Annotated in this window: 94 protein-coding genes and 2 tRNA genes; 66 read left to right on the top strand and 30 right to left on the bottom strand. The window is 64.9% G+C overall.

The window, feature by feature from the left end:
• Nucleotides 1–470: 470 nt before the first annotated feature.
• From gyrB to dnaA, 3 genes are all read right to left on the bottom strand, one after another.
• Nucleotides 471–2,945, bottom strand: coding sequence for a DNA topoisomerase (ATP-hydrolyzing) subunit B (gene gyrB / locus H3O04_RS02285; protein WP_202587071.1), 2,475 nt, complete (start codon nt 2,943–2,945; stop codon nt 471–473).
• Nucleotides 2,946–3,138: 193 nt separating this feature from the next.
• Complete coding sequence (gene dnaN / locus H3O04_RS02280) at nt 3,139–4,245, bottom strand: DNA polymerase III subunit beta (RefSeq protein WP_006490996.1); 1,107 nt, start codon at nt 4,243–4,245, stop codon at nt 3,139–3,141.
• Nucleotides 4,246–4,415: 170 nt separating this feature from the next.
• Entirely contained in the window at nt 4,416–5,993 is a 1,578-nt protein-coding gene (gene dnaA, locus H3O04_RS02275; RefSeq protein WP_059501500.1) for a chromosomal replication initiator protein DnaA, read from the bottom strand.
• 421 nt (nt 5,994–6,414) lie between these two features.
• Here dnaA and rpmH point away from each other — a divergent pair, with 421 nt between their 5' ends.
• The 4 genes from rpmH (at nt 6,415) to yidC (ending at nt 9,051) form a co-directional block, all read left to right on the top strand.
• Entirely contained in the window at nt 6,415–6,549 is a 135-nt protein-coding gene (gene rpmH, locus H3O04_RS02270; protein ID WP_004198824.1) for a 50S ribosomal protein L34, read from the top strand.
• A gap of 15 nt (nt 6,550–6,564) precedes the next feature.
• Nucleotides 6,565–7,026 (top strand): ribonuclease P protein component, encoded by a 462-nt coding sequence (rnpA, locus tag H3O04_RS02265; RefSeq protein WP_006489941.1) that lies wholly within the window; start codon nt 6,565–6,567, stop codon nt 7,024–7,026.
• Between the two features lie 76 nt (nt 7,027–7,102).
• Complete coding sequence (gene yidD, locus H3O04_RS02260) at nt 7,103–7,369, top strand: membrane protein insertion efficiency factor YidD (RefSeq protein WP_011546514.1); 267 nt, start codon at nt 7,103–7,105, stop codon at nt 7,367–7,369.
• An 8-nt stretch (nt 7,370–7,377) separates the two neighbouring features.
• A complete protein-coding gene (yidC, locus tag H3O04_RS02255) occupies nt 7,378–9,051 on the top strand; it encodes a membrane protein insertase YidC (protein ID WP_202587070.1) in 1,674 nt (557 codons plus the stop codon).
• A gap of 134 nt (nt 9,052–9,185) precedes the next feature.
• On the opposite strand, the gene H3O04_RS02250 is transcribed toward yidC, so the two are convergent.
• Nucleotides 9,186–9,620, bottom strand: a complete 435-nt coding sequence (locus tag H3O04_RS02250) for a transcriptional regulator (RefSeq protein WP_006489946.1) — start codon at nt 9,618–9,620, stop codon at nt 9,186–9,188.
• 335 nt (nt 9,621–9,955) lie between these two features.
• Here H3O04_RS02250 and mnmE point away from each other — a divergent pair, with 335 nt between their 5' ends.
• The 15 genes from mnmE to H3O04_RS02175 all read left to right on the top strand — a co-directional run bounded on the left by mnmE (nt 9,956) and on the right by H3O04_RS02175 (nt 22,597).
• The gene (gene mnmE / locus H3O04_RS02245; protein WP_202587069.1) at nt 9,956–11,350 is read left to right on the top strand and encodes a tRNA uridine-5-carboxymethylaminomethyl(34) synthesis GTPase MnmE; all 1,395 of its coding nucleotides are present in this window, start codon (nt 9,956–9,958) and stop codon (nt 11,348–11,350) included.
• Between the two features lie 167 nt (nt 11,351–11,517).
• Nucleotides 11,518–12,753, top strand: coding sequence for a tyrosine-type recombinase/integrase (locus H3O04_RS02240; RefSeq protein WP_202587068.1), 1,236 nt, complete (start codon nt 11,518–11,520; stop codon nt 12,751–12,753).
• Nucleotides 12,754–12,856: 103 nt separating this feature from the next.
• Nucleotides 12,857–13,147, top strand: coding sequence for a hypothetical protein (locus H3O04_RS02235; protein WP_202587067.1), 291 nt, complete (start codon nt 12,857–12,859; stop codon nt 13,145–13,147).
• A 63-nt stretch (nt 13,148–13,210) separates the two neighbouring features.
• Entirely contained in the window at nt 13,211–13,678 is a 468-nt protein-coding gene (locus H3O04_RS02230; RefSeq protein WP_202587066.1) for a hypothetical protein, read from the top strand.
• A gap of 31 nt (nt 13,679–13,709) precedes the next feature.
• On the top strand, nt 13,710–14,219 hold the full coding sequence (locus H3O04_RS02225) for a hypothetical protein (protein WP_202587065.1): 510 nt from the start codon (nt 13,710–13,712) through the stop codon (nt 14,217–14,219).
• Nucleotides 14,220–14,303: 84 nt separating this feature from the next.
• Nucleotides 14,304–14,510 carry a helix-turn-helix transcriptional regulator gene (locus H3O04_RS02220; RefSeq protein ID WP_175867553.1) on the top strand — a complete coding sequence of 69 codons (207 nt, stop codon included), beginning with the start codon at nt 14,304–14,306 and terminating at the stop codon, nt 14,508–14,510.
• A gap of 12 nt (nt 14,511–14,522) precedes the next feature.
• Nucleotides 14,523–14,825: a helix-turn-helix domain-containing protein gene (locus H3O04_RS02215; protein WP_202587064.1), complete on the top strand. Its 303-nt coding sequence runs from the start codon at nt 14,523–14,525 to the stop codon at nt 14,823–14,825.
• An 80-nt stretch (nt 14,826–14,905) separates the two neighbouring features.
• Nucleotides 14,906–15,661 carry a hypothetical protein gene (locus H3O04_RS35980; protein WP_337249609.1) on the top strand — a complete coding sequence of 252 codons (756 nt, stop codon included), beginning with the start codon at nt 14,906–14,908 and terminating at the stop codon, nt 15,659–15,661.
• Nucleotides 15,658–16,167: a histidine ammonia-lyase gene (locus H3O04_RS02205; protein ID WP_202587063.1), complete on the top strand. Its 510-nt coding sequence runs from the start codon at nt 15,658–15,660 to the stop codon at nt 16,165–16,167. Before H3O04_RS35980 ends, H3O04_RS02205 begins: the two co-directional genes overlap by 4 nt.
• Nucleotides 16,167–17,147 carry an AAA family ATPase gene (locus tag H3O04_RS02200; protein ID WP_202587062.1) on the top strand — a complete coding sequence of 327 codons (981 nt, stop codon included), beginning with the start codon at nt 16,167–16,169 and terminating at the stop codon, nt 17,145–17,147. Before H3O04_RS02205 ends, H3O04_RS02200 begins: the two co-directional genes overlap by 1 nt.
• A 46-nt stretch (nt 17,148–17,193) precedes the next feature.
• Nucleotides 17,194–17,610, top strand: a complete 417-nt coding sequence (locus tag H3O04_RS02195; RefSeq protein WP_202587061.1) for a DUF5681 domain-containing protein — start codon at nt 17,194–17,196, stop codon at nt 17,608–17,610.
• Complete coding sequence (locus H3O04_RS02190) at nt 17,588–17,878, top strand: hypothetical protein (protein WP_202587060.1); 291 nt, start codon at nt 17,588–17,590, stop codon at nt 17,876–17,878. The genes H3O04_RS02195 and H3O04_RS02190 overlap by 23 nt, the downstream gene beginning before the upstream one ends.
• Before the next feature lie 227 nt (nt 17,879–18,105).
• Entirely contained in the window at nt 18,106–18,465 is a 360-nt protein-coding gene (locus tag H3O04_RS02185; protein ID WP_202587059.1) for a hypothetical protein, read from the top strand.
• A gap of 12 nt (nt 18,466–18,477) precedes the next feature.
• The gene (locus H3O04_RS02180) at nt 18,478–20,439 is read left to right on the top strand and encodes a hypothetical protein (protein ID WP_202587058.1); all 1,962 of its coding nucleotides are present in this window, start codon (nt 18,478–18,480) and stop codon (nt 20,437–20,439) included.
• Between the two features lie 10 nt (nt 20,440–20,449).
• Nucleotides 20,450–22,597 carry a hypothetical protein gene (locus H3O04_RS02175; protein ID WP_202587057.1) on the top strand — a complete coding sequence of 716 codons (2,148 nt, stop codon included), beginning with the start codon at nt 20,450–20,452 and terminating at the stop codon, nt 22,595–22,597.
• A gap of 23 nt (nt 22,598–22,620) precedes the next feature.
• Here the strand turns inward: H3O04_RS02175 and H3O04_RS02170 are convergent, their stop codons facing one another.
• From H3O04_RS02170 to H3O04_RS02160, 3 genes are all read right to left on the bottom strand, one after another.
• Nucleotides 22,621–22,929 (bottom strand): hypothetical protein, encoded by a 309-nt coding sequence (locus tag H3O04_RS02170; RefSeq protein WP_202587056.1) that lies wholly within the window; start codon nt 22,927–22,929, stop codon nt 22,621–22,623.
• A gap of 101 nt (nt 22,930–23,030) precedes the next feature.
• The gene (locus H3O04_RS02165; protein WP_202587055.1) at nt 23,031–23,294 is read right to left on the bottom strand and encodes a hypothetical protein; all 264 of its coding nucleotides are present in this window, start codon (nt 23,292–23,294) and stop codon (nt 23,031–23,033) included.
• A 142-nt stretch (nt 23,295–23,436) separates the two neighbouring features.
• On the bottom strand, nt 23,437–24,777 hold the full coding sequence (locus H3O04_RS02160) for a phospholipase D family protein (RefSeq protein ID WP_202587054.1): 1,341 nt from the start codon (nt 24,775–24,777) through the stop codon (nt 23,437–23,439).
• A gap of 956 nt (nt 24,778–25,733) precedes the next feature.
• On the opposite strand from H3O04_RS02160, the gene H3O04_RS02155 reads away from it, so the two are divergent.
• The 8 genes from H3O04_RS02155 to H3O04_RS02115 all read left to right on the top strand — a co-directional run bounded on the left by H3O04_RS02155 (nt 25,734) and on the right by H3O04_RS02115 (nt 31,825).
• Entirely contained in the window at nt 25,734–26,648 is a 915-nt protein-coding gene (locus tag H3O04_RS02155; RefSeq protein ID WP_202587053.1) for an integrase domain-containing protein, read from the top strand.
• 546 nt (nt 26,649–27,194) lie between these two features.
• A complete protein-coding gene (locus H3O04_RS02145) occupies nt 27,195–27,704 on the top strand; it encodes a hypothetical protein (RefSeq protein ID WP_202587051.1) in 510 nt (169 codons plus the stop codon).
• A 2-nt stretch (nt 27,705–27,706) separates the two neighbouring features.
• On the top strand, nt 27,707–29,110 hold the full coding sequence (locus H3O04_RS02140; protein ID WP_202587050.1) for a hypothetical protein: 1,404 nt from the start codon (nt 27,707–27,709) through the stop codon (nt 29,108–29,110).
• Nucleotides 29,107–29,724, top strand: coding sequence for a dCTP deaminase (gene dcd / locus H3O04_RS02135; protein WP_202587049.1), 618 nt, complete (start codon nt 29,107–29,109; stop codon nt 29,722–29,724). The genes H3O04_RS02140 and dcd overlap by 4 nt, the downstream gene beginning before the upstream one ends.
• Before the next feature lie 754 nt (nt 29,725–30,478).
• Nucleotides 30,479–30,745, top strand: coding sequence for a hypothetical protein (locus tag H3O04_RS02130; protein ID WP_034201889.1), 267 nt, complete (start codon nt 30,479–30,481; stop codon nt 30,743–30,745).
• Between the two features lie 212 nt (nt 30,746–30,957).
• Nucleotides 30,958–31,224 carry a hypothetical protein gene (locus H3O04_RS02125; protein WP_143275949.1) on the top strand — a complete coding sequence of 89 codons (267 nt, stop codon included), beginning with the start codon at nt 30,958–30,960 and terminating at the stop codon, nt 31,222–31,224.
• On the top strand, nt 31,211–31,426 hold the full coding sequence (locus H3O04_RS02120) for a hypothetical protein (RefSeq protein WP_202587048.1): 216 nt from the start codon (nt 31,211–31,213) through the stop codon (nt 31,424–31,426). The genes H3O04_RS02125 and H3O04_RS02120 overlap by 14 nt, the downstream gene beginning before the upstream one ends.
• Nucleotides 31,427–31,546: 120 nt before the next feature.
• Entirely contained in the window at nt 31,547–31,825 is a 279-nt protein-coding gene (locus H3O04_RS02115) for a hypothetical protein (protein WP_202587047.1), read from the top strand.
• A 43-nt stretch (nt 31,826–31,868) separates the two neighbouring features.
• Here the strand turns inward: H3O04_RS02115 and H3O04_RS36520 are convergent, their stop codons facing one another.
• From H3O04_RS36520 to H3O04_RS02100, 4 genes are all read right to left on the bottom strand, one after another.
• Nucleotides 31,869–31,994: a hypothetical protein gene (locus H3O04_RS36520; RefSeq protein WP_256097665.1), complete on the bottom strand. Its 126-nt coding sequence runs from the start codon at nt 31,992–31,994 to the stop codon at nt 31,869–31,871.
• A 149-nt stretch (nt 31,995–32,143) separates the two neighbouring features.
• Nucleotides 32,144–33,502 carry a sensor domain-containing diguanylate cyclase gene (locus H3O04_RS02110; protein WP_202587046.1) on the bottom strand — a complete coding sequence of 453 codons (1,359 nt, stop codon included), beginning with the start codon at nt 33,500–33,502 and terminating at the stop codon, nt 32,144–32,146.
• A 110-nt stretch (nt 33,503–33,612) separates the two neighbouring features.
• Nucleotides 33,613–33,861 carry a DUF2795 domain-containing protein gene (locus H3O04_RS02105; RefSeq protein WP_027811031.1) on the bottom strand — a complete coding sequence of 83 codons (249 nt, stop codon included), beginning with the start codon at nt 33,859–33,861 and terminating at the stop codon, nt 33,613–33,615.
• Between the two features lie 115 nt (nt 33,862–33,976).
• Complete coding sequence (locus H3O04_RS02100; protein WP_006477422.1) at nt 33,977–34,147, bottom strand: hypothetical protein; 171 nt, start codon at nt 34,145–34,147, stop codon at nt 33,977–33,979.
• Nucleotides 34,148–34,298: 151 nt separating this feature from the next.
• Between H3O04_RS02100 and speG the strand changes: the two genes are divergently transcribed.
• The 3 genes from speG (at nt 34,299) to H3O04_RS02085 (ending at nt 36,435) form a co-directional block, all read left to right on the top strand.
• Nucleotides 34,299–34,841, top strand: a complete 543-nt coding sequence (speG, locus tag H3O04_RS02095) for a spermidine N1-acetyltransferase (RefSeq protein WP_202587045.1) — start codon at nt 34,299–34,301, stop codon at nt 34,839–34,841.
• Between the two features lie 502 nt (nt 34,842–35,343).
• Nucleotides 35,344–35,691: a surface attachment protein Sap1 gene (sap1, locus tag H3O04_RS02090; protein ID WP_006477424.1), complete on the top strand. Its 348-nt coding sequence runs from the start codon at nt 35,344–35,346 to the stop codon at nt 35,689–35,691.
• A gap of 189 nt (nt 35,692–35,880) precedes the next feature.
• Nucleotides 35,881–36,435 (top strand): YaeQ family protein, encoded by a 555-nt coding sequence (locus H3O04_RS02085; protein ID WP_006477425.1) that lies wholly within the window; start codon nt 35,881–35,883, stop codon nt 36,433–36,435.
• A 41-nt stretch (nt 36,436–36,476) separates the two neighbouring features.
• On the opposite strand, the gene H3O04_RS02080 is transcribed toward H3O04_RS02085, so the two are convergent.
• A complete protein-coding gene (locus H3O04_RS02080) occupies nt 36,477–36,890 on the bottom strand; it encodes a VOC family protein (RefSeq protein ID WP_006498690.1) in 414 nt (137 codons plus the stop codon).
• A 428-nt stretch (nt 36,891–37,318) separates the two neighbouring features.
• Here H3O04_RS02080 and ada point away from each other — a divergent pair, with 428 nt between their 5' ends.
• The 3 genes from ada (at nt 37,319) to gshA (ending at nt 41,444) form a co-directional block, all read left to right on the top strand.
• Entirely contained in the window at nt 37,319–38,410 is a 1,092-nt protein-coding gene (gene ada, locus H3O04_RS02075; protein WP_202587044.1) for a bifunctional DNA-binding transcriptional regulator/O6-methylguanine-DNA methyltransferase Ada, read from the top strand.
• Complete coding sequence (locus H3O04_RS02070; RefSeq protein WP_202587043.1) at nt 38,407–39,366, top strand: DNA-3-methyladenine glycosylase family protein; 960 nt, start codon at nt 38,407–38,409, stop codon at nt 39,364–39,366. Before ada ends, H3O04_RS02070 begins: the two co-directional genes overlap by 4 nt.
• Nucleotides 39,367–39,830: 464 nt before the next feature.
• Nucleotides 39,831–41,444 (top strand): glutamate--cysteine ligase, encoded by a 1,614-nt coding sequence (gene gshA, locus H3O04_RS02065; protein ID WP_041489267.1) that lies wholly within the window; start codon nt 39,831–39,833, stop codon nt 41,442–41,444.
• Nucleotides 41,445–41,519: 75 nt separating this feature from the next.
• Here gshA and H3O04_RS02060 read toward each other — a convergent pair whose 3' ends face one another.
• On the bottom strand, nt 41,520–41,837 hold the full coding sequence (locus H3O04_RS02060; RefSeq protein WP_077217409.1) for a DUF4148 domain-containing protein: 318 nt from the start codon (nt 41,835–41,837) through the stop codon (nt 41,520–41,522).
• Between the two features lie 417 nt (nt 41,838–42,254).
• Here H3O04_RS02060 and H3O04_RS02055 point away from each other — a divergent pair, with 417 nt between their 5' ends.
• Complete coding sequence (locus H3O04_RS02055) at nt 42,255–43,895, top strand: L-lactate permease (RefSeq protein ID WP_202587042.1); 1,641 nt, start codon at nt 42,255–42,257, stop codon at nt 43,893–43,895.
• A gap of 99 nt (nt 43,896–43,994) precedes the next feature.
• Here the strand turns inward: H3O04_RS02055 and H3O04_RS02050 are convergent, their stop codons facing one another.
• Nucleotides 43,995–44,930 carry a LysR substrate-binding domain-containing protein gene (locus H3O04_RS02050; protein WP_202587041.1) on the bottom strand — a complete coding sequence of 312 codons (936 nt, stop codon included), beginning with the start codon at nt 44,928–44,930 and terminating at the stop codon, nt 43,995–43,997.
• A gap of 226 nt (nt 44,931–45,156) precedes the next feature.
• Here H3O04_RS02050 and H3O04_RS02045 point away from each other — a divergent pair, with 226 nt between their 5' ends.
• The gene (locus H3O04_RS02045; RefSeq protein ID WP_202587040.1) at nt 45,157–47,328 is read left to right on the top strand and encodes a phosphocholine-specific phospholipase C; all 2,172 of its coding nucleotides are present in this window, start codon (nt 45,157–45,159) and stop codon (nt 47,326–47,328) included.
• A gap of 211 nt (nt 47,329–47,539) precedes the next feature.
• A complete protein-coding gene (locus H3O04_RS02040) occupies nt 47,540–48,268 on the top strand; it encodes a phosphonate utilization associated transcriptional regulator (RefSeq protein WP_202587039.1) in 729 nt (242 codons plus the stop codon).
• A gap of 92 nt (nt 48,269–48,360) precedes the next feature.
• Here the strand turns inward: H3O04_RS02040 and H3O04_RS02035 are convergent, their stop codons facing one another.
• Nucleotides 48,361–49,749, bottom strand: a complete 1,389-nt coding sequence (locus H3O04_RS02035) for an FAD-dependent oxidoreductase (RefSeq protein ID WP_202587038.1) — start codon at nt 49,747–49,749, stop codon at nt 48,361–48,363.
• Nucleotides 49,750–49,782: 33 nt separating this feature from the next.
• Between H3O04_RS02035 and H3O04_RS02030 the strand changes: the two genes are divergently transcribed.
• From H3O04_RS02030 to H3O04_RS02005, 6 genes are all read left to right on the top strand, one after another.
• Entirely contained in the window at nt 49,783–50,280 is a 498-nt protein-coding gene (locus tag H3O04_RS02030; RefSeq protein ID WP_202587037.1) for a hypothetical protein, read from the top strand.
• Nucleotides 50,273–51,511: a phosphonoacetate hydrolase gene (gene phnA / locus H3O04_RS02025; protein WP_011694447.1), complete on the top strand. Its 1,239-nt coding sequence runs from the start codon at nt 50,273–50,275 to the stop codon at nt 51,509–51,511. Before H3O04_RS02030 ends, phnA begins: the two co-directional genes overlap by 8 nt.
• A gap of 27 nt (nt 51,512–51,538) precedes the next feature.
• Nucleotides 51,539–52,993 (top strand): phosphonoacetaldehyde dehydrogenase, encoded by a 1,455-nt coding sequence (gene phnY, locus H3O04_RS02020; protein WP_023476441.1) that lies wholly within the window; start codon nt 51,539–51,541, stop codon nt 52,991–52,993.
• Between the two features lie 180 nt (nt 52,994–53,173).
• Entirely contained in the window at nt 53,174–53,956 is a 783-nt protein-coding gene (locus H3O04_RS02015; RefSeq protein WP_202587036.1) for an amino acid ABC transporter substrate-binding protein, read from the top strand.
• Nucleotides 53,957–53,970: 14 nt separating this feature from the next.
• On the top strand, nt 53,971–54,651 hold the full coding sequence (locus tag H3O04_RS02010) for an amino acid ABC transporter permease (protein ID WP_012329442.1): 681 nt from the start codon (nt 53,971–53,973) through the stop codon (nt 54,649–54,651).
• Nucleotides 54,648–55,406, top strand: coding sequence for an amino acid ABC transporter ATP-binding protein (locus tag H3O04_RS02005; RefSeq protein ID WP_202587035.1), 759 nt, complete (start codon nt 54,648–54,650; stop codon nt 55,404–55,406). The genes H3O04_RS02010 and H3O04_RS02005 overlap by 4 nt, the downstream gene beginning before the upstream one ends.
• Before the next feature lie 29 nt (nt 55,407–55,435).
• Here the strand turns inward: H3O04_RS02005 and H3O04_RS02000 are convergent, their stop codons facing one another.
• On the bottom strand, nt 55,436–56,251 hold the full coding sequence (locus tag H3O04_RS02000; protein WP_202587034.1) for an alpha/beta fold hydrolase: 816 nt from the start codon (nt 56,249–56,251) through the stop codon (nt 55,436–55,438).
• Between the two features lie 81 nt (nt 56,252–56,332).
• Between H3O04_RS02000 and H3O04_RS01995 the strand changes: the two genes are divergently transcribed.
• On the top strand, nt 56,333–56,947 hold the full coding sequence (locus H3O04_RS01995; RefSeq protein ID WP_202587033.1) for a CGNR zinc finger domain-containing protein: 615 nt from the start codon (nt 56,333–56,335) through the stop codon (nt 56,945–56,947).
• 36 nt (nt 56,948–56,983) lie between these two features.
• On the opposite strand, the gene H3O04_RS01990 is transcribed toward H3O04_RS01995, so the two are convergent.
• The 3 genes from H3O04_RS01990 to H3O04_RS01980 form a co-directional block, all read right to left on the bottom strand.
• Nucleotides 56,984–58,030 (bottom strand): DUF3592 domain-containing protein, encoded by a 1,047-nt coding sequence (locus H3O04_RS01990; protein ID WP_202587032.1) that lies wholly within the window; start codon nt 58,028–58,030, stop codon nt 56,984–56,986.
• 213 nt (nt 58,031–58,243) lie between these two features.
• Nucleotides 58,244–59,194: a helix-turn-helix transcriptional regulator gene (locus tag H3O04_RS01985; protein WP_202587031.1), complete on the bottom strand. Its 951-nt coding sequence runs from the start codon at nt 59,192–59,194 to the stop codon at nt 58,244–58,246.
• A gap of 1,038 nt (nt 59,195–60,232) precedes the next feature.
• Nucleotides 60,233–60,308, bottom strand: a tRNA-Lys gene (locus H3O04_RS01980).
• Between the two features lie 189 nt (nt 60,309–60,497).
• Between H3O04_RS01980 and H3O04_RS01975 the strand changes: the two genes are divergently transcribed.
• Together H3O04_RS01975 and H3O04_RS01970 are read left to right on the top strand one after the other, a co-directional pair.
• Nucleotides 60,498–60,902, top strand: a complete 405-nt coding sequence (locus H3O04_RS01975) for a PaaI family thioesterase (RefSeq protein WP_006477449.1) — start codon at nt 60,498–60,500, stop codon at nt 60,900–60,902.
• Nucleotides 60,903–60,910: 8 nt separating this feature from the next.
• Complete coding sequence (locus H3O04_RS01970; RefSeq protein ID WP_006477451.1) at nt 60,911–61,777, top strand: patatin-like phospholipase family protein; 867 nt, start codon at nt 60,911–60,913, stop codon at nt 61,775–61,777.
• A 50-nt stretch (nt 61,778–61,827) separates the two neighbouring features.
• Here H3O04_RS01970 and H3O04_RS01965 read toward each other — a convergent pair whose 3' ends face one another.
• Complete coding sequence (locus H3O04_RS01965; protein ID WP_202587030.1) at nt 61,828–62,841, bottom strand: D-2-hydroxyacid dehydrogenase family protein; 1,014 nt, start codon at nt 62,839–62,841, stop codon at nt 61,828–61,830.
• Nucleotides 62,842–63,270: 429 nt separating this feature from the next.
• Here H3O04_RS01965 and H3O04_RS01960 point away from each other — a divergent pair, with 429 nt between their 5' ends.
• On the top strand, nt 63,271–64,320 hold the full coding sequence (locus H3O04_RS01960; protein WP_011546489.1) for a LysR family transcriptional regulator: 1,050 nt from the start codon (nt 63,271–63,273) through the stop codon (nt 64,318–64,320).
• Nucleotides 64,321–64,450: 130 nt separating this feature from the next.
• On the opposite strand, the gene H3O04_RS01955 is transcribed toward H3O04_RS01960, so the two are convergent.
• From H3O04_RS01955 to dprA, 3 genes are all read right to left on the bottom strand, one after another.
• Nucleotides 64,451–67,048 (bottom strand): DNA topoisomerase III, encoded by a 2,598-nt coding sequence (locus tag H3O04_RS01955; protein WP_202587029.1) that lies wholly within the window; start codon nt 67,046–67,048, stop codon nt 64,451–64,453.
• Nucleotides 67,049–67,242: 194 nt separating this feature from the next.
• The gene (locus tag H3O04_RS01950; RefSeq protein WP_006477457.1) at nt 67,243–67,623 is read right to left on the bottom strand and encodes a thioredoxin family protein; all 381 of its coding nucleotides are present in this window, start codon (nt 67,621–67,623) and stop codon (nt 67,243–67,245) included.
• Between the two features lie 36 nt (nt 67,624–67,659).
• Nucleotides 67,660–68,973, bottom strand: coding sequence for a DNA-processing protein DprA (gene dprA, locus H3O04_RS01945; RefSeq protein ID WP_237666146.1), 1,314 nt, complete (start codon nt 68,971–68,973; stop codon nt 67,660–67,662).
• Between the two features lie 185 nt (nt 68,974–69,158).
• On the opposite strand from dprA, the gene def reads away from it, so the two are divergent.
• The 14 genes from def to H3O04_RS01875 all read left to right on the top strand — a co-directional run bounded on the left by def (nt 69,159) and on the right by H3O04_RS01875 (nt 82,001).
• On the top strand, nt 69,159–69,662 hold the full coding sequence (gene def, locus H3O04_RS01940; RefSeq protein WP_006485794.1) for a peptide deformylase: 504 nt from the start codon (nt 69,159–69,161) through the stop codon (nt 69,660–69,662).
• Between the two features lie 34 nt (nt 69,663–69,696).
• A complete protein-coding gene (fmt, locus tag H3O04_RS01935; RefSeq protein ID WP_200160885.1) occupies nt 69,697–70,689 on the top strand; it encodes a methionyl-tRNA formyltransferase in 993 nt (330 codons plus the stop codon).
• Between the two features lie 119 nt (nt 70,690–70,808).
• Nucleotides 70,809–71,450 carry a LysE family translocator gene (locus H3O04_RS01930; RefSeq protein WP_027809105.1) on the top strand — a complete coding sequence of 214 codons (642 nt, stop codon included), beginning with the start codon at nt 70,809–70,811 and terminating at the stop codon, nt 71,448–71,450.
• Between the two features lie 101 nt (nt 71,451–71,551).
• Nucleotides 71,552–72,409, top strand: a complete 858-nt coding sequence (gene htpX, locus H3O04_RS01925) for a zinc metalloprotease HtpX (RefSeq protein WP_023476430.1) — start codon at nt 71,552–71,554, stop codon at nt 72,407–72,409.
• A gap of 232 nt (nt 72,410–72,641) precedes the next feature.
• On the top strand, nt 72,642–74,033 hold the full coding sequence (gene rsmB / locus H3O04_RS01920) for a 16S rRNA (cytosine(967)-C(5))-methyltransferase RsmB (RefSeq protein ID WP_124479630.1): 1,392 nt from the start codon (nt 72,642–72,644) through the stop codon (nt 74,031–74,033).
• Nucleotides 74,030–74,620 carry a DUF4390 domain-containing protein gene (locus H3O04_RS01915; protein ID WP_006477467.1) on the top strand — a complete coding sequence of 197 codons (591 nt, stop codon included), beginning with the start codon at nt 74,030–74,032 and terminating at the stop codon, nt 74,618–74,620. The genes rsmB and H3O04_RS01915 overlap by 4 nt, the downstream gene beginning before the upstream one ends.
• The gene (gene esaS, locus H3O04_RS01910) at nt 74,610–77,024 is read left to right on the top strand and encodes a sensor histidine kinase EsaS (RefSeq protein WP_011546482.1); all 2,415 of its coding nucleotides are present in this window, start codon (nt 74,610–74,612) and stop codon (nt 77,022–77,024) included. Before H3O04_RS01915 ends, esaS begins: the two co-directional genes overlap by 11 nt.
• Nucleotides 77,025–77,726 carry a response regulator transcription factor EsaR gene (esaR, locus tag H3O04_RS01905; protein ID WP_012329434.1) on the top strand — a complete coding sequence of 234 codons (702 nt, stop codon included), beginning with the start codon at nt 77,025–77,027 and terminating at the stop codon, nt 77,724–77,726.
• Between the two features lie 60 nt (nt 77,727–77,786).
• Nucleotides 77,787–77,862 (top strand) — tRNA-Phe (locus tag H3O04_RS01900).
• Nucleotides 77,863–78,213: 351 nt separating this feature from the next.
• Complete coding sequence (gene queC / locus H3O04_RS01895; protein WP_006482568.1) at nt 78,214–78,948, top strand: 7-cyano-7-deazaguanine synthase QueC; 735 nt, start codon at nt 78,214–78,216, stop codon at nt 78,946–78,948.
• Nucleotides 78,949–79,024: 76 nt separating this feature from the next.
• The gene (queE, locus tag H3O04_RS01890; RefSeq protein ID WP_011546480.1) at nt 79,025–79,657 is read left to right on the top strand and encodes a 7-carboxy-7-deazaguanine synthase; all 633 of its coding nucleotides are present in this window, start codon (nt 79,025–79,027) and stop codon (nt 79,655–79,657) included.
• An 18-nt stretch (nt 79,658–79,675) separates the two neighbouring features.
• Nucleotides 79,676–80,128 carry a 6-carboxytetrahydropterin synthase QueD gene (queD, locus tag H3O04_RS01885; protein ID WP_006477472.1) on the top strand — a complete coding sequence of 151 codons (453 nt, stop codon included), beginning with the start codon at nt 79,676–79,678 and terminating at the stop codon, nt 80,126–80,128.
• A gap of 338 nt (nt 80,129–80,466) precedes the next feature.
• Nucleotides 80,467–81,252, top strand: coding sequence for an HpcH/HpaI aldolase family protein (locus tag H3O04_RS01880; protein WP_202587027.1), 786 nt, complete (start codon nt 80,467–80,469; stop codon nt 81,250–81,252).
• Nucleotides 81,249–82,001, top strand: a complete 753-nt coding sequence (locus H3O04_RS01875; protein WP_202587026.1) for a tetratricopeptide repeat protein — start codon at nt 81,249–81,251, stop codon at nt 81,999–82,001. The genes H3O04_RS01880 and H3O04_RS01875 overlap by 4 nt, the downstream gene beginning before the upstream one ends.
• A 75-nt stretch (nt 82,002–82,076) precedes the next feature.
• On the opposite strand, the gene rodA is transcribed toward H3O04_RS01875, so the two are convergent.
• From rodA to H3O04_RS01850, 5 genes are all read right to left on the bottom strand, one after another.
• On the bottom strand, nt 82,077–83,225 hold the full coding sequence (gene rodA, locus H3O04_RS01870) for a rod shape-determining protein RodA (protein ID WP_011546477.1): 1,149 nt from the start codon (nt 83,223–83,225) through the stop codon (nt 82,077–82,079).
• A gap of 11 nt (nt 83,226–83,236) precedes the next feature.
• On the bottom strand, nt 83,237–85,519 hold the full coding sequence (mrdA, locus tag H3O04_RS01865; RefSeq protein WP_202587025.1) for a penicillin-binding protein 2: 2,283 nt from the start codon (nt 85,517–85,519) through the stop codon (nt 83,237–83,239).
• Nucleotides 85,520–85,620: 101 nt separating this feature from the next.
• The gene (mreD, locus tag H3O04_RS01860; protein ID WP_006477476.1) at nt 85,621–86,133 is read right to left on the bottom strand and encodes a rod shape-determining protein MreD; all 513 of its coding nucleotides are present in this window, start codon (nt 86,131–86,133) and stop codon (nt 85,621–85,623) included.
• The gene (gene mreC / locus H3O04_RS01855; protein WP_012329430.1) at nt 86,130–87,206 is read right to left on the bottom strand and encodes a rod shape-determining protein MreC; all 1,077 of its coding nucleotides are present in this window, start codon (nt 87,204–87,206) and stop codon (nt 86,130–86,132) included. Before mreC ends, mreD begins: the two co-directional genes overlap by 4 nt.
• Before the next feature lie 138 nt (nt 87,207–87,344).
• The gene (locus tag H3O04_RS01850) at nt 87,345–88,388 is read right to left on the bottom strand and encodes a rod shape-determining protein (RefSeq protein WP_004189550.1); all 1,044 of its coding nucleotides are present in this window, start codon (nt 88,386–88,388) and stop codon (nt 87,345–87,347) included.
• Between the two features lie 366 nt (nt 88,389–88,754).
• Here H3O04_RS01850 and gatC point away from each other — a divergent pair, with 366 nt between their 5' ends.
• The 5 genes from gatC (at nt 88,755) to H3O04_RS01825 (ending at nt 93,867) form a co-directional block, all read left to right on the top strand.
• The gene (gene gatC / locus H3O04_RS01845; RefSeq protein WP_006477478.1) at nt 88,755–89,054 is read left to right on the top strand and encodes an Asp-tRNA(Asn)/Glu-tRNA(Gln) amidotransferase subunit GatC; all 300 of its coding nucleotides are present in this window, start codon (nt 88,755–88,757) and stop codon (nt 89,052–89,054) included.
• A 69-nt stretch (nt 89,055–89,123) separates the two neighbouring features.
• Nucleotides 89,124–90,614, top strand: a complete 1,491-nt coding sequence (gatA, locus tag H3O04_RS01840) for an Asp-tRNA(Asn)/Glu-tRNA(Gln) amidotransferase subunit GatA (RefSeq protein ID WP_077180446.1) — start codon at nt 89,124–89,126, stop codon at nt 90,612–90,614.
• A 4-nt stretch (nt 90,615–90,618) separates the two neighbouring features.
• Nucleotides 90,619–92,094, top strand: a complete 1,476-nt coding sequence (gatB, locus tag H3O04_RS01835; RefSeq protein WP_027812542.1) for an Asp-tRNA(Asn)/Glu-tRNA(Gln) amidotransferase subunit GatB — start codon at nt 90,619–90,621, stop codon at nt 92,092–92,094.
• A gap of 118 nt (nt 92,095–92,212) precedes the next feature.
• Nucleotides 92,213–93,052 (top strand): polyphosphate kinase 2 family protein, encoded by an 840-nt coding sequence (locus H3O04_RS01830; protein ID WP_006477481.1) that lies wholly within the window; start codon nt 92,213–92,215, stop codon nt 93,050–93,052.
• Nucleotides 93,053–93,093: 41 nt separating this feature from the next.
• Complete coding sequence (locus H3O04_RS01825) at nt 93,094–93,867, top strand: exodeoxyribonuclease III (protein ID WP_006477482.1); 774 nt, start codon at nt 93,094–93,096, stop codon at nt 93,865–93,867.
• 86 nt (nt 93,868–93,953) lie between these two features.
• Here the strand turns inward: H3O04_RS01825 and H3O04_RS01820 are convergent, their stop codons facing one another.
• A complete protein-coding gene (locus tag H3O04_RS01820) occupies nt 93,954–95,006 on the bottom strand; it encodes an NAD(P)-dependent alcohol dehydrogenase (RefSeq protein ID WP_011546472.1) in 1,053 nt (350 codons plus the stop codon).
• Between the two features lie 226 nt (nt 95,007–95,232).
• On the opposite strand from H3O04_RS01820, the gene H3O04_RS01815 reads away from it, so the two are divergent.
• Nucleotides 95,233–96,177, top strand: a complete 945-nt coding sequence (locus tag H3O04_RS01815; protein WP_006477485.1) for an AraC family transcriptional regulator — start codon at nt 95,233–95,235, stop codon at nt 96,175–96,177.
• A gap of 23 nt (nt 96,178–96,200) precedes the next feature.
• On the opposite strand, the gene H3O04_RS01810 is transcribed toward H3O04_RS01815, so the two are convergent.
• Nucleotides 96,201–97,099, bottom strand: an 899-nt coding sequence (locus H3O04_RS01810) for a M48 family metallopeptidase (protein WP_077216036.1), incomplete at its 5' end; no start/stop codon positions are given.

Raw genomic sequence — 97,099 nt, 5'->3', positions numbered from 1 at the left:
ACCGAGCGGCCTCATAGTTCGCTCGGCTATCTGACGCCTGCGCAGTTCGCCCGGGCGCACGACGCGAAGCAGCAGTTTTTAACCTCGGACTCTAACTGCAGTTCGGACTAAAACCGGGGGCAGGTCATGGGTTCGCCAGTAATTCCCGCGCTTAATGATGCTAGTCATCGTAAGCCTCGGAATCGTTGATCCGAGGCCAAGTTTCGAGCTGTGGCAAAGCCTCAAAATGAGCTGGCTTGGGACGAAAAAAAGGGCCTAGCATAGGCTAAGCCCTTGAATTTGTCTTGTCGGGCGCGAGTGGCTCGAACACTTGATCTACGGATTAAGAGTCCGCGGAGCGATCATGAAGTGGTGTCCGCGATGTGTAGGTAGTCGCGACAACTTGGTCACCCAAGTCAACTTAGTCACCCAAGTGCAAAACAGTGGCGCCAGTCGCATTTAATCTGGCGCTCTACGACTAGGTGGCTACGTTAGACGTCAATATTCCCCGCCCGCAACGCATTGCTCTCAATAAACGCCCGCCGCGGCTCGACGTCATCCCCCATGAGGGTAGTAAAGATCCCATCCGCCGCAATCGCGTCTTCGATCTGCACACGCAGCAGGCGCCGCACTGCCGGATCCATCGTCGTTTCCCACAGCTGCTCGGGGTTCATCTCGCCGAGGCCCTTATAGCGTTGCTTCGACACGTTCCGTTCAGCATCCGCCAGCAGCCACTTCATCGCGCTCTTGAAGTCGGCCACGACCATGCTGCGCTCACCGCGCTTGATGACCGCCCCTTCCCCAATAAGCCCCTTGAACGTATTCGCCGTCGTCACGAGCTGCTGATAATCCGCCGTATGCTGGAATTCCTGGTCGATGACCGAAACGCGCACATTGCCGTGATGCGTGCGTTCGACATGCAGCGCCCGCTGTTCGCGGACCGCGTCATACGAAGGCACAACCCGCACTTCGTTCTTCAGCGCTTCATCATGCAACGCAGCGTGCAGCGCCTTAGCCGAAGCCTCGGTCGACTCCTCATTGGAGAGGTCGATCACCACACCATCCATGACCGCTTCCAGCGCGGCCGGGTCATACAACCGGCTCAACCGATCGATCACGCTCTGCGACAGCAGATACGACCTTGCCAGCTCCCCAAGCGCATCCCCAGAAATCGCTGCCGCATTCTCCCCCGGCACCAGCTCCGAGCCTTGCAGCGCCAACCGCAGCATGTGCGCGTTGAGCTCCACGTCGTCCTTCAGATACCGCTCGTCCTTGCCCGCCTTGATCTTGTAAAGCGGCGGCTGCGCGATATACACGTACCCGCGCTCGATCATGTCCGGCATCTGGCGATACAGGAACGTGAGCAGCAGCGTCCGGATGTGCGCACCGTCGACGTCCGCGTCGGTCATGATGATGATGCGGTGATAGCGGAGCTTGTCGAGGTTGTAGTCTTCCTTGCCGATCCCGCACCCAAGCGCAGTCACGAGCGTGACGATCTGTTCCGACGACAGCAGCTTGTCGTAGCGTGCCTTCTCGACGTTCAGCACCTTGCCGCGCAGCGGCAGGATCGCCTGGAACTTCCGGTCACGCCCTTGCTTCGCCGAGCCACCTGCCGAGTCGCCCTCGACGATGTAGATTTCGCACTTCGCCGGGTCTTTCTCCTGGCAGTCTGCGAGCTTGCCGGGCAGACCGACGCCGTCGAGCACGCCCTTACGGCGCGTCATCTCGCGCGCCTTCCGCGCCGCATCCCGCGCCCGAGCAGCTTCAACGATCTTCCCGCAGATGATCTTCGCGTCGATCGGCGTTTCGAGCAGGAACTCTTCGAGCGCCTTCGCCACAACCTCTTCAACCGGCGCACGAACCTCGGACGAAACCAGCTTGTCCTTCGTCTGCGAGCTGAACTTCGGCTCCGGCACCTTCACGGACAGCACGCACGACAGCCCTTCGCGCATGTCGTCGCCGGTCGTCTCGACCTTCGCCTTCTTCGCGATTTCGTTGTCGGTGATGTACTTGTTGATGACGCGCGTCATCGCGGCCCGCAGGCCGGTCAGGTGCGTGCCGCCGTCGCGCTGTGGAATGTTGTTCGTGAAGCACAGCACGTTTTCGTTGTAGCTGTCGTTCCACTGCATCGCGACTTCGACGCCCACGCCGTCCTTCTCGCCGTTCGCGAAGAACACGGTCGGGTGCAGGTTGGTCTTCGTCTTGTTGATGTACTCGACGAAGCCCTTCACCCCGCCGGCGAACGCGAAATCGTCTTCCTTGCCCGAGCGCAGGTCGGTCAGGCGAATCCGCACGCCGTTGTTCAGGAACGAAAGCTCGCGCATCCGCTTCGCGAGGATGTCGTAGTGATACTCGACCGTGCCGAAAATGGTCGGATCAGCCATGAAGTGCACTTCGGTGCCGCGGTTCTCGGTATCGCCGGTGACGAGCATCGGCGACACTTCCACGCCGTCCACCACCTCGATCACGCGATCCTGCGCGACGCCGCGGTGGAACTCCATGAAGCGCTTCTTGCCGTCGCGCCGCACGGTGAGGCGCAGCCAGCTCGATAGCGCGTTCACGCACGACACGCCCACGCCGTGCAGGCCGCCCGACACCTTGTAGCTGTTCTGGTCGAACTTGCCGCCGGCGTGCAGCTCGGTCATCACGATCTCGGCGGCGCTGCGCTTCGGCTCGTGCTTGTCGTTCATCTTCACGTCGGTCGGAATCCCGCGGCCGTTGTCGGTCACGGAAATCGAGTTGTCGGCGTGAATCGTCACGTGGATGTCGTTGCAGTACCCGGCCAGCGCTTCGTCGATCGAGTTGTCGAGCACCTCGAACACGAGGTGGTGCAGACCGGTGCCGTCCGACGTGTCGCCGATGTACATCCCGGGGCGCTTGCGCACCGCTTCCAGACCTTCGAGGATCTGGATCGACGAAGCGCCGTAGCTGCTGTTATCGGGTTGCGAATTGTGCTGTTCACTCATGGATATCTTCCGGTTCTGCGGGGCCACTCTCGTGGCGGCGCGGTGCGTTTCAGCGAGAGAAATCGCCGGGCCGCTCCAGTTTCCTGGCCCGCCCCAAGTGCCGAAAAGGCACTAAAAGGGCGGGTTGTCGGTTCGCCATAAAAACGCCAAAGGGGCTTGCCGCCCCCTGGTGTGTGTCGCGATGTCGAGCGCGTCAGATGCGCATCGGCATCACGACATACTTGAACTCGTCGTTCTCGGGCACGGTGATCAGCGCGCTCGAGCTGGCGTCGCCGAGGCTCACCTGCACGGTGTCGACCTTCAGGTTCGCGAGCACGTCGAGCAGATACGTGACGTTGAAGCCGATGTCGACGGTATCGCCCTGATAAGCGATTTCGAGTTCTTCCTGCGCCTCTTCCTGATCGGCGTTGGTCGACATGATCTTCAGCTGGCCCGGCGCGATGATGCAGCGCACGCCCTTGAACTTGTCCGAGGTCAGGATCGCCGCGCGCTGCAGCGAACGCTGCAGTTCTTCACGGCCGATCTCGAACGTGTTCTTGTGCGCCTTCGGGATCACGCGCTGGAAGTCGGGGAACTTGCCCTCGACGAGTTTCGACACGAGCTCGACCTGGCCGAACGTAAACTTGGCCTGGGTTTGCGCGATGTCGATGGTGACGGTGTCGTCGATGTCCTCGAGCAGGCGCTGCAGCTCGAGAATCGTCTTGCGCGGCACGATGACTTCCTGGCGGCCGAACGTGCCGCCTTCGAGCTTCATCGACGAGAACGCGAGGCGGTGGCCGTCGGTGGCCACGGCCATCAGCTGGTCGCCGTCGACGACGAGCAGCATGCCGTTCAGGTAGTAGCGGATGTCCTGCTGCGCCATCGCGAAGTGCACCATGCCGAGCAACTGGCGGAACGACTTCTGCGGGACGGTCAGCGTGGCGCCGAAATCCTTCGCCTGCGCGACGGTCGGGAACTCGTCGGCCGCCAGCGTCTGCAGCGCGAAGCGGCTCTTGCCCGATTGAACGGTGAGGCGCTTGTCCGCGAGCGACAGCGTGACCTGGCCGTCAGGCATCGCGCGCAGGATGTCGAGCAGCTTGCGGGCCGCGACGGTGGTCGCGATCTGGTCGCCGCCGACGCCGAAATCGGCGCGCGTGGTGATCTGCAGCTCCAGGTCGGTCGACAGGAATGAAACGTCCGGGCCGTTCTTGGTGATCAGCAGGTTGGCGAGGATCGGCAACGTATGGCGGCGTTCGACGATGCCGCTGACCGTTTGCAGCGGCCTGAGGAGGGTGTCTCGTTCGGTCTTGACCAGTTGCATAGAGTTCCTTCGTTGAGTAACGGCCTGCAGCGCAGCAGCCACGCAGCGCCCCGCCGGCCGGGCTCTTGGCCCGCCACCACCGGGGCGGTCAAACCAGTATTGTGCCTCAAAACCGAACCGCCCCCCTTAAATTGGGGCGGAGGCCGAATTATCAAGCGCGGCGCGCGCGCTCAGCCCTTCAGCGTCTGTTCCAGCACGTGCAGCTCGTGGTTGAGCTGCGCGTCCTTGCTGCGCTCGTCGGCGATCTTGCGCACCGCGTGCAGCACGGTGGTGTGATCGCGCCCGCCGAACAGCTCGCCGATTTCCGGCAGGCTCTTCTGCGTGAGTTCCTTCGCCAGGTACATCGCAATCTGCCGCGGCCGCGCGATGTTCGCGGGGCGCTTCTTCGAGTACATGTCGGCGACCTTGATGTTGTAGAAGTCGGCGACGGTCTTCTGGATGTTCTCGACCGAAATCTGCCGGTTCTGCACGGTCAGCAGGTCCTTCAGCGCTTCCTTGGTCAGCTCGATCGAGATCTCGCGGCCGTGGAACTTCGAATACGCGAGGATCTTGCGCAGCGCGCCTTCGAGCTCGCGCACGTTCGAGCGCAGGTGCTTCGCGACGAAGAACGCGACGTCTTCCGACAAATTCACGCCCTCCGACTGCGCCTTGCGCATCAGGATCGCGACGCGCATTTCCAGCTCGGGCGGCTCGATCGCGACGGTGAGGCCCGAGTCGAAGCGCGAGATCAGGCGATCGTCGATGCCCGAGATTTCCTTCGGATACGTGTCGCTGGTGATGATCACCTGCGCCTTGTTCGCGACCAGCGCCTCGAACGCGTAGAAGAATTCCTCTTGCGTGCGCGACTTGCCGGAGAAGAACTGGATATCGTCGATCAGCAGCAGGTCGAGCGAATGGTAGTAGCGCTTGAAGTCGTCGAACGCCTTGCGCTGGTACGCCTTCACCACGTCCGATACGTATTGTTCGGCGTGGATGTAGCGGATGCGCGCGCCGGCCTTGTCGAGCAGCAGCTGGTTGCCGATCGCGTGGATCAGGTGGGTCTTGCCGAGGCCCACGCCGCCGTACAGGAACAGCGGGTTGTACGAGATGCCGGGGTTGTCCGCGACCTGGATCGCGGCGGCGCGCGCGAGCTGGTTGGCTTTACCGGTCACGAAGTTGTCGAACGTGAGCACTGGGTTCAGCTTCGAACGTTCGTACATCGAATCGGCTTCGCCGCCGTTCGCGGGCGCGGCGCCCGGGCCCGGACGCCACGTGCGGCGGCCGGCCGCGGCTTCGTGCGCGGGCAGGCTCGGCAGGTCGATGTCGGCGTCGTCGGCATTCAGGTGGTGCGCGGCGGCCGCCGACGGCGTCATCGGCACGTCGGCCGGCGCGCTGGGCGCGGCGGCGGCATGCGCGGTCAGGTTGGCGGCGATCGCGGCGACCGTCGCGGCCGGGCCGCTCGGCGCTAGCGGCGCACGCGGGGCAGCCGGTGCGGCGCCCGCGGGCGCGCTGCGCATGCCGGCCTTCGGATCGAGGACGAACTGGACTTCGATCGGCGTGTTCCAGAATTCACGGGCCAGATCGGAGATCCGGCCCGAAAACTGGCTCTTGACCCAGTCCAGCTTGAAACGGTTCGGCGCGGCGATGGACAGCGTGTTCGCCGACGCATCGAAGGCCACCGGGGCCAAGGGTTTGATCCACGTCACGTACTGCTGGGGCGTCAGCTCGCGCTCCAGCAGTGCGGAACAGTGTTGCCAGAAATCGTTCATCAAGTAACTGTCGTTTTTTGCGTGCACAGCGCGGCTCGCCGGCGCCCTTGTCGCAGTCGCGCAACAAGGCCCGAAGCGGTCGTGCGAGCGTGCCTCGGACGCCTGCGTCACAGTGTTGGAGGGGCAGGCGCGAGCCGAGGCGGCGTGCGGGATTCTTGGAGATAAGGCGAGATTCTAACGCCAAACGCGGCCACAGCGGGACTTATCCACAGGCTGGGTTTGTGGGTCGCGGGGCCGGATCGGCCCGGCCCGGCACAGGCGAGCGACTCGTAAAGTATTGACCGTCAACGGAAAAACGGTTTAAATAGCGGGTTCCGCGAAAACCAATCCTGTATTCCCGGCGATTGCGTTCGCCCGAATGCCTCCGGTTAAGGGCACGCGGTCCCCTGAATTTCGACATTCTCGAACAAGTGAGAACATCATGAAACGTACTTACCAACCGTCCGTGACGCGCCGCAAGCGCACCCATGGCTTCCGTGTCCGCATGAAGACGGCAGGTGGCCGCAAGGTCATCAACGCTCGCCGCGCGAAGGGCCGCAAGCGCCTCGCCATCTAAGGCAGGTTGCGCGCTGTGTCCGCCGTCCGCAGTCCTGCGGAAGGTGCCGTCGAGCCGGGTGCGAATCCGTCGCAGACGAAAGCCGCCTTCCCGAAAGCTGCGCGACTTCTGAAAACGGATGAATTTTCATCCGTTTTTCGTTTGCGCCCCTGGCGGCGTTCCGCGCACTTCGTGATCTACGGCAAGCCGACCGGTCAGCCCGCACGCTTGGGGCTCGTCATCGGCAAGAAGTATGCGCCGCGTGCAGTAACACGTAACCTCGTGAAGCGGCTGGCGCGCGATCAGTTTCGCCTGCGCCGCGCCGAATTCGCCGGTTACGACCTGCTGCTGCGGCAGCACACGCGCTTCGACAAGAAAGCGCTGCCGAGCGCGGCTTCCGCCCCGCTCGCGGCGATGTGCGCGGCCGAGATCCGCGAACTGCTCGACAGGGCAGTTCGGGAAATCGCCCGCCGCGCGTCGAAGCCCGCGTCCGAGTGACGCATCCGTGCCCCGGTGCGGCGTTCGCGCCCGCCCGGCCGGTTTTGACGCGGCGTCGTACGGCGCCGCCCAAGGTATGAAAACGGTATTGATCGCCTTGCTGCGCTTCTACAAGGTTGCCGTGAGCCCGATGCTCGGCAACCGTTGCCGTTTTTATCCTTCCTGTTCGGATTACGCGCGCGAGGCAATCCAGTATCATGGCGCCGCGCGCGGCACGTATCTCGCCGTCAGGCGCGTGTGCCGATGCCACCCGTTTTCTGCGGGCGGCGTCGACCTCGTCCCGCCGCCCAACTCCGACACTCGCGCTCGCGGCGAAGCCGACGCGCGGTCCCATCGACTCTGAGACAACGCATGGATATCAAACGCACCGTCCTATGGGTGATCTTCTTCATGTCAGCTGTCATGCTGTACGACAACTGGCAGCGGGACCATGGACGCCCGTCGATGTTCTTCCCGAGCGCCACGCAGACGGCCCCGGCCGCTGCCGGCGGCGCATCGGGCACGGGCGCGACGACGACCGCAGGTGATGTGCCTGCTGCCGCGGCCGGCGCCGCACCGTCGACCACGACCACGGCCCCGGCCCCGGCCGCGCAGGCGCAGCTCGTGAAATTCTCGACCGACGTGTACGACGGCGAAATCGACACGCGCGGCGGCACGCTCGCGAAGCTGACGCTGAAGAAGCAGGGCGACGGCAAGCAACCCGACCTGTACATCACGCTGTTCGACCACACGGCCGGCCATACGTATCTCGCACGCACGGGCCTGCTCGGCGGCGATTTCCCGAACCACAACGACGTCTACACGCAGCTGAACCCCGGCTCGACGTCGCTGACGGGCGACCAGAACACGCTGAAGCTGTCGTTCGAATCGCCGGTGAAGGGCGGCGTGAAGGTCGTGAAGACCTACACGTTCACGCGCGGCAGCTACGTGATCGGCGTCGACACCAAGATCGACAACGTCGGCACGGCACCGGTCACGCCGACGGTCTACATGGAACTGGTGCGCGACAACACGGCCGTCGAAACGCCGATGTTCTCGCACACGTTCCTCGGGCCGGCGGTCTATACGGACGCGAAGCACTTCCAGAAGATCGACTTCAGCGACCTCGACAAGAACAAGGCGAACTTCGAGAAGTCCGCGGACAACGGCTGGGTCGCGATGGTGCAGCACTACTTCGCGTCGGCCTGGATTCCGCAGCAGGGCGCGAAGCGCGACATCTACGCTGAAAAGATCGACCCGACGCTGTACCGCGTCGGCGTGAAGCAGCCGGTCGCCGCGATCGCGCCGGGCCAGTCGGCCGACGTGCAGGCGCGCCTGTTCGCCGGTCCGGAAGAAGAGCGCATGCTCGAAGGCATCGCGCCGGGCCTGGAGCTCGTGAAGGACTACGGCTGGGTGACGATCATCGCGAAGCCGCTGTTCTGGCTGCTCGAGAAGATCCACGGCTATGTCGGCAACTGGGGCTGGGCGATCGTGCTGCTGACGGTGCTGATCAAGGCCGTGTTCTTCCCGCTGTCCGCCGCGAGCTACAAGTCGATGGCGCGCATGAAGGAAATCACGCCGCGCATGCAGGCGCTGCGCGAACGCTTCAAGAGCGATCCGCAGAAGATGAACGCCGCGCTGATGGAGCTGTACAAGACCGAGAAGGTCAATCCGTTCGGCGGCTGCCTGCCGGTCGTGATCCAGATCCCGGTGTTCATCTCGCTGTACTGGGTGCTGCTCGCATCGGTCGAAATGCGCGGCGCACCGTGGATTCTGTGGATTCACGACCTGTCGCAGCGCGATCCGTTCTTCATCCTGCCGGTGCTGATGGCCGTGTCGATGTTCGTGCAGACGAGCCTGAACCCGACGCCGCCGGACCCGGTCCAGGCGAAGATGATGAAGTTCATGCCGATCGCGTTCTCGGTGATGTTCTTCTTCTTCCCGGCTGGTCTCGTGCTGTACTACGTCGTGAACAACGTGCTGTCGATCGCGCAGCAGTACTACATCACGCGCAAGCTCGGCGGCGTCAAGAAGAAGCCGGCCTGACGTTCGTTGCATTCGCGGGTGGCCAGCCGCCCGCGATGCGCGCAAAAAAGCCGCATGGTTCGTGACCATGCGGCTTTTTGTTTGCCCGGCGTTTTCTCGGCGACGACAGCGGCGGCGCGTGCGGCTGCTGCCGCTCAGGCCTTCTTCGCTTCGAGCTTCGGATCGCCGTAGAACTGCTCGACCAGTTCCTGCACGAGGTAGCGCTGATGCGGCGACAAGGCCTCGATCTTCGATGCGAGTTCGATCGTCTCGGGCGTGGGCGGATAGCGTTCGTCGCGCGGCAGCGGTTGCGGCGTCGGATGTTCGATCACGCTCGGCGACGGCCCGTAATGCAGCCAGTGCACTTCGACGCGCAACCATTCGGCGAGCGTTTCGAGTTTGTCCGACGTCGGGATCGTGCGGCCCGTCAGCCATTTGTGCGCGGTTTGCGGCGAAACGGGGTGCGTTCCGCGGTGACGCAGATTGAATCGGTTCGCCAGCTCCGTCGCGCCGGTGACCTTCTCCGGGCTGCGCCGCAGGGCGAATTTCAGGCGTTCCGAGAACGCGGCTTTTTCTTCGGATGTCGGCATGGGGAGATTGTGCAATTCCATCGCCGCGTCCCAGACAACCATATGGGATAAACGTATCTCGTTTGGATGAATCCCCCCTTGGTCAGGATGGAGAATGAAATTGAGGGACGCGGTGCCAAGCCTCTCCGGCACGCATACTCGTCCGAAATGGCCGCACCGTCATGCGCCGGACTGATACTCGGCTTATCCCCGGCGGGATAAATTCGGGCGAGTCCGAATCCGGCGTCGCGGCCGGTGGCGTGTGAGCCGGCACGCTACAATGCCGGCGTTCCGATGCCCGAACTGTTGCGCGGGCGCACCATTCATCCGCTGATTACCCGATTGCTCCGATTGCCATGCTCGCTACCGATTCCGATCCGATCGTCGCCATTGCCACTGCTGCCGGCCGGGGCGGCATCGGCGTCGTCCGCGTGTCGTTCGGGCGCGGCGGCGAGGCGGCCGCGCTGCCGCTGATCGACGCGTTGTGCGGACAGAGGCTCGCGCCGCGTCATGCGAGCTACGTGCCGTTCCTCGACGCGCACGGCGCGCCGCTCGACCGCGGGATCGCGCTGTATTTCCCGGCGCCGCATTCGTATACCGGCGAGCACGTGCTCGAACTGCAGGGGCACGGCGGGCCGATCGTGATGCAGCTGCTGCTGCAGCGCTGCCTGGAAGCGGGGCGCGGCTTCGGGCTGCGGCTCGCGGAGCCGGGGGAGTTCACGCGGCGCGCGTTCCTGAACGACAAGCTCGACCTCGCGCAGGCCGAGGCCGTCGCCGACCTGATCGAGGCGAGCACCGAGGCGGCCGCGCGCTCGGCCGGGCGTTCGCTCGACGGCGCGTTCTCGCGGCAGATCCATGCGCTCGTCGAGGACGTGATCACGCTGCGGATGCTGGTCGAGGCGACGCTCGATTTTCCGGAGGAGGAAATCGACTTCCTCGAAGCGGCCGACGCGCGCGGCAAGCTCGCGAAGATCCGCGCACAGCTCGCGCACGTGCTCGGCGATGCGCGGCAGGGTGCGCTGTTGCGCGAAGGGCTATCGGTCGTGCTGGCGGGGCAGCCGAACGTCGGCAAGTCGTCGCTGCTGAATGCGCTGGCGGGCGCAGAGCTGGCGATTGTCACGCCGATCGCCGGCACGACGCGCGACAAGGTCGCGCAGACGATCCAGGTCGAAGGGATTCCGCTGCACATCATCGATACGGCCGGGTTGCGCGAGACGGAGGATGAAGTCGAGCGGATCGGCATTGCGCGCACATGGAGCGAGATCGAGCGCGCGGACGTCGTGCTGCATCTGCTCGATTCGCGCACGGGGATGACGCCCGATGACGAAGTGATCGCCGCGCGGTTTCCGGCAAGCGTGCCGGTCGTGCGCGTGTTGAACAAGACCGATTTGACGGGCGTGCCGGCGTGTGTCGAGCATCCGGCGGCGGAAGGCGATCTGACCGAGGTGCACCTGTCGGCGAAGCGCGGCGACGGGATCGACATGCTGCGTGCAGAGTTGCTGCGGATTGCGGGATGGCAGGCGGGGGCCGAGGGCGTTTATCTGGCGCGCGAGCGGCATCTGATCGCGCTGCGGGCCGCGCAGGAACATCTCGCGCAGGCGGCGGATCACGCGGAGCAGCGCGCGCAGTCGCTCGATGTGTTTGCCGAAGAGCTTCGGCTCGCGCAGGAGCAGCTCAATGCTATTACCGGGGAGTTCACGTCGGATGATCTGCTGGGGGTGATTTTCAGCAGGTTTTGTATTGGAAAATAACCAGTCGCCCAGGGTTGTCCAAGGTCGTCTAGTTACCCCTCTGAAACCCTTGTGAATGCTAGGATTGGTCGCCTAGCGTTGCCCAAGGTTGTCTATTGACATCCAGCCTTTGATGGTACACATTTAGGTACACATGGACGTTGTGTCCCAATCGATGTGTACCAACCATGCCGAAAACCGTCGTCCCGCTGAATGACACCCGCATCAAGGCGCTCAAGCCGAAGGCGGCGCGCTACCGTATTTCAGACGGTGGCGGCCTCGTGCTGGAGGTCATGACGTCGGGGTCGAAGGTCTGGCGCTACCGGTACACACTGCACGGCGAACGGCAGCCAATGGTGACGATCGGCGACTATCCCGCAGTCACTCTGCAGGATGCGCGCGAGAAGGCCCGCCGATACGCCGAGATCGTCGCCAAAGGCGTTTCCCCTATCGCCGATGCCAAGAAGGATCGCGGCGCCGTGAAGCGCTTCGATACGGTTCGGGAGTTCGGCGACGATTGGTACACAACGCAGATCGCGGGGATGTCCCCTGAGTACGGTCGGACGATCAAGCGCGCGCTTGAGAAGGACATCTATCCCGCGATCGGCAACAAGCCGCTGCCGGACGTGACTCCTGGTGACGTGCTGGCGATCTGCGACCGGATCAAGGCCCGCGGCGCCCCCAAGATGGCGCTCTCGACCCGGAACGTCATCAAACGACTGTTCGAATACGCGATTGCGCGCCAGTTGGCGCCGACGAATCCTGCACATGCCGTCGTCGCGCGCTTTGTCGCCACCCAGGACAGCCGCACGCGAGTCCTCTCTCCTGACGAGATCGGGACCGTGCTGCGGGCCGTCTACGCCTCAGACATTCGCCGCGCGCTCAAGCTCGCGATCCACCTGCTGATCCTGACGATGGTTCGGAAGTCCGAGCTGATCGAGGCGCGGTGGTCGGAGTTCGATCTCGACGCCGGCATCTGGCGCATTCCTGCCGACCGGATGAAGAAGGACAAGGAGCATTGGGTCTACCTGTCCTCGCAGGCCGTTGCGATGCTTCGCGAGCTGTACGAGCAGACGGGCAATCACGAGCACGTATTCCCGTCGACGCGCGGCCGCGGTGACAAACCGATTGCGAAGAGCACGCTTAATCAGGCAGTGCGCTCGCTCAGCATCGATGTTCAGCACTTCGTTTTGCACGACTTCCGCCGTACCGCGTCGACGCACCTGCACGAGATGGGCATGTCGTCGGATGCGATCGAGAAGGCACTGGCGCACTCGATCAAGGGCATCAAGGGCGTGTACAACCGGGCCGAGTATGCAGACGAGCGGCGGAAGATCCTCCAGCTATGGGCAGAGTTTGTCGAGGCTCAGGTCGGTGGAGATAGGAAGGTCGTGATCGGCAGCTTTGGTGGCACGGCCGCATAGATTGCATGACCGTTGCCTGACGGAATCAGGCGAAGCGGCAGTCAAGGTGTTGGCGCACCAAGACCGCCTGACCACAACACGGCCTATATAGGAGGTCCGTACCATGGCTAAGTCCAATTCTACCGAAGGGCAACAACTTGCCCCGAACGCGCGCGATCAGTTTGATTCCGCGATCACGCAAATTCGAAATCTCGTTTGTGCCGTTGATCGTTTGGCGTCACAACACCTCGACGTGTCGGTTGATGAAGTTCGGCAAGAGGCTTCTTACTATGCCCAATCGCTTCACCAGAATGCTGCAGCAATTTGCGGCGTAGCGGACTGCCTCCAAGACATGCTCAACGGGTTGTCGCTGGACATTCGAGGCGCATGTACTGTCCCGGTCGTGTCGCGATAACCCACCAACCGTACCAACGTTTTTGCCGTGGCCTAGACGTGCTACGGCCATAAGGAGCGACTCATGAAAACTGAGCGCTATGAAACCCGCGATCGTGCCTATGGCATCTGGCATCGCGCTTCCTCGATCGGCCGATTCTTATGTGCTGACCAAGCCGCATCGCTGACGATGGCGGATCTCGATTCCGTGCTGTTCGCGGAGTATGACAATGCGGGCAAGGTCCCGCTGGCGCTTGTTGAGGTGGCACGCGATATTGGCCAAGACAAGCCGGCCGGAGTCATGCAGCATTTGGCTCGCATGGCGGACGTGCCGGCCTATGTAGCGCTCTACACGCCGTCAGATTCAGCGAATCCCTCTAACCCTAACTGGTCCGACATTGTGAGCTTCCGGGTGAAGCGTCTGTGGCCGCGTCCGGAGCCCAGTTGGAGGACGCTGTCGCCATCGCAATGGGCGCGTGCACTAGTGCAGATTCGAGGATGGCAGTTGCGGCGATTTGAGGCTCGTGATGCCGCAAACGATGATCGATTCTAGACGCAACGGAACAGCGATGCGGAAGAAATCTATGAATAGGAACGAGGGCGAGGAAAACGAGTATTCCGAGCGCGAACACATTGAGGAGGCGATATCGTTCGCCCAGGGAGGGGCGACAGAGGAGGCGTTGTATTTGCTCGATATGTGCATTGCTCCCCTGTATGCGGGGGCCAAACTTGACGACAAGCTTGCTTTCTATCTTGCGGATTGCCTAGCCAAGATAGTGGCAAAAGAAGATCCCGCGAAGGCGCTGAATCTCGTTCCTTCATCGCGGAAGCGAGGTCGGCCTAACGCATCGGAGGCTGACCAATTTAACGACGCCATTGCTATTCAGGCGACAATTTTGCTCGCTGAGCGAGTGAAGGGGATCAACAAGACAAAAGCGTTGCAATTGCTTTCGAGCTCGGATGACCCCTACCCGAGATCAGAATGGCGCAAGTTGGCGGGTACCGACTTCTCCCCCATGAAAGAGCTTGAGAACCAGGATTTGATTGTTCTCGCCGGGCGCCGCTGGAAGTCTCTACTGTCAAAAATCGGTTAATTATTGGCAGTGTTTTGATGCTTACGAACGCCGATCCTGACAACGTCGCGCACAGATGTGCGAAGGCGTCTAAAGGAGAACGGCATGTCAGCATCCCATACATGTTTGCGGCCCAAAGCAGCAGCGCAGAAGCTGGGCATTGGCCTGTCCACGCTTTGGCTCAAGGTATCAAAAGATCCTGAATTTCCGCGGCCCGTAAAGCTTGGCGAAGCAACCACGGTGTTCATCGAGCAGGAAATCGATGCATGGTTGCGGTTGCGTATCGCTGAGTCGCGCCAGATGGCGGCCTAAGAGAGGTCGCCCATGACAAACAACAAAAAAGCCGCAACCCTTGAAGGTGCGGCTCAAAACAAAGCTCAAGCTCACTATAGCAGCAACGATGCTGCAGCTCAACGGCATCGGATTCTCGATTTCCTGCGTCAATATGGCTCGTTATCGACGTTAGATGCGCGGCACAAAATCGACGTCATGCATCCGGCGGCGCGCATCATGGAACTGCGGCGCATCGGGGTCGAGATCTCGACGGTATGGACCCAGGAAGCTACGCCCGAAGGTGGTTGGCATCGCGTTGCACGCTACCACCTGATGCGGGAGGTAGCGGCATGACGCGGCCGTCATTCCAGTTCTATCCAGGTGACTGGCAGGCGAACAGCAACCTCCGACGCTGCACACACGCTGAGAAGGGCGTGTGGATCGACGTGATGTGCCTACTGCACGACTCGGAGGAATACGGCGTTCTGCGCTGGCCGCTCAAGGAGATCGCACAGGCGATCGGCGCGCCGCTCGTGACGCTCAGGGCCATCGTCAGCAAGGGCGTGTTGAAGGGCGCCGACAACGGGCAGCCGTGTACCGCGTGCATCTACGTGCCGCGCTCCGGCCGCCGTGACGGCGAGCCGGTGACGTTGGTTGCCGAGCAGGAAGGGCCGATCTGGTACTCGTCGCGGATGGTCAAGGACGAGTACGTGCGTTCGGTTCGTGGCGAGTCGTCGCGATTTCAGACCGACGACAGCGTATCGAAGGGTGCACCAAAGCCCCCCTTGGGTGATAGCACCAAAGCTTCACCAAAGCCCCCCTTAGGTGACGGCTCTTCATCTTCATCTTCATCTTCATCTTCAATAAAAACCATATCGTCACCTCGCGGTGACACGGCATCGCTCAACGGCTCCTCCGAGTTCGATCGCTTTTGGGATGTATGGCCGTCGACGGGCCGGAAGGTCGCAAAGGCCAAATGCCGGCAGAAATGGCGCTTGGCCTGTCTGGATGCCATCGCCGAGCAGGTAATCGGACACGTGGTGGCGATGAAAGCGACGCGGCAATGGCTGGACGGCTACGAGCCTGCGCCTCTGACATACCTCAATCAACGTCGCTGGGAAGACGAGTTGCCGCTTGGTGCTGGCGCGGCAAACGGCCAAGCCTTCGACCCTTGGGCGCCCGTGTCATGAGCCATCGCTATCCCTCCAACGGTGCCGCGCTCGTGTCCATGCGCCGAGCCGGCCGAGTGCCGGAGCTGCCGGTCCTCGTGACGCTTGCCGGGCCGCTGCGATTCGACAACGTGACTCTCTCGGCGGCCGCCGGCCAGCCCTTCGACTGGCGTCCTGTTGCCGCGCTCGACGTCGAGGTATTCGCGTCGGCGGATGTGTCATGGAGCGACCTGCTGCGCACGCTCGCCGACATCGCGGCCGCGGTACCCGACACGCTGGTGCTCACGTTCCGCGAAGGTCCGCGCGTGCACTGCGGCGAGCGGCGCAAGGTGCCTGGCGAGGACTTCGCGCTCTTCGACTGGTTCCCGATGGCGATAGCGCCGATGTGCTGGCCGGCATCGCGCACGCTGGCGCGCCGCCTGTTCGATGCCTTGGGCGACACGCTACCGAATCCCTATGACCACGCGTGCAAGCTCGTCGTGCAGCTTGCCGCCGACCGAAACGAAAACACCAAGGAGGTGAACTGATGGCTCGAACTATTCCCGATTCGATCGACTGGAACGCCTACGTCAATGACGCGGACGACGGTCGTGCCGATGTGCGCCCGGCATCTGAATTCATGGATGACGTTATCAGGATGTTCCACGGCACGGAGGAGGTGGCAGGCGACCCGTCGCCGTGGGCCTCGGTGGGCGACAACCTCAAGTTCCGCTCAGGCGAAGTAACGCTCTGGGCTGGCGTGAACGGACACGGCAAGTCCGGCGCGCTCGGCTACGTCATGTTGGATGCGATGGCGCTGGGTCGCCGCGCATGCATTGCATCACTCGAAATGCCAATGCAGGCGACTATGAGTCGGATGTGCACGCAGTCGGCCGGCGGCGCATCGCCATCCATCGACTACATCACGAAGTTCCACCGCTGGACCGATGCGCGCCTCTGGCTGTACGGGCATCGGGGTGCGATGACGAGGGACCGAATGGTCGCGGTCACGCGGTACTGCCGGAAGGAATTGGGCGTCGACCACATGGTCATCGACAGTCTCATGAAGTGCGGCATGGCGCCGGACGATTACGCCGGGCAGGCGCGCTTCGTCGATTCGCTTTGCGTGTTGGCTCGAGATACCGGCGTGCATATCCATCTCGTGCATCACATTCGCAAGGGCGACACCGAGAAATCTGCGCCGGACAAGTTCGATATCAAGGGCGCGGGTGAAATCACCGATCTCGTCGACAACGTGCTCATCGTCCATCGCAACAAGCATAAGGAAAACAGCGTTCAGGCGGCGCGTCAGCTTCAGGACGAGGCGAAACGAGCCGCGAAGATTGAAGAGCTGCGTCGCGTTCCCGACGTGCTCCTGCTCTGCGAGAAGCAGCGCCACTTCGCTTGGGAGGGGCCGACGCGACTTTGGTTCGACAAAGCGAGCCAGCAGCTCAGAGATGACCCAAACGCGCCGGGCCGGTATCTGGATCTCGCTTCCGGTACATGGAAGCACGAGTGGAAGCGGTAATGGCTCTGGTCGGTGAGGCTGAATTTAGCAGGGGGAAATCAGGGCGATGACCCAGTTCAAGAAGGGGCAGAGCGGCAATCCGGCCGGCAAGCCGAGGGGCACTCGCGACAAGCGCACTGCACTGCGCGAACTACTCCAGCCGCACGCCGCTGACCTGGTGGCGAAAGCGGTCGAGCTTGCCAAGGCGGGCGATACGACTGCGTTGCGCATCTGCATCGACCGGTGCATCCCGGCGATCAAGGCGAAGGATCAGCCAATCAGCCTCAAGAGCTTGGGTGGCTCGCCAGCGCAGATGGGCGAAACAGTTTTACGGGCGATGGCGGCGGGAGAGATCACGCCCGATGAGGCAGCCGCAGTGATGCAGGTCGTTACCGCGCAGATGAGGATTGTCGAGGTCGATGATCTTGTGAAACGCATCGAGGCTTTGGAGGGCAACGGCGATGGCGAGCAACAACAATCTTAAGGCGCGCGTTGCGTGCTTGGAACAACGACGGGACACGAGTGATCCGCCGATCATCATTCGCCGAATCATCGCTTCGGAAGACGAAAGCTATTTCGACGGCGTTACGGTCAATGGGGCCTATATGCCGTGCGCGGCGGGTCAATCTGCATCCGAATTGGAGCAAGAGGTGATCGCGGGAATCAAGCGTCAACGCGTAGCAGGCAGGTTTCTCGTTCGCAAGGTGAGGGCAGGCGCCGTAACCAGCGCGGGGCAACAAGCTGAATCGTGATCATTGGAGAGCAATGCAATGGCAAACATCAACCTCAGAACGCGCGTTGAGCGCCTTGAGCAACGGCAGCCTGAGTCGTACGCCGTAGACACGATTGTGATTACTGACCTCGAGGATAAGGACTGCCTCCCGCACCTCATTTGGACGCTTGGACGTAGCGGCTTTGAGGAAGTCCCCGAAGGGACGACGTGGGCGAACGTTCAATGTGGGGCGATTGGAGGTGGCAAATGAAAGATGCAGACGAACAAATCCAGCTTGCGAATATGGAGCTTGTGTTGAACGTCGCGCTGGCTCAATTGAGGGTCATCCATGCGCACATACAACCGGTGGCAGACCAATTTGACGAATCGAGCGAGGAGCGCCGGTATCTGATGGCTGGTGTCGTTGAAATGGTGAACCTCCACGGCTACCTGACGAATCGCCTCAACGAATTGACGACGGGAATAGCAGATCCTGTCGAGGCGGCGAAGGTCATTGTCGATGGAGCAAAGCGATGCGCACAGCAGATGCAAACCGATGCTGATGCCGACAAGGCATTGCTTCAGCGGGACGCTGATGGTGAGTGTTCGGACATCTTGATTCATTAACAGGGGAATCTCATGGGACTGTTGGACGCTCTTTCTACGAGCAGCGAATCGGATCAGGTGCCTGCGTTCGGAGGAGGCCTGATGGGAATGATGGCGAATCCGAACACCGCCGGCCTGATGGGCATGGCTGGCGCGCTGTTGCAAGCGTCGGGTGCATCCAGACTGCCCGTGACGAACGGCGCGGCACTGGGCATGGGGTTGCAGGGAGGCATGCAGGGTGCCCAGGACGCCTTCGCAATGCAACGGCAACTGATGGGGTTGCGGATGGTGCAGGGACTGATGGCCGGGAACACAAACGCGGCTGCTGCGCCGACCGCCACGCAAGAATCCGTCGCTCCCGCACCGGCCCTTGTCGGTTCGGCAAACGTGCCCGGTTTGTCCGGCATCTCGGCCGGAATGGGGGCATACGCGTCCTCTCCGCAAGTGGCAGCGGACTCCGCGGCTTCCCTCTATCCGACGCAAGCGCAGGCGACGGATTCGAATGTCAGACGCATCCTGAACCAGGGATTGGGACTCAGCATGTTCGGTGTGCCCGGAGGGATAGATTACGCAAAGGCGCAGCTTCAGTACGATCCATCGGTACAGATGGCATTGCCGACGGACGTCCAGCGCAATGCAGCCGCCGCGTATGGCAATGGGACGCCCGAATATCAGAATGCACTGCGCGGCATCCTGACGAAGGACGGAATCGTCTCGCTGCGCCCTGGCGCGCCATTCGTTATGAATGGCAAGCTCGTGACTACGCCTGGTGCGGCACCCGCCGGGTACATGAACAGCTACGACAATGGGACCGGCCAATGGTCGGTCACGCCAGTTGCGGGCGGCACGGAGGCGGTTCGCGGTAGTTCGGCCGCGCAGGCTGGCGGCAAGGCGCAGTACAACCTGCAACAGGTCTGGGACCCGTCGGCGAATGGCGGTCAGGGCGGCTTCGTTTTCCAGTCCACTGCAAATGTTGCAGACGCGTCGAATGGCGCTGTGCCTGGTGTACCGACAGGTGGTCTGGCAGGGATCTTTGCTCAGCAGGAGACGAACGGCGGCAAGACCGACCCCAGCAATCCATTCCAGATTCAGCAGGCAACGTTTAACCGCTTTGCACAGCCCGGAGAGTCGTGGAACAACGTCGCCGATCGTAATACGGTCGCGCAACGGATGCTGACCCAGTTCAATCAGCAATACGGTGGTGATCTTGGGCGTATTGCGACGGCATACTTCTCTGGTGAGGGCAACGTCGCCCCTCCTGGCAGCGCTACGCCATTCATCCATAACGTCTCAGATAGCAACGGCAAGACCGTAGCATCTTATGTTGGCGATATTCTGGGTCGTTCTGGCGGGATGGCTCAAGGGCAGCAACATGCACCTATGGCTGCTCAGCCGCCCCTTGGCGCCCAAGCCGACGCCACGGCACAGGCGAAAGGCCAAGTCGACACCATGAACGCCTCGTACAAGGAGACGCGACAAGCCCGGTCCACCGGTCAGTATGCGCTGACGATGCTCGACGACATGTCGAACTTTGCCCAGACGAAGAGCCCGGCACTCGCGAACAAGCTGTACAACGTGCAGGGCATCTTCTCGTCGGACGCCCAGTTGTTCGACAAAGCGCGCGACAACCTCATTACGCAGGTATCGAACTCGAGCGGCATGAGTACTGACGCTGCCCGAGCGATCGTCAATGGCGCTATCCCGTCGTATGGCATGAATCCGCAGGCAATCCAGACTGGCCTCGGCCAGATCAAGGCGCAGGTGCAGATGCGGATGGTCAAAGGCGACTATCTCTCGGACGCGTACGCCAACGGTAATGCGCAGGCGTACAACCAGCGCGAAAACCAGTTCGACCAGATGATGACGCCCGCCGCCGCGGCAATCATCAAGATGCCACCAGGTCTAACCCGCAATCAGGCAATCGCCGCTGCCAAGAACAATCCGCAAGACGCACAGGCCCTCCGCTGGGGCTTGAACGTCGGTCTGTTGCGCTAAGGAGGTCGCCATGCCCTACCAATACGGCTTCATCACTCCCGGCGCTGGTGCAGGAGCGCAACTACCGCAAATGCCCGCGAGCGGCGCTGACCCGCTCGATGCATTCATCTCGTCCCAGGGCGGTCTGACGCAATCGGGCGGCAGGTCCTCCAAGAATACCGCGGCAACGCCGCCAGCTAACGCTGCGGACCCGCTGGACACCTTCATCGCGTCGCAGGGGGGCTTGCCAAAACCAACCGCGCCTGCGGCTCATTCCACGTCCTCGGGTCTTGCTCAAGACCTCGCGGCAGGCGGTGCGTCGCCTGACACGTGGAGCAATCTGCAGCAGATCGGCTCGGGCGCTTGGCACGGCATTTCGAGTCTCGCGAGCAACGCCGCCAACCTCGTCGAAAAGGGCATCGCCGCTGGTGCCAACGCGATTCCCGGCGTGCGCGGTTCGACGGTGGGCAACTGGTTGACCAACACCGCAAACAGCGACGTCGGAGCGCAGATCGCGGCTGACAGACAGTTCAGGCAATCGGCGTCGCCCGGGACGCAGGCATCAGCCATTGTGGCGCCGATGCTGCTGCCGATGGGCGGCGCGTTGCGCGTTGGCAATGTGATTCGGGATGGCATTTCCGCGCTTCCAGCGATGGGCGGCACAGTCGGTCGGATGGTTGGGGCTGGCATTGGGAATGCCGCGACTGGCGCCGCGCTTTCAGCGGGCACGGCGATAGATCCCAATCAACCGTATTGGCCTCAGGTTGGGCGCAATGCCGCAGTGGGCGCTGGTATGGGTGTCGCCGCACCGGCCATCATTGGGGGCTTGCTTGGAGCAGGCCGTGCTGCTTATAACGCAGCGATGCCGCTGCTGAATCCACGCGGCTACGTTGGGCAGCAATTCGCCGATGCAATCGGAAATGATGCTGCACAGGTGGCGACCAATATCCGCAACGCACCGGTATATGTGCCTGGTTCGATGCCGACGACCGCTCAGGTCGGGGCGACACCCTTCTTGGCCCAGACAGAGAAGGCTATGGCGAACAGCAATCCGGCCTTCAAGACGGCACTTGAACAGCGCAACATCGACAACAATGATGCGCGATGGGGCGCTCTTATGGGGGTGGCCGGGACCCCGGCCGACTTGCAAGCAGCTCAAGCTGCGCGCGAGGCTGCGGCGACGCCGCTCTATCAATCGGCGCACCAAGCAACCGCCAACGTAGGGCCGGCGTTCATGCGCTATGCACAGATTCCGGAGATGCAGGAGGCCATGCAGCGGGCGAATCAGATCGCATCTCTCGATGCGGCAGTAGGGCGCGGGGTGGCGCCAGTATGGCCGCTAGAGGGAGGGAGTCGGCAGATTAACGGGGCTGCACTGGACTACACGAGCCGCGCGCTTGGCGACATGATCAATGAGGCGCAGCGGCAAGGCACGTCGACGCGCGTTGGGGCGCTTACGGCTCTGAAGAGCGATGTCGACAACTGGATGACGCGATATGTTCCGGGTGTTCAGCAGGCTCGCGCTGCTTATGCGGCTGGCAGTGTGCCCATCAACACGATGCAGGTGGGTCAACAGATTGCGAACGGCTTGGGAACCAGATCTATGAATGCCGGCCAGGTGCCGCAGATCCAGTTGATGCCCTATCGATCCGCGTTGACGAGAGCAATGAGTGGAGCGGATTTCGGTATTGACGCGAATGCATTGAATACCCTGCAAGGAATCGGGCAGGATTTGCAGCGTGCTACGGTTTCCAACTCGATTCGTTCGCCTGGGAGCGATACGGCTTACAACCTCGCTACTAATGGTTGGCTGGCCCGACAGTTGTATGGGCGAAATTTCCAAGGTGGCGCAGTCGGGAGTGTTCTTGGAAATGCAGCTCAGGCCGCGGGTGCTGCTGGCGGCGCGGCGTTCTTCGGGCCGGCCGGGGCTGGAGTAGGCTCGGCACTTGGGAGTGGTATTGGTGGCTTGCTGAATGGCTCTCGGGTCGGCACACGGTTGAACGGGCAACTGGCCGGGCTGCTGCTCAATCCCCAAGAGTTCCTGCCGTATCTCGATGCTCGCGCTGTCGGCGCACCCGCCCCAGTTACCGGAGGATTGATGCAAGGATTGTCCGGACGTCTGCAATACATGCCGGCGCTCGCTGTTCCGCAGCTCGCTGGTCCTCAAGGAAATCTGTAGCCAGCAGAGTGACCGGCCTATCGCTATCGTCCCCAGCGGGAGCCGCGGCCGGTCAACTTTGGTACTTCCTGCACTTCCGTCAGCTCGCCTTCGATTGTCATTGGTTGCTCAGCGACGAGGGGTGCCGAATTCTTGGATTCCTCGTCGATCACATCCCAGTCCAGTGCCGGGGGCTTTAGCTCGGGCTCTGGCTTCTTGGCCAACAGCGGGACCAGACCGATCAACCCGAAGAGAATTGCTGCGCCGATGTAGATGAACACGCGGTCAGTAAGCGTGAAGCCGGCTGCACTCGTCGCAGCGGCGGTTCCGGCAATGGCAGGGGCGAGGCTCATGAGGTATATCCCAGACGATCCCACTCAGGATAGGCGACGGAGAAACATGCCGCAACGCGGATCGAGATCCGCCGAGCGTCCATGACCGGCGGCCCCGTCGTCTACCGTCCCACCTGCGGTAACGACAATACGAACTGACCGGCAACCTCCTCTGCAATGGCAAAGGCCAGATCGTGTCGCCGGTAACCTTCGTCCGGTTCGCAAGTTTTACGCTGCGCCTCGAGCGAGTTTTCCGGCAGCCCCGTCGGAACAGCCGTGATTCGAAAGCCAAAGATCTCCGGGCGGCCGTTCGTGCCGGCGAACCCGTGGTTCTTCACTTCGACATAGAGATATACGTCGTAACCGTTGATGTTCCGATAGAACATGGTCGTGCTCCAAGTAGGGGGCTCCTAGAGAGTACACGCTTCCCAGTAAGGAAAATCCTCAGTGGTCGCGTTCAAGAGTGAGGGCTACCACTGCGACCTATTAGCGGCTGGAACTGGCGGTGCGAGCCGGTGCGTGGCCGTGTTACGGCACCGGCCACGGGTAGGACGGGTCGACTCGGGATAAGTTGAAACGCGCGCAGTCAAGGTCGTCCTTGCTGAACAGCGGCGCGAATTGGGGTTCAAGCATGATGCGTTCAAACGATAGGTGTAGCGCATTGTGCTTTGCCAGGTTTTTGAGCCCACTCTTGATGGAGCCCTGCGTGACGAGGTGTTTGGCCAAGCTGACGGGCGGCTTCGTTGCCATCATGCCTTCAATGGTCGCCGTAACGTATTTTTCTCGAAGAGATATTTCCATCGCTTCGCGGATGCGTGCGCCGAATTCGCGGGCCAGTGCGTCGTGCGAGATAGTGGTCGAGTCAGGTGTTTCGCTGGCTGAGTGCGTGCGGGGGGCGGCATCGGCCGCTTGTCGCGCGACCTTGCCTAGCGCTTGAAGGAACGCGGGCAGGCGCGGTAGCGTGCTGTCGACCGACCAAGTTTCTTGATTGTAAAGAAATTCTGGAAATTCGCCTGAGTTCAGCACGGCATAGAGTGCTTGCACTGCGGCGTCGGTCAGCTCGAATGGAGGCGGCAACTCGGCTCGACCAATTCGCTCAACTGCAGCTTTCGTATAGGGCGCCTCATGCGCTCCTCCCTCGATCACCTCGTCGATATGTTGCCAGTACGGGCGGCAGCGCTCATCTGGGTGTCCGTCAACGCGCGGTACCCAACAGAGAATCCAGCGGTCGGGTTGCACCGTGTCGGATTCGAGAAACGACACTGTGCTGTTGACCGTCCCGTGCGAGACGATCTGATCGGTATAGGTGATTTTGCCGGACACCCAGCACACATAGATTTCATCGGTGGACATAGGCCGGTAGGCGTCCAACGTCGTGGCTTTCGCATCATTGCGAATCACGCCCTGCTTGATCGCGCGATCCCACTTCGCACGTAGCTCGGCTAGGCGTGCGAGTTTGGCCTCGGTAGTCGGATAGGCCATGTCGGCCTGTTGGCGATAGTCGTCCAGCCGCGCGCGCAATTCGGCCAGCGCCGGCGCATCGTCGACAATGAATCCCGCTTCTTGCAAGCCTTCAGCACTGAGGCCGTTGGCCGTGAGGTTGAAGCTGCCGACCGCTGCGCCGCGCTCGCCGAGGTAAATCTTGGCGTGCAGGTTGTCGAGGAAATGAACTTGCTCCCAGCCAACCACCTCGGCGATCTCGACGATCGCCGCAGGGTTCGTACCGACCGTCGGCGACAGCACGATGTCCTTGAGGTTCTCGGGAACGATATAGGTTTTCCAGTCGATGCCGACATAGGCGACTGCGATATGACTTGGCGAAATCTCGCGCAGCCCGCGCTGAATGTCGCTGCCGTGAATGAACTTCATGATGAGCAACCCCGTATGGCTCGAATTGTTGTAGTGGCCTAGATGGACCTGTCGTCGATCGTCACGATGACGGGCTGCCGGCGCGCTATGGCTAATGCAACCGACGCGATACGTTACTACCGCTTGTGTCCAAACTACAACGTGCTGTCTTGTCGTCGACTGTGGCGTCACTTTGCGAATCGGCGGGTAAAGCGACGCCCATCAGAAAACGTTGCGTGCGTCACTCTGTAGACGTGACAGCCATTCTCGAGCGCGAGACGGGGACCGTCGAAAAACTGTTGCCAAGCGGTGCAGGCGTCGCTAATCTGGCTTCACACCTAGCCCGGGTTAAAGGGCATCGACTGCAGGACCTAGCTGTTGAACAGCCATATGTAAGCCCGCTCTGCGGGCACGGTGACTTGATCACCGAATTGACTGAGTAGGGCCCACGCCCAAAATCCGTCCATCGTTTCCTGATGGGCTCGTGACTGCTTCGCCAATAGGCGAGCTTCCGCCGCTTTTCGCGTTCTGCGAAAGGCGCGCTATGCAATCCCCGTATGCCGCTCCCGCGGCAATCAATCCGTGACGTGCGCTCCCCAGCGCTAACGCCGTGCCTTGTCGCGTCCGTCTCAATCGTCCTCGTGGCGATCGACGGCGCGCTCGGCCTCGGCGTCTGAAATCTCGTGCCGACTCGCTCGGCACGCATCAATTCGCGCGGTCGGGGCATTGGCGCCCCCCGATCGGTCGCACAGCCAAAACACGGATCAAACGGGGGAAGCGTCTTCCCGCCACGCGTCGAACCTCATCGGGTTCATGCGTGCGGGCTGCGCCGGCTTGCTGGCGTAGAACGCTCCCAATCTCACCAGGCCGAGGCTCGTGCCCCCGTTTGTTGTCTCCCGGCTGCATTTTCGCGGCCCCGTCCAGCGGACAGGGAGACAACCGGGGGTCGAGCCTCACGTCATGGATTCGGGGTACGCATGTCGCACAAATCTCTCACGGCCGACCTGTGCCGTGCTGCGCGCGGGGCGCGTGGCAAACAGGCAAACTCGACCTCCAACGGTCGGGAGAAGTCGCTCGCGCGTTTCGCGCGTTTTCTGTGGGACATGGGCTTTCAGGTTCATACGACCGGTCAGCTCAAAGAGAAGCATCTGATGGCTTGGTCGAACGACATGACGGGCCGAGGATGCTCGAAGCGGACGGCCGTCAACAACATGACGCACATCCGAACGGCGCTCGAAGGGATCGGTCGCCGGCCGTTTGCTGACAAGATGAGCAATGCGGCGCTCGGTCTGTCGGGTGCGAGCCGGGCCGGCACGAAGCGGCCGATGATGCGTGACGAGCTGGAGCCGTACCGCGCCGCCGTTGCTGCGATCGACCCAGGTATCGCGGTTGTGCTCGAGCTGCAATTCGAACTTGGGCTGCGAGCGAGGGAGGCGGTTCAAAGCATCAAATCGCTGGCTGATTGGCGGCGCGCGCTTTCGAGTCCGATCGGGGATGGCTTTGTGACCATCATTCACGGGACGAAAGGAGGCAAGACACGACGGAGCCCGCCATTGGATCGGCAGCGCGCCGCCGAGTTGGTGGAGCGTGCGATTGGACTGTCGAACGAGTATGGCGGGAAGCTGGTCCGCAAGCCGGATCTGAAGCGGGCGATGGAGCGTTACCACTATGTCGTGCGCAAGGTCGGCATGACCGATGAGCGCGCGCCGCACAGCCTCCGGTACGCGTATGCGACCGAACACCTGGAGCGGCAGAAGGCAGCCGGCGTATCGCGCCGGGAGGCGGCCGCTGGGGTGTCGACATGGCTCGGCCACGGGGACGGCCGCGGGACGTGGGTGGAGCGCGTCTATGGGCGTGAGGTGCTGGCAGGTGCGGAGGTGCGCCATGCATAAGCACGTCGACACGCTGCCCGAGGTGGGGCACTCGCGCTGGAGGCAAATCGCTCCGTTTGTGGGCGTGTGCCGAGAGACATGGCGAAAGCTCTGTTTGGCTGGACGCGCACCTAAACCGATTCAACTATCTCCGAGGTGCACGGTGTGGAAGAACAGCGAGATCCACGCGTATCTGAGAGACCCGATGCACTACGGGGACTTCAGATAGTTTCGATTGTTGCCGATGTATAGGCAGGAGACGGGCCGGAGTGGATCGTTGGGCCGGTAAGTAGACGAAATAGGCTTGATGCTCAGTGATGGTGTGACGAAGTGCAAAGAGATTGGAGCAATGGGGCTGTATAAAAAAGGGGGGCGATCATGCGACGCCGTCCCCCAAGAGGGACTTGACTTTTGACAATTGCTTTTTAAACCCAAGATGGGTACACTGCCCACGAACGCGGGGGCAAATTTTTTTGGTTTGTCAAGAGTTGACATCTGACTTTCACACAAGAGCGGCCAACGAGTCGGTTCGACGCGCGAGAAAGGCGAAAAATAAGGAGAAGATTGATGAGTGCACCGAGTCTTGAGTACAAGCAAGCGCGGTACCTGGATTACGGATTTCTTGCGGCTAAGGCTGAGCAGGCCGCGGAAGGGCTCATCGAGGATCGAGATCTGTCCGATGACGAACGCAACGTTCTGCGCGCAGGCAGTGAATTTCTCGAGCGTGTTGCCACGGGTGCGCGTGTTCTGACGCATGGTGATTACCGAGTGCAAAATCTTACTGGCGCGATGGAAGCGCTGGAACTTGCGGTCGATCCCATCGAGCATTTGGGCCAAATGATCCAGGACGCAGACATATCTGCCCTGTTGCAAGATGTTGCACGGACGGTTACCGAAAATAGCGCCCGCGCTGATCGTCATGCACTGACTACCGAAGACAAAGGGAAGGTCGATATCTATCGGACTTTCTTTGACCAGTTCTATCTTTTTATTCGTGCTCAAATGAATGAGATGAATAAGGAGCCGCTCCTTGGTGGGCGTAGTCGGTTTGGCGCGCAGGTCGGTCGGATCGCGTAAATATGGTTCTTCAAGATGACAACGCGTACTTCAAAGTACGCGTGGCTGTGCTCGTCAACAGCCTGAAAAATCGCTTTGATGAACTCACATCACGGGACTTCCCCAATTCATCGCCGAACGAGGTCATCGCTCTAATCAAGCAAGCCTTGACGGCTATTGGCGAGCAGGTAAAGGTCGCGGACGGAAAAATTCTGCCGTTGATATTCTCTCTGTTGCGGACTTATCAAGAGGTGCTTTCGTACCTCGATAACGCCCATACGGAGCAAACGCCGCGTGGATTGGTTCGGATTTTACGAGATCTCTTAAATAGAGTGAGCGCAGGGGCTCGCTTTGTCGCATCGCCGCAGTCGGCATACAACTACGGAATTGTTGACGTTCAGCCCTATCTGGTTACTCCGTTGACGAATCTGCTGCCAGCATCCGAATTGCATGCTTTGCCGCCGATTTCTCTGTCGCGAATTCATCTCATCTTATTTCCGCGGGCTGAGCGGGATAATATCCTTGTGCATGCAGTGTTTGGTCATGAAATTGGCCATTTGATTGCTACGGAGTTTTTAAGCGAAGAAGAGAATGAGCCTGATTTTCAAACCGGATTTCAATCTGTTTTAGAGCAAATTAGCAAGACCGATCCGGCCCCTCCTGAAACGGACCCGATGGCGGTTTTGCGACGTCGGGCTGAGATAGCTAATCGTGTGGCTCAGATTCGGAAAAGAGCCATGGAAGAGCTGATTTCGGACTATGTTGGAGCGATGTTGTTCGGGCCAAGCGCATTGCTCGCTTCGTACGAAATATTCTTGCTGAACCCGATCGACTTAGTTCCGTCTGGCTCGGATCTATATCCGCCTTCTCGCTATAGACTTCGCTTTTTGTTGGATGCTATTGAGAAAGAGGGATTTATCAACGCCCTTACGCAATGTGGGGCGGCAGATGCGAGTTGCTCTGCTCATATGGCAAGTGCGCTGACACATTTTCAGCGGATTGCTGCAATTGTTGCTGATCAGACCGACTTGAATGCCTTGAAGTCGGATGTACTTATAGATGCTGCGTACGGTTGGGTTAAAAATTCGCTTGAAAAGGCAAAGGCATTTGTCAGGAAAAGGCTCGATCAAGATCTGATATATCCAGTCGATGCATTTCGGGGCGAGGTTCCGGAGCTTATCGGTCGCCTCGTATTGAATGTCCCGCCGAGCGAACTTGGTATATATCCGAAGGTGACATTGCCAACGTGGCAGAGTGCATTGTTGGCCGGGTGGTTTGTCCGAATTCATGGCAAACGACAGACCAACGATGGGGAGGTCATGTTTGGTGTGGCCGAACACGACGCCATTCAGAGACTAGTGCTGCGGGCCGTAGAGAACATCGGGCTACATAAGGAATATTTGGAGCACATGGCGGGTGCCGTATGAGCATTTTAGGAAAGGAACATCTCGTCTCCGCGCTATCTGAACCGGATATTTCCAAGAGGCTGATCATAAGCCCATTGCTCGATGAATCGCAGATCGGTCCGGGTTCGATCGATCTTAGGCTGGGCAACGAGTTTATCGTAACGCATCGTGGTAATTTGCCGTATCTCGACCCCGGCCGAAACATGGGGCTCGGTGACAAGCGTCGGTTTGAACACAAGCACTACGTCGAGCGTTCAGAGAGATTTTATTTGCATCCCAATGAACTCGTGCTTGCTGCAACTCTGGAGTATTTCAAGTTGCCGTCCCATCTTGGCGGCTATGTAACCTCTCGTTCGTCGTGGGGGCGAGCAGGACTGGTGATCGCGACTGCAGTGGCCGTCCACCCAGGATTTACTGGAACGGTGACGCTTGAGCTAGTGAACTTGGGCGAGGTTCCTTTAGTGTTGTACCCAGGGCTATGTGTCGCTCAATTCGTCTTCTTCAACTGTGAAGGAGGCGCAAACTACGATGGCAGGTTTGTCGGACAGATCAGCCCGCAGTCGAGTACGAAGAAGGTGCATGAAGAACGAGACTTGGCATTTTGGTGTAGTCAGGACCCAAGCCGTAACGCATAGCATATCGATTTATAGGTACACACTACGGTACACAAAGGCCCTGTTAAATCTACAGGGCCTTGTCGTATATGGGTCTGCGAGAAGTTGCTAGGTTTTGTATCGGATCCGAGGGTCGTTGACCTCGTGGGGTGCTGCTTCATCTGCCTGCATCGTATCGGCACGCCTCGTCATACCTCTGTACGCTCCGACAACTCGACGCAAGCCTCTCGTGAGGGCTCCGTCACGATGCTGACTATTTCGCAGCAGATTGTTCGCGTGGATGCTTGGGACTCCATGTTCGGACAATGTTTGGACCGATGTCGTGCTCCATGTTGGCGGGATTGCCAAGCCTGTATCAGCTCGCGCTTCCCATTCTTGTCCTATTTCCTCGTTCGTCTCGCTTGCGATGGATTACCGCCGGCTCAACGAACCCTCGTGTTGTTCGTTCACCACGGGTTCATGCTCATGGCAAGCCGTCTGCCCGTTGGTCTCCAGATCTAGTTGGCAATCGAGCACGCGGAATTCGCGCCGTATCGCATCTCGTTGCGCCACGACCAATTGTGCAAAGGGATGTAAGCGCTCGCCTCGTAGCTCACGTAGCCGACTCGAACGTAATGGGCTGGAGATTTCAGAGGACGGCGTATTTCGTTGACAGATAGACCTTAAGGGTCTAAATTGAGCCGCGTTGGGTAACGCTCCGCGTAGCCCGCTACCTCCGAAAGGAACGACATTATGAATAGCATCGTATTTGCGCGAATTCTGCGCGACCACGCTTATGGCCCTCAAATATTTCCCGCCGACGCCGGAAGACCTGCGTGCGCTGAAAGTGCGCCTCGGATTCACCGGCGAGCAGATGGCTCAGATGTTCGGATTGGCTGGCAACAGTCAGTGGCGAAAGTATACGGGGGGAGTCGAGCCGAGACCGATGTCGTTGCCGATGCTGTTCCTAGCGCTAGCGCTGCAGGATCGTTCCGCGACTGTCGACCAAGTGCTCGAGAAGTGTCGGCAGGTCGGCGCAACGATCGAGCTGGACGACGAGTAACCGCCGACGGTGCGCTTGCTGTTACCTTTCCGAATACACTTGCCAAATCTGCCGGTCCGATCGCCCTCATACCCAGTGTCTGGCGTAACACTCGGTCGCCGAAGCCCACGACTACTGTCACATCGGAGTTATTCGAACTTGCCGGCATCCGCGCTGCAGAACACTGGCTGAATGTTCGCCCGACGGCGCGCCCGAGCCGGGGGTATCGGTCGATGTTCGAAAACCTCTTCGCTGGCTTCGGTCGAATCCCCTACCGCGCTGACGGCTGCGCAGCGTTCAAGCGCAGCATCGAGGCCGCAACTTGCACCGACTGTAAAGCCTCAGAGGTGTGCGCAATCTCCGCCACCGAAATCATTCTTCGCTGTTTGCTCGATGCAGTGGAGGCACACGCGTTTCTCGTGATTCCTGATATCTGGCCTCGGATGGGCGAGGCGGCGCGTTGCGTGCAAAATGCGGAGGCGCATCATGGCTCAAAATGATGACTCAACCTTATCTATCGAGGAGGCGCGCCGCGAACTGCTGCAGGCATCGCGTCAACTGAGCGTTCTGTTGCTCGATTTGTCGATGGATCCCGAACGAGTATTTGAACACTTTGCCGTACGCCGTGACGCCTTCTTCGAACTGTTGTCGGATCTGGGCGTCAAGGTCAATACGCGCCTGGAGGAAATGCTCCGTGAGTGAAAGCGTGAGCCTTCCCGTCGAAAAGCAGCTCGATGCCGCGCAAAGCAAAGTGAACGGCCCAGTGGGGTCGTTGTCGCTGTCAACGTCAATAGTCCTAAATACTCTTCGAAGACCTAGATCATGGACGGAATATTCACTGCGATAGTCGGCGTGCTTGGCGGCGGGATCGTAGGTACTGTGGCCGGTTTCCGTGCATCAGGGTCACCGGTCCTAGGGAGAGCTCGCCTGTATTTAAAGTTCGACATAGTCGAACTGTTGGGCGAGCCGTATCGATTCGATGCCCGACGCAATCTGATCAAAGATACGGAAAAGGATCCGCGCGGCGAGCGTCTCCACTACGAAACGCTCGCCGCGCTACAGGTCTTTCTGATGCATACCGAGCTGACGACGCCGGCTTGATTGCGCGACGGGCCGGAACGAGGCGTTCGGACCGACGTCTGCCTTAATCCCAATGACGGTGATGATGGTAATACCCACCCCCACCGTAATACCCGCCACCATCCGGCACCACGATACAGCCGCTCAACAACACGGCGACGCCGGCAATCAGCAAAAGGGCCTTCTTCATCGCGTTCACCTGCTCGGGTTCAATATGAAACCCAGCATAGCGAGCGGCCCCGGCCCAGGCTGTAAGCGATCGTATCCCCGCGCCGCAATCCGTAACGGCGGATTATTCCGGTCACAATGACCGTAACAATTGGCCAAACAGCAGACGTTTCAAGCGACGACGACCCGGTTTCGCCCCGCATCCTTCGCGCGATACAGTGCGGCATCGGCGGCTTCGATCAACGCGTCGGGGGTCGACAGATCGTCGGCCGACACGGTCGCGCAGCCGACGCTGACGCTCACGCGCCCGGCCGGCGAGTCGGGCATCGCGAGGTCGAGCCGCAGCACGGCTTCGCGCACTTCGTCAGCCACCACCCGCGCACCGCGCGCGCCGGTGTTCGGCAGCACGATGGCAAACTCCTCGCCGCCGTAGCGCGCGACGATATCGGCCGGCCGCCGCACCGCGCCGGCCAGTGCATTTGCGACGGCGATCAGGCACGCATCGCCCTTCACATGACCGAACGCGTCGTTGTACGCCTTGAAGCGGTCGACGTCGACCATCAGCAGCGACAGCGGTTCGCCCTGCCGCCGCGCCTGCAGGAACAGCGTGTGGAAATGATCGTTGAAGTGGCTGCGGTTGAACGCGCCCGTGAGTCCATCGCGCGCGGAAGAGCGGATCAGCGTCGCGTGCGCTTCGAACAGCTGCTGATACAGCATCGTCACTTCCCACGCGAGCACGCACACGAGCACGCCGGGCGTGAACATGCTGAACACGCGCGCGACATACCAGCCGACCGTGAAGCGGTTGGTGGACAGCAGGTTCAGCGTCGTATCGGTGAGGCAGGCGAGCACCGCGATCGCGAGCCACAGGTCGAGCGTCGTGCGCAGCCGGCCCGTGACCAGCACGGCGACGAGCGCCAGCACGTTGAGGACCCACACGACGAGCGCGATGCCGCTGACAGGCAGCACGGCTGTGTCGCGGGGCGGGTGGAATGCCGGTGGCAGCGACACGTTCAGCGCGAGCGCACACAGGAGCGCCGCCGCGATGGCCGGCCCGCCGACGAGCACGACGGTCCAGCGGCGCGTCTCTTTCGCGCCGACCGGGGCGCGCGTCAGCCGCTCGCGTGCGACCAGAGCAGCCATCACGAAGCACGGAAAGCCGGCATGCCAGAAGACCCACATCCACGCGGCGCTTTGCGGGCGCGCGCCGAGCAGGCCGTGCGGGGCGAACACGCCGGGGAAGGTGAGCAGCTGCAGCGCGACGGCGAGCGCGGTGAACGCATAGGCGCCGCCGAGCGCACCGAGCACGGGCTGGCGCGTGACGGTGAACTGCGCGCCGAGGAAGAACGCGGCGATGCCCGCGGTCGTGAACACGGTGAGCGCGCACATCGGCATGAACGGCTCGACGGCCGGCAGCGCGACGTTCGCGTGCGGCGCGGCGATCCCGAGCGTGAGCAGGATGACGAGCGCAGTCAGCGCGCCGAACCACAGCTGACGTTGCGTCGTGTGCTGGATCAGGATGCCTTCCATGGAGTCCCCCGGACACGCGTGCTCGAACGCCCGATCTTGCGCCGGGCGGCACGCCTGCCGATCGCGGCGCGACCGGTGCGGCCCGATCCTATCGCGTTATTGGTCGGCGCTCAAATGCCGAGCCCCGGGCCGAAGTTGCCGGCGACCCAGCGCGTGACGGCGTCGACGTCCGCGTAGTCCTGTTCGGGCAGGCCGTCGAGCATCGACAGGACTTCGTTGCTGGCGCCGGCGTCGCGCGCGGCATCGACGATCGCATCCTTGTTCGCCGGATAGCGGACGGCCGCCAGCACATCGGCGATCTGCAGGTCGATCGTTTCGTTCGGGATATCGTGCGGAGGAGTGGTGGGCTTGTCGTTCACGTCGGCGTCTCGCGGGTTGGGCGGGAATCGGATCGAAGCGCAAGGGGCGTGCCCGGCAGGTTACGCGGCCCGGGTCGCCCCGGCCGGCGCTTGTCGCGGATGGCGATGATCGACGTCAATGTCCGCGTCGCACGCGGCGCCACGGATGCTTCCAGTCGATGTGCGGTGCGTTCTCGTCGCGCGGATGCTGGCGGCGGTGCTCCTGCCACAGTTCGTCGGAAAACAGCGCAGCCACGATGACGAGCGGCAGCACGAGGAAAATTCCGAGGATGACTTGCTCGACCACGATAGCCTCCTTGCGGTGGCAGGAACCCTTGCTCCCATTCTAGGCTCTGAACTCCGCCCGCGTTCAATTTCTTACAGTGCGAAACGGGCCCGAACGCGGCCGCGCCGCGCGGGCGTTCCGCACGTGCGCCGGCCTCCAAAAGGACATGAACATGCAACTCCAGAACGATACCAACACGCTCGCGCTGCGGCCGCTGGAGCGCCAGGACCTGCGCTTCGTCCACGAACTGAACAACGACGCGAAGATCATGCGTTACTGGTTCGAGGAGCCGTACGAAACCTTCTCGGAACTGTCGCAACTGTACGACCGCCACGTACACGACCAGCGCGAGCGCCGTTTCGTCGCGGTCGATGCGCAGGGCGAACTGGTCGGCCTCGTCGAGCTGATCGAGCTCGACTACATCCACCGCCGCGGCGAGTTCCAGATCATCATCGCGCCGCAGCGCCAGGGGCGCGGCTATGCGGGCCAGGCGACGCGCCTCGCGATCGAGTACGCGTTCAAGGTGCTGAACATGCGCAAGCTGTACCTGATCGTCGATACGTCGAACGCGGCGGCGATTCACGTGTACGAGAAATGCGGATTCCAGCACGAGGCCGAATTGAAGGAAGAATTTTTCGGGAATGGCGTATATCACAACGCTTATCGGATGTGCATCTTCCAGCGCGATTATTTCGAGCGGCAGCAAACCGCCTGAATAAAGCAGGGTAAACGCCACACCGGTAAAAGCGCTTGCGACGAGGTTTCGCGAACGCCGAATACAGGCCGGGAACTACGGATAAATACGGATACGCTTATACCTGGCATTTTTCTTGTATCAGGTATTTGCGATTCCGCGCTGCGGTAAAGTCGAATCGTTTCGGATGACTTTATGTGCATCGCATCAAAATGATCCGGATAGCGAAATGGATTATCCAAACCGTTCAATCGCCGCATTGTAACTTTGCTGAAAGCCTTGCCTGGTAACGCTCTCCGCCCGGGCACGCGGGTCGATGCGCAGTTTGGCCGCACTTGCCGGCGGTGCCCGTTGCGCAAAAAGCAGCCTGCGCACGGGGTGCGACAATCCGCCGCTATTGCGGTCGCACAACAAATGTGCTTGCTATCGTTTACCGGTCTTCTAAAGTGAAAAACGCGGGTTCACGATCACCTTTAAACACATAGCTAACCCAGCCTGGTGCCCGCAAGCTTGGAGACAGAACATGATCAAGCGTACCGGTGTCCTTTTTGCCCTTGTCGGCGCATTTTGCGCTGTGTCGATTGCCCAGGCCGGCGGCGATTCGGCCGTCAAGCCGAAGCAGGAAATCCAGCTGACGAAGAACGCATGGGGCTGCCTGTCGAAAGACAATCTGGATTCCGTACTGAATCACGAACGTGACGGCAAGTCGCAGGCGAAGCAGCAGTACTTCGACGACTTCCGCTGCCTGTCGGTGCCGGAAGGCCAGCGTTTCCGCGTGGTGTCGGTCGATCAGGGCGACGTGCAGTTCGTCAGCGCCGACAACAGCGACCAGCAAGGCCTCTGGACCGATTCGCGCTTCGTCAAGCAGTAAGCATCCCTTCATCGCGCTGTCGCACGACGCGCGAGCGCGCCGGCTCGACCAGCCGGCGGCGCGAACCGATCACGGCCCGGCGCCTGCCGGGCCGTTGCGCTGTGGATTGCGCATCACGCACGCCGGACGGCGCGCATTCGGTATCATCACGGCCCGACCGAACCGAATGCCCGCCCGGGCCGTATCCGCATGGCGCTGAAATCCACGATCTACAAAGCCGAACTGCAAATCGCCGACATGGATCGGCATTACTACGCCGATCATGCGCTGACGGTGGCGCGCCATCCGTCGGAAACCGACGACCGGATGATGGTGCGCATCGTCGCGTTCGCGCTGTTCGCGCACGAGCGGCTCGAATTCTGCAAGGGGCTGTCGGACGTCGACGAGCCCGACCTGTGGCAGAAGGATCTGACGGGCGCGATCGACGTGTGGATCGAGGCCGGCCAGCCCGACGAACGGCGCATCTCGAAGGCGGCCGGCCGCGCCGGGCAGGTCACGGTCATCGCCTACGGCGGCAAGACGTCGGATATCTGGTGGCAGGGCGTGCGCAGCAAGGTCGAACGGCTACGCAACGTGCAGGTGCTGTCGCTCGCCGACGGCGTCGCGGCCGCGCTCGGGCGGCTCGCGGCGCGCACGATGCGCCTGCAGTGCACGGTGCAGGACGGCACCGCGTGGATCTCGAGCGCCGACCACGATCCGGTCGCGGTCGAGTGGACGGTGCTGAAGGCGCGCGAGGGCGCATAAGGGTCCGTACGGGCCCGTCAGGGCCCGCGCGCCGGCCGCGTTCAGCCGAGCGCGGCCGGCGGCCCCTTGAATTCGACCATGTTGCCTTCGGGATCGAACAGGTAGATCGACGGGCCGTAGCCGCCGGCGCCGTAGCGCTCGGCCGGCGCGCCGGGCCGCGCGCCATGCGCGGCGAAATGGGCGATCAGTGCGTCGGGATCGAACGGCTCGACGCGCAGGCACAGATGATCGAGGTTGCGCCCGGTGCCGGGCGGGCCGCTGTCGGGCCGGTCGATCGGGCCGCCAACCGTCAGCAGGTCGATCAGCGCGTCGCCGGCGCGCAGTTGCACGAGGCCCAGGTCGGGCTGTTCCTTCTCCACATGACAACCGACGGCATCGCAGTAAAAGCGCGTCATTGCCGCCATGTCGGTCACGCGCAGCACGATGTGATCGATTCCGCGGATGGTGGGCTTCATGGGCGGGACTCCTTCGCAGTCGACGAGCATCGAGTGTAGACGCATCGCGCCTGCGCTGCCGGCCGGAACGCGGCACAATCGACGGACGAAAAAAAGCCCGTTCACGCAGAGCGGAACGGGCTTAATCCATATCAGGAGGAGACATGGAGGAGACAGTTCCAACTATACACACGGCGATGGTGCGACGCAATATTCCGATTGCAAAAAAACGTCAGGACGGCGATTTGTCGCATCCGCACTGCAGCAAAACGGTGACGGGACGATGACGAAAACGGCGCTGGAGCAGCCGCCGCCACGTTTCGTCGGATTTGATCTTTGATAATGCGACCCCGTTCGCCGGCGCGAATCACAGAGCAAGATTCAGGGCGCGACGGCATGTGCCGATGGCTAGAGTAGGCACCATCTACACTAGAGAGTGCGAGGTTCAGATGAAAACCGCCTATCCGACCGATGATGCCCGCTGGGGCGCCGTGACCGAGCGCGATCCGCATGCGGACGGCGCGTTCTTCTATGCCGTCAGCACGACCGGCGTGTTCTGCCGCCCGACCTGCGCGTCGCGCCAGCCGCGCCGCGAGAACGTGTCCTTTTTCGCCGATACGGCGGCCGCGCGCGCGGCCGGCTTCCGGCCCTGCAAGCGTTGCCAGCCGGAAGGGCTGCCGCGCGAGCTGGAAATCGTCAATCGTGCATGCGCGGTGCTCGACGCGCACGCCGAGCGGCTCACGCTGCAGCAGTTGAGCGACGCCGTGCACGTGAGCCCGTTTCACCTGCAGCGGCTCTTCAAGCGTGTGGTCGGCGTGTCGCCGCGGCAGTACCAGGCCGCGCAGCGCGGCGCCGCGTTGCGGCAGGCGCTGCAAAGCGGGCAGCCGGTCACGCAGGCGGCCGTCGACGCGGGGTTCAACTCGCCGTCGCGGCTCTATGCGTCGGTGCCGCGCGAGTTGGGGATGGCGCCGTCCGCGTTCCGCCGCCAGGGCGCCGGCCTGCGGATCGACTATGCGACCGCGTCGACGTCGCTCGGCACGGTGCTCGTCGCCGCCACCGAGCAAGGCATCTGCCGGATCGCATTCGGCGACGACGCGGCGTCGCTCGTCGGCGAGCTGAACGACACGTTCGCCCGCGCCGAACTGGTCGAAGCGTCGGCCCGGCTCGCGCCGTTCGTCACGCAGATCCGCGCGTACCTCGACGGCACGCGGCAGGCGTTCGACCTGCCGCTCGACATCGCGCCGACCGCGTTCCAGCAGCGCGTGTGGGAAGCGCTGACGCATATCCCGTACGGCGAAACGCGGAGCTATTCGGAGATCGCCGAGGCGCTCGGCTCGCCGCGCGCGGTGCGGGCGGTCGCGTCCGCGTGCGCGTCGAATCCGGTCGCGCTCGCGATTCCGTGCCACCGCGTCGTGCAGAAGGGCGGCGCGCTCGCCGGCTATCGCTGGGGCGTGCGCCGCAAGGCGACGCTGCTCGCGGCCGAGGCGCGCCATGTTCACAACGATGAAGCCGAAGCCGAGACGGAGGGCAGTGCGGTTTGAGCATCGACACGACAACGATTACCTCCCTCGCGAACGGCGGCCCTGTGCCGCCGTCCGCGCAGATGGAGCTGCGCTACAAGGCGCCGTACGACTGGGCGCGCGTGCTGCGCTTCTTCAGCGGGCGCGCGATTCCCGGTGTCGAGCAGGTCGCGGACGGCGTGTATCGCCGCATCGTCGATCTGCACGGCGATGCGGGCCGACTCACCGTCACGAAACATCCGCGCAAGCATTGCCTGATCGCGACCGTCGAAGGGGCGGTCGCGCGTCACGTCGACAATGCGTTCGCCGCACGCGTCGCGACGATGTTCGACCTCGGCGCCGATCCGGCTGCGATCGGCGGCGGCCTCGCGCGCGATCCGTGGTTCGCGCCGCTCGTCGAGGCCGCGCCGGGGCTGCGCGTGCCGGGTGCGTGGTCGGGGTTCGAGCTGGCCGTGCGCGCGATCGTCGGCCAGCAGGTGAGCGTGAAGGCCGCGACGACGATCGTCGGCCGGCTCGTCGAACGGGCCGGCGAACGCGTGATTCATGAAGACGACGGCGCGCCCGCGTGGCGGTTCCCGACACCCGACGCGCTGGCCGCGTGCGATCTCGACAAGATCGGGATGCCCGGCAAGCGCGTGGCCGCGCTGACCGGCGTGGCGCGCGCGGTGGCGGCCGGCGACGTGCCGGTCGATCGCGCGCATGCCGATCTCGCGACGCTGCGCAGCGCGTGGCTCGATCTGCCCGGCATCGGCCCGTGGACCGTCGAATACATCGCGATGCGTGCATGGCGCGACCCGGACGCGTGGCCGGCATCCGACCTCGTGCTGATGCAGTCGATCGCCGCGCGCGACCCGGCGCTCGATCGGCTCGCCAGCCAGAAGCACCGCACCGAAGGCTGGCGGCCGTGGCGTGCGTATGCGGCGCTGCATCTGTGGAACGAAGTGGCCGACCGGGCAGGCGGCGCGCGCGGCGGGTAAGCACGCCGCGGCCGGGTGCGCCCGCAAGGAGGCAGCGCCGCAACCCGTCGCGCACGCGGTGCCGGCATGCGGCAAGCGCCGGGGCGTGACGCGGCGCCGTCACGGCGCTTCCGCCCCCTGCGGTGCCGGCCGAATGTAGCGCGTGCGATGCCTGCGCACGCGTCGTTTCCCGATCGATTCAGCGGTACGGTTGCACCTGCCGCCACCCGTTCGCCATTCACATTCCGTCCGACGAATTGCGGTGGCCGCCGTGCCGATCGGCTTCGTCGGGAACCGGGGATACGGGCCGGGACTGCCCCGCCCGCCCCGCCCGATCACCCGCTCAGGCCCGCGCGCCGTGCCCGCGGCCACCTCAAGCGCGGCTTCCGGCGAGATGTTAAAGTGCCCGCTACCAACGAAGCGACCAACAATCCAGCCGGCCGCGCGCGGCGTTCTGCGCGCGGCCGTCACGCACTTGCGTCTCCATGTCGAACACCATGACTCACCGCCAGTCCGAACTGCTGCTGAAACGCCTCGACGCGCTGAGCTCGGGCCCGACGCGGCAGCATCTGCCCGACGGCCTGCGCGGCATCGAGAAGGAAAGCCTGCGCGTGACGCGCGACGGGATGATCGCGTTCACGCCGCATCCGCGCGCGCTCGGTTCGGCGCTCACGCATCCGGCGCTGACGACCGACTATTCCGAAGCGCTGATCGAACTGATCACGCCCGCGGAGCGCGACGCCGCGCTCACGCTCGAACGCCTCGACGATCTGCATCGCTACGTCTATGCATCGCTCGGCGACGAGATCCTGTGGAACGATTCGATGCCCGGCCTGCTGCCGGCCGACGACCAGATCCCGATCGCCAATTACGGCACGTCGAACATCGGCCGCCTGAAGACGGTGTACCGCCGCGGACTCGCGTATCGCTATGGCCGCACGATGCAGTGCATCGCCGGCATCCACTACAACTACTCGCTGCACGAGGAAGTGTGGCGGCGCCTGCATGAGGAAGAAGAGTCGACGGCGACGCTCGTCGATTACCAGTCGGAACGCTATCTCGCGCAGATCCGCAACTTCCGCCGCCGCAGCTGGCTGCTGATGTATCTGTTCGGCGCGTCGCCGGTGCTCGACACGAAGTTCCTGCGCGGCAAGCCGCACAAGCTCGACACGTTCGACGCCGATACGCTGTACCGGCCGTATGCGACCAGCCTGCGCATGAGCGATCTCGGCTACTCGAACACGACGGCCCAGGCCGCGCTGCACGTCGACTACAACACGCTGCCGGGCTATCTCGACGCGCTGTCGAAGGCCGTGAGCGAGCCGTATCCGGCGTACGAGGCGATCGGCACGCATCGCGACGGCGAGTGGATCCAGATCAACACGAACGTGCTGCAGATCGAGAACGAGTTCTACTCGACGATCCGGCCGAAGCGTGTCACGTATTCGGGCGAGCGGCCGCTGCATGCGCTCGCGTCGCGCGGCGTGCAGTACATCGAAGTGCGCTGCCTCGACATCGACCCGTTCGAGCCGACCGGCATCGCGCTGGAGACCGCGCGCTTCATCGACGCGTTCCTGCTCGCGTGCGCGCTCGACGACAGCGCGCCGCTCGACTGCGACGCGTACAAGGAAGCGAACGCGAACTTCGGCAGCGTGACGCTGGACGGCCGCAAGCCGGGGCTCGCGCTGACGCGTGAAGGTCGATCGGTCACGCTGCAGCAGTGGGCCGATGAACTGATGGCCGATATCGAAATCGTCGGCCGCCGGCTCGACGAAATCCGCGGCGGCGACGAGCATGCACGCGCGATCGCCGCGCAGCGCGAGAAGCTCGCCGATCCGGAGCGCACGCCGTCGGCGCGCGTGCTACGCACGATGCGCGAGAACGGCCAGTCGTTCCTCGCGTTCGGGCTCGCCCAGAGCGAAGCGCATGCCGCGCATTTCCGCGCGCACCCGCCGTCGGCCGAGACGCTGCACACCGAGCAGGCGCTTGCCGCGAAGTCGCTGGCCGAGCAGGCCGAGCTCGAAGCGAAGGAGGCCGGATCGTTCGACGCATTCGTCGCCGCCTATCGCGCCTATACGCTGAACCGCTTCAGCGTGTGACGATCGCGCACGCGGCCGGCGCAGCGTGTGCCGCGCCGCTGCCGTGCGATCCATCCGGTTCCGTCGGTGAGCCGGTCAGTGATGCGCATACGTGCCGCGATCGACCGCGTGCGGCAGCGCCGGCTTGCCTGATTCCCCGGTCGCCCGGCCGTCGCTGCCGTAACCGGCAACGTCCCCTTCACCGCGCGCCTGCGCGGCACGCTGCATGACCGCCTGCATGTTCCGCGGAAAGTCGGGACTGCTTGCGAGGCTCGTCCGGTAGCCTGCGGCCTCCAGTTCCACGAGTTCCTGGCGGACTTGCGCGCGGGTGAGCGTCGACGCGGCTTGCGCGTGAGCGGCGAACGCCGCGCCGATCAGCACGAATGCGCATGCCGCGTGTTTCATCGTCTTCATCGTGTGTGCTCCGTGAGGTTCCGGTGCCGCGCCATCGCCGGCGCGGCCGGAAACGATGCAGCCAGTCTAGGCTTCGGAGGCCAAACGAAACATCCTCGTGGCTGGCAGTCACCTTTTCCGGCCGCGCAACATTGCGGGCGCCGGTGGGCCGTCGCGACGGGTTTCCTGTCGAACGCGCCAGCCGCGCGCCATCTGTCGGTCATCGCGCGGCGGCTGGCGCCTATCGGCTCGCCCGTATCGGGCTTCTCCCCCTTGTACAAGCGCGTCGCGCCTCCTAACCTCTTTTAAGCGACCGATCGGTTGGCCGCGCAACGTCGTTGCGTAAGCAAGCGCCTGATCGTGGCCGTGACTGCAGGACATCGCCTTGACCCGAACCCGGCGCATCGAGATGCGAAGCGGGTCGACTCTGGAGACACGATGAATCCCACCGACGCCCTACCGCCCGGCATCGTCTTCGCGCAACCGTTGACGCCCGTCGCCAATTCGCTGCTCCTGTCGTTCCTCGTCGCCGCGATCCCGATCGCGGTCGCGCTGATCGCGCTCGGCGTGCTGCGCCGCCCCGCGTGGCAGGCGTCGCTCGCCGGGCTCGTCGCGGGCCTCGCGGTGGCGATCGGCGCGTGGGGCATGCCGGCCGGGCTCGCGTTCAACGCGGTCGGCGCCGGCATGGCGCTCGCGGTCGTGCCGGTGATGTGGATCGTCTTCAACGCGCTGCTGCTGTACAACATCGCGGTGAAGTCGGGCCGCTTCGACCAGTTCCGGCAGTGGATGCTCGACAACCTGCCCGACGATCGCCGCCTCGTGCTGCTCGTCGTCGCGTTCTCGTTCGGCTGTCTGCTCGAAGGAATTTCCGGATTCGGCACGCCGGTCGCGATCACGAGCGCGCTGCTGATCGCGCTCGGCTTTCCCGCGCTCGAAGCGCTCACCTATACGCTGCTGTTCAACACGGCGCCGGTCGCGTTCGGCGCGCTCGGCGTGCCGATCACCGTGCTCGGCGCGGTCACGTCGCTGCCGCCCGCGACGCTCGCGCAGATGGTCGGCCGCCAGTTGCCGTTCTTCGCGCTGCTGCTGCCGTTCTACGTGGTCGGCGCGTACGGCGGGCTGCGCTCGATCGCGAAGCTGTGGCCGGCGTTGCTCGTGTCGGGCGGCAGCTTCGCGATCGCGCAGTTCGTCACGTCGAACTTCCTCGGCTACCAGCTCACCGACGTGCTGTCGTCGCTCACGTCGCTGATCGTGACGATCGGTTTCCTGCAGCTGTGGAAGCCGCAGCCCGATCCGCAATACGCGCTCGCGCGCAGCGTGCCGGCCGCTGCCGGCGCCGCGCGCGCGGGCTTCGGCGGCTGGCTGCCGTGGCTCGTCGTGTCGGTGGTCGTGATCGTGTGGGTGCACGCGAACATCGCGGCGATCGGCGACGTGAAGATCAAGTGGCCGGGCCTGCACAACGCCGTATACGTGTCGCTGTATCACAAGCCGTACGCGGCGATCTGGGATTTCCAGCCGCTCGGCACGGGCACCGCGATCCTCGTATCGGCAATCATCACGGCCGCGCTGACGCGCACCGGCCCCGGCGCGTTCGTCGAATGCGTGGTGAAGACGTGGCGGCAGACGTGGATCGCGATCGTCACCGTGATGATGATCGTCGGGCTCGCGTACCTGCTGAACTACTCGGGCATCAGCTATACGCTCGGCACCGGCGTCGCGTCCACCGGTGCGCTGTTCCCGCTGGTGTCGGCATCGCTCGGCTGGATCGCCGTGTTCCTGTCCGGCAGCGACACGTCGGGCAACGCGCTGTTCGGCAACCTGCAGGTCGTCGCCGCCCGGCAGCTCGGCCTCGATCCGGTGCTGATGGCCGCGACCAACTCGTCGGGCGGCGTGATGGGCAAGATGATCTCGCCGCAGAACATCGCGACGGGCGTGTCGACGACGGACCTGAAAGGGCAGGAGGGTGTCGTGTTCGCACGCACCTTCTGGCACAGCGTGATCCTCACGCTGTTGCTCGGCGTGCTGGTGTTCCTGCAGCAGCACGTGCTGACCTGGATGATTCCGGCGCTGCCGAAGTGACGCACGGCGCTGCGACAGAAGGAAGGCACGAGGAAGGCAACGAGGGAAGGCGCGGGAAAAGCGCCACGTAGTGTGCGGAAGCGGTGAACGCGCGGCGGCTCAGCGCGCGTTCGCCCGCCGCATCGTTCGTCCGGTTTCGATCGCGTCGGCAGCATCGACCACGTCGGCCGCTTCTCCGCCGCCCGGCAGGATGCACGCAAGGAACGCATCGATCGCGGGGCTCTGGCGGCGCGCTTTCAGGTAGTACACGTATTCGTCGATCGTCGTGTCGACGCCGCGCAGCGCGATCACGCGGAGGTCCGGATGACGTTCAGCCTCGCCGAGCGGAAACAGGCTCCCACCCACCCCATGCAGGATCGCCTCGCGAATCGCTTCGCGGCTGCCAATCTCGGCGACCGAGGTGGCCGCGACGCCGGCCGTCGCGAGGATCGTCTCCGTACAGCGGCGCGTGACCGACCCTTCCTCGCGCATCAGCAGCCGCACGTCGGCGAGCCGCGCCGGGTCGATCGAATCGAACCGCGCGAGCGGATGATGGCGGTGCACGACGAGCACGAGCGGATCGGTCGAGATCACCTTGCGTTCGAGGCCGTCGGCGTCGTTGCGCTGCGACGAGACCGCGAGATCGATGCGGAATTCCTGCAGCGCCTGCAGGATTTCCTCGGAGTTGCCGATCCGGCACGTGAGCGCGATCGACGGGTGCGCGCTCGAGAAGCGGCCGACCGCGTCCATGATGTAGTACGGGCCCGTCGCGCCGATCCGCAGGTGGCCTTCGAACAGGCCGCCGACGTTGCGCAGCATGATGTCGGCCTGCGCCTCGAGCGCGATCATCTTCTCGACGAGCGGCAGCAGCTCGATGCCCGTCTCGGTCACCTCGAGCTTGCGGCCGCTGCGGTAGAACAGTTCGACGCCGTACACCTGCTCGACCTGCCGGATCTGCGCGGCGATCGTCGGCTGGCTCACGCCCAGGTGGCGCGCGGCGCGCGTGATGCTGCCCTGCCGGACGGTCGCGTGGAACGCCTTCAGCTGATCGAACACGACTCGGCTTCTCCCCTCTTCATCGCGCGTCAGCGTAGCGCACGCATATGTCGGCCGGATGAAAGACGCGCCGTGCGAGACTTCGAAAAAAAGCTGGGGGTGACCGCAAGAAACCTGCGGGAACCGGTCACGGCCGGGACATGCCGGTGCGGGGTAATAACGGCGACGCCAGATCGCCGGCCCGCTCGCCCGGCGCCCCCACTCCCACCGACCACAGGTGCTCTTCATGTCTTCGAACAATCGACGCGATTTCCTGCGCCTCGCCGCGCAGTCGGCCGGCGCGATGGCCGCCTACGCGGGCTTCCCGCCCGCGATCCGCAATGCGCTGGCGATGCCGGCCGCCTATCGCACCGGCACGATCCGCGACGTGGAGCACGTCGTGATCTTCATGCAGGAAAACCGTTCGTTCGACCATTACTTCGGCGGGCTGCGCGGCGTGCGCGGTTTCAACGACCCGCGCCCGCACCTGCTGCCGAACGGCGCACCGGTGTGGCAACAGCCGCCGGCGTCGGTGTTCACGAAGAACTACCATTCGCGCGGGCTCGATCCGTCGGCGCCGTACGTGCTGCCGTTCTACCTCGACCCGAAGCAGACGACCGAATTCCAGCCGGGCACCAACCACGGCTGGAGCAGCGGCCACCTGTCCTGGAACAACGGCCAGTGGGACCAGTGGGTGAACCAGAAGCAGGACGTGCTGACGATGGGCTACCTGAAGCGCCAGGATCTCACGTACCACTACGCGCTCGCCGACGCGTTCACGATCTGCGATTCGTACTTCTGCTCCGCGCATGCCGACACGGCGCCGAACCGGATCTACCTGTGGACCGGCACGGTCGACTCGCGCAACGTCTACGGCAGCGCGCCGAACGGCCCGGGCATCGGCGAGCGCAACGACGTGAACGGCTACACGTGGACGACCTACGCCGAACGGCTCGAGAACGCGAAGATCAGCTGGAAGGTGTACCAGGGCGGCACCGGCATTCCGGGCGACCCGACCGACAACTACACCGACAACTCGCTGATGTTCTTCAAGCGCTTCCAGGTGAAGGAAGGCGCGAGCGGCCCGCTGGTCGACAAGGGCGCGTCGGACCATACGCTCGCCGAACTGAAGGCCGACGTGCAGGCCAACCGGCTGCCGCAGGTGTCGTGGATCGTGTCGCCGTACAAGTACAGCGAGCACCCGCAGGCGTCGCCGACCGACGGCGCGTTCTACATCAACATGGTGCTCGAGGCGCTGACGTCGAACCCGGAAGTGTGGGCGAAGACGGTGTTCATCCTGAACTACGACGAGAACGACGGGCTGTTCGACCACGTCGTGCCGCCGGTGCCGCCGGTCACGAGCGGCGTGGGCGGGCAGGGCATCGTGTCGTCGAACCTGCTGTCGAACCTCGGCGACGAGCTGCTCGACCTGAACAAGTACCCGGGCGAAATGAGCCCGCTCGTGCCGGGCGCCGACCCGGGCGGCATCCAGCCGATCGGCCTCGGGCCGCGCGTGCCGCTGATCATCATCTCGCCGTGGACGAAGGGCGGCTGGGTCTGCTCGGAGACGTTCGACCATACGTCGGTGCTGCGTTTCCTCGAAGCCCGTTTCGGCGTGAAGGAGCCGAACATCAGCGCGTGGCGCCGGTCGATCTGCGGCGACCTCACGTCGGCGTTCGACTTCTCCGCGCGTCCCGACACGCGCACGGTGAGCTTCACGGTGCCGCAGCACCTCGCCACCGCCGGCCAGGCGTACCAGGTGCCCGCGCAACAGTCGATGCCGGCGCAGGAGCCGGGCACGCGGCCGGCGCGTGCGCTGCCGTACGAGCTGTTCGTGCACAGCCGCGTGGGCGCGCATGACGACACCGTGTCGCTCGACTTCGCGAACACCGGCGACGCGGGCGCCGCGTTCTACGTGTACGACCGCCGCAACCCGGCGACGCCGCCGCGCCGCTACGCGGTGTCCGCGCGCGACCGCTTCGTCGACACGTGGAGCACGTCGGCCGCGCGCGGCGACTATCATCTCGCGGCCTACGGCCCGAACGGCTATCTGTGCGAGTTCCAGGGCAACACGCGGCTCGCCGCAGACGGCCGCCACGCGAACCCCGAAGCCAAGATCGGCTACGACGTGCGCAATCGCCACGTGTACCTGCAACTGCGCAACAGCGGGCGCGCGAGCTGCCGCGTGACGGTCGACAACGCGTACAGCCATGCGCATGCACGCACCTACACGCTGGCGCCGGGCGAGCGCATCGAGGCGCACTTCGAGCTGTCGTCGAGCCACGGCTGGTACGATCTGACGATTACCGCGACCACGCTGCGCGGCGGCGACGACAAGGTCGTGCGCCGCTTCGCGGGCCACGTCGAGACGGGCCGGCCGAGCCACAGCGATCCGGGGCCGGTGAAGCAGACGGCCTGACGGCGCGACGCGGCGGTCGTGCGAAGCGGGGCAGTTCGCCCGTAGCGCGCGACCACCGCGTGCCGGCTGCAGGCGGGTGGCGCTCCGCCCCGCAGGATTGGCTTTTGGAAACTGAAAACTGTTGACAATATTCGGGGCCGAGGGTATACAAGGATCATTCGCCGATATGGCGCCCTCGTTTTCATCCACAGCCCCCGCTGCCTGCCCGACCATGACTGCCCCGAACGCGCTCAGCGCCATCGAACTCCTGCAAAGCCAGTCGCTCGCGATGATCGTCCAGGACATGCTCGAGCGCGCGATCGTCTCCGGCGAATACGCGCCCGGCGAAAAGCTCAACGAAGTCGAGATTGCGACGAAGCTGAACGTGTCGCGCGGCCCGGTGCGCGAGGCGTTTCGCGCGCTGGAGCAGGCCGGCCTGCTGCGCAACGAGAAGAATCGCGGCGTGACCGTGCGGGTCGTGCCGCTGCGCGAGGCCGAGGAGATCTACGAAGTGCGCGCGATGCTCGACGAATCGGTCGCACGCGCGCTCGCGAAGCGCATCTCGCCCGATACGCTGAAGGTGCTGAAGGGCATCATCCAGTCGATGAAGGACGCCGCGAAGACGCACGACGTCACGCGCTATACCGAGCTGAACGTGCAGTTCCACGACGCGATGGTCGTCGGCGTCGGCAATACCCATCTCACCGATACCTACCGCCGGCTCGTGCGCCAGCTCGGCCTGCTGCGCCAGGCGGCGATCGAGGCCGAGGAGGATGCGATCGCCGTGTCGGCGGGCGAGCACGACAAGATCGTGCAGGCGCTCGCGGCCGGCGACGAGGACAAGGCCGTCGCGCTCGTGCGCGAGCACGTCGCGCACGGCCTCGCGCGGATGCGCCGTACGCACGACGAGCAGGGGCTGCCCGCGACGGGCAAGGCGGCGCGGGAGAAGGCCGGCGCGTAAGCGTCGGTCAATGCCCGCGCGGGCTGCCGCGCACCGGCAAAGGGACGCGTATCCGCGTCCCTTTTTCGTTGTAGGTTCCGCTCAACGCTTCGTCACGCCTTGTCGGCCTTCCCCGCCGCGCTCGCGAATTTCGCGAGCCACGTATCGACCACCGACGGCTGCCGGCTTTCGTCCTCCGCGCGCTCCTTGCGGCGGATCGCGTTGCGCACGACGTGCGCGCCGACATAGCGGATCGGCTCCGGCGGGAAATGGCCGAGCGGGCCGCGCACGATCGGGCTGCGCGTCCATGCGTTGTCGAGGCCGAGCACCAGCGACGACAGGATCTGCCCGCCCATGTAGGTCGGCCCGACGCCGTTGCCCGAATAGCCGAAGCCGTAGAACACGTTCGGCGCGTCGTCGAGGCGGCCGAAGAACGGGAAGCCCGTCACCGAACGATCCGACGGCCCGTTCCAGCTCGCGGTGATCGGCACGCCGGCGAGCGACGGGAAGAATTCGCGCAGGCTGCGCGTGAGCTGCGCCTCGTACGGCGAGCGGCGATCGAACACGGGCGCGATGCGGCTGCGCCACGAGAACGTGTTGCCGCCTTTGCCGAGCATCAGCCGCCCGTCGGCGGTCGTGCGGTAGTAGTACACGAAGATCCGCGAATCGAGCACCGATACGCCGTCCACGAGCCCGGTCCGCTCGAGCAGCTCCGGGCATTTCGCGGTGATCACCATGTCGCTCGACACCACCGCGATCGTCCGTTCGAACTGCGGGAAGCGGCTCGCCATCCACGCGTTGATCGCGAACACGAGCTTGCCGGCGCTCACGCTGCCGGACGGCGTGCGCACGACGACCGGCTGGCCGAGCGTGAAGTCGAGCATCGGCGTGCGCTCGTAGATGCGGATGCCCATTGCAAGCGCGACGCGGCGCAGCCCGCGTACGAGCTTGCCGGGATGCACGGTCGCGGCGATCGGCGAGTAGACGCCGTCGAGATTGCGCGCGGAGCCCGAGCGGCGTGCGACCTCGGCGGGCGGCAGCGGCTCGTAGCTGTGGATGCCGCACGCGGCGAGCGCGTCGAGCACCGGCGCGAGCGTGCCGACCTGCGCGCGCGACGTCGCGGTGTACAGCGTGCCGTCGAGCCGCAATTCGGCATCGATCTCGTGCGCGCGGCAGAAATCGGCGATGTGCTGCACGGCCGCTTCCGATGCCTTCACGAGCCGGATCGCCTCGGCTTCGCCGAACAGGCGCCGCAGCGTCAGGAATTTCGCGGACCACGTGAGCAGGCAGCCGCCGTTGCGGCCGCTCGCGCCCGCGCCGCACAGATCGGCCTCGAGGATCGCGATGTCGAGCGCAGGGTTGTGCTGCTTCGCCTGGATCGCGGTCCAGAGGCCCGTGAAGCCGCCGCCGACGATGCACACGTCGGCCTGCGTCGCGCCTTGCAGCGCGGGGGCGAGATCGCCGTCGTTGAACAGCGCTTGTTCGATCCAGAAGGGGCGCATCGGGTGCCATGCCGGTAAGGGTCGAAGATTGCCGTGCGGCGCACGACGGGAAAGCAAAAAACGAAAACGAAACCGCCGCACGGCGATGGACGGCGGCGGCGGGGCGCGCAGCGCGGCTTGGTGCATCGCGTCGCATCGTCGGGCCGCCGCTTCGGCCGATACGCGGCGCACGCCCATCGTCTTCAGCGTGCCCGCGATCGCCGCGACGACGCCGGGAATCCCGGCTTCGCCGAAATGGTCGACGCAGCCGGCGCGGACCGCATCGACCTTGGCGAGCTTGCCCGGATGCCGACTGTAGTCACGCTTTTTGACCGCCTGATAAAAACCGCGCCGCGGCAGAGGGCGGATGCGCGGCCGCCACACCTTGCATGCGCATCATCCATTTTGCCGTTTGCTTTCTGTTCTCTGCATGTTGTTGACAATCTACAAATCATCGACTTTAATGTCAAGCGTCGAAAACAGCAGTGGCCACGGCGCGGGCGCCGACCGCTCAACCCCCTTCGAACCGAAAGGAATGAACGTCATGACTGAAACGCCTGTATCCGTGGAAGTGAACGGCCGCCGCTACAACTGGATGAGCCGGCCCGTGGTGGTCGTCTGCGTCGATGGCTGCGCATACGAATATCTGGAGGAAGCCGCCGAGGCCGGCGTCGCGCCGTTCCTGCGCACGCTGCTGAAGCCCGGCACGGCGCTCAAGGGCGAGTGCGTGGTGCCGAGTTTCACCAATCCGAACAACCTGTCGATTGTCACCGGCGTGCCGCCGGCGATCCACGGGATAAGCGGCAACTACTTCTACGATCGCGACACCGGCGCCGAGGTGCTGATGAACGATCCGAAGTACCTCGTCGCCCCCACCGTGCTCGCGACCTTCGCCGAGCAGGGTGCGCGCGTCGCGGTCGTCACCGCGAAGGACAAGCTGCGCCGCCTGCTCGGCAAGGGGCTCAAGGGCATCTGCTTCTCGTCGGAAAAGGCCGATGAAGCGAGCGTCGAGGAAAACGGCATCGACCACGTGCTCGAGCTGGTCGGCAAGCCGGTGCCGAGCGTGTACAGCGCGGACCTGTCGGAATTCGTGTTCGCGGCCGGCGTGCGCCTGCTCGAGACGCGCCCGATCGACCTGATGTACCTGTCGACGACCGACTACGTGCAGCACAAGTGCGCACCGGGCACGCCCGGCGCGAACGCGTTCTACGCGATGATGGACACCTACCTGCAGCGCCTCGACGCACTCGGCGCGATCGTCGCGATCACCGCCGATCACGGGATGAACGCGAAGCACGACGACGCGACCGGCGAGCCGAACGTGATCTACCTGCAGGAGCTGTTCGACGAATGGCTCGGCCACGATGCGGCGCGCGTGATCCTGCCGATCACCGACCCGTACGTCGTGCACCACGGCGCGCTCGGTTCGTTCGCGACCGTCTACGTGCCGGGCGACGCCGACACCGATGCGCTGCGCGCGCGGCTCGCCGCGGTCGACGGCATCGAGGTCGTGCTGACGGGCGCCGAAGGCTGCGCGCGCTTCGAGCTGCCGCCCGCGCGGATGGGTGACCTGATCGTGATCTCGAAGCAGGACGTCGTGCTCGGCACGCGCCGCATCAAGCACGACCTGTCGGGCCTCGACGTGCCGCTGCGCTCGCACGGCGGGATCTCCGAGCAGATCGTGCCGCTGATCTTCAGCAAGCCGGTCGCGACCGACGTCACAGGCCGCGCGCGGCTGCGCAACTTCGACATCATCGACATCGCGCTCAACCATCTGCAGTGACGCGGCCGCATCCGCCAGGAGACACTCATGAACGCCATTGCAGCATCGACGGACGTCCGCACGCCTCATCGTGAAGCACTGCGAATCGACGGTGAAAAGATCTACCGCGACGCGGTGATCGAAGTACGCAACCCGTACGACGGCACGCTGGTCGGCACCGTGCCGAAGGCGACGCTCGACGACGTGCGCCGCGCCTTCGCCGTTGCGCGTGCGTACCGGCCGACGCTCACGCGCCACGATCGCGCGGCGATCCTGCGTCGCGCGGCCGACATCGTGCGGGCGCGCACCGCCGAGATCGCGGCGCTGATCACGGCCGAGGCCGGGTTGTGCCTCAAGGATTCGACGTACGAAGCCGGCCGTGTGGCCGACGTGCTGACCTTCGGCGCCGGCGAAGTGCTGAAGGACGACGGGCAGATCTTCTCGTGCGATCTGACGCCGCACGGCAAGAAGCGCCGTGTGTACACGCAGCGCGATCCGCTGCTCGGCGTGATTTCGGCGATCACGCCGTTCAACCATCCGATGAACCAGGTCGCGCACAAGATCGTGCCGTCGGTCGCGACCAACAACCGGATCGTCGTGAAGCCGTCGGAGAAGGTGCCGCTGTCGTGTTATCGCTTCGCGGACATCCTGTACGAAGCCGGCCTGCCGCCGCAGATGCTGCAGGTGATCACCGGCGACCCGAAGGAGATCGCCGACGAGCTGATCACGAACCCGGCGATCGACATGATCACGTTCACCGGCGGCGTGTCGATCGGCAAGTCGATCGCCGCGCGGATGGGCTACCGGCGCGCGGTGCTCGAACTCGGCGGCAACGATCCGATCATCGTGATGGAAGACGCCGATCTCGACGAAGCGAGCACGCTCGCGGTGTCGGGCTCGTACAAGAATTCCGGGCAGCGCTGCACGGCGATCAAGCGGATGCTCGTGCACGAGGCGGTGGCCGATCGCTTCACGGAACTCGTCGTCGAGAAGACGCGCGCCTGGTCGTACGGCAATCCGTCCGATCCGTCGGTCGACATGGGCACCGTGATCGACGAAGCGGCCGCGAAATTCTGCGAGCAGCAGGTGAACGACGCGATCGCGCGCGGGGCGCGGCTGCTGGTCGGCAACGTGCGCGACGGCGCGCTGTATTCGCCGACCGTCGTCGATCGCGTGACCCCCGACATGCCGCTGGTCAAGCATGAAACCTTCGGCCCGGTGTCGCCGATCATGCGTTTTCGCGACATCGACGAGGCGATCCGGATGTCGAACAGCACCGACTACGCGCTGTCGTCGTCGGTATGCACGAACCGCTTCGACCACATCACGCGCTTCATCACCGAGCTGGAAGTCGGCAGCGTGAACGTGCGCGAGGTGCCCGGCTACCGGCTCGAACTGACACCGTTCGGCGGCGTGAAGGATTCGGGGCTCGGGTACAAGGAGGGCGTGCAGGAAGCGATGAAGAGCTTCACGAATACCAAGACGTATTCGCTGCCGTGGTAAGCGACGTGTAAGGCGCCCGCGCCGGCATCGTGGCCGGTGCGGGCGTTATTCGATCGGCTCATATCGTTAGCCGATTTGCGTTTTTGCCGGCCCTCCACGCATCGGTAGAATTCGCGGACCTCTCGAACGGCGCCGGCGCGCCGGCGGGATGATCCTCTCCAATCATTCGGGGTCCGCACCATGAAATTCCTCCGCTCCCTCCTGGTCGTCGCGCTGCTGCAGGCCACCGCGGCCACCAGTGCGCTGGCTGCCGACGACCTGTCGCAGATCAAGTCGGCCGGCGTGTTCCGCGTCGGCACCGAAGGCACCTATGCACCGTTCACGTACCACGACGAGACGGGCAAACTGACGGGCTTCGACGTCGACATCGCAACCGCGATCGCGCAGCGCCTCGGCGTGAAGCCGCAGTTCGTCGAAGGAAAATGGGACGGGCTGATCGCGGGGCTCGACGTGAACCGCTACGACGCGGTCGTCAACGAAGTGTCGATCACCGACGCGCGCAAGGCGAAATACGATTTCTCGACGCCGTACATCACGTCGCACGCGGTGCTGATCGTGCGCGCGGACAACACGGCGATCCGCTCGTTCGACGACCTGAAGGGCAAGAAATCCGCGAACACGCTGACCAGCAATTTCGGCAAGCTCGCGGCCGCGCACGGCGCCGACGTGGTGCCTGTGCAGGGCTTCAACGAATCGATCGACCTGCTGACGTCCGGCCGCGTCGATGCGACGATCAACGATTCGCTGTCGTACCTCGATTTCCGCAAGCACAAGCCCGACGCGAAACTGAAGATCGCGGCGACCGACACGAGCGGCGCGGGCGACGCATCCGGCGTGCTGCTGCGCAAGGGCAGCCCCGCGCTGGTGGCGGCGATCGACAAGGCGCTCGCGGACATCAAGGCGGACGGTACCTACGCGAAGATCTCGCAGAAGTACTTCGGCCGCGACGTGTCGCAGCCGTGACGCGAGGCTGAACGATGCCGGCCTGGCTGCACCTGATGGCGGAATCGCTGCGGCCCCTGCTCGTTGCAGGGCTCGTGTTCACGGTTCCGCTCACGCTCGCGTCGTTCGCGATCGGTTTATTGCTTGCGTTCGGCACGGCGCTCACGCGGCTGTTCGGGCCGCGCTGGGCGCAAGCTGTTGTGCGGTTCTATATCTGGCTGTTTCGCGGCTCGCCGCTGCTCGTGCAACTGTTCGTAATCTTCTACGGATTGCCGAACGTCGGCATCGTGCTCGATCCGCTGACGGCCGCCGTGATCGGTTTCTCGCTGAACGTCGGCGCATACAACGCGGAAGTGATTCGCGGCGTGATCGAATCGATGCCGAAGGGGCAGTGGGAGGCCGCGTACTCGATGTCGATGACGCGCGCGCAGGCGCTGCGTCGCGCGATCCTGCCGCAGGCCGCGCGTGTCGCGCTGCCCGCGCTGTCGAATTCATTCATTTCGCTCGTGAAGGACACGTCGCTCGCGGCCGTGCTGACGGTGCCCGAGATCTTCCAGGCCGCGCAACGCATCGCGGCCGTGACCTACGAGCCGCTGATCCTCTATACCGAAGCCGCGCTGATCTATCTGCTGTTCAGCTCGGTGCTGTCGTCGCTGCAACGCCGGCTAGAGCTTCGCTTCGGCCGCCACGCGCTGTTCCACGCGGAGTTGCGATGATCCGCCTCGAATGCATCGACAAGTCGTTCGGCACGCACCGCGTGCTGAGCGGGATCGATCTCGCGCTGCAGCCGGGCAGCGTGACCGCGCTGATCGGGCCGTCCGGCAGCGGCAAGAGCACGCTGCTGCGCTGCGTGAACCTGCTCGAAGTGCCGGAGGCGGGTGCGCTGGTCGTCGGCGATGCGCGCATCGACTTCGTGCCGGCGCGCCGGCCGTCGCGCGACGCGGTGTTCGCGGTGCGCAAGCAGACCGGCATGGTGTTCCAGAACTTCCAGTTGTTTCCGCACCTGAGCGTCGTGCAGAACGTGATGGAGGGGCTCGTGACCGTGCAGCGCTGGCCGCGCGAACGGGCCCGGGAGCGCGCGCTCGCGCTGCTCGACAAGGTCGGCATCGCGGACAAGGCCGACGCATGGCCGGCCACGCTGTCGGGCGGACAGCAGCAGCGCGTGGCGATCGCGCGAGCGCTCGCGCCGTCGCCGCAGGTGCTGCTGTGCGACGAGCCGACGTCGGCGCTCGATCCGGAGCTGTCCGTCGAAGTGGTCGAGGTGCTGCGCCAGCTCGCGCGCGAAGGCACGACGATGCTGATGGCCACGCACGACCTGCGCCTGGCCGCATCGATCGCGCACGATGCGGTGTTCCTCGCCGATGGCCGCATCGTCGAAGCGGGCGCCTCGCGCGACCTGTTCGGCCGGCCGCGCGACCCGCGCACCGCGAAGTTCGTCGCGACGCTCGCGCAAGGCGTGCCAGCGTTCTGACGCGACACACGATACGCGTGTGGCGATGCTCAGCCGGGCGCGTACCCGTCGAGCACGGCGGCGACGATCGCTTCCGGCGCATCCTCCTGAACCAGATGGCCCGCGTGCGGAACCCTGATCAACTGGCCGTTCGCGATGCGATCGGCGAGCGCCTGCCCTTGTTCGAGCGGAATCCACACGTCGTCCTCGCCCCACACGATGCGCACCGGAAAGTTCGGCGGCGCGTAGCGGGCCTCCGCTTCCTCGATGTAGCGCTGGCGCATCTGCGCGATCTGGCGATAGAACGCGGCCTGGCCGACCGACGTGAGCCACGGCTCGCGGTAGATCGACAGCACGTCGTCGCTCAACGGCCGTGCGACTGCGTGGCCGATATACGCCGACACGAGCGCATGGTGCGCGTACGCGGGCAAGCCGGTGAACGCGGCTTCGTGCTGCGCGACGTGACGCACGAACGGCGAGCCTTGCGGCGCGATCGCGACCGGGTTCACGAGCGTCAGATCCGCATACGCGATGCCGTCGAGAAAGTGCGCGCGCAGCACGGTTGCGCCGCCGTAGTCGTGCGCGAGCACGCGCGGCCGCGCCAGTTTCCATTCATTCAGCAGCGCGCCGAACAGCACGTTCTGGCGACCCAGCGACACGTCCGCATCCGGCATGTCGGACTGGCCGTAGCCGAGCAGGTCGTAGAAGTACACGCGATGGCGTCGCGCCAGCCACGGCGCGATCCGGCGCCAGACCTGCGACGAAAACGGCGTGCCGTGCACGAGGACGAGCGGCGGACCTTCGCCGAGCGTGCCCCATGCAATCCGGTGGCCTTCGAAATTGAAGCGGTTCGGGAGTTCGAGCATCGGCTCCTCCGTGATAACCTGTTTTCGTGGTTAACAGGTTACGCCGGATTCTCCGGATGTGAAACCGATAGGTGAAAATAAATGGTTACTCGATCCGACCCGGCGCGACCCGGGTACGAATGGCGTGCGGCCGATTTCATCGGCGGCCATCCGGCGCTCGACTTTCTCAATACGGTGGCCGACATGGGCAAGACGCGCGACGAGGAGAAGCTCGTCGACTGGCCGGCCGTGCGGGCGTGGGCCGGGAAAGCGGGACTGCTGGCGCCCGACGATCTGGCGCGGTTGCTGCGTCATCCGCGCCAGGACGGCCCGGATGAACTGGCGGCGCTGCGCCGCTTTCGCGACGACGCGTACGTCGCGATCGCGCATCTGACGGCCGAAGGCGGCGGCAGCGCGGGCGCGCGCGCGGCGGAGCGGCTCGCGGTGGCGATCCGCGACGCGATCGGGCGCAGCGCATTCGACACGATCGGCGGCCGCTTCGCATGGCGGCCCGATGCACGGGCCGCGTCGCGCTGGGTCGATGCGGTCGCGCTCGGTTTCGAGCATCTGATGCGCAGCGACGATTTCGCGCGCGTGCGGCAGTGCGGCCGGTGTACGTGGTTCTTCGTCGATCGTGGCCGCGGCGTCGGGCGGCGGTGGTGCGACATGCGCACGTGCGGGAATCGCGCGAAGGTGGAGGCGTTCAGGGAGCGGTGATGCGCGCGTCGCGACGATTGCCGCGTCGCGCGTGCGTCATTGAGCGGCTTCGTGCGGCCGATGATCGGGCCATAACGTCGCGGCGACGAACAGCCCCGCTGCCAGGAACGGCGCACCGATCGCGAACAGGATGGCCGTGAGGCCCCAGCGATCCCAGAAGCGGTCGACGAGCGCGCGCTCGGGCGTGACGGGGTCGTACAGCACGTTGACCGCGTCGCCTTCGTGCAGCCTGGGGTGCGACGACGCCGAGCCCTGGGCGAACGTGATGAGTCGCCCGCTGTCGGTGGTGAACGCGACGACGGCCGAATACAGCGCCGTGCGCGACCGCGACGACCGCCCGTTTTTCGCGATCTCGACGACGTGGCCGGTCGAACGCGCATAGTGGTGGACGATTTGCCACTGACGCAGGCCGGCCGCGCCGGCGCCGGCGAGGAAGCCCGTGCCGATCGCGATCGGAATCAGCACGATCGCGACATCCCAGCGGCGCTGTGCCGGCTTGCGTGCGACGCGGCGCGGTGCCGGGTCCGATTGCCGTCGGCGGCGCTCGCTGGCGATCAGCAGCCCGCCGATCGCGAACGACGCGACGGCGAGCAGCGCCGGCACGGCCACGGGAAACCAGCGTTGCGTGAAATCGTCGATCAGCGCGGGGCGCTCGGGATGATCGGGGTCGAGCAGGACGTCGACGTTTTCGCCGATGTCGTATGCGGGGACCGTCGACGCGGTATTGCCGGCGACTTCGCGGCGCTGGCCGTCGTTCGCGAGGTAGGCGACGATCGGCCGGTACGCGCGCATCGCATCGCTGTCCTGGACGATCCGCACGACCGTGCCCGGCGCGCGGACCAAGTGGCCGGGTTCCCGGCCGGCCGTGACGGCGAGTACGCCGGCCAGCACGAACAGGACGACACCGATCATCAGCGCGATCAGCGCGTCCTTACCCGGCATGGCGCGATCCGGTTCGTGCGTCGCGCGGCTTCGGGTGTGCCCCGGTGAACGGCCCATCGCGACGGACGGGCCGATATTGACGCAACCATGCCCTCTGAATGGTCGCGTCTCGTTCACATGCTTCCATGTCTGACGTCCCATGTTCTCTCAGTGCCGGCGGGCAAACGACGATGGTTGGCGCCGGTCGTGTGATATTTGTCGGACGATTCTAGCGGAAACGATGGGCGGTAGGCGTGCGGTTGCGTACCGCCGCGAAGGGCGCGTGTCGCGAGTGCGCCGCGCCAAAACGGAAAAGGCCGGTCAGCTTTCGCTGACCGGCCTTGGTCTCGGGGTGGGTTCTCGCACCGAATATCCTTATCGTATGTTTCGTAGTGAAATTGTCATCCACTCCAGATTGCGTTGGATTTTATTCATTTGTTCGAGAATAAATTCCTGGATCTCCTCTTCCGAGGAGTACTCGTCCAAGACGGACTCGTCAGGGTCCAAATTATAAACATCGGTCCCCCAAAGCGCAAGACGCTGAAAAGCACATTCTCTTAATGTGCTAGAGAATATTTCTATTAAGTGACAGATTTCATTTTTTTTAACATCTAGAAAATTGAGGTTCTGTATTTCCAGAAATTCTCTCACCATGTCTTCGGTGATATTAAATTCCGTGGATGGTAGCCAGCCCCTTTTTTCTGCGAATCGCTTGATTTGCATAATTTTATCTTCAGTCGTGCTGCCTCCGGATTTGCTCTTTAGGCGACGCCACTGCCTCCCGGAATGGGCATCGTTTCCAGTTCCGAGCGAGAATGCCTTTTCGAAATCTCTATCTTTCCACGGTGATAGACCGACTTGTTTTCGCTGCGAATTGACGCTTTCTTCTATCTGATTTGTTAGGTAATGGGTTATGAATCGGCGAAAATCTTTCCCCATTTTTGCTTTTCCATGTTTGTTTTTTTGATCGGCGGGGAGTAGGTGTGATAAATCAAAATGATGTCCTGAAGCAACGTATTTCAATCTAAATTCTTCTGTGTGGAGATCATAGTCATTCTGAATTTTCATCCATTCGTGAAAGCTCCGGCCAGGGAGTGTTCTGCTCAATCTCAGGGCTATGCCAGCCGTGAGGGGGATTTTTTCGTCAAGCAGTAACGATAGTGCGGCAGGGGATGTGGCCAAATTCACGCATAGGGTTTCAAGAGCGATACCGTTGATTTGCTCTCTGAGCACAGCCCCAGGGTGTGGGGGCCAACTTTCGCGACCGACTTTGGCTGACGTAGGGGCGCCTTCTTCATCGATTCGATCTTGGTTTTGCGTTGTCATTGGCAGACCTTGGACAAATTTTACTTGAGGCTCAGTGAGATTTTGGGCGTGCGTGCTGCATGCGGCATTTATAGCATGGAGCCATCATTTTTAGATGGAGGTTTTTATGGGTTCCATGAGACGTACCGCGGTTCAGCAGCGTCAACCAGCCAATCAGTTGCGTTGTCAAGGATGCAGTGTTCCGTTGGTGTTTCGTCAAAACGCCTGCGTTTGTTGGCGAAGCTCATACCATTCTGAGGCGTGCAAATATTGTTGTCGCGGCGCTGGTGATACCCGTCTGTGCAACGCGGAGCTGAGCAGCAGGCACGTGCATTATCGACTCCGCTATCGGAGGAACGTTGCGAATAAATGCTGGCTGCTGGGATTGTTGTCTGATTCTTATAATCTAGGAAATCTTGCGACTTGTCCGTCTGACTGCGTGTCACATGAAGACGTAGGTGGTTACTGGGGCGATTGCCGCGATAAACCGATCTATTTGGGGCGGGGTAAAATCGATCATGACTCGATTTTAAAAACTATTCGAATGATGGCTTTGTACGTAGTTTTCTTCGTGCTGGTTGCCTTCGTTCAGGCTTCGATCATGTGGTCGGGCGGCGGAACTCACTTCGGATGTTCTGTATCGGGGGCGCCATGCGCCGGGCGTTTCCTGCTTAGATGGGGGCCGACTGAAGTGTCCGTTCCATTCTTCTGGGGAGAAGCGCGTAGCAGCTTTGCTGTTTGTGGTTCGAGCCCTGCAGAAATAGATACTCCGAGAGAGCAGCGCGTATGCTTGCATGCGGAAAATCGCCGGTATCCTCCCTGCGCCTCGCAAGTAGTGGAACGCTAGCGCGTCAGAGCACGTAACGGCATGTGCTTCGTTGTAGAGGCCGTGGCGGGCGACGCGCGAGGTGTTTCAGAGCGCAAAGCAAGCTGACTCGAATGAAGTCGTGCTCAGCGTTGCCGGAATGAGGGGGCGGCGAGCACGCGGTCAACATTTCATTGACAGCGGCCAAAACGGAAAAGGCCGATCAGCTTTCGCTGACCGGCCTTTGAAATTCCTGGTGGGGCGTGAGTGACTCGAACACTCGACCTACGGATTAAGAGTCCGCTGCTCTACCAACTGAGCTAACGCCCCCAACAGAAGAAAGATTATGCCGGGGTTTTCAGGGCATGGCAAGCCCTTTGTGCAAATTTCCTGAAAATATTTCGTCAAGACAACGACGGCTGTCGGCGCGGTAACGAGCGATCGCAGTTCGCGCGCTCCCGGTATGATGACGCCACACGTGTTGCGCGGCGGTCGCGCAACGCTTTCTGGACATCGAAGATGGACGAAAACGCAGTCCGCGAATTGCTGGATCGCCTGCTGGCCCCGTGGGTCCGCTCGCTGGGTCTGGTCCCCGTGTCGATCGGCGATGACAGCGTCACGCTGCGCCTGCCGTTTTCCGGCGAGTTCCGTCATTCGGGCGGCATCATCTGCGGCCAGGTGTTCACGGCGGCCGCCGACACCGCGATGGTGGTCGCGATCTCGGCCGCGCTCGGCGAATTCCGGCCGATGACGACGGTGTCGCTGAACACCAACTTCATGCGTCCGGTGCGCAAGGGCGACGTGCTCGTCACCGCGCGCGTGCTGCGGATGGGCCGCAACCTCGTATTCGGCGAAGTCGAGCTGTTCGACGAGGACGGCAAAATGGCCGTTCACGCGACGTCGACCTACGCGCTCGTCAGCTGAGCGGCGCGATGTTCGACCAGATCGTCTTTGCGGGCGGCGGCAATCGCTGCTGGTGGCAGGCCGGCTTCTGGGACGTCGCCCAGCCGGCCCTCGCCCTGCGCCCGCGCGTGATCACCGGCATCTCGGCCGGCGCGGCCACCGCCTGCATGCTGTATACGCGCGACGCCGCATGGGTGATGCGCTATTACGAAGAGGCGCTGCGCCACAACCGGAAGAATGCCTACTGGGGCAACCTGTTCGGGCGCGAGCCCGTGTTTCCGCATTACCGGATCTATCGTCAGGCGCTGCTCGACATCTACGGCGAGCCGTTCGCGCAGCTCGCCGCGGCGCCGGAGATCCGCATCGGCGTGTCGCACGTGCCGCGCTGGCTCGGCGCGCGCAGCGCGGTCGCGGCCGGCCTCGTCGCATACAACATCGAGAAGTACGTGCGCAAGACGCTGCACCCGACGCTCGGGCGCACGCTCGGTTTTCGCCCCGAATTCGTGCGGGCGCAGGCCTGCACGCACGTCGACGAACTCGCCGACCTGATCCTGCAGTCGTCCTGCACGCCGCCGTTCACGCCGGTGCTGCGGCGTGGCGGCCGGCCGGTGCTCGACGGCGGGATGGTCGACAACGTGCCGGTCGATGCGCTCGATCCGTCGCCGGGCGACGTGCTGGTGCTGGTCACGCGGCTGTATCCGCGTCCGCAGATGTTCACGGTCGCGCATGGCGACCAGCGGCGGCTGTACGTGCAGCCGTCGAGCAAGGTGCCGATTTCGAGCTGGGATTACACGAGCCCGTCGCAGATGCGGCATGCGTACGATCTCGGGCGGCGCGACGGCGAGCACTTCCTCACGCGCGTCGGCGCGATGACGGGCGGCCGCGTGGCCGCCTGACGAGCGGGAATGGAGCAAAGGGGGCCGCGCGACGCGCGCAGCCTGTGCGATCAGCGCTTGCGGATCGGCGTCAGCGCTTCCGGATTGGCGACGCTCGACATGTCGCCGTCGTCGAACGCGAGAATGTTGCGGAATGCGGCACTGAAATACAGCTCGTAGCTTTCGCGCTCGACGTAGCCGATGTGCGGCGTGCAGATCACGTTTTCCATCCGCAGCAGGCTGTAGCCCTGCAGGATCGGCTCGCTTTCGAACACGTCGATCGCGACCATGCCCGGCCGGTTGTGCGACAGCGCGTTGACGAGCGCGTTTTCCTCGAGCAGCTCGGCGCGGCTCGTGTTGACGAGCAGCGACGTCGGCTTCATCCGCATCAGGTCTTCCTGCTTCACGATGCCGCGCGTGTCGTCGTGCAGGCGCAGGTGCAGCGACAGCACGTCGCTTTGCTCGAACAGCGCTTCGCGGTTCTCGGCGGCCGTGTAGCCGTCGGCGCGCGCGGCTTCGAGCGAATGCTCACGGCCCCAGATCAGCACGTTCATCCCGAACGCCTTGCCGTAGCCGGCGACGAGCCGGCCGATCTTGCCGTAGCCCCAGATGCCGAGCGTCTGGCCGCGCAGCACCTGGCCCAGACCGAAGTTCGGCGGCAGCGCCGACGTCTTCAGGCCCGACTGCTGCCACGCACCCTGCTTCAGGTTTGCGACGTACTGCGGAATGCGGCGCTGGGCGGCCATCACGAGCGCCCAGGTCAGCTCGGCCGGCGCGACCGGCGAACCGGTGCCTTCGAGCACCGCGACGCCGCGGTCGGTACACGCGTCGAGATCGATGTGGCTCGACACGCGGCCGGTCTGGCTGATCATGCGCAGGTTCGGCAGTTTGGCGAGCAACTGGGACGTAATCGGGGTCCGTTCACGAATCAGCACGAGCGCTTCGACTTCCGCCAGACGGCTGGCGAGCTGTCCGAGGCCGCGCACCGTATTGTTGAAGACCTTTACGTCGTGGCCGGCGAGCATCTCGAAGCAGTTCAGCTTGCGGACGGCGTCCTGGTAGTCGTCGAGGATGGCAATTTTCATGGTGAACGGGGTGTCGCGCGTTGAAAGCGGGGCCGTGGCGGCGGCGCACCTTGCGCACCCGTCCCGCCCGGCCGGGGCCGACATGATGCTACGTCGGCCGCCTCCATGGTGTCTTTTTAACAGGTTGTTACGCTCCGCCGCAATCAGCGCCAGCCACACCCGGCGCCGCTCCCGCGCGGTGCAACAGGGTGCGCTGTTGTGTCGCATCAAATATGTCCTTCCTGATTCGGCCATTTACTCGACGAGGTTCACCCAATTGTTGCTCTCGGCAGAATAATTGGATCAACTATCCGCAGAAGCCGAGGATTTTTGACTATTTTTATCGTCAACCGGCCCCTTGTTGAGCAACTCTGCATCATTTCCGCTGTCGTAGGAGAATTACGCATTTGCTTCATCTTTTTGAAGTTGTAACAGCGGCAGGAGTCGTTTATGGATCATTTGCAGTCGATGCGCGTGTTCGTCAAGGTTGCAGATCTCGGCAGTTTCGCGCGGGCCGCGAGCGCAATGGATATCTCCAACGCGGTCGCGACGCGCCACGTCGCCGATCTGGAAGGCCGGCTCGGCACGCGTTTGCTTAACCGCACCACGCGCAGCCTCTCCCTGACGGAGTCGGGTCAGGTCTATCTGGAGCGTGCCCGCCAGATCCTCGACGAGCTCGAGGACGTCGAGCAGATGGTCGTCGCACGCAATCACGAGCCCGTCGGCACGCTGCGCATCGTCGCGCCGGTGGTGTTCGGCCTGCACAACCTTGCCCCCGTGCTGCAGTCGTACACGGAGAATTTCCCGAAGGTGGTGCCCGATCTCACGCTGGTCGACCGGCAGGTCGATCTGGTCGAGGAAGGTTTCGACGTCGGCATCGTCGTCACGCGCCAGATGCGTAGCGCGAGCATCGTCACGCGGCGCCTGACCACCGGTTGCATGACCGTGTGCGCGACGCCGAGCTATCTGGAGAAGCACGGCGTGCCGACGCATCCGGAACAGCTCGCCGAGCACCCGGCGCTGAGCCTGCCGACCGAATACTGGGGCGACGAGCGCGTGTTCACGGGGCCGGACGGCGAAGTGCGCGTGCGCCCGACCAACGTGATCGTCGCGAACAACACCGCGATGCTGCGCCAGTTCGCGTTGCTCGGGATGGGTGTCGCGATCCTGCCGAGCTACCTGATCGGCAGCGACATCGCGCGCGGCGCGCTCGTGCGGCTGCTGCCGGATTTCCGGCTGCCGCAAGTCGAGATCAACATCGCCTATCCGAGCCGGCGCCATCTGCCGGCGAAGGTGCGCACGTTCATCGACCATCTCGTCGAGCATTTCAGCCACTCGACCGACGCGATGATGGGCGAACAGTGGGCCGCGCAGAGCGCGACGCTGCCGCCGATCGGCGTCGAGATGCGCGCCGAGCAGCCCGAATCGACCGATCCGAACCTGCAGCCGCGTCTGGCGCGCTCGCCGCGCACGCGCGCAGCGGTGCCGTCGCCGCTGTAACGGCGCAGCGGCCCGGGCCGGCAGCGCTACAGCCGGCACAAAGAAAAAACGCGGATCGATCGATCCGCGTTTTTTTATGGCTGCATGCCGGAGCCGGGCGTGCAGCAAGCGGCGCCCGGCGCCCGGGCCGTCACGAACCCGTCTTGCGCGCCGTCGTCTTGCGGGCGGCGGTCTTGCGCGCCGGTGCCGGTTTCTCTTCGGCGCCTTCCGTCACGGTTTCGGCATCCTTCGTCGCCGATTTGGCCGTCTTCTTCGCGGCGGCGGTTTTCGGTTCCTTCTTCTCGAACTCGAAACCGATCTTGCCGTCCGGCTGCTTCACGAGGAACGCCTTGAAGTTGCGGCCGGTACGCGACGACTTGAAGTTCGGCAGCAGATCCGTGCGGCCGTCGGCGAGCAGCTTGCCCATCTGCTCGCGCGTGATTTCCTGCTGCAGGATCACCTTGCCCGAGCGGAAGTCGCAGGTCTTCGGGTTCGCTACCGAGTGTTCGCACACGTAGCTCATCCCGTGCTCGAACACGCGGCCCTTGCACTTCGGGCACGCGCCGACCGGCTCCTGCGCGGAGAAGTCGGGCGCTTCGCCTTCCTCGCCGCCTTGGTCCTGACCGAAATCGAACTCGAGCTTGTAGTTCTTCGTCTCGTCGTCGAAGGACAGCTTGAGGATCGCCGAGAACGGGCGGCCCATCTTGCTGCGGAACCCGGACAGCGGCCCGATTTCCTTCTTCTGCAGCAGCTCCTCGACTTCCGGGATCTCGAACTGCCGGCTGCCCGGGATCTTCGAGATCGAGAAGTCGCACTTCGTGCACGCGAAGCGGCGGTAGTTTTCCTTCACCTGGCCGCCGCAATTCGGGCACGGTGTCTGGAGCGTCGCGTAATCGCCGGGGATCGTGTCGGAATCGTATTCCTTCGCGCGCTTGACGATCTGTTGCGTCATGCGGGCGATTTCCTGCATGAACGCGTCGCGGCCGAGATTGCCGCGCTCCATCTGCGACAGCTTGTATTCCCATTCGCCGGTGAGCTCGGGCGCCGTGAGTTCCTTCACGCCGAGGCCGCGCAGCAGCGTCATCAGCTGGAATGCCTTCGCGGTCGGGATCAGTTCGCGGCCTTCGCGCAGCAGGTACTTTTCGCCGAGCAGGCCTTCGATGATCGCCGCACGCGTGGCCGGCGTGCCGAGGCCCTTCGCGGCCATCGCCTCGCGCAGCTCGTCGTCCTCGACCAGCTTGCCCGCGCCTTCCATCGCGGACAGCAGCGTCGCTTCCGAGTAGCGTGCGGGCGGTTTGGTCACGAGCGCGACGGCGGCGATCTCGTCGGTCTTCACCTTCTCGTCCTTCTGCACCGGCACGAGGTTCGCGTCCGCGCCTTCGGCGTCGCGGCCGTACACCTGCAGCCAGCCCGGCTCGACCAGCACCTTGCCTTCGGTCTTGAAGTGATGGCCGGCGACTTCGGTGATCCGGGTCGTCACGCGGAATTCGGCCGCCGGGAAGAACACGGCGAGGAAGCGCTTCACGACGAGGTCGTACAGCTTCTGCTCGGGCTCGGACAGCGCCTTCGGCGCCTGGAGCGTCGGGATGATTGCAAAGTGGTCGCTGATCTTCGAGTTGTCGAAGATCCGCTTGTTCGGCTTCACCCAACCCTTGTCGAGCACCTGCTTCGCGTGCGGCAGGTAGTTGTTGCTCTCCTTGAGCATCTCGAGCGTGGACTGCACGGTCGACAGGTAGTCTTCCGGCAGCGCGCGCGCGTCGGTACGCGGGTAGGTCAGTACCTTGTGCTTTTCATACAGCGCCTGCGCGAGACCGAGCGTGTTCTTCGCGGAGAAGCCGAAACGGCCGTTCGCTTCGCGCTGCAGGCTCGTCAGATCGAACAGCAGCGGCGACAGTTGCGTCGACGGCTTCGATTCCTCGGACACCGTGCCGATCTGGTCGCGGCAGGCGGCGACGATCGTCTCGGCAGCCGGCAGGCTCCACAGACGGGAGTCGCGCTTTTCCGGATCGAATTCGTCGCGCTTGAATTTCGGGTCGTACCACTTCCCTTCGTAGAAGCCGCTCGCGCACGCGAATTCGGCCTTCACTTCCCAGTAGTCGCGCGGGATGAAGCGGCGGATTTTCTCTTCACGTTCGACGACGATCGACAACGTTGGCGTCTGAACCCGGCCGACGGTGGTCAGGAAGAAGCCGCCGCCCTTGCTGTTGAACGCGGTCATCGCGCGGGTGCCGTTGATCCCGACGAGCCAGTCGGCTTCCGAGCGGCAGCGTGCGGCGTCGGCGAGCGGCTGCATGTCCGTGTCGCTGCGCAGGTTCGCGAAACCGTCGCGAATCGCCTGCGGCGTCATCGATTGCAACCACAGGCGCTGGACTGGCTGTTTCGCCTTCGCGTGCTGCGCGATCAGGCGGAAAATCAGCTCGCCCTCGCGCCCCGCGTCACATGCGTTGATCAGGCGGTCGACGTCCTTGCGCTTCATCAGCTTCGTGAGCACCTTGAGGCGCGACTCGCTTTTTGCGATCGGGTTCAGGTCGAAATGCGGGGGAATGACGGGCAGATGCGCGAAGCTCCATTTCCCGCGTTTGACCTCGTACTCCTCCGGGGCGGCGATTTCCAGCAGGTGGCCGACAGCGGACGAAAGGACGAAATCGTCGCTCTCGTAATACTCGTCATGCTTGGTAAAGCCGCCCAAAGCGCGTGCGATGTCGTTCGCGACAGAAGGCTTTTCCGCAATGATCAGTGCTTTGGACATGACAGGTGTGTGTTGGTAGACCGGGTTCGCCCGGTTGTGGGTCCCTTTTACGACCGCTTTATAGCACACGCCGCAGCGACGGCGGCTCGGCGTGTAAAAAGCGGCTCATCATAGAGGGGGGCTGCAATGGCGGCAAGCGCCCGGCGCGGCGGGCCGCGCCAGCCTGCGCAAAACCGCCGGGCGGGCCCGCGAATTCAGGCTTCGACGTTCAGGATGTCGCGCAATTTCGGTGCGTGCGGCGCACCGGGCACCGCACTCAGGTCGGACAGCATGCGCTCGACGATCGCCGCGTGCGGCAGCACCGTGCCAAAGAAGCGGGCGGTGTGGGCATCCTCGATCAGGATGGTCGGGAAATTCTCGACGTCGAGATCGTCGAGGCGGTCGGCATGGGTTTCGATGTCGATCCAGGCGAAGCAGGCGTCCGGATGCGCATCGGCGAGCTGGTCGAAGGCGCTCCGGTAGTCGCGGCACGTGCCGCACCACTCGGCGCACAGGCAGGCGACCAGCAACGTGCCGGGATCGGCGAGGCGCTCGGCGATCCGATCTGCATCGGTGTCGAGATTCAGCGCGGGCATGGAATTCCTTGGGTAGCGTCGGCGGCCGGGCCGCCCCTATGCCGGGGAATGTAGCACGCCCCGCGCAGACGGGGTGGGCGCGGCGTCAAGCCGCGCGAAGCGTCCGCCGGCGACGCTCGCGACGCGGCCAGCCAGCTCCAGCGCGAGCAGCGCGCCATGCAGCACGTCGTCGGACAGGCCGCTGTGCTCGGCCAGCCATTCGTACGTCACGGGGCCGTATCCCAGCGCAGCGAGCACCGCCTGTTCCGACGGGGTGCCTGGTGGCGCGGCTTCGATGGAGGCCGGTGCGGTGGTCGAGGCAGGGCGACCCGCTTGCGCGATGCAGGCAGCTTCGGGTTCGCGGATCTCGTCGGCATTCGGGCCCTGATTACCGGCTCGCATTGCGCCGCTCGTTGCGCGCGCCGCCGGTTCGCCCAGCCCGTATTCCTCGAGCACGTCGAGCGGCGCCGCGGTGAGCTTCGCGCCGTCGCGGATCAGCGCGTGGCAGCCCTGCGCGAGCGGCGCGTGGATCGAACCGGGCATCGCGAACACATCGCGCCCCAATTCGTTCGCGAGCCGCGCGGTGATCAGCGACCCCGAGCGCGGGGCGGCCTCGACGACGAGCGCGCCGATCGCGAGCGCGGCGATCAGCCGGTTGCGCTGCGGGAAATGCGCGGCGCGGGCCGGCGTGCCGAGCGGCCATTCCGACACGATCGCGCCGTGTGCGGCGATTTCGTGGGCGAGCGCGCGGTGTCGCGCCGGGTAGACGAGATCGGCGCCCGTCGCGATCACCGCGACGGTGCCCGAGCGGCCGTCGAGCCCGCCACGATGCGCGGCGCCGTCGATGCCGAGTGCGAGGCCCGAGACGATCGTGAGGCCCGCGTCGGACAACACGTGGGCGAAATGCGTGGCGTCGGCGAGCCCCTGCGGCGTCGCATGGCGGCTGCCGACCACCGCGAGGCCGCGTGCGTGCAGCAGGTCGAGCTGCCCCTTTACATATAGCAGCGGCGGCGGATCGTGCAGATCGCGCAGCCGCGGCGGGTAGGCCGGATCGCTCAGTGTGACGAGCACGTTGCCCGGCCCGTCGAGCCACGCGAGCGCGGCGTCGGTGCGCGTATCGAGATCGTCGCGCTCGCTCGCGCGGACGGCCTGCGCGGCGGCGGGGCTGGCCACGGCGGCGATTGCCTCGTCGGGCGCGCGCAGCAGCGCTTCCGGCGAGCCGAAAGCCGCGAGCAGCACCTGCAGCACGGCGGGCGAGAGACCGGGCGCATGCGCGAGCTGCAGCCACGCGCGCAGCGCGGAGGGCGTCAACGCTTGCGGGGACATGAGGCGGCCCTCGAATGCGGCGGCCAGCGGAGCGCGTGGCGCCATGATAAAATTTTCATCATCCGAAATACTCGACAGGGCCGTGCGCGCAGGCACGCGGCCGATTGCAGGAGGCGCGATCCGCGGCATTGATATGCCACGCATCCGCCTCATCTTCATTGCATCCCGGCGGCGGCGCCAGCCGGTCGGATGGCCGATGCGGCACGCCGCTCCACCGAATACCGAATACCATGGCATTGCTCAATATTCTTCATTACCCCGACAAGCGGCTGCACAAGGTCGCGAAGCCCGTCGACAAGGTCGACGACCGGATCCGCAAGCTCGTCGCCGACATGGCCGAGACCATGTACGCGGCGCCCGGCATCGGCCTGGCGGCCACGCAGGTCGACGTGCACGAGCGCGTGATCGTGATCGACGTCTCCGAAGAGAAGAACGAGCTGCGCGCGTTCATCAACCCGGAGATCGTGTGGTCGAGCGATGCCAAGCAGACCTATGAAGAAGGCTGCCTGTCGGTGCCCGGCATCTACGACGAAGTCGAACGCCCCGACCACGTGCGCGTGCGTGCGCTCAACGAGCAGGGCGAGACGTTCGAGCTCGACTGCGAAGGCCTGCTCGCCGTGTGCGTCCAGCACGAGATGGATCACCTGATGGGCCGCGTGTTCGTCGAATATCTGTCGCCGCTCAAGCAGACGCGCATCAAGACGAAGATGAAGAAACTCGAACGCGCGATGTGATGCGCGTGCGCCCAGCCCGACCCCGAACGCTGTCATGACCCATACGTTGCGCGTGATTTTTGCCGGCACGCCGGAATTCGCCGCGGCCGCCCTGGCCGCGATCCACGAGGCCGGTTTCCCGGTGCCGCTCGTGCTCACCCAGCCCGATCGCCCGGCCGGGCGCGGGATGAAGCTCCAGGCGAGTGCCGTGAAGCGCTACGCCGTCGAGCACGGGATGGCCGTCGCGCAGCCGCCGTCGCTGCGCCGCACGGGCAAGTACCCGGCGGAGGCGGCCGACGCGATCGAACTGCTGCGCAGGACGCCGCACGACGTGATGGTGGTGGCCGCGTACGGCCTGCTGCTGCCGCAGGAAGTGCTCGATATCCCGCGCGCCGGCTGCATCAACATTCACGCATCGCTGCTGCCGCGCTGGCGCGGCGCGGCGCCGATCCATCGTGCGATCGAAGCAGGCGACGCCGAGACGGGCGTCACGCTGATGCAGATGGACGTCGGCCTCGACACCGGCGCGATGATCGAGGAGGCGCGCATCGCGATCGCGCCCGACGATACGACCGCGACGCTGCACGACCGCCTCGCCGCCGACGGCGCGCGGCTGATCGTCGACGCGCTCGTGCGGCTCGAGCGCGACGGGACGCTGCCGGCGACGCCGCAGCCGGCCGACGGCGTGACCTACGCGGAAAAGATCGGCAAGCACGAAGCGGCGCTCGACTGGCGCAAGCCTGCCGACGTACTCGCGCGCCAGGTGCGTGCGTTCGACCCGTTCCCGGGCGGCGTCGCGACGCTCGACGGCGCGGCCATCAAGCTGTGGGCGGCCGAGCCCGTGGCGGCGCATGGCACGATTGCCACCGCGGCGCCCGGCACGATCGTCGAAGCCGCGCCGGAAGGCGTGGTGGTCGCATGCGGCAGCGGCGCGCTGCGCGTCACCCAGCTGCAGAAGCCCGGCGGCAAGCGGCTGCCTGCACGCGAATTCCTCGCCGGTTCGCCGCTCGCCGCCGGCCAGCGTTTCGCGCTGCCCGACGTCGACTGACAGGCCTGAGCGCCATTCGACCCGGTCTGCCGGCCCGGCGCAACTGGCCGGACGGCCGAGTCGCGCGGGGCGGCTGGCACGCGTAGAATTTCCCTGCGCTCCCCGGTTTCGAGGTTTTCATGTTCGGCATCACCCATTTCGGCTTCTTCGTGTTCGCGGTTTTCCTGCTCAACATCACGCCCGGCCCCGATACGGCCTACATCGTCGGCCGCAGCGTCGCGCAGGGGCGCGGCGCGGGGCTGATGTCGGCGTTCGGCATTTCGGCCGGCTGCTGCGTCCACGCGCTCGCCTGCGCATTCGGCCTCACCGCGCTGCTGGCGGCGTCGGCCACCGCGTTCACGGTGATCAAGCTGGTCGGCGCCGCGTACCTGATCTATCTCGGCGTGCGGATGATCATCGCGAAGCAGGCCGCCGCGCCGTCGGGCGCCGCTGCCGCGCAGGCCGCGGCCGCCAAGCCGCTGCGCCAGCTGTTCATGCAGGGTTTCTGGACCAACGTGCTGAATCCGAAGGTCGTGCTGTTCTTCGTGTCGTTCTTCCCGCAGTTCGTGTCGGCCGACAGTCCGCACAAGGCTTGGGCGTTCCTGACCCTCGGCGCGGTGTTCGTCGCGATGAGCACGGTCTGGACGAGCCTGGTTGCGTGGGTGGCGGGCAGCGTCACGCAGCGCTTTTCCGGCAAGCCGGGCGTCAGAAAGTGGCTCGATCGCACGGTCGGCAGCGCTTTCGTCGGCCTCGGTCTTCGTCTGGCAGCTTCGCAACGCTGAGATTGAATTTTTCCGGCAAGACCTTATCTAACAAATCGCTTACAATTTTCCGCCGTGCCCTGTGATGCGCGGCGGGTCCCCCTGACGGATAAGGAGTGGGTATGTTCAATTGGGTCAAAACGGCGATGCTGATGGCCGCGATCACGGCCCTGTTCATCGTGATCGGCGGGATGATCGGCGGCTCGCGCGGCATGACGATCGCGCTGCTGTTCGCGCTCGGCATGAATTTCTTCTCGTACTGGTTCTCGGACAAGATGGTGCTGCGCATGTACAACGCGCAGGAAGTCGACGAGAGCACGGCACCGCAGTTCTACCGGATGGTGCGCGAGCTGGCCACGCGCGCGAACCTGCCGATGCCGCGCGTCTACCTGATCAACGAGGATGCGCCGAACGCATTCGCGACGGGCCGCAACCCCGAACATGCGGCGGTCGCCGCGACGACGGGCATCCTGCGCGTGCTGTCGGAGCGCGAGATGCGCGGCGTGATGGCGCACGAGCTCGCGCACGTGAAGCACCGCGACATCCTGATTTCGACGATCACCGCGACGATGGCGGGCGCGATCTCGGCACTCGCGAACTTCGCGATGTTCTTTGGCGGGCGCGACGAGAACGGCCGGCCGGCCAACCCGATCGCGGGGATCGCGGTCGCGCTGCTCGCCCCGATCGCAGGCGCCTTGATCCAGATGGCGATTTCGCGGGCTCGCGAGTTCGAAGCCGACCGCGGCGGCGCGCAGATTTCCGGCGATCCGCAGTCGCTCGCCACCGCGCTCGACAAGATTCATCGCTATGCGGCGGGCATTCCGTTCCAGGCGGCCGAGGCGCATCCGGCCACCGCGCAGATGATGATCATGAACCCGCTGCACGGCGGCGGCCTGCAGAACCTGTTCTCGACGCACCCGGCCACCGAGGAGCGCATCGCGCGCCTGATGGAGATGGCGCGCACCGGCCGCTTCGAGTGACCCTCGGCGACCCGCGCGGCCGTTGCCGCGCGGGGCCGCCCCGCCACCCCGCATGCTTCGCGCTGCGGGGTGTTTCATTTGTGCGCGCCGTAAAGGGGCCAAAGGGCCAGCATGGCCGCACGCTACAATGCGCGGTTTGGGATCGCCGGGTCATCTGGCCGCCGCGATCCCGCCGTTTGCCGCATTTGTTTGCCGCACCTGATTGCCGCGCCTGCTTGCCGATTCCGCACCGATGACACGACCCCGTTCTTCCGCCCCGACTTCTTCCGGCCGCCCGGCGCGCCTGGCTGCGCTGCACCTGGCGCCCGATTCGCTCGGCTTCGCGCTCGACGCGGCCGCGCAGGCGGTCGACGCGGTGCGACGCGGCACCGCGTTGCCGGCGGCGCTGTCGGCGGTATTCGCGCAGATGCCGTCCGGTGCGCAGGCGCTCGCGCGCGGCGCGACGCAGGACGTCGCCTACCGGACGATGCGTCGCCTCGGCAGCGCGGACTGGCTGATCGGCAAGTTCGTCAGCAAGGCGCCGCCCGCGCACGTGCACGCGGTGCTCGCCGGCGCGTTCGCGCTGCTGCTCGACCCGCCTGACGAGGCAGCGTACCCGGCGTTCACGGTGGTCGACCAGGCCGTCACCGTCATCGGTGCGCGCCGAGAATTCGCGTTCGCAAAGGGGATGGTCAACGCGGTGCTGCGCCGTTTCCTGCGCGAGCGCGACGCACTCGTCGCCGCGATGCAGGACGACCCGGTCGCACGCTGGAACTACCGCGCGTGGTGGGTCGATGCGGTGAAGCGCGCATGGCCCGATGCGTGGCAGGCGATTCTCGCGGCCGGCGAGCATCAGGGGCCGCTGACGTTGCGTGTGAATGCGCGCCGCGCGAGCGTCGATGCGTATCTCGACACGCTGCGTGCGAGCGGAATCGACGCGACTGCGATCGGCCGGCACGCGGTGCGGCTCGCGTCGGCGCTGCCGGTGGAGCGCATTCCGGGCTTCGCCGACGGCGTGGTGTCGGTGCAGGACGCCGGCGCGCAGCTCGCGGCCGAATGGCTCGGCGCGCGCGACGGCATGCGCGTGCTCGACGCGTGCGCGGCGCCCGGCGGCAAGACGGGCCATATTCTCGAACTCGCCGATGCGGAAGTCGTGGCGCTCGAAAGCGACGCGACGCGCGCGGCACGCATCGGCGAGAATCTCGTGCGCCTGTCGCTCGCGGCGAACGTGTGCGTCGGCGACGCGGGCGCGCCGGACACCTGGTACGACGGGCGTCCGTTCGATCGCATCCTGGCCGACGTGCCGTGCTCGGCGTCCGGCATCGTGCGGCGGCACCCCGACATCCGCTGGCTGCGCCGCGAGGCCGACATCCCGGCGCTGGTCGCGGAGCAGCGTCGCATCCTGTCGGCGCTGTGGCCGCTCGTGAAGCCGGGCGGCGAACTGCTTTACGTGACCTGTTCGATCTTCCCCGAGGAAGGCGAATTGCAGGCCCGCTGGTTTGAAGCGGCCTGTGAAGATGCGGTACGATTGGACGCCCCCGGCCAACTGCTGCCGGGCGGCGTGCAGGGACGGGCGGCCGCCGGCGCACTCGACCAGAACACCGATCACGACGGATTTTTCTACGCGCGGTTTCAGAAACGGTGACGATCAAACACCTTTTTCCCTTTCGGCTCGCGGCCGTCCTGCTGGTCGCGTTGACGCTGTGCCTGGCCGTCGTCCGGCCGGCGCATGCCGAATCGATCGCCGTGCAGCGCGCATCGCTCCAGTCCGACGGCAGCGGCTGGAGCCTGGACGCGCGGTTCGACTTCGAGCTGAATCCGAACCTCGAGGATGCCGTCAACAAGGGCATCCCGCTTTACTTCACGACCGACTTCGAGCTGAGCCGCGCGCGCTGGTACTGGTTCGACGAGCAGCCGGTGGCGGTCACGCAGACGATCCGCCTGTCGTTCCAGCCGCTCACGCGCGAGTACCGCGTGTCGACCGGCGGCCTGCAGCTCGGTTTCCCGTCGCTGAAGGATGCGCTCGCGGTGGTCCGCCACATCACGTCGTGGCACGTTATCGACCGTAACCAGGTACGGGCGGGCGAAACCTACACGGCGTCGGTGCGGATGCAGCTCGACACGGCGCTGATGCCGAAGCCGTTCCAGGTCGATGCCGTGAACAACCGCGACTGGACGCTCGGGTCGGACTGGAAGCGCTTCAACTTCACGGTGACCGAACGTGCTAAATAAAGTACGCCGCGCGGCCAGCGGGAAGAGCCTCCTCATCCGCGTGATCGTCTCGACGGTCGCGATCACCGCACTGCTGCTGCTCGTGCTGCTCGCGGCCGCGAGCGCGAACACCGAATTCTTCGACCGCTACTATTCGTGGCTGTACGCGACGAACATCATCGTCGCGCTCGTGTTCCTGCTCGTGGTGCTCGGGCTGATCGGGATGATCGTCGTGCGCCTGAGGAAGGGCAAGTTCGGCACGCGGCTGCTCGCGAAGCTCGCGGTGTTCTTCGCGCTCGTCGGCGTGGTGCCGGGCGGGATCATCTACATCGTGTCGTACCAGTTCGTGTCGCGCAGTATCGAGTCGTGGTTCGACGTGAACGTCGAGACGGCGCTGACGGCCGGGCTGAACCTCGGCCGCGGGATGCTCGATGCGTCGCTGTCCGATCTGCAGACCAAGGCGCGGCTGATGTCCGACCAGCTCGCGAGCGTCGACGCGAACACGAACGGCACGACGCTCACGCTGCTGCGGCTGCGCGACCAGTTCGGCGTGCAGGACGCGACGATCGTCGAGCCGAGCCGCGGCGGCTCGGGCGCCGCGCCCGACCTGCACATCGTCGCGCAGGCGTCGGGCAATTTCGCGGCGCTGATTCCGGACGACCTGCCGACGCCGCTGATGCTGAGCCAGGCGCGCGAACACGGCGCGTATGCGGCGATCGAGGGCGAGGTCGACGGCGACCCGCGCGCGCATGGCGCGAAGGGCGCGCTGCGGTTGCGCGTCGTGCGGCCGATTCCCGATGCGACGACGTCGCTGCTGCAGCCGGCGGAGCGGTTCCTGCAGCTCACGCAGCCGGTGCCGCCCGGGCTCGCGCACAACGCGGACGCCGTGCAGCGCGCGTACCGCGAGTACCAGGAAAAGTCGCTCGGCCGCACGGGCCTGCGCAAGATGTACATCGGCACGCTGACACTCGCGCTGTTCCTCGCGACCTTCATCGCGATGATGCTCGCGCTCGCGCTCGGCCAGCAGCTCGCGCGGCCGCTGTTCCTGCTCGCGCAGGGCACGAAGGAGATCACGGAAGGCGACTACACGCCGAAGCGCGAGATCAAGACGCGCGACGAGCTCGGCTTCCTCACGCAGTCGTTCAACGCGATGACGCGCCAGTTGTCCGAGGCGCGGCTCGCGGTCGAGAAGAACCGCATCGCGCTCGAGCATTCGAAGACGTATCTCGAGAGCATCCTCGCGAACCTGACGGCCGGCGTGTTCGTGCTCGACCGCCAGTTCCGGCTGACGACGGCCAATCGCGGCGCCGAGCGGATCTTCCGGCAGCCGTTCAACTCGCTGATCGGCACGACGCTCGACCGGATCGGCGTGGCCGCCGGGTTCGGCGCGATGGTGCGCAAGGCATTCGCCGATCGCGAGGCGGCGTCCGACGGCGGCAGCGGCGATCGCGGCCACTGGCAGCAGCAGTTCGCGATCGAGGTGCCGGGCGAAACCGATCCGCTGACGCTGCTCGTGCGCGGCACGCGGCTCGTGTCGACGGTCGAGGGGCAGGCCGACGATCCGCAGACGTCCGGTTACGTCGTCGTGTTCGACGACATCTCCGACGTGATTTCCGCGCAGCGTTCGGTCGCGTGGGGCGAGGTCGCGCGGCGGCTCGCGCACGAGATCAAGAATCCGCTGACGCCGATCCAGCTGTCGGCCGAGCGGCTGCAGATGAAGCTGTCGGACAAGCTCGCGCCGCCCGACGCGGACGTGCTCAAGCGCGGCGCGACGATGATCGTGAACCAGGTGGCCGCGATGAAGCGGATGGTCGACGATTTCCGCGAATACGCGCGCACGCCGCCGGCGGTGCTCGCGAACCTGCAGTTGAACGAACTGGCGAGCGAGGTGCTCGGGCTGTACGGCGTCGGCGAAGGCAAGAGCCCGATCGTCGCCGAGCTCGCGCCGTCGCTGCCGGTAATTCGCGGCGATGCGACGCAATTGCGCCAGGTGATTCACAACCTGCTGCAGAATGCGCAGGATTCGGTCGCGGAGTCCGCGCATCCGCGTGTGTTGATCGAAACCAAGACAGTAGAATATGGCGACCCCGACGCCGAGGGCAAAACGCGCGTCGCGGTACGGCTTACCGTGTCCGACAACGGGCCCGGTTTTCCGGCACGCATCCTGACCCGCGCGTTCGAGCCTTACGTGACGACGAAGGCGAAGGGCACGGGGCTCGGGTTGGCCACGGTCAAGAAAATCGTTGACGAGCACGGCGCGCGGATCGATCTGCGCAATCGCATGCACGGCGAGACCGTCGAGGGTGCGCAGGTATCGATCCTGTTCCTGCAGATGGCGAGCGATACGCCAGGCGCCGAACCGGGTGCACAGGACGGGACGACTCCCGCCAAGACAAAAGCAAGTGAGCAGACAAAGGCAGCGTAAATGGCAACCATCCTGGTGGTAGATGATGAAATGGGCATCCGGGAATTGCTCTCGGAGATCCTCAGCGATGAAGGACATGTCGTCGAGGCGGCGGAGAACGCGCAGGCCGCGCGGGAATACCGGCTGAATCAGGCGCCCGATCTCGTGCTGCTCGATATCTGGATGCCCGATACCGACGGCGTCACGCTGCTCAAGGAATGGGCGGCGCAGGGGCTGCTGACGATGCCCGTGATCATGATGTCAGGGCACGCGACGATCGATACCGCCGTCGAGGCGACCAAGATCGGCGCGCTCGATTTCCTCGAAAAGCCGATCGCGCTGCAGAAGCTGCTGAAGTCGGTCGAGCACGGTCTCGCCCGCGGCGCGGCGCCGGTGTCCGCGAACGCGGCGGCGAAGGCAGGCGGCGGGCAGGCCGCGGGGCCGGCGACGGTCGCGTCCGCGGCGGCGCTGCCGACGCTCGGCGACGACATGGCGTCGGCGCTCGGCCTCGCGGGCCAGACGGCGGCGATCCCGTTCGACATCCCGTTGCGCGAAGCGCGCGATGCGTTCGAGCGCGCGTACTTCGAGTATCACCTCGCGCGCGAGAACGGCAGCATGACGCGCGTCGCGGAGAAGACGGGCCTCGAGCGCACGCACCTGTATCGCAAGCTCAAGCAGCTCGGCGTCGAGCTCGGCAAGAAGCCGTCCGAAGGTGCGCTGTAAAATATTTTGCGAAAGCACTTGCCCGGGGGCGAATAGCTCGATATACTTTCATTCTTCGTTGGCCCGGTAGCTCAGTTGGTAGAGCAGCGGATTGAAAATCCGCGTGTCGATGGTTCGATTCCGTCCCAGGCCACCAGCATTTAAAACCCCAAGAATCGGAAGGTTCTTGGGGTTTTTCGTTTGTGATGGGTATCGCGTGTCGTGGGCGGCGGGCCCGGCAGCATTCGCCGGGGCATGATAAAATCCGTGCCCGCTCAATGACTTAGCGCATCGCTTCATGCACATGGCAGGCTGCCCGCGGCGCGCCTGTCGTGGCGCGCGGCAACGATGCCGCGCGATGAGCGGTATAAGCGCGCCGCCGCATTCGCGGCCGACCGCGCTGCCTATACTGGTCGAGCCGGCGCAGGCCGGTCGCGTCGGGCCGTCCGGCGGCAGCCGGCCTCGGGGCGCAGTGCGACGCGAGCCTACACATTCACGGAGTATCACGGTGATTCGGACAGACGCTAAAGACGGCGCGCTCGTGTTGTTTTCCGGCGGGCAGGACTCCGCCACGTGCGTGGCATGGGCCCTCGAACGCTACCAGACGGTCGAGACGCTCGGCTTCGATTACGGCCAGCGTCATCGCGTCGAACTCGAGTGCCGCGAAGGCGTGCGCGAAGCGCTGAAGCACAGGTTTCCGGCGTGGTCGGACCGGCTCGGCGACGATCACATGATCGACCTGTCGGTGCTCGGCGCGATCAGCGATACCGCGATGACGCGCACGATCGAGATCGAGACGACGGCCAACGGCCTGCCGAACACGTTCGTGCCGGGCCGCAACCTGATGTTCATGACGATCGCCGCGGCGATCGCCTATCGCCGCGGGCTGCGCGTGCTGGTCGGCGGGATGTGCGAGACCGATTTCTCGGGCTATCCCGATTGCCGCGACGACACGATGAAGGCGCTGCAGGTCGCGCTGAATCTCGGGATGGATACGCGCATGGTGCTCGAGACGCCGCTGATGTGGCTCGACAAGGCGCAGACGTGGCAGCTCGCCGAACAGCTCGGCGGCGACGCGCTCGTCGAACTGATCCGCGTCGAGACGCACACGTGCTACGTGGGCGAGCGCGCGGAACTGCACGACTGGGGCTTCGGCTGCGGCGAATGCCCGGCCTGCAAGCTGCGCAAGCGCGGCTACGAGGCTTACCTGAAGGGCGAGCGGGTGACCGAAGCGCCGCTGTGATGCGGCTCGCGCGGGCAGCGCTTGATGGACAACGGATTCTGATCGACAACGAGCGGCGCGAGCCGGACGAAGCACGATGACTTACGCGGTCAAGGAAATTTTCTACACGTTGCAGGGCGAGGGCGCGAATGCGGGCCGGCCGGCCGTGTTCTGCCGGTTCGCCGGCTGCAACCTGTGGTCGGGCCGCGAAGAGGATCGTGCGGAGGCCGTGTGCCGCTTCTGCGATACGGATTTCGTCGGCACCGACGGCGAGAACGGCGGCAAGTTCAAGGACGCCGCCGCGCTCGTCGCGACGATCGCCGGCCTGTGGCCGGAGGGCGAAGCGAATCGCTTCGTCGTCTGCACGGGCGGTGAGCCGATGCTGCAGCTCGACCAGCCGCTCGTCGACGCGCTGCACGCGGCCGGCTTCGAGATCGCGATCGAGACCAACGGTTCGCTGCCGGTGCTCGAATCGATCGACTGGATCTGCGTGAGCCCGAAGGCCGATGCGCCGCTCGTCGTCACGAAGGGCAACGAACTGAAGGTCGTCGTGCCGCAGGACAACCAGCGGCTGGCCGACTACGCGAAGCTCGACTTCGAGTATTTTCTCGTGCAGCCGATGGACGGCCCGTCGCGCGACCTCAACACGAAGCTCGCGATCGACTGGTGCAAGCGTCATCCGCAGTGGCGGCTGTCGATGCAGACCCACAAATATCTGAACATTCCCTGAGCCACGGCTTTTGACATCGTGCTGATTACCCGAAAACTCGAATTCGACGCGGGCCACCGCATTCCCGATCACCGCAGCCAGTGCCGGAATCTGCACGGCCATCGCTACGTGCTCGAAATCACGCTGCGCGGCGATCTCGTCGATACCGAGGGGGCGCCCGACCGCGGCATGGTGATGGATTTCGCCGACGTGAAGGCGCTCGCGATGGAGCACCTCGTCAGCAAGTGGGACCACGCGTTCCTGGTCTATGCGCGCGACGACGTCGTGCGCTCGTTCCTCGAGCAGATGGCCGACCACAAGACGGTCGTGATCGACCGGATCCCGACCGTCGAGAACCTCGCGGCGATCGCGTTCGACCTCCTCGCGAACGTGTACGACGCGCACTACGGCGTGAACCTGCGCCTCGAGCGCGTGCGGTTGTACGAAACGCCGAACTGCTGGGCCGACGTCGAGCGCCAGCCCGGCCGCTGATCCTGCCTGCCCCCGCAGCCCCGCTGTCCGGCGCGGGCTGCCCGTCGCCGCGCACCGTGGCCTCGACTCCCTCCTTCCCGCGTCGGTAGGGCTTCCCCTGTCTGTTCCCGCATCGAGCGCCCGCCGCGCTATGATCGACGTGCCGCACCGAAAAACGCTCGCGTGAGCCATTGCGCGGCCCGCGCTGTCAGATCGGCCGTCCCGGGCCGACTCACGTTCTCTGGCGCGCGATCCGTCGCCGCCGCCGTGCTTCGGTTGCCCGGCGGTATGCATTCCGCTTTCCGCTGCGCCTGTTGCTTGTCCCGTTCGATTGCCGTTCCGTTCCGGAGGCCGTATCGATGAGCACGCTCACCAATTCCCTCAAACAACGCCTGCGCGACGGTGACGAGCCGCTGTACGGCCTGTGGCTGTCGCTCGGCAGCGACTCGGCGGCGGAAGCGCTCGCGCACGCCGGTTACGACTGGCTCTGCATCGACATGGAGCATGCGCCGAACGACAGTCGCGACGTGGCGTCGCAACTACGTGCGATCGCCGCGGCGCATCTGCCGAGCGAGCCGGTCGTGCGCGTGCCGGCTCGCGAGCCGTGGCTCGTGAAGCGCGCGCTCGACGCCGGCGCGCGCACGCTGATGTTCCCGTGTATCGAGACGCCCGACGACGCCGCGCACGCGGTGCGGCTCACGCGCTTCCCGTCGCCCGACACGCCCGACGGACTGCGCGGTGTCGCAGGCATGGTGCGCGCGGCAGCGTTCGGCATGCGCCGCGACTACCTGCAGACGGCGAATGCGCAAGTGGCGGTGGTCGTGCAGGTCGAATCGGCGCGCGGCGTCGACGAAGTCGAGCGGATCGCGACGACGCCCGGCGTCGACTGCCTGTTCGTCGGCCCGGCCGATCTCGCGGCGAGCCTCGGGCATCTCGGCGACATCCGCCATCCGGACGTCGAAACCGCGATGGCGCGCGTGCTCGCGGCCGGCAAGCAGGCAGGCGTCGCGGTCGGCATCTTCGCGGGCGACACGGCGGCCGCGCGCCAGTATCGCGACGCCGGTTACCGGATGATCACGGTATCGGCCGACGTGAGCTGGCTATTGCGCGCGACGCGGCAGGCGTTGCAGGAGGTACGGTCATGAACGGCGCAGACGCTGCGTGCCGCAGGCGCGCGCGGATCGGGACGATGGTCGGCCTGTGGGCCGTGTGTGCGGTGGCCGCCGCGCAGGGCGCGCCGCAAGCGAAGCCCGACCCGTCGCGCGAGACGCAATCGGCGGTTGCCGACTACAACGCCGGCGACTATCGCGCGGCGCTGGTGCAATTCCACGATGCGGCCGAGCGCGGCGATCGCCTCGCGCAGTTCAACTACGCGATGATGCTGCTGACGGGCGAAGGCGTGACGGCGAACGTCGACGAAGGGCTGCGCTGGCTCAGGCGCGCGGCGGACGCGAACATGTCGCATGCGCAGTACGTGTACGGCCGGATGTTCGACGATGGCGAATTCGTCGCGCGCAATCCGGCGGAAGCGCATCGCTGGTTCCTGCGCGCCGCGAAGCAGGGGCACGTGCAGGCCGAGCTGTCGCTCGCGAACCAGTTCCTCGACGGGCGCGGCACGCCGCGCGACAACCGGCAGGCGTTCGCATGGTACAAGCAGGCCGCCGACGCGGGCGAGCCGACCGCACAGTACGTGACCGCGTCGTTCTACGAGCGCGGCGGCGACGGCGTCGCGCAGAACCTGAACATCGCACGTGCGTATTACGCGGCGGCGGCCGCGCAGGGCGACGAGACGGCCGGGATGAAATTCAAGGAGCTGAGCGCGCGGCTGAAGGCGCCGGGGCCGGCATCGGGCGCCGGCGCGGAGCCCGGCAAGCCGCACGCGCCGCCGCAGTAGACGGCCGCATTCGGCGCATCCAATGAAAAACGGCGCCGGGGCGCCGTTTTCGTGTGCCGCGGTGCGGGGCCGCGATCAGCTCTTCATCAGCCGCCGCTGCCGCCCGACGCTCATGATCATCCCGATCGCGATGCCGAGCGTCGTGAGCGCGGTGCCGCCGTAACTCATGAACGGCAGCGGCACGCCGACGACCGGCAGCACGCCGCTCACCATCCCGATGTTGACGAACGCGTAGACGAAGAACGCGAGCGTGAGCGAGCCCGCCAGCAGCCGGCCGAACAGCGTCGCGCCCTGCGCGGCGATGTAGAGCCCGCGGGCGATCAGCGCCATGTACAGCGTCAGCAGCACGAGCCCGCCGGCGAGCCCCCATTCCTCCGAGAACACCGCGAAGATGAAGTCGGTGTGCTTTTCCGGAATGAATTCGAGGTGCGCCTGCGTGCCTTTCAGGTAGCCCTTGCCGAGCACGCCGCCCGAGCCGATCGCGATCACGGCCTGGATCGTGTGGAAGCCCTTGCCGAGCGGGTCGGACGTCGGGTCGAGCAGCGTGCACACCCGGTGTTTCTGGTAGTCGTGCATCAGCGGCCACTGTACTTCGGGCTGGCAGATGCGTTCCTCGAACACGGCGATCGAGCCGACCGCGAGCACGCCCGCGACGAGCACCGGCACGATCAGCTTGAACGACAGGCCGGCGAGGTAGATCACGAAGAAGCCGGCCGCGAACACGAGCAGGCCCGTGCCGAGGTCGGGCTGCTTCGCGATCAGCCCGACCGGCACCAGCAGGATTCCGAACGCGGCGATGAAGTCGTACCAGCGCAGCCCCCCTTCGCGGCGCTGGTAGTACCACGCGAGCATCAGCGGCGTCGCGATCTTGAGGATTTCGGACGGCTGGATCACGACGCCGACGTTCAGCCAGCGCTTCGCGCCCTTCTTGGTCATCCCGAACAGCGCGACCGCAATCAGCAGCGTCACCCCGAACGTGTAGAGCGGGACCGCGAAGCGCATCAGCGTGGTCGGCGGGATGTTGGCGATCACCCACATCAGCACGAACGTCAGCAGGATGTTGCGCAACTGGTCCTCGACGCGGCCCGGCATGTCGATCGACGCGCTGTACAGCGTGACGATGCCGACGCACAGCAGCAGGAACACGATGAGGGCGAGCGGGCGATCGAAGCCCGCGAACATCTGCTTGATCTTGTCGAGCCAGGCGCGCTTGTCGAATTGCATGCCTTTCTCCGTTAATGAGCGGTGCCGGCGTCCGCCGCTTTCGCGGGGGCCGTCGCACGATGGTTGTCGTCCCGCGGCGCGGCGGCGACCGGCTGCGCGTCGCTGGCGGGCCGGCGCGGCCGGTGCGGGCGCCGGATCGGCGGCAGGCTCGCGGCCATCGGCGCCGCGGCGCTCGCGTCGGCCGGCGCGGTGGCGCTGGCGGCCCCAGAGGCGCCCAAGGCACCCGACGCACCCGATGCCGCCTCGGCCGCGCTGGCCGCCGACGGCACGACCGGCTGCGGCAGCGCGGTGAAGCCGGCCGCGATCGTGGCGGGCTTCGACGTGTCGCCGACCACCGGCGCGCTCACCGGCTCGGTCGCCGACGCCGCGGCGGCCACGGCCGCGGCCTCGTTCTTCGGGTTCTGGCGCTCGACCAGGTAGTAGTCGAGCACGCGACGCGCGATCGGGCCGGCGGCCTGCGCACCCCAGCCGCCGTTCTCGACGACCAGCGCGACGGCGATCTGCGGATGGTCGACCGGCGCGTACGCGATGAACAGCGCGTGGTCGCGCAGGTGTTCGGCGAGCAGGTGGCCCTTGTAGTTCGAACCCTGCAGCGAGAACACCTGCGCGGTACCGGTCTTGCCGGCGGCGAGGTACTGCGCGCCGCGGAACACCTTGTACGCGGTCCCGGACGGGTTCTCGATCACGTTCTCCATCCCGCGCTTCACGACGTCGATGTCGGCCGCCTTCAGCGGAATCACCTCGCTTTCCTTCGGCACGGTCAGGTGGCGCGCCCGCGAGATCGGGTCCTCGACTTCCTTCACGAGGTGAGGCTTCATCACGACGCCGTTGTTCGCGAGCGTTGCCGTGGCATGCGCGAGCTGCAGGATCGTGAACGAGTTGTAGCCCTGGCCGATCCCGAGGCTGATCGTCTCGCCGTCGAACCACTTCTGCTGCGCGGCCTTCTTGAACGCCTTCTTCTTCCAGTCGGTCGACGGCAGGATGCCGCGCGCCTCGCCCTGGATGTCGATTCCGGTGATCTGGCCGAAGCCGAACGGCTTCATGAAGTTCGCGATCGCGTTCACGCCGAGGTCGCGCGCGAGCATGTAGAAGTAGGTGTCGTTCGACACCATGATCGCCTTGTTCATGTCGACCCAGCCCTGGCCGGAGCGCACGTCGTTGCGGAACGTGTGGCCGCCGAACGTGAAGTAGCCCGGGTCCTGGAAGCCCCAGCCCGGCGTGCGCTTGCCGAGCGTGAGGCCCGCGAGCGCCATGAACGGCTTGTACGTCGAGCCGGGCGGGTAGGTGCCGTGCAGCGGGCGGTTCAGGAGCGGCTTGTCGGGCGAGTTGTTCAGCTCGTCCCAGGTCTGCTGGTCGATGCCGTCGACGAACGAGTTCGGGTCGAAGCTCGGCGACGATACGAACGCGAGCACGTCGCCCGTCTTCGGCTCGATCGCGACGAGCGCGCCGCGCTTGCCGGCGAACGCCTGCTCGGCGACCTGCTGCAGCCCGATGTCGAGCGACAGCACGAGGTTGTTGCCGGGCGTCGCCTGCGTGCGCGACAGCGTGCGCACCGGCCGGCCGCCGGCCGTCACCTCGACTTCCTCGAAACCCGTCAGCCCGTGCAGCTCGGTCTCGTAGCTCTGCTCGACGCCGATCTTGCCGATGTAGTCGGTGCCCTTGTAGTTGTTCGCGTCGCGGCGCGGATCGTAGTGCTCCTGGTCGCTGTCGTTGTCGTCGCTCATCGCGTCGATGCGATCCTGGTCGCGCTTCGAGATCCGGCCGATATAGCCGATCACGTGCGCGGCCGTCATGCCGAGCGGGTACTGGCGGAACAGCCGCGCGCGCACGTCGACGCCGGGGAAGCGGAAGCGCTGCGCGGTGAAGCGCGCGACTTCGGCGTCGGTGAGCCGCGTGCGGATCGGCAGGCTCTCGAAGTTCTTCGAGTCTTCCTGCAGCTTCTTGAAGCGGCGGCGGTCGCGGGCGTCGATCGGGATGATCTCGGACAGCTTGTCGATCGTGTTGTCGAGCGTGTCGTCGAGCTTCGACGGCGTGATCTCGAGCGTGTACGCCGAGTAGTTCTTCGCGAGGATCACGCCGTTGCGGTCGGTGATGATCCCGCGGTTCGGCACGATCGGCGCGACCGAGATGCGGTTTTCCTCGGCCTGCAGCGCGTATTTGCCGTGCTGCATCAGCTGCAGGTAGAAGAAGCGGCTCGCGAGCAGCCCGAAGCAGACGAACACGAACACGCCCGCCGCCGCGACGCGCAGGCGGAACCTCGAGAGCTGCTGTTGGGTGTCGTTGAATTCGGTCATTTAAGGGCAATCTGGCCCGCGCGCGGACGCGGGCGAGGTGCCGCCCCGGAGCGCGGCGCGCGGCGGGCGTGGGGGCGGCGGGTATTCAAGGTCGGTCCGGCTCAGATCGGGCGCGTATCGTCCGGGTCGACCGGGCGGCGTTGCGGCATCAGCAGCAGGTGGCTCGCGATCGGCCACAGCGCGGCTTCGACGAAACCGTCGACGAGATAGCGCCAGCCGGGGAACGCGGCGCCCATCAGCAGGCGGATCACGAACGGCACGAGCTGCGCGGCGACCAGCAGCGGCGTCACGTACAGCACCTGCACGCCGATCGGCATCCACAGCACGCGGCGGTGGATCGTGATCGCGCCGTACGACAGCAGCGTATAGGCGAGCGCGTGCTCGCCGAGCAGCCCCGCGTCGTGCACGTCCATCAGGATGCCGAGCGCGAACGCGACGCCCATCCCGACCTTGCGCGGCTGGTGGATGTTCCAGAACAGCAGCACGAGCGCGACGAAGTCGGGCACGCCGGGCAGGCGGCCCCATGGCATCAGGTTCAGCAGGAACGCGGCGGCGAGGCTGAAGACGATGAAGTACGGATTGACCGGCTGCAGGATGTATTGCGGGCGGTTCATCGCTGGGCTCCTGATTGCCCGGCGGCGGGCTTCGCGGGCGCGGCGGCGGGCTGGGCCGGCGCCGCAGGGGCTGCCGGCGCCGGTTTCGCGCCGGGCTGGGCCGCGGCGGCCGGCTTCGCGTTCGCGTCGGCCTTGTCGGTTTTCTCGGCCTTTTCGCCCTTCGCGGCGGCTTTCGCGCCCTTCTTGCCCTTCGCGTTCTTCTCGGCGGCGGGATCGGGCTCGGCCGGGCGCGGCGGGATGTCGTTGCGGTAATGCAGCACGAGCATCTGGCGCGCGCCGCGCACGGCCGCGACCGGCGCGCAGGTCACCCGGGCGAACGCGGTATCGGCGAGCTTGTCGACGCGCACGACCTTCGCGACCGGCAGGCCGGGCGGATAGACGCCATCGAGGCCGCTCGTGATCAGCTCGTCGCCGGCGACGAGATCCGCGCTCGTCGGCACGAAGCGCAGGTCGAGCGAATCGCCCTTCGGCGTGCCGTAGATCACGCTGCGCAGGCCGGTGCGCAGCACCTGCACGGGAATCGCGAGATCGCGGTCGGTGACCAGCGTGACTTCGGATTGCAGCGGGAACACGCGCGTGACCTGGCCGATCACGCCGTCCTCGCTGACGACGGGCGAGCCGTCCTGGATGCCTTGCTGCGAGCCTTGCCCGACCACGATCTTCTGCGTGAACGGATCGCTCGTGTCGTACTGGATCTCGACCGGCGTCGATTGCGTCGCGATGTGCTGGCGCAGTTCGAGCACCGCGCGCAGGTGCGCGTTCTCCTGCGTGAGCACGGCGGCCTGGTTGGCCTGCGTGGACAATTGCAGGTTGCGCTTGCGGAGATCGTCGTTCTCGTGGCGCAGCGCCGCGCCGGTGACGGCGAGGTCGGCCGCGCCCATGAACAGGTCGCGCGGCACGAGCGCCGCGCGTTGCAGCGGGTAGAGCACGGTGCCGAGCACGCCGCGCACGATTTCGAGCGTGCTGAAGCGCGCGTCCGACACGAGGAGCGCGATGGCGAGGGCGACGAAGAAGATGAGCCGCGCGAGCGCGGGCGGACCTTGCTTGAAGAGGGGCGGCGGACTGTATTCCATGGTCGGCGCCGGGCGCGTGTGATCGGTTAAATAATGCTCAGACGCGCAAACGGCGCGGCGGTTCGTTCTGAACGAGCGATCCGGCCACGCCGCGGGTGCGTCATATCAAACGGGACTGCCTAGGCGATCACTGGGCGATCACTCGTACGAGAAGATGCTGCCCAGCTTGTCCATGCGCTCGAGCGCCATGCCCGAACCGCGCACGACGCAGGTCAGCGGATCTTCCGCGACGAGCACCGGCAGGCCGGTTTCTTCCGCGAGCAGGCGATCGAGGTCGCGCAGCAGCGCGCCGCCGCCCGTCAGCATCATCCCGCGTTCGGCGATGTCGGCGCCGAGTTCCGGCGGCGTCTGTTCGAGCGCGATCTTCACCGACGACACGATCTGGTTCAGCGGATCGGTCAGTGCTTCGAGGATTTCGTTGCTGGAGATCGTGAAGCTGCGCGGGATGCCTTCCGACAGGTTGCGGCCCTTCACTTCCATTTCCTTGACTTCGGAGCCCGGGAACGCGGAGCCGATTTCCTTCTTGATCGCCTCGGCGGTCTGCTCGCCGATCAGCATCCCGTAGTTGCGGCGGATGTAGTTGACGATCGCCTCGTCGAACTTGTCGCCGCCGACGCGCACCGAGCCTTTGTAGACGATGCCGCCGAGCGAGATCACGCCGACTTCGGTGGTGCCGCCGCCGATGTCGACGACCATCGAGCCGGTGGCTTCCGAGACCGGCAGGCCCGCGCCGATCGCGGCCGCCATCGGCTCCTCGATCAGGTAGACCTGCGACGCGCCGGCGCCGTGCGCCGCTTCCTTGATCGCGCGGCGCTCGACCTGGGTCGAGCCGCACGGCACGCAGATGATGATGCGCGGCGACGGCGAGAACATGCGCGACTCGTGGGCCGTCTTGATGAACTGCTTGATCATCTGCTCGGTGACGGTGAAGTCGGCGATCACGCCGTCCTTCATCGGGCGGATCGCCTCGATGTTGCCCGGCACCTTGCCGAGCATCTGCTTGGCTTCCTTGCCGACCGCCTGGATCGTCTTCTTGCCGTTGGGGCCGCCTTCCTGGCGGATCGACACGACGGACGGTTCATCGAGCACGATGCCCTTGCCGCGCATGTAGATCAGGGTGTTTGCGGTGCCGAGGTCGATCGCGAGATCGTTGGAGAAGTAGCTGCGCAAAAAACCGAACATTCAGAATCCTGTTTCGCTCTGGGCCGGCCCTGCATAGCGAGCGCTGAGGGCGGCAGCGGAAAAAATAACAGCCTCGGGAAGCGTGGCGGAAGCGGCCGCCGCGGCGCACGAAGCTGCGAGTGATGTCTACCGGGGATCGCACGAAGCACGCACGGCTTGCCGAAGCAGGGCGAAACGGTGCGGGAAAAGGCTGCCGGGTTTGGGTCGAACGCGTAATGATACCTTATAATTTCACGGTATTTGAATCGAAACGGGCGGTATTTTTGCCGCTTCGGCCCCGATTTCTGAGGGTGGATCGCACCCTCCAACCCCCCGCCGCAGTGCTGCTTTCGATGCACTGCGCAGCCTTGTTTTTCCGGTGATCGCATGGCCCTGACCCTGACCGATGTGAAACGCATCGCGCACCTGGCGCGACTCGAAATGGCCGACGCCGACGCCGAGCACATGCTCGGCCAGCTCAATGAATTCTTCGGCCTCGTCGAGCAGATGCAGGCGGTCGACACCGCCGGCATCGCGCCGCTCGCCCACCCGATCGAACAGATCCAGGAAGTCGCGCAGCGCCTGCGCGACGACGCCGTGACGGAAGTCGTCAATCGCGACGACAACCAGCGTCCGGCGCCGGCCGTCCAGGACGGCCTCTATCTCGTGCCGAAGGTGATCGAGTAAGCATTCGATGACAAGCGCGCCGGCCGTCCAGCGCCGCGCGCGACCCAGAATTCCCAGGAAAACCACTCAATGCACGCAAAAAGCCTGACCGAACTGCGCGCCGCGCTCGCCGCCAAGGAATGCTCGGCCGTCGAGCTCGCGCAGCACTATCTGAAACGGATCGACGCCGCGCGCGACCTGAACGCGTTCGTTCAAGTCGACGCCGACCTCACCCTCGCGCAGGCGAAAGCCGCCGACGCCGAACTCGCGCGCGGCGCGGGCGGCGCGCTCACCGGCCTGCCGATCGCGCACAAGGACGTGTTCGTCACGCGCGGCTGGCGCTCGACCGCCGGCTCGAAAATGCTCGCGAACTACGAGAGCCCGTTCGACGCGACCGTCGTCGCCCGCCTGCAGGCGGCCGGCATGGTCACGCTCGGCAAGACCAACATGGACGAGTTCGCGATGGGCTCGTCGAACGAAAACTCGGCGTTCGGCGCGGTGAAGAACCCGTGGGACACGAACGCAGTGCCGGGCGGCAGCTCGGGCGGCAGCTCGGCCGCCGTCGCCGCGCGCCTCGCGCCGGCCGCGACCGGCACCGACACCGGCGGCTCGATCCGCCAGCCCGCGTCGTTCGCGGGCGTGACGGGCATCAAGCCGACCTACGGTCGCGTGTCGCGCTACGGGATGATCGCGTTCGCGTCGTCGCTCGACCAGGGCGGCCCGATGGCGCAGAGCGCGTCCGACTGCGCGCTGCTGCTGAACGCGATGGCCGGCTTCGACGAGCGCGACTCGACGAGCCTCGAGCGCGACGACGAAGACTTCACGCGCCACCTCGGCCAGCCCTGGGCGGCCGGCAACGACGCGGCCAAGCCGCTCGCGGGCCTGCGCATCGGTTTGCCGAACGAGTATTTCGGCGCCGGCCTCGCCGACGACGTGCGCGCGACGATCGACGCGGCGCTCAAGCAATACGAGGCGCTCGGCGCGACGCTCGTGCCGGTGTCGCTGCCGAAGACGGAACTGTCGATCCCCGTGTACTACGTGATCGCCCCGGCGGAAGCATCGTCGAACCTGTCGCGTTTCGACGGCGTGCGCTTTGGCCACCGCGCCGCGCAGTACGGCGATCTGCTCGACATGTACAAGAAGTCGCGCGCCGAAGGCTTCGGGCCTGAAGTGAAGCGCCGGATTCTGGTCGGCACCTACGTGCTGTCGCACGGCTACTACGACGCGTACTACCTGCAGGCGCAGAAGATCCGCCGCATCATCGCGAACGATTTCCAGGAAGCGTTCAAGTCCTGCGACGTGATCATGGGCCCGGCGTCGCCGACGGTCGCATGGGATCTCGGCGCGAAGGGCGACGATCCGGTGCAGATGTATCTCGCGGATATCTACACGCTGTCGGTGAGCCTCGCGGGCCTCCCGGGCATGAGCGTGCCGTGCGGCTTCGGCGCGGGCGCGAACGCGAAGCGCCCGGTCGGCCTGCAGATCATCGGCAACTATTTCAACGAAGCCCGGATGCTGCAGGTCGCCGACGCGTTCCAGCGCGCGACCGACTGGCACAAGCAAGTTCCGGCAGGGGTGTAAGCACATGGCTACTCAGTGGGAAGTCGTTATCGGTCTCGAGACGCACGCGCAACTGTCGACCGTCTCGAAGATTTTCTCGGGCGCATCGACGCAGTTCGGCGCGGAGCCGAATACGCAGGCGTGCCCGGTCGACCTGGCGCTGCCGGGCGTGCTGCCGGTGCTGAACCGCGGCGCGGTCGAGCGGGCGATCCGCTTCGGCCTCGCGATCGGCTCGACCATCGCGCCGCGCAGCATCTTCGCGCGCAAGAATTATTTCTACCCCGATCTGCCGAAGGGCTATCAGATCAGCCAGTACGAGATTCCGGTCGTGCAGGGCGGCCAGATCACGATCCAGGTGCCCGCCAACGAGAAGGCCGGCAAGCCGGCGTACGAGAAGACGGTCAACCTGACCCGCGCGCACCTCGAGGAAGACGCGGGCAAGTCGCTGCATGAAGACTTCGCCGGGATGACCGGGATCGACCTGAACCGCGCGGGCACGCCGCTGCTCGAGATCGTCACCGAGCCGGAAATGCGCAGCGCGGCCGAGGCCGTTGCCTATGCGAAGGCGCTGCATGCGCTCGTCGTGTGGCTCGGCATCTGCGACGGCAACATGCAGGAAGGCTCGTTCCGCTGCGACGCGAACGTGTCGGTGCGACCGGTCGGCCAGGAGAAATTCGGCACGCGTGCGGAAATCAAGAACCTGAACTCGTTCCGGTTCCTCGAGGAAGCGATCAACTACGAAGTGCGTCGCCAGATCGAGCTGATCGAGGACGGCGGCGAAGTCGTGCAGGAAACGCGCCTGTACGATCCGGACAAGCGCGAGACGCGCTCGATGCGCAGCAAGGAAGACGCGCACGATTACCGCTACTTCCCCGATCCCGACCTGATGCCGCTCGTGATCGGCCGGGACTGGGTCGAGCGCGTGCAGTCCGGCATGCCGGAGCTGCCGGCCGCGATGCAGCAGCGCTTCGTCGGCGAGTACGGTGTGTCCGCGTACGACGCGGGCGTGCTGACGTCGAGCAAGGCGATGGCCGCGTACTTCGAGTCGGTGGTCGCGAAGGCCGGTGCGGCGAATGCGAAGATCGTCGCGAACTGGCTGATGGGCGACGTGTCGTCGCAGCTGAACCGCGACGGCATCGAGATCGACGCGATTCCCGTCTCGGCCGCGCAGCTCGCGCTGCTGCTGCAACGGATCGCCGACGGCACGATCTCGAACAAGATCGCGAAGGAAATCTTCGCGACGATCTGGGACGAGAAGGCGACCGACGAAGGCGCGGCCGACCGCATCATCGACGCGAAGGGCCTCAAGCAGATCTCCGACACCGGCGCGCTGGAAGCGATCATCGACGAAGTGCTCGCGGCGAACGCGAAGTCGGTCGAGGAATTCCGCGCCGGCAAGGAAAAGGCGTTCAACGCGCTGATCGGCCAGGCGATGAAGGCGACCAAGGGCAAGGCCAATCCGCAGCAGGTCAACGAACTGCTGAAGAAGAAGCTCGGCTGAGCATGCGCGCGCGTCTGAACCGCGCTTGACGACGGGCCGCTCCGAACCAGTTCGGGGCGGCCCGTCGCGTTTGGTGGATGCGTTATCGTATGCACCACACCGTCCAACGGAGGAACGAATGGCGAAACAACCGTCGCTCGACGATTTCCGCGTGCCCTACAGCACGCGCGAGAAGGAAGCCGCCGCATTCAAGCTCGACGCGTTCGACCCTGGCGCGAAGCCGTTTTCGTCCGGCTCGAAGGAGGCCGACCGCGAACGGCTGTCGGTCGTGTCGACCGAGCTCGACGTGCAGCAGGAGCGTTTGCACACGCAGCAGAAGAAGCGCGTGCTGCTCGTGCTGCAGGGCATGGATACCAGCGGCAAGGACGGCACCGTGCGCGCGGTGTTTCGCGAAGTCGACCCGCTCGGCCTGCGCATCGTGCCGTTCAAGGCGCCGACGCCGATCGAGGCCGCGCACGACTTCCTGTGGCGCGTGCATGCGCAGGTCCCGGCAGCCGGCGAGCTCGCGATCTTCAACCGCAGCCACTACGAAGACGTGCTGGTGCCGCGCGTGCTCGGCGCGATCGGCGACAAGGAGTGCGAGCGCCGCTACCGGCAGATCCGCGATTTCGAGACGATGCTGTTCGAGAACGGCACGACCATCATCAAGTGCTTCCTGCACATCTCGAAGGACGAGCAGCGCGCGCGGCTGCAGGCACGCATCGACGACCCGACCAAGCACTGGAAATTCGACATCTCCGATCTCGACGCGCGCAAGCACTGGGACGCGTACCAGTCCGCGTACCGCGACGCGCTCGCCGCGACGTCGGCCGAGCATGCGCCGTGGTACGTGATCCCGGCGAATTCGAAGACGCACCGCAACGTGATGATCGCCGAGCTGCTGCTGCGCACGATGACCGACATGAAGCTGGAATTCCCGCCGCCGAAGCCCGAGCTCGAAGGCGTGAAGATCCGTTAAGCTGCCCCCCTGTAAAAACATCGAACTGAACGGAACCCGACATGATGCGAGTGATTACCGCCAACCTGAACGGCATCCGCTCCGCCGCGAAGAAGGGCTTCTTCGACTGGCTCGGCGAACAGAACGCCGATTGCGTATGCGTGCAGGAAATCAAGGTGTCGGCCGACGACCTGCCGGCCGAATTCGTCGAGCCGCACGGCTTCAAGAGCTATTTCCACCACGCCGAGAAGAAGGGCTACAGCGGCGCGGGCGTGTACAGCCGCCGCGAGCCCGATGACGTGATCATCGGTTTCGGCAGCAGCGAGTTCGATCCCGAAGGGCGCTACGTCGAGGCGCGCTACGGCAAGCTGTCGGTCGTGTCGGTGTACGTGCCGTCCGGCTCGAGCGGCGAGGAGCGGCAACAGGCGAAGTACCGCTTCATGGCCGAATTCATGCCGCACCTCGCGGCGCTGAAGAAGAAGCGCGAGGTGATCCTGTGCGGCGACGTGAACATCGTCCACAAGGAAATCGACATCAAGAACTGGAAGAGCAACCAGAAGAACTCGGGCTGCCTGCCGGAAGAGCGCGAGTGGCTCACGAAGCTGTTCGACGACGTCGGCTACGTCGACGTGTTCCGCACGCTCGATCAGCGCCCCGAGCAGTACACGTGGTGGAGCAACCGCGGCCAGGCGTACGCGAAGAACGTCGGGTGGCGGATCGATTACCAGATCGCGACCCCGGGCGTGGCCGGGACCGCGAAAAGCACATCGATCTTCAAGGACATCAAGTTCAGCGATCACGCGCCGCTGACGATCGACTACGACTACCAGAAGTGACGGCCGGCGCCGCGCCGCGCGCGTAGCCGCCGAATGCAAAACGGGCCGCATGTCGAACATGCGGCCCGTTTCGTTTGGGGCGTGGCTTACTGCTTGAGCGACGCCATATCCACCACGAACCGGTACTTCACGTCGCTCTTCAGCATCCGCTCGTAGGCGGCGTTGATCTGCTGCATCGGAATCGTCTCGATATCGGACGTGATCCCGTGCTCCGCGCAGAAGTCGAGCATTTCCTGCGTTTCCGCGATCCCGCCGATCAGCGAGCCCGCGAGGCGGCGGCGCTTGAAGATCAGGTTGAACACCTGCGGCGACGGATGGTCGTGCTCCGGCGCGCCGACGAGCGTCATCGTGCCGTCGCGCTTGAGCAGGTGCAGGAACGGGTTCAGGTCGTGCTGCGCAGCGACCGTGTTCAGGATGAAGTCGAAGCTGTTCAGGTGCGCGTTCATCTGCGCTTCGTCCTTCGAGATCACCACTTCATGCGCGCCGAGCCGCTTGCCGTCCTCGATCTTCGACGGCGACGTCGTGAACAGCACGACGTGCGCGCCCATCGCGCGCGCCAGCTTCACACCCATGTGGCCGAGGCCGCCGAGACCGACGATCCCGACCTTCTTGCCGGGGCCGACGTTCCACTGCCGCAGCGGCGAGTAGGTCGTGATCCCCGCGCACAGCAGCGGCGCCGCGCCGGCCGGGTCGAGCGTGTCCGGCACGCGCAGCACGAACGCCTCGTCGACGACGAGCTGCGTCGAATAGCCGCCGTACGTGATGTCGCCCGTCACGCGGTCCTGGCCGTTGTAGGTGCCGACGAAGCCGTTCTCGCAATACTGCTCGAGGCCTTCTTCGCAGCTCGCGCAGGTGCGGCACGAATCGACGAGACAGCCGACGCCGACCAGCTCGCCGACCTTGAAGCGCGACACCTGCGGGCCGGTCGCGGTCACGCGGCCGACGATTTCATGGCCCGGCACGACCGGGTAGATCGTGTTGCGCCATTCGTTGCGCGCCTGGTGAAGGTCGGAGTGGCAGACGCCGCAGTAGAGGACGTCGATCTGGACGTCGAGGTCGCGCAGCGCGCGACGCTGGAATTCGAACGGGGCGAGCGGCGATTGCGAATCGGTCGCCGCGTAGGCATAGGTCGTGCTCATGCAAAGGCTCCTTGTCCGGAAAAGATCCGGCGAAACAGACTGCCGTCGCATCATGTGGCGATGCGGCGAGACAGGTGCCTATCGTAAGGAGCGCACCGCCGCGGCGAAATACATGAAGGTCTGGAAGATTTGCCTATTCCTCTTGAATTGCGCGCGAACGCCCGTCAAAACGCGTTCAAGGTGCTAAATTGCGAGCCAGATTCTCTTGCCGGACAGGACCACGCAGATGAGCTTCCAGCCCCTTTTTGCCGACTCGGGCGACCGCGTGCAGCGCCGGATGATCGAGCTGCACACGCGCCTCGCGCCGAACGAGGGCGACACGCTCGCGGCGCTCGACGGCGTGCGCTTGCTCCGCGTGAGCCGTCCCGCGCCGCGCATGCCCGTGCTGTACGAGCCGAGCATCATCGTCGTGTGCCAGGGTCGCAAGCTCGGCTATCTCGGCGACCGCTCGTTCGTGTACGACGCGCAGCAATACCTGGTGCTGTCGGTGCCGCTGCCGTTCGAATGCGAAACCTTCGCGAGCATGGACGAGCCGTTTCTCGCGATCTCGATCCGCGTCGATCTCGCCGTGATCGCCGAGCTCGCGATCCTGCTCGACGAGACGCTCGGCGCGGCGATCAGCGAGCCGCTCGGCGTCTATTCGACGCCGCTCGACGCGCCGCTGGCCGATGCGGTCGTGCGGTTGCTCGAAGCACTCGCGTCGCCGCACGACACGCGCGTGCTGGGGCCGGCGATCATGCGCGAGATCGCGTATCGCGTGCTGACCGGCGAGCAGGGCGACGCGATGCGCGCGGCGCTCGTGCAGCAGCATCATTTCGGCCGCATCGCGAAGGCGCTGCGGCGCATCCATGCGGAGCTGAGGGCCGATCTCGACGTCGAGACGCTTGCCCGCGAAGCGGGGATGAGCCTCGCGGTGTTTCACGCGCAGTTCAAGCACGTGACGGCGACGTCGCCGATGCAGTACGTGAAGACCGCGCGGCTGCACCAGGCGCGGCTGATGATGGTGCGCGACGGGCTGGGCGCCGGCGCGGCGGCCGCGCGGGTCGGCTATGCGAGCGCGTCGCAGTTCAGTCGCGAGTTCAAGCGGCTGTTCGGCCGCAGCCCCGCGGATGACGTCCGCTGGATGCGTGACAGCGGGGTGCGCCCGGCGATGGCCGATGCGCACGCATAGCGTCCCGGGTCTCGCGCGGCGGCTCAGCGCCGCACGATCTTGCGCCGCTGCGCGCTGATGCCCGCATAGTCGGGCAGCGATTCGACGCGTTTGCCCGTCGCCTTCGCGTACAGCGGCATCAGGTCCGGCAGCCGGTTCAGCAGATCCTGGCGGCGCGCGGCGCCGTACGGGTGCGTGTAGATGAAGCCCGACGCCTTGTTCGCGCGCGTCGCGACCGCGAGCTTGTCCCACAGCGTGATCGCCGCGCGCGGATCGAAGCCCGCGCGTGCGGCGATGTCGCCGCCGATCACGTCGGCTTCGGTTTCGTCGGTCGGATCGTAGTGGAGCGACTGCAGACGCTCGCCGAGATTCAGCGCCTGCGGCAGCGGATCGCCGACGCCGAACAGCGGCGGCAGCGCGGCCGCGCGCAGCGACGTCTGCGAGGTCACGCTGAAGTTGCTGCGCGCGTGTTCGCGCAGCGCATGCGCGATGCCGTGCGCGAGCAGCACGCCGAGCTCGTCGTCGTTCAGGCGCACGCGGTCGAGCATGCCGCCGTACACCAGCACCTTGCCGCCCGGCAGGCAGGTCAGGCGGATGTCGCGCGAGCGGATCGCGTTCACGTCCCATGCCCAGCTTTTCACGCGGTCGTTCCACTTCACCGAATACGGCGCGAGCTTCGCGACGATCGCGCGCAGCCGCTTCACGCGCGGCTGGTTCGCGGGCAGCAGGCGGTTGCTGTCGGCGGCCGTCTGCACGATCTGCGCGTATTCGTTCGCGGTGAGCTGTTCGAGGAGCGGCGACGGGATCAGCGTGCGGAACGCGATCGCGTTGCCGTAGCGGACCTGCTGCGGCGTCGGCGTATAGGCCTTCGCCGGCACCGCGGCGCCGGTCGGCTGCGCGCCTTCGGCGGCGGACGGCGGGACGGGCGCGGCAGACGTGGCGG

The organism is Burkholderia sp. KCJ3K979 (assembly GCF_016759955.1).
In the GTDB taxonomy this organism is placed as follows: Bacteria; Pseudomonadota; Gammaproteobacteria; order Burkholderiales; family Burkholderiaceae; genus Burkholderia; species Burkholderia orbicola.
Note: the sequence above shows the minus strand (reverse complement) of the source record. Positions and strands in the feature narration are given on the sequence as shown.

What these genes read in the sequence shown, in the direction of transcription:
- H3O04_RS01875 (WP_202587026.1), top strand. Translation starts at nt 81,249, where the DNA reads ATGAACGGCGCAGACGCTGCGTGCCGCAGGCGCGCGCGGATCGGGACG.
- phnY (WP_023476441.1), top strand. Translation starts at nt 51,539, where the DNA reads ATGAACGCCATTGCAGCATCGACGGACGTCCGCACGCCTCATCGTGAA.
- H3O04_RS02055 (WP_202587042.1), top strand. Translation starts at nt 42,255, where the DNA reads ATGAATCCCACCGACGCCCTACCGCCCGGCATCGTCTTCGCGCAACCG.
- H3O04_RS02225 (WP_202587065.1), top strand. Translation starts at nt 13,710, where the DNA reads ATGAATAGGAACGAGGGCGAGGAAAACGAGTATTCCGAGCGCGAACAC.
- H3O04_RS02060 (WP_077217409.1), bottom strand. Translation starts at nt 41,837, where the DNA reads ATGAAGACGATGAAACACGCGGCATGCGCATTCGTGCTGATCGGCGCG.
- dnaA (WP_059501500.1), bottom strand. Translation starts at nt 5,993, where the DNA reads ATGAACGATTTCTGGCAACACTGTTCCGCACTGCTGGAGCGCGAGCTG.
- H3O04_RS02240 (WP_202587068.1), top strand. Translation starts at nt 11,518, where the DNA reads ATGCCGAAAACCGTCGTCCCGCTGAATGACACCCGCATCAAGGCGCTC.
- H3O04_RS02000 (WP_202587034.1), bottom strand. Translation starts at nt 56,251, where the DNA reads ATGCTCGAACTCCCGAACCGCTTCAATTTCGAAGGCCACCGGATTGCA.
- H3O04_RS36520 (WP_256097665.1), bottom strand. Translation starts at nt 31,994, where the DNA reads ATGAAGAAGGCCCTTTTGCTGATTGCCGGCGTCGCCGTGTTGTTGAGC.
- H3O04_RS01950 (WP_006477457.1), bottom strand. Translation starts at nt 67,623, where the DNA reads ATGCCCGCGCTGAATCTCGACACCGATGCAGATCGGATCGCCGAGCGC.
- H3O04_RS01985 (WP_202587031.1), bottom strand. Translation starts at nt 59,194, where the DNA reads ATGACAACGCAAAACCAAGATCGAATCGATGAAGAAGGCGCCCCTACG.
- H3O04_RS02085 (WP_006477425.1), top strand. Translation starts at nt 35,881, where the DNA reads ATGGCGCTGAAATCCACGATCTACAAAGCCGAACTGCAAATCGCCGAC.
- rodA (WP_011546477.1), bottom strand. Translation starts at nt 83,225, where the DNA reads ATGCAATTCGACAAGCGCGCCTGGCTCGACAAGATCAAGCAGATGTTC.
- H3O04_RS02015 (WP_202587036.1), top strand. Translation starts at nt 53,174, where the DNA reads ATGAAATTCCTCCGCTCCCTCCTGGTCGTCGCGCTGCTGCAGGCCACC.
- H3O04_RS01815 (WP_006477485.1), top strand. Translation starts at nt 95,233, where the DNA reads ATGAGCTTCCAGCCCCTTTTTGCCGACTCGGGCGACCGCGTGCAGCGC.
- H3O04_RS02140 (WP_202587050.1), top strand. Translation starts at nt 27,707, where the DNA reads ATGGTTCTTCAAGATGACAACGCGTACTTCAAAGTACGCGTGGCTGTG.
- H3O04_RS02215 (WP_202587064.1), top strand. Translation starts at nt 14,523, where the DNA reads ATGACAAACAACAAAAAAGCCGCAACCCTTGAAGGTGCGGCTCAAAAC.
- gatA (WP_077180446.1), top strand. Translation starts at nt 89,124, where the DNA reads ATGCACGCAAAAAGCCTGACCGAACTGCGCGCCGCGCTCGCCGCCAAG.
- mreD (WP_006477476.1), bottom strand. Translation starts at nt 86,133, where the DNA reads ATGAACCGCCCGCAATACATCCTGCAGCCGGTCAATCCGTACTTCATC.
- H3O04_RS01930 (WP_027809105.1), top strand. Translation starts at nt 70,809, where the DNA reads ATGTTCGGCATCACCCATTTCGGCTTCTTCGTGTTCGCGGTTTTCCTG.
- H3O04_RS01820 (WP_011546472.1), bottom strand. Translation starts at nt 95,006, where the DNA reads ATGAGCACGACCTATGCCTACGCGGCGACCGATTCGCAATCGCCGCTC.
- H3O04_RS02180 (WP_202587058.1), top strand. Translation starts at nt 18,478, where the DNA reads ATGGGACTGTTGGACGCTCTTTCTACGAGCAGCGAATCGGATCAGGTG.
- H3O04_RS01960 (WP_011546489.1), top strand. Translation starts at nt 63,271, where the DNA reads ATGGATCATTTGCAGTCGATGCGCGTGTTCGTCAAGGTTGCAGATCTC.
- H3O04_RS02005 (WP_202587035.1), top strand. Translation starts at nt 54,648, where the DNA reads ATGATCCGCCTCGAATGCATCGACAAGTCGTTCGGCACGCACCGCGTG.
- speG (WP_202587045.1), top strand. Translation starts at nt 34,299, where the DNA reads ATGCAACTCCAGAACGATACCAACACGCTCGCGCTGCGGCCGCTGGAG.
- H3O04_RS02235 (WP_202587067.1), top strand. Translation starts at nt 12,857, where the DNA reads ATGGCTAAGTCCAATTCTACCGAAGGGCAACAACTTGCCCCGAACGCG.
- rpmH (WP_004198824.1), top strand. Translation starts at nt 6,415, where the DNA reads ATGAAACGTACTTACCAACCGTCCGTGACGCGCCGCAAGCGCACCCAT.
- H3O04_RS02120 (WP_202587048.1), top strand. Translation starts at nt 31,211, where the DNA reads ATGGCTCAAAATGATGACTCAACCTTATCTATCGAGGAGGCGCGCCGC.
- H3O04_RS01880 (WP_202587027.1), top strand. Translation starts at nt 80,467, where the DNA reads ATGAGCACGCTCACCAATTCCCTCAAACAACGCCTGCGCGACGGTGAC.
- gshA (WP_041489267.1), top strand. Translation starts at nt 39,831, where the DNA reads ATGTCGAACACCATGACTCACCGCCAGTCCGAACTGCTGCTGAAACGC.
- mreC (WP_012329430.1), bottom strand. Translation starts at nt 87,206, where the DNA reads ATGGAATACAGTCCGCCGCCCCTCTTCAAGCAAGGTCCGCCCGCGCTC.
- H3O04_RS02145 (WP_202587051.1), top strand. Translation starts at nt 27,195, where the DNA reads ATGAGTGCACCGAGTCTTGAGTACAAGCAAGCGCGGTACCTGGATTAC.
- queE (WP_011546480.1), top strand. Translation starts at nt 79,025, where the DNA reads ATGACTTACGCGGTCAAGGAAATTTTCTACACGTTGCAGGGCGAGGGC.
- H3O04_RS01965 (WP_202587030.1), bottom strand. Translation starts at nt 62,841, where the DNA reads ATGAAAATTGCCATCCTCGACGACTACCAGGACGCCGTCCGCAAGCTG.
- dprA (WP_237666146.1), bottom strand. Translation starts at nt 68,973, where the DNA reads ATGGCGCCACGCGCTCCGCTGGCCGCCGCATTCGAGGGCCGCCTCATG.
- H3O04_RS01990 (WP_202587032.1), bottom strand. Translation starts at nt 58,030, where the DNA reads ATGGGACGTCAGACATGGAAGCATGTGAACGAGACGCGACCATTCAGA.
- htpX (WP_023476430.1), top strand. Translation starts at nt 71,552, where the DNA reads ATGTTCAATTGGGTCAAAACGGCGATGCTGATGGCCGCGATCACGGCC.
- H3O04_RS02220 (WP_175867553.1), top strand. Translation starts at nt 14,304, where the DNA reads ATGTCAGCATCCCATACATGTTTGCGGCCCAAAGCAGCAGCGCAGAAG.
- H3O04_RS02205 (WP_202587063.1), top strand. Translation starts at nt 15,658, where the DNA reads ATGAGCCATCGCTATCCCTCCAACGGTGCCGCGCTCGTGTCCATGCGC.
- H3O04_RS01830 (WP_006477481.1), top strand. Translation starts at nt 92,213, where the DNA reads ATGGCGAAACAACCGTCGCTCGACGATTTCCGCGTGCCCTACAGCACG.
- H3O04_RS01970 (WP_006477451.1), top strand. Translation starts at nt 60,911, where the DNA reads ATGTTCGACCAGATCGTCTTTGCGGGCGGCGGCAATCGCTGCTGGTGG.
- H3O04_RS02160 (WP_202587054.1), bottom strand. Translation starts at nt 24,777, where the DNA reads ATGAAGTTCATTCACGGCAGCGACATTCAGCGCGGGCTGCGCGAGATT.
- yidC (WP_202587070.1), top strand. Translation starts at nt 7,378, where the DNA reads ATGGATATCAAACGCACCGTCCTATGGGTGATCTTCTTCATGTCAGCT.
- dnaN (WP_006490996.1), bottom strand. Translation starts at nt 4,245, where the DNA reads ATGCAACTGGTCAAGACCGAACGAGACACCCTCCTCAGGCCGCTGCAA.
- H3O04_RS02130 (WP_034201889.1), top strand. Translation starts at nt 30,479, where the DNA reads ATGGCCCTCAAATATTTCCCGCCGACGCCGGAAGACCTGCGTGCGCTG.
- dcd (WP_202587049.1), top strand. Translation starts at nt 29,107, where the DNA reads ATGAGCATTTTAGGAAAGGAACATCTCGTCTCCGCGCTATCTGAACCG.
- H3O04_RS02125 (WP_143275949.1), top strand. Translation starts at nt 30,958, where the DNA reads ATGTTCGAAAACCTCTTCGCTGGCTTCGGTCGAATCCCCTACCGCGCT.
- H3O04_RS02155 (WP_202587053.1), top strand. Translation starts at nt 25,734, where the DNA reads ATGTCGCACAAATCTCTCACGGCCGACCTGTGCCGTGCTGCGCGCGGG.
- H3O04_RS01975 (WP_006477449.1), top strand. Translation starts at nt 60,498, where the DNA reads ATGGACGAAAACGCAGTCCGCGAATTGCTGGATCGCCTGCTGGCCCCG.
- H3O04_RS01995 (WP_202587033.1), top strand. Translation starts at nt 56,333, where the DNA reads ATGGTTACTCGATCCGACCCGGCGCGACCCGGGTACGAATGGCGTGCG.
- mrdA (WP_202587025.1), bottom strand. Translation starts at nt 85,519, where the DNA reads ATGACCGAATTCAACGACACCCAACAGCAGCTCTCGAGGTTCCGCCTG.
- H3O04_RS02045 (WP_202587040.1), top strand. Translation starts at nt 45,157, where the DNA reads ATGTCTTCGAACAATCGACGCGATTTCCTGCGCCTCGCCGCGCAGTCG.
- H3O04_RS01825 (WP_006477482.1), top strand. Translation starts at nt 93,094, where the DNA reads ATGATGCGAGTGATTACCGCCAACCTGAACGGCATCCGCTCCGCCGCG.
- H3O04_RS02165 (WP_202587055.1), bottom strand. Translation starts at nt 23,294, where the DNA reads ATGTTCTATCGGAACATCAACGGTTACGACGTATATCTCTATGTCGAA.
- gyrB (WP_202587071.1), bottom strand. Translation starts at nt 2,945, where the DNA reads ATGAGTGAACAGCACAATTCGCAACCCGATAACAGCAGCTACGGCGCT.
- mnmE (WP_202587069.1), top strand. Translation starts at nt 9,956, where the DNA reads ATGCTCGCTACCGATTCCGATCCGATCGTCGCCATTGCCACTGCTGCC.
- H3O04_RS02115 (WP_202587047.1), top strand. Translation starts at nt 31,547, where the DNA reads ATGGACGGAATATTCACTGCGATAGTCGGCGTGCTTGGCGGCGGGATC.
- H3O04_RS02185 (WP_202587059.1), top strand. Translation starts at nt 18,106, where the DNA reads ATGAAAGATGCAGACGAACAAATCCAGCTTGCGAATATGGAGCTTGTG.
- sap1 (WP_006477424.1), top strand. Translation starts at nt 35,344, where the DNA reads ATGATCAAGCGTACCGGTGTCCTTTTTGCCCTTGTCGGCGCATTTTGC.
- esaR (WP_012329434.1), top strand. Translation starts at nt 77,025, where the DNA reads ATGGCAACCATCCTGGTGGTAGATGATGAAATGGGCATCCGGGAATTG.
- fmt (WP_200160885.1), top strand. Translation starts at nt 69,697, where the DNA reads ATGACCCATACGTTGCGCGTGATTTTTGCCGGCACGCCGGAATTCGCC.
- H3O04_RS02250 (WP_006489946.1), bottom strand. Translation starts at nt 9,620, where the DNA reads ATGCCGACATCCGAAGAAAAAGCCGCGTTCTCGGAACGCCTGAAATTC.
- ada (WP_202587044.1), top strand. Translation starts at nt 37,319, where the DNA reads ATGAAAACCGCCTATCCGACCGATGATGCCCGCTGGGGCGCCGTGACC.
- H3O04_RS02035 (WP_202587038.1), bottom strand. Translation starts at nt 49,749, where the DNA reads ATGCGCCCCTTCTGGATCGAACAAGCGCTGTTCAACGACGGCGATCTC.
- def (WP_006485794.1), top strand. Translation starts at nt 69,159, where the DNA reads ATGGCATTGCTCAATATTCTTCATTACCCCGACAAGCGGCTGCACAAG.
- phnA (WP_011694447.1), top strand. Translation starts at nt 50,273, where the DNA reads ATGACTGAAACGCCTGTATCCGTGGAAGTGAACGGCCGCCGCTACAAC.
- yidD (WP_011546514.1), top strand. Translation starts at nt 7,103, where the DNA reads ATGAAAACGGTATTGATCGCCTTGCTGCGCTTCTACAAGGTTGCCGTG.
- H3O04_RS02170 (WP_202587056.1), bottom strand. Translation starts at nt 22,929, where the DNA reads ATGAGCCTCGCCCCTGCCATTGCCGGAACCGCCGCTGCGACGAGTGCA.
- gatC (WP_006477478.1), top strand. Translation starts at nt 88,755, where the DNA reads ATGGCCCTGACCCTGACCGATGTGAAACGCATCGCGCACCTGGCGCGA.
- H3O04_RS02175 (WP_202587057.1), top strand. Translation starts at nt 20,450, where the DNA reads ATGCCCTACCAATACGGCTTCATCACTCCCGGCGCTGGTGCAGGAGCG.
- H3O04_RS02110 (WP_202587046.1), bottom strand. Translation starts at nt 33,502, where the DNA reads ATGGAAGGCATCCTGATCCAGCACACGACGCAACGTCAGCTGTGGTTC.
- H3O04_RS01955 (WP_202587029.1), bottom strand. Translation starts at nt 67,048, where the DNA reads ATGTCCAAAGCACTGATCATTGCGGAAAAGCCTTCTGTCGCGAACGAC.
- gatB (WP_027812542.1), top strand. Translation starts at nt 90,619, where the DNA reads ATGGCTACTCAGTGGGAAGTCGTTATCGGTCTCGAGACGCACGCGCAA.
- H3O04_RS02230 (WP_202587066.1), top strand. Translation starts at nt 13,211, where the DNA reads ATGAAAACTGAGCGCTATGAAACCCGCGATCGTGCCTATGGCATCTGG.
- H3O04_RS02080 (WP_006498690.1), bottom strand. Translation starts at nt 36,890, where the DNA reads ATGAAGCCCACCATCCGCGGAATCGATCACATCGTGCTGCGCGTGACC.
- rsmB (WP_124479630.1), top strand. Translation starts at nt 72,642, where the DNA reads ATGACACGACCCCGTTCTTCCGCCCCGACTTCTTCCGGCCGCCCGGCG.
- H3O04_RS02190 (WP_202587060.1), top strand. Translation starts at nt 17,588, where the DNA reads ATGGCGAGCAACAACAATCTTAAGGCGCGCGTTGCGTGCTTGGAACAA.
- H3O04_RS02010 (WP_012329442.1), top strand. Translation starts at nt 53,971, where the DNA reads ATGCCGGCCTGGCTGCACCTGATGGCGGAATCGCTGCGGCCCCTGCTC.
- H3O04_RS02195 (WP_202587061.1), top strand. Translation starts at nt 17,194, where the DNA reads ATGACCCAGTTCAAGAAGGGGCAGAGCGGCAATCCGGCCGGCAAGCCG.
- H3O04_RS01850 (WP_004189550.1), bottom strand. Translation starts at nt 88,388, where the DNA reads ATGTTCGGTTTTTTGCGCAGCTACTTCTCCAACGATCTCGCGATCGAC.
- H3O04_RS02040 (WP_202587039.1), top strand. Translation starts at nt 47,540, where the DNA reads ATGACTGCCCCGAACGCGCTCAGCGCCATCGAACTCCTGCAAAGCCAG.
- H3O04_RS02200 (WP_202587062.1), top strand. Translation starts at nt 16,167, where the DNA reads ATGGCTCGAACTATTCCCGATTCGATCGACTGGAACGCCTACGTCAAT.